97 protein-coding genes (1 of these 97 running past the window's edge) are annotated in these 115,343 nt (G+C 70.6%); 54 read left to right on the top strand and 43 right to left on the bottom strand.

All coding sequences use genetic code 11. From position 1 onward, the window contains the following. From H6693_10235 to H6693_10220, 4 genes are all read left to right on the top strand, one after another. A protein-coding gene (locus H6693_10235) for a hypothetical protein (protein ID MCB9516561.1) crosses the window boundary here: on the top strand, nt 1-888 show its 3' portion. Its footprint begins 720 nt before the window's first position; only the last 888 of its 1,608 coding nucleotides appear in the window; its start codon lies beyond the left edge, outside the window; it ends in the stop codon at nt 886-888. A 133-nt stretch (nt 889-1,021) separates the two neighbouring features. Continuing rightward, the gene (locus H6693_10230) at nt 1,022-2,014 is read left to right on the top strand and encodes a GNAT family N-acetyltransferase (protein MCB9516560.1); all 993 of its coding nucleotides are present in this window, start codon (nt 1,022-1,024) and stop codon (nt 2,012-2,014) included. Nucleotides 2,015-2,059: 45 nt separating this feature from the next. After that, on the top strand, nt 2,060-3,469 hold the full coding sequence (locus H6693_10225; GenBank protein MCB9516559.1) for an MBOAT family protein: 1,410 nt from the start codon (nt 2,060-2,062) through the stop codon (nt 3,467-3,469). Nucleotides 3,470-3,480: 11 nt separating this feature from the next. Next, entirely contained in the window at nt 3,481-4,428 is a 948-nt protein-coding gene (locus H6693_10220; protein ID MCB9516558.1) for a hypothetical protein, read from the top strand. On the opposite strand, the gene H6693_10215 is transcribed toward H6693_10220, so the two are convergent. From H6693_10215 to H6693_10195, 5 genes are all read right to left on the bottom strand, one after another. Next, nucleotides 4,425-5,600: a glycosyltransferase family 4 protein gene (locus tag H6693_10215; protein ID MCB9516557.1), complete on the bottom strand. Its 1,176-nt coding sequence runs from the start codon at nt 5,598-5,600 to the stop codon at nt 4,425-4,427. The two genes, H6693_10220 and H6693_10215, sit on opposite strands and share 4 nt — an antisense overlap. Beyond that, on the bottom strand, nt 5,600-6,487 hold the full coding sequence (locus tag H6693_10210) for a lysophospholipid acyltransferase family protein (protein MCB9516556.1): 888 nt from the start codon (nt 6,485-6,487) through the stop codon (nt 5,600-5,602). The genes H6693_10215 and H6693_10210 overlap by 1 nt, the downstream gene beginning before the upstream one ends. Before the next feature lie 79 nt (nt 6,488-6,566). Beyond that, nucleotides 6,567-9,011 (bottom strand): hypothetical protein, encoded by a 2,445-nt coding sequence (locus tag H6693_10205; GenBank protein MCB9516555.1) that lies wholly within the window; start codon nt 9,009-9,011, stop codon nt 6,567-6,569. 126 nt (nt 9,012-9,137) lie between these two features. Beyond that, the gene (locus H6693_10200) at nt 9,138-10,850 is read right to left on the bottom strand and encodes a hypothetical protein (protein ID MCB9516554.1); all 1,713 of its coding nucleotides are present in this window, start codon (nt 10,848-10,850) and stop codon (nt 9,138-9,140) included. Between the two features lie 177 nt (nt 10,851-11,027). Continuing rightward, a complete protein-coding gene (locus H6693_10195) occupies nt 11,028-11,255 on the bottom strand; it encodes a helix-turn-helix domain-containing protein (protein ID MCB9516553.1) in 228 nt (75 codons plus the stop codon). A 436-nt stretch (nt 11,256-11,691) separates the two neighbouring features. Here H6693_10195 and H6693_10190 point away from each other — a divergent pair, with 436 nt between their 5' ends. Beyond that, the gene (locus H6693_10190; protein ID MCB9516552.1) at nt 11,692-12,339 is read left to right on the top strand and encodes a hypothetical protein; all 648 of its coding nucleotides are present in this window, start codon (nt 11,692-11,694) and stop codon (nt 12,337-12,339) included. A gap of 1 nt (nt 12,340) precedes the next feature. Here H6693_10190 and H6693_10185 read toward each other — a convergent pair whose 3' ends face one another. Then, complete coding sequence (locus H6693_10185) at nt 12,341-13,261, bottom strand: alpha/beta fold hydrolase (GenBank protein ID MCB9516551.1); 921 nt, start codon at nt 13,259-13,261, stop codon at nt 12,341-12,343. 352 nt (nt 13,262-13,613) lie between these two features. Here H6693_10185 and cysE point away from each other — a divergent pair, with 352 nt between their 5' ends. The 5 genes from cysE to H6693_10160 all read left to right on the top strand — a co-directional run bounded on the left by cysE (nt 13,614) and on the right by H6693_10160 (nt 18,032). After that, a complete protein-coding gene (gene cysE / locus H6693_10180; GenBank protein ID MCB9516550.1) occupies nt 13,614-14,282 on the top strand; it encodes a serine O-acetyltransferase in 669 nt (222 codons plus the stop codon). A 21-nt stretch (nt 14,283-14,303) separates the two neighbouring features. Next, nucleotides 14,304-15,269, top strand: coding sequence for a cysteine synthase A (cysK, locus tag H6693_10175; GenBank protein ID MCB9516549.1), 966 nt, complete (start codon nt 14,304-14,306; stop codon nt 15,267-15,269). Nucleotides 15,270-15,454: 185 nt separating this feature from the next. Then, nucleotides 15,455-16,393, top strand: a complete 939-nt coding sequence (locus H6693_10170) for a malate dehydrogenase (protein MCB9516548.1) — start codon at nt 15,455-15,457, stop codon at nt 16,391-16,393. Beyond that, nucleotides 16,390-17,328, top strand: a complete 939-nt coding sequence (mdh, locus tag H6693_10165) for a malate dehydrogenase (GenBank protein MCB9516547.1) — start codon at nt 16,390-16,392, stop codon at nt 17,326-17,328. The genes H6693_10170 and mdh overlap by 4 nt, the downstream gene beginning before the upstream one ends. A 152-nt stretch (nt 17,329-17,480) precedes the next feature. Then, nucleotides 17,481-18,032 (top strand): cytochrome c family protein, encoded by a 552-nt coding sequence (locus H6693_10160; protein MCB9516546.1) that lies wholly within the window; start codon nt 17,481-17,483, stop codon nt 18,030-18,032. Nucleotides 18,033-18,118: 86 nt separating this feature from the next. Here H6693_10160 and H6693_10155 read toward each other — a convergent pair whose 3' ends face one another. Beyond that, nucleotides 18,119-20,068 (bottom strand): cytochrome b/b6 domain-containing protein, encoded by a 1,950-nt coding sequence (locus H6693_10155; GenBank protein ID MCB9516545.1) that lies wholly within the window; start codon nt 20,066-20,068, stop codon nt 18,119-18,121. A 220-nt stretch (nt 20,069-20,288) separates the two neighbouring features. Here H6693_10155 and H6693_10150 point away from each other — a divergent pair, with 220 nt between their 5' ends. After that, nucleotides 20,289-21,725 carry a NapC/NirT family cytochrome c gene (locus tag H6693_10150; GenBank protein MCB9516544.1) on the top strand — a complete coding sequence of 479 codons (1,437 nt, stop codon included), beginning with the start codon at nt 20,289-20,291 and terminating at the stop codon, nt 21,723-21,725. Nucleotides 21,726-21,803: 78 nt separating this feature from the next. Here the strand turns inward: H6693_10150 and H6693_10145 are convergent, their stop codons facing one another. Further along, a complete protein-coding gene (locus H6693_10145; protein ID MCB9516543.1) occupies nt 21,804-24,413 on the bottom strand; it encodes a cytochrome c3 family protein in 2,610 nt (869 codons plus the stop codon). A 497-nt stretch (nt 24,414-24,910) separates the two neighbouring features. Here H6693_10145 and H6693_10140 point away from each other — a divergent pair, with 497 nt between their 5' ends. Continuing rightward, nucleotides 24,911-27,379: a S9 family peptidase gene (locus tag H6693_10140; GenBank protein ID MCB9516542.1), complete on the top strand. Its 2,469-nt coding sequence runs from the start codon at nt 24,911-24,913 to the stop codon at nt 27,377-27,379. Here H6693_10140 and H6693_10135 read toward each other — a convergent pair. The 4 genes from H6693_10135 to H6693_10120 form a co-directional block, all read right to left on the bottom strand. Further along, entirely contained in the window at nt 27,376-28,872 is a 1,497-nt protein-coding gene (locus H6693_10135; GenBank protein ID MCB9516541.1) for a GWxTD domain-containing protein, read from the bottom strand. The genes H6693_10140 and H6693_10135 overlap by 4 nt on opposite strands. Nucleotides 28,873-28,887: 15 nt before the next feature. Beyond that, a complete protein-coding gene (locus H6693_10130) occupies nt 28,888-29,085 on the bottom strand; it encodes a hypothetical protein (GenBank protein ID MCB9516540.1) in 198 nt (65 codons plus the stop codon). Between the two features lie 72 nt (nt 29,086-29,157). Further along, nucleotides 29,158-30,687 (bottom strand): aromatic amino acid lyase, encoded by a 1,530-nt coding sequence (locus H6693_10125; protein MCB9516539.1) that lies wholly within the window; start codon nt 30,685-30,687, stop codon nt 29,158-29,160. A 385-nt stretch (nt 30,688-31,072) separates the two neighbouring features. Continuing rightward, nucleotides 31,073-32,956, bottom strand: a complete 1,884-nt coding sequence (locus H6693_10120; protein MCB9516538.1) for a hypothetical protein — start codon at nt 32,954-32,956, stop codon at nt 31,073-31,075. 297 nt (nt 32,957-33,253) lie between these two features. Here H6693_10120 and H6693_10115 point away from each other — a divergent pair, with 297 nt between their 5' ends. The 4 genes from H6693_10115 (at nt 33,254) to H6693_10100 (ending at nt 36,175) form a co-directional block, all read left to right on the top strand. Beyond that, nucleotides 33,254-33,781 (top strand): hypothetical protein, encoded by a 528-nt coding sequence (locus H6693_10115; GenBank protein MCB9516537.1) that lies wholly within the window; start codon nt 33,254-33,256, stop codon nt 33,779-33,781. 149 nt (nt 33,782-33,930) lie between these two features. After that, nucleotides 33,931-34,458, top strand: a complete 528-nt coding sequence (locus H6693_10110; protein MCB9516536.1) for a hypothetical protein — start codon at nt 33,931-33,933, stop codon at nt 34,456-34,458. A gap of 271 nt (nt 34,459-34,729) precedes the next feature. Beyond that, complete coding sequence (locus H6693_10105; protein ID MCB9516535.1) at nt 34,730-35,440, top strand: immune inhibitor A; 711 nt, start codon at nt 34,730-34,732, stop codon at nt 35,438-35,440. Between the two features lie 207 nt (nt 35,441-35,647). Next, nucleotides 35,648-36,175, top strand: a complete 528-nt coding sequence (locus tag H6693_10100) for a hypothetical protein (protein ID MCB9516534.1) — start codon at nt 35,648-35,650, stop codon at nt 36,173-36,175. Here the strand turns inward: H6693_10100 and H6693_10095 are convergent. Beyond that, nucleotides 36,172-37,437, bottom strand: coding sequence for a hypothetical protein (locus H6693_10095; protein MCB9516533.1), 1,266 nt, complete (start codon nt 37,435-37,437; stop codon nt 36,172-36,174). The genes H6693_10100 and H6693_10095 overlap by 4 nt on opposite strands. Before the next feature lie 71 nt (nt 37,438-37,508). Here H6693_10095 and H6693_10090 point away from each other — a divergent pair, with 71 nt between their 5' ends. Beyond that, a complete protein-coding gene (locus H6693_10090) occupies nt 37,509-38,753 on the top strand; it encodes an MFS transporter (GenBank protein MCB9516532.1) in 1,245 nt (414 codons plus the stop codon). Here H6693_10090 and H6693_10085 read toward each other — a convergent pair. Together H6693_10085 and H6693_10080 are read right to left on the bottom strand one after the other, a co-directional pair. After that, a complete protein-coding gene (locus H6693_10085; protein ID MCB9516531.1) occupies nt 38,750-39,421 on the bottom strand; it encodes a hypothetical protein in 672 nt (223 codons plus the stop codon). The genes H6693_10090 and H6693_10085 overlap by 4 nt on opposite strands. Before the next feature lie 68 nt (nt 39,422-39,489). After that, nucleotides 39,490-40,803 (bottom strand): right-handed parallel beta-helix repeat-containing protein, encoded by a 1,314-nt coding sequence (locus tag H6693_10080; GenBank protein MCB9516530.1) that lies wholly within the window; start codon nt 40,801-40,803, stop codon nt 39,490-39,492. Nucleotides 40,804-40,939: 136 nt separating this feature from the next. Between H6693_10080 and H6693_10075 the strand changes: the two genes are divergently transcribed. From H6693_10075 to H6693_10035, 9 genes are all read left to right on the top strand, one after another. Further along, complete coding sequence (locus H6693_10075; GenBank protein MCB9516529.1) at nt 40,940-42,412, top strand: menaquinone biosynthesis decarboxylase; 1,473 nt, start codon at nt 40,940-40,942, stop codon at nt 42,410-42,412. 1 nt (nt 42,413) lies between these two features. Next, complete coding sequence (locus H6693_10070) at nt 42,414-43,133, top strand: ubiquinone/menaquinone biosynthesis methyltransferase (protein MCB9516528.1); 720 nt, start codon at nt 42,414-42,416, stop codon at nt 43,131-43,133. A 36-nt stretch (nt 43,134-43,169) separates the two neighbouring features. Beyond that, nucleotides 43,170-44,810, top strand: a complete 1,641-nt coding sequence (locus H6693_10065) for a S8 family serine peptidase (protein MCB9516527.1) — start codon at nt 43,170-43,172, stop codon at nt 44,808-44,810. 36 nt (nt 44,811-44,846) lie between these two features. Then, on the top strand, nt 44,847-46,970 hold the full coding sequence (locus tag H6693_10060; protein MCB9516526.1) for a T9SS type A sorting domain-containing protein: 2,124 nt from the start codon (nt 44,847-44,849) through the stop codon (nt 46,968-46,970). 67 nt (nt 46,971-47,037) lie between these two features. Next, nucleotides 47,038-48,297 (top strand): arginine deiminase, encoded by a 1,260-nt coding sequence (locus H6693_10055; GenBank protein MCB9516525.1) that lies wholly within the window; start codon nt 47,038-47,040, stop codon nt 48,295-48,297. Between the two features lie 5 nt (nt 48,298-48,302). Further along, entirely contained in the window at nt 48,303-49,151 is an 849-nt protein-coding gene (gene mutM, locus H6693_10050; protein MCB9516524.1) for a bifunctional DNA-formamidopyrimidine glycosylase/DNA-(apurinic or apyrimidinic site) lyase, read from the top strand. Nucleotides 49,152-49,392: 241 nt separating this feature from the next. Further along, the gene (locus H6693_10045) at nt 49,393-50,838 is read left to right on the top strand and encodes a glutamine synthetase (protein ID MCB9516523.1); all 1,446 of its coding nucleotides are present in this window, start codon (nt 49,393-49,395) and stop codon (nt 50,836-50,838) included. A gap of 144 nt (nt 50,839-50,982) precedes the next feature. Further along, nucleotides 50,983-51,693 (top strand): class I SAM-dependent methyltransferase, encoded by a 711-nt coding sequence (locus H6693_10040; GenBank protein MCB9516522.1) that lies wholly within the window; start codon nt 50,983-50,985, stop codon nt 51,691-51,693. Between the two features lie 127 nt (nt 51,694-51,820). Then, nucleotides 51,821-52,408 carry a DUF937 domain-containing protein gene (locus H6693_10035; protein ID MCB9516521.1) on the top strand — a complete coding sequence of 196 codons (588 nt, stop codon included), beginning with the start codon at nt 51,821-51,823 and terminating at the stop codon, nt 52,406-52,408. 16 nt (nt 52,409-52,424) lie between these two features. On the opposite strand, the gene pepT is transcribed toward H6693_10035, so the two are convergent. After that, nucleotides 52,425-53,711: a peptidase T gene (gene pepT / locus H6693_10030; protein ID MCB9516520.1), complete on the bottom strand. Its 1,287-nt coding sequence runs from the start codon at nt 53,709-53,711 to the stop codon at nt 52,425-52,427. A gap of 110 nt (nt 53,712-53,821) precedes the next feature. Here pepT and H6693_10025 point away from each other — a divergent pair, with 110 nt between their 5' ends. The 4 genes from H6693_10025 (at nt 53,822) to H6693_10010 (ending at nt 57,733) form a co-directional block, all read left to right on the top strand. Further along, entirely contained in the window at nt 53,822-54,466 is a 645-nt protein-coding gene (locus H6693_10025) for a UbiX family flavin prenyltransferase (GenBank protein ID MCB9516519.1), read from the top strand. A 65-nt stretch (nt 54,467-54,531) separates the two neighbouring features. Continuing rightward, nucleotides 54,532-55,371, top strand: a complete 840-nt coding sequence (locus H6693_10020; GenBank protein ID MCB9516518.1) for a UbiA family prenyltransferase — start codon at nt 54,532-54,534, stop codon at nt 55,369-55,371. A 94-nt stretch (nt 55,372-55,465) separates the two neighbouring features. Beyond that, the gene (locus tag H6693_10015; GenBank protein MCB9516517.1) at nt 55,466-56,332 is read left to right on the top strand and encodes a menaquinone biosynthesis protein; all 867 of its coding nucleotides are present in this window, start codon (nt 55,466-55,468) and stop codon (nt 56,330-56,332) included. A gap of 3 nt (nt 56,333-56,335) precedes the next feature. Next, the gene (locus H6693_10010; protein MCB9516516.1) at nt 56,336-57,733 is read left to right on the top strand and encodes an amidohydrolase family protein; all 1,398 of its coding nucleotides are present in this window, start codon (nt 56,336-56,338) and stop codon (nt 57,731-57,733) included. Here H6693_10010 and H6693_10005 read toward each other — a convergent pair. Beyond that, nucleotides 57,730-58,980, bottom strand: a complete 1,251-nt coding sequence (locus tag H6693_10005; protein ID MCB9516515.1) for a glycosyltransferase family 4 protein — start codon at nt 58,978-58,980, stop codon at nt 57,730-57,732. The two genes, H6693_10010 and H6693_10005, sit on opposite strands and share 4 nt — an antisense overlap. 94 nt (nt 58,981-59,074) lie before the next feature. Between H6693_10005 and H6693_10000 the strand changes: the two genes are divergently transcribed. Next, on the top strand, nt 59,075-59,551 hold the full coding sequence (locus tag H6693_10000; GenBank protein MCB9516514.1) for a hypothetical protein: 477 nt from the start codon (nt 59,075-59,077) through the stop codon (nt 59,549-59,551). On the opposite strand, the gene H6693_09995 is transcribed toward H6693_10000, so the two are convergent. The 5 genes from H6693_09995 to H6693_09975 all read right to left on the bottom strand — a co-directional run bounded on the left by H6693_09995 (nt 59,514) and on the right by H6693_09975 (nt 63,923). Beyond that, complete coding sequence (locus H6693_09995) at nt 59,514-60,221, bottom strand: hypothetical protein (protein MCB9516513.1); 708 nt, start codon at nt 60,219-60,221, stop codon at nt 59,514-59,516. The genes H6693_10000 and H6693_09995 overlap by 38 nt on opposite strands. 6 nt (nt 60,222-60,227) lie before the next feature. After that, on the bottom strand, nt 60,228-61,133 hold the full coding sequence (locus tag H6693_09990) for a hypothetical protein (GenBank protein MCB9516512.1): 906 nt from the start codon (nt 61,131-61,133) through the stop codon (nt 60,228-60,230). Between the two features lies 1 nt (nt 61,134). After that, on the bottom strand, nt 61,135-61,821 hold the full coding sequence (locus H6693_09985) for a hypothetical protein (protein ID MCB9516511.1): 687 nt from the start codon (nt 61,819-61,821) through the stop codon (nt 61,135-61,137). A gap of 9 nt (nt 61,822-61,830) precedes the next feature. After that, the gene (locus tag H6693_09980) at nt 61,831-62,712 is read right to left on the bottom strand and encodes a hypothetical protein (protein MCB9516510.1); all 882 of its coding nucleotides are present in this window, start codon (nt 62,710-62,712) and stop codon (nt 61,831-61,833) included. 119 nt (nt 62,713-62,831) lie between these two features. Then, a complete protein-coding gene (locus H6693_09975; protein MCB9516509.1) occupies nt 62,832-63,923 on the bottom strand; it encodes a histidinol-phosphate transaminase in 1,092 nt (363 codons plus the stop codon). A 153-nt stretch (nt 63,924-64,076) separates the two neighbouring features. Here H6693_09975 and H6693_09970 point away from each other — a divergent pair, with 153 nt between their 5' ends. The 10 genes from H6693_09970 (at nt 64,077) to phoU (ending at nt 75,537) form a co-directional block, all read left to right on the top strand. Next, a complete protein-coding gene (locus tag H6693_09970; protein ID MCB9516508.1) occupies nt 64,077-64,520 on the top strand; it encodes a hypothetical protein in 444 nt (147 codons plus the stop codon). 170 nt (nt 64,521-64,690) lie between these two features. Further along, nucleotides 64,691-66,307: a T9SS type A sorting domain-containing protein gene (locus H6693_09965; GenBank protein ID MCB9516507.1), complete on the top strand. Its 1,617-nt coding sequence runs from the start codon at nt 64,691-64,693 to the stop codon at nt 66,305-66,307. Nucleotides 66,308-66,480: 173 nt separating this feature from the next. Next, entirely contained in the window at nt 66,481-68,094 is a 1,614-nt protein-coding gene (locus H6693_09960; protein MCB9516506.1) for a matrixin family metalloprotease, read from the top strand. A 412-nt stretch (nt 68,095-68,506) separates the two neighbouring features. Next, nucleotides 68,507-69,202 carry a response regulator gene (locus tag H6693_09955; protein MCB9516505.1) on the top strand — a complete coding sequence of 232 codons (696 nt, stop codon included), beginning with the start codon at nt 68,507-68,509 and terminating at the stop codon, nt 69,200-69,202. A gap of 3 nt (nt 69,203-69,205) precedes the next feature. Next, on the top strand, nt 69,206-70,984 hold the full coding sequence (locus H6693_09950; protein MCB9516504.1) for a PAS domain-containing protein: 1,779 nt from the start codon (nt 69,206-69,208) through the stop codon (nt 70,982-70,984). 159 nt (nt 70,985-71,143) lie between these two features. Then, the gene (locus H6693_09945) at nt 71,144-72,145 is read left to right on the top strand and encodes a PstS family phosphate ABC transporter substrate-binding protein (protein ID MCB9516503.1); all 1,002 of its coding nucleotides are present in this window, start codon (nt 71,144-71,146) and stop codon (nt 72,143-72,145) included. A 3-nt stretch (nt 72,146-72,148) separates the two neighbouring features. Continuing rightward, a complete protein-coding gene (gene pstC / locus H6693_09940; GenBank protein ID MCB9516502.1) occupies nt 72,149-73,084 on the top strand; it encodes a phosphate ABC transporter permease subunit PstC in 936 nt (311 codons plus the stop codon). Continuing rightward, nucleotides 73,081-73,962 (top strand): phosphate ABC transporter permease PstA, encoded by an 882-nt coding sequence (gene pstA, locus H6693_09935; GenBank protein ID MCB9516501.1) that lies wholly within the window; start codon nt 73,081-73,083, stop codon nt 73,960-73,962. The genes pstC and pstA overlap by 4 nt, the downstream gene beginning before the upstream one ends. Continuing rightward, nucleotides 73,962-74,828: a phosphate ABC transporter ATP-binding protein gene (gene pstB / locus H6693_09930; GenBank protein MCB9516500.1), complete on the top strand. Its 867-nt coding sequence runs from the start codon at nt 73,962-73,964 to the stop codon at nt 74,826-74,828. The genes pstA and pstB overlap by 1 nt, the downstream gene beginning before the upstream one ends. Nucleotides 74,829-74,835: 7 nt before the next feature. Then, nucleotides 74,836-75,537 (top strand): phosphate signaling complex protein PhoU, encoded by a 702-nt coding sequence (phoU, locus tag H6693_09925; GenBank protein MCB9516499.1) that lies wholly within the window; start codon nt 74,836-74,838, stop codon nt 75,535-75,537. Here the strand turns inward: phoU and H6693_09920 are convergent. From H6693_09920 to H6693_09905, 4 genes are read right to left on the bottom strand one after another with little or no spacing between them, the layout of a single operon-like run. Further along, nucleotides 75,534-76,361, bottom strand: a complete 828-nt coding sequence (locus H6693_09920) for a BtpA/SgcQ family protein (GenBank protein MCB9516498.1) — start codon at nt 76,359-76,361, stop codon at nt 75,534-75,536. The two genes, phoU and H6693_09920, sit on opposite strands and share 4 nt — an antisense overlap. Before the next feature lie 6 nt (nt 76,362-76,367). Next, nucleotides 76,368-77,021: a hypothetical protein gene (locus H6693_09915; GenBank protein ID MCB9516497.1), complete on the bottom strand. Its 654-nt coding sequence runs from the start codon at nt 77,019-77,021 to the stop codon at nt 76,368-76,370. A 9-nt stretch (nt 77,022-77,030) separates the two neighbouring features. Further along, on the bottom strand, nt 77,031-77,540 hold the full coding sequence (locus H6693_09910; GenBank protein MCB9516496.1) for a chromate transporter: 510 nt from the start codon (nt 77,538-77,540) through the stop codon (nt 77,031-77,033). A gap of 11 nt (nt 77,541-77,551) precedes the next feature. Further along, nucleotides 77,552-79,516, bottom strand: coding sequence for an oligopeptide transporter, OPT family (locus H6693_09905; GenBank protein ID MCB9516495.1), 1,965 nt, complete (start codon nt 79,514-79,516; stop codon nt 77,552-77,554). Between the two features lie 172 nt (nt 79,517-79,688). Here H6693_09905 and H6693_09900 point away from each other — a divergent pair, with 172 nt between their 5' ends. Continuing rightward, nucleotides 79,689-80,999, top strand: a complete 1,311-nt coding sequence (locus tag H6693_09900) for a hypothetical protein (protein MCB9516494.1) — start codon at nt 79,689-79,691, stop codon at nt 80,997-80,999. Here H6693_09900 and H6693_09895 read toward each other — a convergent pair. Genes H6693_09895 through trpA form a run of 3 tightly spaced genes read right to left on the bottom strand, consistent with a single transcriptional unit; the run spans nt 80,990 to nt 84,320 of the window. Next, a complete protein-coding gene (locus tag H6693_09895; GenBank protein ID MCB9516493.1) occupies nt 80,990-82,333 on the bottom strand; it encodes an O-antigen ligase family protein in 1,344 nt (447 codons plus the stop codon). The two genes, H6693_09900 and H6693_09895, sit on opposite strands and share 10 nt — an antisense overlap. Further along, complete coding sequence (locus H6693_09890) at nt 82,333-83,493, bottom strand: hypothetical protein (GenBank protein MCB9516492.1); 1,161 nt, start codon at nt 83,491-83,493, stop codon at nt 82,333-82,335. Before H6693_09890 ends, H6693_09895 begins: the two co-directional genes overlap by 1 nt. Then, nucleotides 83,490-84,320 carry a tryptophan synthase subunit alpha gene (trpA, locus tag H6693_09885; GenBank protein MCB9516491.1) on the bottom strand — a complete coding sequence of 277 codons (831 nt, stop codon included), beginning with the start codon at nt 84,318-84,320 and terminating at the stop codon, nt 83,490-83,492. Before trpA ends, H6693_09890 begins: the two co-directional genes overlap by 4 nt. Nucleotides 84,321-84,443: 123 nt before the next feature. Between trpA and H6693_09880 the strand changes: the two genes are divergently transcribed. Together H6693_09880 and H6693_09875 are read left to right on the top strand one after the other, a co-directional pair. Next, entirely contained in the window at nt 84,444-86,396 is a 1,953-nt protein-coding gene (locus H6693_09880; protein MCB9516490.1) for an alginate lyase family protein, read from the top strand. Beyond that, nucleotides 86,393-87,634, top strand: coding sequence for a hypothetical protein (locus H6693_09875; GenBank protein ID MCB9516489.1), 1,242 nt, complete (start codon nt 86,393-86,395; stop codon nt 87,632-87,634). Before H6693_09880 ends, H6693_09875 begins: the two co-directional genes overlap by 4 nt. On the opposite strand, the gene H6693_09870 is transcribed toward H6693_09875, so the two are convergent. Together H6693_09870 and trpB are read right to left on the bottom strand one after the other, a co-directional pair. Further along, entirely contained in the window at nt 87,556-89,049 is a 1,494-nt protein-coding gene (locus H6693_09870) for a hypothetical protein (protein MCB9516488.1), read from the bottom strand. The genes H6693_09875 and H6693_09870 overlap by 79 nt on opposite strands. Then, entirely contained in the window at nt 89,046-90,260 is a 1,215-nt protein-coding gene (gene trpB, locus H6693_09865) for a tryptophan synthase subunit beta (protein MCB9516487.1), read from the bottom strand. The genes H6693_09870 and trpB overlap by 4 nt, the downstream gene beginning before the upstream one ends. 140 nt (nt 90,261-90,400) lie before the next feature. Here trpB and H6693_09860 point away from each other — a divergent pair, with 140 nt between their 5' ends. Beyond that, entirely contained in the window at nt 90,401-91,807 is a 1,407-nt protein-coding gene (locus H6693_09860) for a hypothetical protein (GenBank protein MCB9516486.1), read from the top strand. Here the strand turns inward: H6693_09860 and H6693_09855 are convergent. Both H6693_09855 and H6693_09850 read right to left on the bottom strand, forming a co-directional pair. Next, the gene (locus H6693_09855; protein ID MCB9516485.1) at nt 91,804-93,366 is read right to left on the bottom strand and encodes a hypothetical protein; all 1,563 of its coding nucleotides are present in this window, start codon (nt 93,364-93,366) and stop codon (nt 91,804-91,806) included. The genes H6693_09860 and H6693_09855 overlap by 4 nt on opposite strands. 78 nt (nt 93,367-93,444) lie before the next feature. Continuing rightward, nucleotides 93,445-94,155 (bottom strand): class I SAM-dependent methyltransferase, encoded by a 711-nt coding sequence (locus H6693_09850; GenBank protein ID MCB9516484.1) that lies wholly within the window; start codon nt 94,153-94,155, stop codon nt 93,445-93,447. A gap of 287 nt (nt 94,156-94,442) precedes the next feature. Between H6693_09850 and H6693_09845 the strand changes: the two genes are divergently transcribed. The 6 genes from H6693_09845 (at nt 94,443) to ybgF (ending at nt 99,491) form a co-directional block, all read left to right on the top strand. Beyond that, the gene (locus H6693_09845; protein MCB9516483.1) at nt 94,443-95,195 is read left to right on the top strand and encodes a MotA/TolQ/ExbB proton channel family protein; all 753 of its coding nucleotides are present in this window, start codon (nt 94,443-94,445) and stop codon (nt 95,193-95,195) included. Beyond that, a complete protein-coding gene (locus H6693_09840; protein ID MCB9516482.1) occupies nt 95,195-95,623 on the top strand; it encodes an ExbD/TolR family protein in 429 nt (142 codons plus the stop codon). Before H6693_09845 ends, H6693_09840 begins: the two co-directional genes overlap by 1 nt. A gap of 13 nt (nt 95,624-95,636) precedes the next feature. Continuing rightward, entirely contained in the window at nt 95,637-96,470 is an 834-nt protein-coding gene (locus tag H6693_09835; protein ID MCB9516481.1) for a TonB family protein, read from the top strand. Nucleotides 96,471-96,485: 15 nt separating this feature from the next. Beyond that, the gene (locus tag H6693_09830; protein MCB9516480.1) at nt 96,486-97,844 is read left to right on the top strand and encodes a PD40 domain-containing protein; all 1,359 of its coding nucleotides are present in this window, start codon (nt 96,486-96,488) and stop codon (nt 97,842-97,844) included. Between the two features lie 67 nt (nt 97,845-97,911). Beyond that, nucleotides 97,912-98,451, top strand: coding sequence for a peptidoglycan-associated lipoprotein Pal (gene pal, locus H6693_09825; GenBank protein ID MCB9516479.1), 540 nt, complete (start codon nt 97,912-97,914; stop codon nt 98,449-98,451). A 20-nt stretch (nt 98,452-98,471) separates the two neighbouring features. Further along, nucleotides 98,472-99,491 (top strand): tol-pal system protein YbgF, encoded by a 1,020-nt coding sequence (ybgF, locus tag H6693_09820; protein MCB9516478.1) that lies wholly within the window; start codon nt 98,472-98,474, stop codon nt 99,489-99,491. On the opposite strand, the gene trpCF is transcribed toward ybgF, so the two are convergent. The 5 genes from trpCF to aroF are packed head-to-tail and all read right to left on the bottom strand — an operon-like array spanning nt 99,488 to nt 105,165. Beyond that, complete coding sequence (gene trpCF / locus H6693_09815; GenBank protein MCB9516477.1) at nt 99,488-100,888, bottom strand: bifunctional indole-3-glycerol-phosphate synthase TrpC/phosphoribosylanthranilate isomerase TrpF; 1,401 nt, start codon at nt 100,886-100,888, stop codon at nt 99,488-99,490. The genes ybgF and trpCF overlap by 4 nt on opposite strands. Further along, nucleotides 100,885-101,904, bottom strand: coding sequence for an anthranilate phosphoribosyltransferase (gene trpD / locus H6693_09810; protein MCB9516476.1), 1,020 nt, complete (start codon nt 101,902-101,904; stop codon nt 100,885-100,887). Before trpD ends, trpCF begins: the two co-directional genes overlap by 4 nt. Continuing rightward, entirely contained in the window at nt 101,901-102,500 is a 600-nt protein-coding gene (locus tag H6693_09805) for an aminodeoxychorismate/anthranilate synthase component II (GenBank protein MCB9516475.1), read from the bottom strand. The genes trpD and H6693_09805 overlap by 4 nt, the downstream gene beginning before the upstream one ends. Further along, a complete protein-coding gene (locus tag H6693_09800; GenBank protein MCB9516474.1) occupies nt 102,497-104,152 on the bottom strand; it encodes an anthranilate synthase component 1 in 1,656 nt (551 codons plus the stop codon). Before H6693_09800 ends, H6693_09805 begins: the two co-directional genes overlap by 4 nt. Then, nucleotides 104,149-105,165, bottom strand: a complete 1,017-nt coding sequence (gene aroF / locus H6693_09795; protein ID MCB9516473.1) for a 3-deoxy-7-phosphoheptulonate synthase — start codon at nt 105,163-105,165, stop codon at nt 104,149-104,151. Before aroF ends, H6693_09800 begins: the two co-directional genes overlap by 4 nt. 200 nt (nt 105,166-105,365) lie before the next feature. Here aroF and H6693_09790 point away from each other — a divergent pair, with 200 nt between their 5' ends. Beyond that, nucleotides 105,366-105,974: a TetR/AcrR family transcriptional regulator gene (locus H6693_09790; GenBank protein ID MCB9516472.1), complete on the top strand. Its 609-nt coding sequence runs from the start codon at nt 105,366-105,368 to the stop codon at nt 105,972-105,974. 86 nt (nt 105,975-106,060) lie between these two features. Here the strand turns inward: H6693_09790 and H6693_09785 are convergent, their stop codons facing one another. From H6693_09785 to H6693_09775, 3 genes are all read right to left on the bottom strand, one after another. After that, nucleotides 106,061-106,531: a hypothetical protein gene (locus H6693_09785; protein ID MCB9516471.1), complete on the bottom strand. Its 471-nt coding sequence runs from the start codon at nt 106,529-106,531 to the stop codon at nt 106,061-106,063. Nucleotides 106,532-106,583: 52 nt separating this feature from the next. Then, on the bottom strand, nt 106,584-107,057 hold the full coding sequence (locus H6693_09780; GenBank protein MCB9516470.1) for a hypothetical protein: 474 nt from the start codon (nt 107,055-107,057) through the stop codon (nt 106,584-106,586). Between the two features lie 79 nt (nt 107,058-107,136). Continuing rightward, nucleotides 107,137-108,831: a SpoIIE family protein phosphatase gene (locus H6693_09775; protein MCB9516469.1), complete on the bottom strand. Its 1,695-nt coding sequence runs from the start codon at nt 108,829-108,831 to the stop codon at nt 107,137-107,139. A gap of 76 nt (nt 108,832-108,907) precedes the next feature. Between H6693_09775 and H6693_09770 the strand changes: the two genes are divergently transcribed. Next, complete coding sequence (locus tag H6693_09770) at nt 108,908-112,102, top strand: PD40 domain-containing protein (GenBank protein MCB9516468.1); 3,195 nt, start codon at nt 108,908-108,910, stop codon at nt 112,100-112,102. 83 nt (nt 112,103-112,185) lie between these two features. Then, nucleotides 112,186-112,905 carry a hypothetical protein gene (locus tag H6693_09765; protein MCB9516467.1) on the top strand — a complete coding sequence of 240 codons (720 nt, stop codon included), beginning with the start codon at nt 112,186-112,188 and terminating at the stop codon, nt 112,903-112,905. Here H6693_09765 and H6693_09760 read toward each other — a convergent pair. Further along, nucleotides 112,902-114,701 (bottom strand): hypothetical protein, encoded by a 1,800-nt coding sequence (locus H6693_09760; GenBank protein MCB9516466.1) that lies wholly within the window; start codon nt 114,699-114,701, stop codon nt 112,902-112,904. The two genes, H6693_09765 and H6693_09760, sit on opposite strands and share 4 nt — an antisense overlap. Further along, on the bottom strand, nt 114,685-115,343 hold a 659-nt coding region (locus H6693_09755; GenBank protein ID MCB9516465.1), incomplete at its 5' end, for a hypothetical protein. The genes H6693_09755 and H6693_09760, both read right to left, overlap by 17 nt.

Raw genomic sequence — 115,343 nt, 5'->3', positions numbered from 1 at the left:
GCCTGGAACGGTCGGCTCTACGTCTTCGGCGGACGTCACGGCCGCGGCGTGGTGGGCAGCACCGAGATCTACGACCCCGGCAGCGACAGCTGGAGCGCGGGCAGTCCGCTGCCCTCGCCGCGCTGGGGCGCGCGCGCCCTGACCATGGGCGATCTCATCTACGTGATGGGCGGCGTGACGGTCACCGACAGCGTCTTCCCGAAGGTGGAGATCTACGACCCGGCCGCCGACAGCTGGACCACCTTCCCCGACCTGCCCAAGCACCGGATGCCCACCCGCAAGCGGGGCTTCGCGGCGCTGCGCGTGGGCGGCACCACCGCCTGCTGCGACTCGATCATGCTCTTCGGCGGCATCGGCGCGACGGGCATCAACGACACCACGCTGATCTACAACACCGTCAACGACTCCTTCTCCATGGACGTCACCCACTTCATGGGGCAGACCCGCGCCTGGCTGGGCGGCGCCACCGCCTGGGACACGCCGGAGCAGCTGGACGGCAAGCTCTTCTCGGTGGGCGGCACCACCGACGGCGCCACGCCCAGCGCCCGCATCGAGAGCTACAATCCCTTCAGCGACTTCTGGCGCAACGAGATGGCCATGCCCACCGCCCGGGTCGCGCCGGCCGCGGCCTTCCTCGAGGGCAAGCTCTACGTCCTGGGCGGCAGCACGGGCGTGAGCGGCGCCAGCGACGTCGGCGAGGTCTACAGCCTGGCCCAGGAGCGCTGGGACGCCCTGCCCGCACTGCCCGCCCCCCGCAGCGGGGCCAGCGCGGTGGAGCTGGAGGGCCGGATCTACCTGATCGCCGGGGCCACGCCGGCCACGTCCACCTACCACGTGGAGGGCAGCCGCGATCTCCAGATCCTGCTGCCCTGGCGCTGCGGCCCGTGATTGCGATTTCTTGATCCGTTCCGTTGTCGATTTCCACGCCAACTCGCACCATACGGCACGCTGATCGCATCCGATCCGTGGGCACAGGCCGGTGGGCTGGGGCCGCCGTTGGGCGACATCTCAGGGGATTCCGTTGACGGACAAGCAGTTACAGGACAAGCTGCGCATCGAGCTCATCGGGCGCGGGCACGCCGAACTCCCGGCCTTCCTGGAGGCGCTGCCCCGTGACTCGGGCTGGCCGCCGAATACCGTCCTCTCGCTGACCGACCGGGAGCCCACGGAGTTCGAGCGGGCGGAGCGCTACGTGGCCGCCTTCGCCGACGGCGCCATCGTCGGCGCGCTCAGCCTGCACCCGGCGGCGGCGGGCAACTACCACCGGATGCACAACCTGCACTTCCACATCGACATCCTCCCCGCCTGGCAAGGCAAGGGCGTGGGCACGGCGCTGATGCGGCGGCTCATCGACCACGCGCGGGAGGAGGGCTTCTGGCGCATCTACCTGGGCACCCTGTCCTGGAACCAGCGCGCCCTGGAGCTCTTCGGCCGCTTCGGCTTCCGGGTGGAGGGCATCAGCCGCGCCGCCTACCGCGTGAAGACGCGCACCGGCGAGGACTACTTCCTCGACGGCCTCGGCATGGCGCTCTGGATCGGCCCCCGCCTCGAGATGAAGCCCGGCGACTGGCGCCTGACCACGATCCGCGAGGAACCCATCGAGGACGAACCCTGCTTCGACTGCGACGGCGAACTCGACACCCGGGAGCTCGTCGCGCTCTACGAAGCGGTGGGCGACCAGCGGCACCGCTTCCCGCGGATGGTCAAGGGCGCCTGGCGCAACAGCGACCTCGCCGTGACCGCGCGCGTGAACGGACAGCTGGTGGGCATCGCGCGGGGCATCACCGATCGCGCCACGACCTTCTTCGTCTGCGACGTGATGGTCCACCCCGAGCACCAGGGCCGCGGCTACGGCACCGAGCTCATGCGCCGCCTGGTGGAGCCCTTCAAGGACATCTACCAGATCGTGCTGCTCACCGACCCCCAGACCCTGCCCTTCTACACGCGGCTCGGCTATATGCACTGGCAGAGCGCCGCGCTGCAGATGCACCCGCCCCGTCCGGAAACCGTCTAGCGCGATTCCCGGTGGCGCTCCGGCCGCCCTTTGCTAGAGTGCGGCATGCTCTTCAACTCCCTCGCCTATCTCCTCTTCCTGGCGACGGTGCTGCTGCTCTGCCTCGCGCTGCCGCGGCGCTGGCACTGGCCGGTGCTGCTCGCGGCCTCCTACGCCTTCTACATGAGCTGGAATCCGGCCTACGTGCTCCTGCTCGTGTTCTCCACGCTCACCGACTACGCGGTGGCGCGCGGGCTGGCCACGCAGCGCGAGCCCGCGTCGCGGCGGCTGCTGCTGGGCGCGAGCCTCGTCGTGAACCTGGGCCTGCTCTTCACCTTCCGCTACTGGCGCTTCTTCCGCGAGACGGCCCAGCTCGCCGCCGGCGCGCTCGGCCTGCACTGGCAGCTGCCCGACAGCCACCTGCTGCTGCCGGTGGGCATCAGCTTCTACACCTTCCAGACGCTCGGCTACAGCATCGACGTCTGGCGCGGCGAGCTGCCCCCGGAGCGACACCTCGGCCGCTTCGCGCTCTACGTGAGCTTCTTCCCGCAGCTCGTGGCCGGTCCCATCGAACGGGCGCGCCGGCTGCTGCCACAGCTCGCCGACCCGCCGCGGATGCACTGGGCACTGGCGGCCGAAGGCGGCGAACGCATCCTCTGGGGCCTCTTCAAGAAGACCGTCATCGCCGACCGCCTCGGCCTCTACGTCGACGCGGTCTACGGCAACCTGGCGCGCCACGACCCGGCCAGCCACCTGCTCGCCACCTGGCTCTTCGCGCTGCAGATCTACTGCGACTTCTCCGCCTACTCGGACATCGCCATCGGCTCGGCGCGCCTGCTGGGCTACCGGCTGGAGGAGAACTTCCGCAGGCCCTACTTCAGCGAGGGGATGGTCGCGTTCTGGCGGCGCTGGCACATCAGCCTGTCCACCTGGCTGCGGGACTACCTCTACATCCCCCTGGGCGGCAGCCGCCGCGGCGAGCCGCGCACCCTGCTGAACCTGGGCATCACGATGCTGCTGGGGGGACTCTGGCACGGCGCGAACTGGACCTTCGTCATCTGGGGCGCCTACCACGGCGCGCTGCTGGCGCTGGCCCACCTGTGGCGGCGCGCGCGCATCCCCGCGCTGCCGGGGCGCTGGCTGCGGGTCGCCCTCACCTTCCAGCTCGTGAGCGTGGGCTGGGTGTTCTTCCGCGCGCCGGATCTCGGCGGCGCGCTCCGCGTGCTGGCCGGCTGGGCCGGGGCGCGCGGCGCCTGGGGGCCGCCCTTCGTGGATCCGAACACGCTGGCCCACGCCGCGCTGGGCCTGGCGCTGCTGCTGCTGGTGGAGCTGGTGCAGGAGCGCAGCCGGGGCGAGACGGCCTGGATCCTCGGGCGCCCCGCCTGGGCGCGCTGGGCGGCGAGCTACGGGCTCGTGCTGGCCATCGTGCTCTTCGGCGTGGAGCAGGGCGCGCAGTTCATCTACTTCCAGTTCTGACGGGAGGCCGCGTGCGCGCTGTTCGTCCCCTCGCCCTGCTGCTGCTCTTCGCGGCCGCGCTCGTCGTCACGGACCGGGCGCTGACGCCACCACTCGCGCGGCTCTTCGCCGAGACGCGGGTGGGCATCGTCGCCGGGCAGGCCAACCTGGCCCTCGCGCACCGCGACGCCGACCTGCTCGTCTTCGGCAGCTCGCGCGCGGTCTACCAGGTCGACCCGGACGTGCTCGCCGCGCGGCTGGGACTCAGCGCGCAGAACGCGGGCAACCGCGGCCAGGGCGTGCGCTACGCGCGCGGCCTCGAGGCACTCCTGCTGGAGCGGGGCTCGCGGGCGAAGGTCTTCGTGCTGGTGCTGGACTTCGAGGATCTCTGGAGCGAGGACAGCGAGCGGCTTCAGGCCCTGGCGCCCTTCTGGGGCGAATCGCCGGTGCTGGACGCCCTGCTGGTCCAGCGAGGACCCTTCGAGCGCCTCAAGCTGGCGTCCGGCCTCTACCGCTACAACTCGATGCTCCTGCCGATGCTCGCCCATCGGCTGCGGCCCGACCCGGGCGCCGACGCCGCGAACGGCTTCCTGCCCCTGCCCCCTCGGGTGGGGCCGCTGGGGCGGGCCGGCGCGCCCGGGGGCGCCGACCCGGGTCCCCCGGTGCCGGACGTGCTGGATGCCTACCGCGGCTTCATCCGCGACGCGCGCGCCGCGGGCAAGGCCGTGCTCTTCGTCACGGCGCCGCGCTGGCGCCCCGACGGGCTGTCCACCAAGCAGGTCCTGGGACGTCGCCTGCTCGCCAGCCTGGCGCGCGCGGAGGGCGCGGCCTACGTGGCCATCGACCAGACGACCTGCGGGGATTTCGAGGACCCGTCCCTGTGGTGGGACGTGACGCACCTGGACGCCGAGGGCGCGCGGCTCTACTCGTCGCTGCTGGCGGACGCGGTGGCGGCGCTGCTCGCCGACGACGAGCGCTAGACGCCCACCACGAGGCGTTCCTCGTCGCTGTCCTTGTCGTCCACGAGCGCCTCCGGCTGGCCCAGCACGTCGCGGTAGACGCCCTCCACGCGCAGCGCGATGGCGTTCCAGTCCAGGTCGCGCGCCTTGGCGCGGCCGCGCTCGCCGTAGCGGCGGCGCGACTCGGGCGAGTCGATGAAGTACTTCAGCGCCTCGCCCAGGGCCCGCGCGTTGCCGGGCTGCACGAGGAGCCCGTCGCGGCCGTGGGTGACGACGTCGCGGTAGCCCTCGATGTCGAAGCCCACCACGGGCAGGCCCGCGGCCATGGCCTCCAGCAGCACCATGCCGAAGCTCTCGCGGCCCAGGCTCGGCGCGCAGAAGATGTCCGCCGACGCGTAGTACCCGGCCAGCTTGCTGCGCTTGGTGACGGGACCGAGGAAGTGCACGCGGTCGCGGACCTTGCGCGAGAGGCTGCGCTCCACGCGGCGGCGCCCCGGCCCGTCGCCCACCACCAGCAGCTCCACGTCGTCGCGCTCGGCGCCGATCTGCGCGAAGGCCTCGAGCAGGTGCGGCAGGCCCTTGCGCTTGACCATCGCGCCCACGAAGAGGATGCGCAGCTTGCCGGGCTCGAGGCCGGGCAGGGTCAGGCTGTCGGCGCTGGCGAAGAGGTCGTAGTCCACGCCGTTGGGAATGATGCGATAGTCGCCGGGAAAGAGGCGCTCCACCGGGCGCAGGGCCGCCGCGCTCACCGGCACGCGGATGTCCACCTTGCGCAGCAGCCGCCGCAGCGGCAGCTGGAAGGCCTCCACCAGCATGTCGCGCGGGTAGTAGCTGTGGAAGGTCGCCACCACGGGACAGCGCGCGTGGCGCAGCGCGAGATGCGTGAGCGTCGGCTGCAGCGGGCTGTGCAGGTGGAGGACGTCGAAGTCCTCCTCCTCGAGCAGGGCCTTCATCTCCCCGCCCAGCCGCCAGCCCAGGCTGAAGCGCGACAGGCTGTTGTTGTAGCGCACCGGAACGCTGCGGCCCAGGCGCAGGACGCGCGGACCCAGGTTGTTGCTCTCGCCGCGCATGTGGCTGGTGATCACGGTGACGTCGTGCCCGCGCTCCTTGAGCGCGTTGCCCACGGCCCGGATGTGCTCGCTGACACCCCCCCACAGCGGGTAGTAGAACTCGCTCACCACACCGATCTTCATCAGGCCGCGGCTCCTTTCATGCGCCCGGACGGGGCAGGCCAGGCCGGGGCGTCGCCGTCGTGCAGAGGATACAGCACGCACCACTGGCCGGGGTCGTCGGCGATGGCCGTCCCCAGCGCGCGCGCGAAGGCCGTCACGGGGTCGGTCTCGGCGGCGAGGGGCGGCAGCACCTTGATAACATAGCCGCCGCGCTCCCGCAGCAGAAAGATGGGCAGCAGCGTCGCGCCCGAGCGCCGCGCGAGCTCGATGCCCGCCGTGGGCAGACGCCGCGCGCCGCCCAGCATGGGCACGGCCCGCACGCCGACGCCGGCGTCGGTACCGCGTCCGAAGACGCGATCGGCGAGCACGCCCAGCATCCCGCCCTGCTTGAGGTAGCGATAGAGCGTGAGGCCCGAGCCCTCGGCGTGCAGCGTCGCCACGCCGCCGGCCGCGCGCATGGCGATGAAGAACGCCGACAGCGCCGGGGGCTCCAGGCGCTCGGCCAGCGCCGCCGGCGACGGAATGTGCCGCGCCGCCCAGCGGCTCAGCAGATCCCAGTTGCCCAGGTGCGCCGTCAGGAAGCAGATGCCGCCCTTCGCCAGCGCGCGCTCCAGGTGCTCGCCGCCCTCCACGCGGATGCGCCGCTCCAGGCGCTCGATGCGGCGCGGGTCCGCGCCGAGGTGGAGCAGCTCGGCCCAGTAGCGGCCGTAGCAGGCGAAGACGTCGCCGGGACGCGCCGAGCGCCCGCCCGCCGCGGCCACCGCCGCCAGGTTCGCGGCCACCACGCGGCGGCGCGGCGAGAACCGCCCGCCCAGGCGCCACAGGCCCGCGGCCGCGGCTCCCAGCAGCGGGAGAGGCAGGACGCGGGCCACGAGCAGGCCGAGGCGGAGGGCGATCAGGGTGGACACGTTCGCTCCCGTTGCCGGAGGGCGATGCGGCTGCAAAAAGGGCCTCCCCGGCCGGGGGAGGCCCTTCGAGCCACGAGGACTACTGGATGCTCACGAGCTTGCGGCTGACGGTCTCCGTCCGCCCACCCGACGTGGCCTCCACGCGCGCGAAGTAGACGCCGCTGGCGACGCGGCGGCCGCTGTCGTCCGCGCCGTTCCACCCGTACTGGTGGTAGCCCGCGGCGAGCGACTGGCCCTCCACGATCGTCCGCAGCAGACGGCCCGCGGGATCGTAGATGCGCAGGCTCACGCTGGCGTCGCTGTCGGTGCTGAAGGCGATGTTCGTGAACGGGTTGAAGGGATTCGGGAAGCTGCGCAGGCCGTCGAGCAGGCGCCCGGCCGGCGTGCCGTCCTCGACGCCCGTCGCCGTGCCCAGGTCGCCCGTGCCGCCGGACTCGTGATAGCGCTCGGCGAACTCCTGCAGGTACATGTTGGCCACGCCCTGATCGTGGATGATCAGCGTGTTCTCGTCGTTGTAGCCGTCGGCCGCGAAGCTCCAGTTGTGGCTGCCGGTCACGACGAGCGGGTCGAGAGACGGGTTGTTGACGTCCACGATCATGTACTTGTGGTGCAGCAGGCGCGTGCTGGGCAGCGGCGTGTCCACCCAGACGTCCGCCGGGATGTCCCAGGCGTAGGCGCTGCAGGGATCGCCGGCCATCTCGTAGTACATGCTGCCCTGGGTGCAGTCGCCCAGGCCCTCGTCGAAGACGCCGCGGATCTCCAGGTTGCCGCCCAGCGCCGCGCGCCGGTTGTACATCTCGTCCGAGAGGTTGTAGTTCGTGAAGGCCAGGATCGCGAAGTAGATCGAGGCGTCGGCGCCGGCCGCCGTGCGCTCGAGCTGGGACTCCACCGCGTCGCTGGGGCTCATGTACTGCTCGATGCGCAGGCCGTTGATGCGGAACTCGTGGGGCGTGTTGTCGGTCTTGCGCGAGCCGAGGGCCGCCGTGCTGGCGTTGGCCGTCTGCGTGTCGCTCCCCCACATCTCGTTGAACTCGAGCGTGTAGGACTGGGCGAGGCCGTAGTCCTTGATGTCGAGGCCGTTGTTCACGTCGTCGCTGCCGGCCACGCTCATGTTGCCGCTGCCGGTCCAGACGCGATCGTTGTACTTGTCGCCGTCGCGGCCATCGATGACCACGAACTTGTTGTGCATGATGCCGTAGCCGTCACCCGCGCCGTGGTTGCCGCCGAAGGTGCTGACGATGTAGGGGATGCCGAAGCCGGCGCAGTAGTCGGCCGCGGCCGTCGAGTTGCCCGCGTCGATGATGATGCGCACCTGGCAGCCCCGCTGGTGGGCGGCCACGAGGGCGTCGCGGACGTTGGTCAGGCTGAAGCTGTAGAGCGCGGCGTCCACGGAGGACTCGGCGCCGTTGATCAGCGCGGTCAGCAGGGAGCTCAGGTTCTGGCTCGCGGGGACCTCGTTGCCGGGGTCGGCGTAGGACGGATCCGTCGTGAAGCTCATGTAGACGTGCAGCTCGCCCGGCTGGTCGCTGGCCGTGGCCAGGAGCTGGTCCTGTCCGTAGCGGGTGCCGTCGACGTCGCTGCTCTTGGCGCGGAAGTGCAGGATGCTGTTGGGATCGAGGCTGCCGAGCGCGATCGTGTGGGTCAGCTCGCTGGCGCCGGCGTCGCCGGCGGTGAAGCCGTAGTTCGCGTCGGGACCGTACTCGATCTCGCTCGAGCCGGGCGTGGCCGTCTCGAAGTAGAGCGTCGCGCCGGTGCTGGACAGGTCGATCACCTGCACGGGGCCGTTGATGGGCGGGCCGGGCTGGGTGGGGATCACGTCGGAGGCGAAGCGCGGCACCAGCTCGTAGCCGCTCGTGTAGGGCGACGTGGTGTCGTACTGCTTCAGGATGCCGATGCAGCTGAAGTTCGCGCCGGGATCCGGGCTGCCGTTGGCGCTGGTGTCCTTGTCGATGAAGAGCAGGATGTCGTCCGTGCCGTCGGTGACGGTGATGGAGCTGTTGCTGCCGATCGGCGCGGTGGGCCAGGTGCCGCTCACGATGGTCAGGCCATCGATGCGCACGAGGCGGCCCTCGTTGACCTCATCGTGCGTCACCGAGTCGAAGGTGGCGTTGAGATCGGCGCAGGTGATCAGCGTCGGCGCGGGCACCGGATAGCCGGGCGCGTGCGTGACGATCTCGAAGGGCAGCACGCCGCCGCTGCTCAGCTCGGTGAGGCCGTTGAACTGGGTGACCTTGGCCGTCACCGTGATGCTGTCGCCCAGGGCGAGGCCGTAGCTGCCCGCGGCGCCGCTCACGAAGACGTTCACGCCGCCCGTGGGGTCCTGCAGGTACACCTCGAGGTTGAAGGTGCTGTAGGTGTTGTTGGGACTGGTGACGATACCGCTCACCGTCACGTCCTGGTTCAGGAGCGTGGGCACGCCGTTCGCGGTGTTGGCGTGGACGTCGACGATGTCGATGGCGAAGGCCATCGCCGGCAGGGCAAGGACGAGGATCCCGGTGAGGATCTGGAGGCTCCTCAAGCGCATTCTGGCTCTCCAACGGCTGGGGATGAACGGTGGACGGCAGCGGGGCCGTCGCCTGCCCGCGACATGGGCAGGACTGTCAATTATAACAAACGGGACCCGGAACGCGCCAGAGCCACTGGGCGGGATTCAGCCGGTCGTGCGCAGCCGCCGGTCGAAGCGCCAGCGCAGCCCCAACTCGACCTGCCAGCCGCTGCCCGGGACCCTGCCCGCCGCGTCCGCGGGCCAGAGCCCGCTGCGCTCCACGCGCGTGACGGCGCAGGACGTGTCCACGCGCCCCGCCAGCGGTCCCGGCCAGCCGGCGCGCTCCCAGACCACCCGGTACAGGCGCTCCACGGAGCGGTCGCCCACCAGCCAGGCCTTGTCGTCCTTCTTGACGTGGATGAAGCCGAAATCGGCGCCGCGCAGGCTGTCCACCAGGCCCCAGCGGCTCTGCTCGAACTCCAGGGTGAGGCGGCCCCAGTCCGCCGGGGGCAGGCGCAGGGCGGCGTGGAGGTCGTCGGCGTTGGGGCCGAGCCAGTGCCCGAGGAGGCGGCCCTCGTCCAGGCGGTCGTCGCGCACGAAGGCGCGGCGGATGTCGCCATCGTGGTGAAAGTAGACCTGGGGATCGAGGTGGGCGTACTCGAGGTCCAGGTCCGCGCCGGCCAGGCCCAGCGGGTTGGCCCAGCGCAGGCCGACGAGCTCGCCGAAGCTGGAGATGCCGGGGTTGTCGCCGGCGGCGCTCGCCACGTCGAGGCTCACCAGGCGGTCCAGCAGGAACTCGCCGTAGAGCGTCACCGGCGGCAGGTCCGCCCTGAAGTCGAGGCCCACCACCTTCTTGTCGTCCGTGCCGCTCTGGTCGTAGATGTCCTGCGTGATCGCCACCAGGAAGCCCACCGGGTTCAGGTAGCCCAGATCGATGCCCCGCCCGCCATAGGTCGCCGCCTCGTAGAGGCCCACCGTCACCGGTCCGGGCGGCCGCAGCTCGAAGCGGTGGATGGCCACGTAGGCCTCCCCGGGCACCCAGACCTCGGTGGAGTCCGGCGGATAGGGCTCGCCGGGGATGTAGCTCGGCGGATTCGGTCCGCGCTGGGTCTGCGCGAAGAGGGTGGCCCCGGCCAGGTAGCGCGTCTCGAAGTTGAAGCTGAAGCCGTCCAGCGGGAAGGGGTTCTCCGACAGGAAGAGGCTGCCCCGCCGGCCCTGCCCCCAGCGGCGGTCCTCGCGCCCCACGCGCAGCTCGGCCCAGTCCGTCCCCCAGCCGATCACCGCCCGGTCCAGCCGCGCGCTCGGCTCCTGGGTGATGTCCCCGGCCGAGGCCGGCAGGTTGTCGACCCAGTGGCCGTCGCCCGCGCCGCGGGTGAAGCGGCTGTAGTCCTCGTAGAAGTGGAGCTGCGCGCTGAGACGGCCCTCGAGTTCGCCGTCCAGGGAGAGCTGGAAGGCCCCCTTTCGCCGGGGCCGGCGCGAGGTCAGGGCGAGCGAGTCGAGGTCCGTCGGCCCGCCGAGGACGTTCAGCGCCGCGCCCAGCTCCCAGAGCGCCGCGGGGCCGTCGGCGCCGGCGGGCGGCGCGCCGTCCAGGTCCCAGGCGTCGCGCAGGGCGAGCAGCGCATCCAGTCGGCGGCGGTCGGCGGGGGCGAGCGCGTCGCGGTGGGCGGCGACGGCGTCGATCGCCGCGGCCAGACGATCCCGCCGCACCGGCCGCAGCTCCAGGCTGCCCTCCCAGAGCCCCAGCGCCCGGAAGTGCTCCAGCGCGTCGTAGACGTCCCCGTCCGGCCCCACGCGCAGGCTCCCCTGGGCGAAGGCCGTGACGCAATCTGCAACGCTGAGGAAGAGCAGGAGTGCAAGGTGGACGATGGGAACGCGCAAGGAGGCCTCCGGAGGCATGCGGGCGCCCGCCCGCGTGAAGCGCGGCGAGTCTAGCCGCAAGTCGGCCTGCGCTCAACCGGTACCCAATGGAAAAGCCGCCCCGCGCGCGGAGCGGCCAGGAATTCGCGACGACGGCGGGGCGCCTCCCTGCTCTCCCGCCGCCGAAGCGGAAAACTCCTAGGAGTTGACTTCCATGGCGAGCCAGCGGTCCAGCACGCTCTTGAGGAAGCGCCACTCGCTGCCGACCTTCTTCGCCGGGATCTTGCCTTCCTTGGCCAGCCGGCAGACGGTCTTCACGTGCATCTTCAAATACTCGGCTGCCTCGACGGAGGTCAGCACCGGAGAAACCTGCTCCTCGGTTCCCACATAGATGTTCGAGTATTCGCTTTCCTTCCAGTCGGACATCGGTTTCTTCCTTCTTTGCAAGGTCCCAACGCTGCCGGAAAGCCGCGGCTTCCCGCTGAGCTTGTACGTGCGCCTCCGCACTCTGAGCTGACTCGCCGCCGGGCTGGGCCCACCGGCGTTCCCCGTCGGGCGTGGAACAGCAAGGTCCATGCCACCGTCATTGCACCTCATAATTCCCTGGATTTCATGGGATTGCAGGATTCGCACCCGTTGCGGGCAGGCAAGGACTGCGCAGCGCCGAGCCGACCCCGGGATGGCCTTTCCTTCCCCGCGGGACCCGGCGAGGGCGGAGCGTTTCCCGGCGCGGCGTGAGCGCGGCTTCGCATTCCGCAAGACTCCCGACGAGGTGGCCGCGCGGAGCGCCCGCGGCCCGTGGCATGTGCCTTGCAGTTTTTCCACGACTCGCCCCGGCCGGGCACCGCCAGGGAGGACAGCCGTGGACATTCCCTACCTGCAGATCGACGGCGGCCGCGCCCAGCGGCGCAAGCAGCGCTTCGCCTTCATGATCGAGGCCCTGCTACGGAGCCGTCTGTCGGCGGGGCTGGAGACCGGCTGCCACCGGCCGGACGAGGACGTCAACATGTACCTCGCGGCGCTGCTCTGCCGCTACGCGGAGGGCCGCGAGCACTGGGCCGGCGCGACGATCATCCCCTACGAGTCCGAGCTCTTCGAGCGGGTGCGCGCCGCGCGCGAGTGCCGCACGAAGTACCTGATCTACCGGCGCAACGCGGACCATCTGCTGCTGAGCGTCGGGCTCTTCGGCAACCCCTGGCTGCGCGGCGCGCAGGAGGGCAGCTGTCCGTGGACGACGAGCCGGGAGGAGAGCATCGGGCGGGGCAAGAGCTACTACGCGCGCGCGGCGGTCTACGCCTCGCGGCTGGACGAGGGACGCCGCGGCCTGGACGAGCTGCTGGCCAAGCTGGACATCGGCTTCGAGGACTACGTTCGCATCCTGGAGACCCTGCGCAGCGAGGCCTTCAACCTGCGGCAGATCTTCACCGTGGGCGAGTGGTACCACTTCTGCCGCGAGCTGGGGATCGGAACGGGGCAGGGTCCGATGGCCGGCGAGCCGGGCCAGGCCTGACTCAGGCCGCCGGCGCTCCCGCGGCCTCTGCCTTGGGCGCCGCCTCGCGCTGACGCGCCTGGATGAACTCCTGCACCTCGCGCGTCACCTGCGCGCTCTCGACGCCCTCGAGCAGCAGGTGTCCCCCCTTCTCGAGCAGCAGCGTGCGCGCCTGCTTGCCCAGCGCGCGCCGCACGCGCGCGAGGCCGGCCGGTCCGAGCTCGGGGTTGTCCTTGGCGTGGATGGCCAGCACGGGCAGGCGCAGGCCGCCCAGCGCGGAGTCGGCCTCGCTGACCGCGGCGTAGCGGTCGGCCATCCAGCGATGCGGGCTGCCGGCGATCATCCGCTCGAAGAGCCGCGGGAAGAGCCGGCGCGAGGCCAGCGCGACGCGCTCGCCGAAGCGGAGATGCGGCCGGAGCGGCGGGGAGAGCAGCGTGAGGCTCGCCACCGGCGCCTGCGAGGCCAGCAGGACGCTGAGGATCCCGCCGAAGCTCGAACCCACCACGTGGATGGGCACGCCCAGCAGCGCCAGCGCGTCGTAGCGCATCTTCAGCTCGGCCAGGGAGAGCTGCCAGGGCACGCCGCCCTTCTGCGCGCCCACCGTGGCCTCGTTGGACAGCAGCGAGCTGTAGACGGTCATCCCCGAACGATAGAGGTGCCGCCCGAGCTGGAAGTACTGGGCGGGCGTGCTGTGGCCGCCCGGCACCAGGAGCACGGCGGCATCGGGGGCCTCCTGGAGGTAGAGGAAGGAACGATCCCGCTTGGGGACGTCCAGGTCCTCTTCCTTGAGCCGCTGCAATTCGTAGTGACTGCGCAGGACGTTGACGCGCTCGGCCAGAGGCAGCGCCTGATCGTGGTTCATGCGCTCCAGCGTCCACACCGTGTCGGTGATGTTGCGGAGCTGCTCCTCGCGGCTGCTGGGGATGGCGCTGGTCGAACTCATGGCGTTTGCGTTCCGGGAGGCTGGGGTCTGGAAAGGATGGCCGCGAATATACAGCATCGAGCCCTGGGCCGCCAGCGGCGGAGCGTTCGCGAGGGCCCGATTTGACAGGGCCTTCCGATTCCCGTATCATGATGCCACTGAACACGAGCGCCTGGGACAAGGAACCGTCGATGGACTGCATCCTTCACAAGTCTGCCCGCTGTTGTAGCCCCCTTCACACAAGGAAGGTCGGGTAGGTTTGTAGTCCGGTAGCTCCTCAGCACAGCGAAAACAGGACGCGGGCCCATCCGGCCCGCGTTTTTTCTTTATCCCCGGGCGCCGGCGGCCGACCCCGGAGACACGAGGTGACACGATGAGACTCTGGAACACGATCGGCGAGGACCTCCGCTCCGCCAAGGAGCGCGATCCCGCGGCGCGGAACCGGCTCGAGCTGCTGCTGCTCTACCCCACGCTGCACGCCGTCTGGACCTACCGGGTCGCCCACGGCCTCTGGCGGCGCGGGCTGCGCTTTCCGGCGCGCCTCCTGATGAGCCTCGTGCGCAACTTCACCGGGGTGGAGATCCACCCGGGCGCGACCATCGGGCGGCGCTTCTTCATCGACCACGGCGTGGGCGTGGTGATCGGCGAGACGGCCGAGATCGGCGACGACGTCCTGCTCTACCAGGGCGTCACCCTGGGCGGCACCAGCCTGAACAAGGGCAAGCGCCACCCGACCCTGGGCCACCACGTGGTGGTGGGCGCCGGCGCGAAGGTGCTGGGGCCGATCACCGTGGGCGACGGCGCCCGCGTGGGCGCCAGCAGCGTCGTCATCAAGGACGTGGAGCCGCAGCAGGTGGTGGTGGGTATTCCCGCGCGACCGGTTGACCGGCGAGAGGACGCCGAGATCCGTCTGCGCCACAACCTGATCAAGGACCCGCTGCAGGAGAGCCTGAAGAGCCTCGAGGAGCGCATCCGCTTCCTCGAGAGCCGCCATCGCGAGGACGAGCAGGAGCGGCAGGACATCGCCGATTTCCAGATCTGACCGGAACCAGGAGGTACGAGCATGAGCAGGATTCACGCGAGCATCGTCGACACCATCGGCGGCACGCCGCTCGTCCGGCTGGGCCACCTGGACGCGGGGTTGCCGGGCCGGGTGGTGGCCAAGCTGGAGAGCTTCAATCCCATGAGCAGCGTCAAGGACCGCATCGGCGCGAACATGCTGCTGGCCGCCGAGGCCGCGGGGCTGATCAAGCCCGGCGACACCCTGGTGGAGCCCACCAGCGGGAACACGGGCATCGCGCTGGCCATGGTGGCGGCGGCCAAGGGCTACCGCCTGGTCCTGACCATGCCCGACAGCATGAGTCTCGAGCGGCGCAAGCTGCTTCGCGCCTTCGGCGCGCGGCTCGTGCTCACGCCCGGCAGCGGCGGCATGAAGGGCGCCATCGCCGAGTCCCAGCGCCTCCTCGAGGCGAACCCCGGCTGGTTCCAGCCGAGCCAGTTCAGCAATCCGGCGAATCCGGAGATCCACCGCCGGACCACGGCCGAGGAGATCTGGCGCGACACGGAAGGCGCCGTGGACGTCCTCGTGGCCGGCGTGGGCACCGGCGGCACGATCACGGGCGTGGCGGAGATCCTCAAGGGACGCCGCCCCGGCTTCCGGGCCGTGGCCGTGGAGCCCGACGAGAGCCCCGTGCTCTCGGGCGGCGCGCCCGGACCGCACCCGATCATGGGCATCGGGGCGGGCTTCGTGCCGGAGGTGCTGCGCACGGACCTGGTGGACGAGATCCTGCGCGTCACCGGCGACCAGGCCCGCGCCCTCGCGCGGCGGCTGGCCCGCGAGGAGGGCATCCTGGCCGGCATCTCCAGCGGTGCGGCCGCCCACGCGGCCCTGGCCGTGGCGGCGCGCCGCGAGAGCAAGGACAAGCTGATCGTGGTGGTGCTCCCGGACACCGGGGAGCGCTACCTCAGCACCACGCTCTTCGCCGACAGCGAGGCCGACGACGCCCTCGCCGGCAGCCTCCCCGCCTGAGTCGGCGCCCTTCTGCCCCCGGGCCCCGGCGCCGCCCAGCGCCGGGGCCGCCTTGTTGCAAGACCCTGCGAATACGCATGTTGATGACCCCGCAGTCTTGAACACCGCGGGCGCGTCTGCCATATTGGGACCCAGCGCGGGCGCTCGGCCCGCCCCCTTTCGACCTCGCGCAAGGAGCGCAAAGCATGAAGAAGGTGAGCATCGTCGGCAGCGGCAACGTGGGCGTGAACAGCGCGTTCTACATCGCCGAATCCGCCGCCGCCAACGTGGTCCTGGTGGACGTCCAGGAGGGCATCTCGGCCGGCAAGGCGCTGGACCTCATGGAGGCCGCCCCCATCCGCCGCTACCGGACAATGATCGAGGGCAGCGACGACATCGCCGCCATCGCGGGCAGCGACGTGGTCGTCCTCGCCGCCGGCCTCATCCGGGCCCCGGGGCGCGACCGCAGCGAACACTTCCAGGAGAACGCCGCCACCGCGCGGGCGATCAGCGCGGACATCGCGCGGCACGCCCCTGACGCGGCGGTCATCGTGGCCACCGAGCCGGTGGACGCCATGGTGCAGGTGGTGGTCGAGGCCACGGGCTTCGACCGCCTGCGCGTCATGGGCGTGGGCGGCATCCTGGACAGCATGCGCATGGCGTCGTTCATCGCCGATGCGCTGAGCGTGAGCCCGCGGGACATCAACACGCTGGTCATCGGCAGCCACACCAGCCGCATGGTGCCGCTGCCCTTTTACGCCCGGGTGAACGGCGTGGAGATCGGCCAGCTCATGGACGCCCAGACGGTGGGCCGCATCGTGGACGACACGCGCCGCGCCGGCGACGTGATCGTCGACCTCGCCAAGCGCGCCAACGCCTACTACGCGCCCAGCGCGGCGATCGCCACGCTCGCCGAGGCCATCTGCCTGGACCTCCACCTGGTGCGCTCGGTGAGCGTGCTGCTCAAGGGCGAGTACGGCATCGAGGACGTGGCGCTCAGCGTGCCCTGCAAGCTGGGCGCGGGCGGCGTACAGCAGATCATCACCCTGGATCTCAACGAGGAAGACCGCCAGGCCTTCGCGGCCTCGGCCGGCCCGGTGCGTGCGCTCTTCGCGACCGGCGACGAAAGGACGGGAACCCGATGAAGAAGGTCAGCATCATCGGCGCCGGGCACGTGGGGGCCACCTGCGCCTACTACGTGGCCGAGAAGAACATCGCCGACATCGTGCTGGTGGACGTCGTCGAGGGCATGCCCCAGGCCAAGGGTCTGGACTTCTGCCAGGCGGCGCCGCTGCGGCAGTACGGCGTCACGGTGACGGGCACCAACGACTACGCCCAGGTGGCCGGCAGCGACGTGGTGGTGATCACCGCGGGCGTGCCGCGCAAGCCCGGCATGGACCGCATGGACCTGCTCAAGATCAACACCGAGATCGTGAAGACGGCCGCCCGCAACGTGGCGGAGTACGCGCCGAACAGCACGATCATCGTGGTGAGCAACCCGCTGGACATCATGTGCATGGTGGCCCTGGACGCCAGCGGCTTCGCCCTGAAGCGCGTCTTCGGCATGGCGGGCATCCTGGACAGCACCCGCTTCCGCTGGTTCGTGGCCGAGAAGCTGGGCGTGTCCGTGCTCAACGTGCAGGCGATGGTCCTGGGCGGCCACGGCGACACCATGGTGCCGCTGCCGCGCTTCACCACGGTGAACGGCATCCCCATCACCGAGCTGATGAGCGCCGCGGACATCGAGGCGCTCAGCGATCGCACGCGCAACGGTGGCGCGGAAATCGTGAAGTATCTCAAGACGGGTTCGGCCTTCTACGCTCCCGCGGCCAGCGCGGCCGAGATGGTGGAAGCCGTGCTCACCGACGAGAAGCGGATCCAGCCCTGCGCCGCCTACCTGCGCGGCGAGTACGGCCACGAAGCCATCTACCTGGGCGTGCCGGTGCTGATCGGGGCGAACGGGGCGGAGCGGATCATCGAGTTGGACCTCTCCGTGGAGGAAAAGGCCATGCTGGACAGCAGCGCGGAGGCCGTCCACGAGGGGTTGAAGGCGCTGCGGAGCTTCTACACGATGGCCTGAAGCACCGGCCGGGAACCCGGCTTGCGGCGTGCTGTAGGAGGCACGCCACAGCACCGACAAGAACAGGGCGGCGGCGGCGGGACTTGACCCCGGACATCCCATCGCCTACAACGTTTCGCGTTCCGGGATTGCAACCGTTCAAGGAGAGTCAAATGAAGAGGACTGCCTTGTTCCTCGCGCTGCTGGCGGGCGCGGCCATGATCATGGCCAGCGTCGCCCAGGCGGAGGACTACGCGTACATCGGCCTCAAGAAGTGCTCGATGTGCCACAAGAAGGACGCCACGGGCAACCAGCTCGCCAAGTGGGAGGCCAGCCCCCATGCCAAGGCTTTCGCCGTGCTCAGCACCGATGAGGGCAAGGCCAAGGCCGCCAAGCTGGGCGTCGAGGATCCGACCACCAGCGACAAGTGCCTGGGCTGCCACAGCACCGGTCACGGCGTGAGCGCCGAGCTGGGCGCCGACCTCCTGCCCGCCGCGGACGGCGTGAGCTGCGAGGCCTGCCACGGCGCCGGCGGCGGCTACTACAAGATGGCGACGATGAAGGACATCCGCGCGGGCAACGTCGAGGCGGCGAGCGTCGGCCTCGTGGTGCCGAACGCGGAGACCTGCGCCGGCTGCCACAAGAAGGACAACCCCGAGCACAAGGCCGACTTCGACTTCGAGACCGCGGTCAAGAAGATCGCCCATCCGATTCCGAGCGAGTAAGCGCGCTCCTCTCGACACCGGATTCCAGCAAAACACCCCGCCGGGCCTGGCCCAGCGGGGTGTTTGCTTGTCGACTGGCGCCGGGCTCAGTGCTTCTTCGTCGGCTCCGGCGCCGCGCCCCCGCCGCCGCCCTTGCCGTTCTTCAGGTCGGCCTTCTCCACGTTGCTGGCCGCCAGCGCCGCCGGGTGCTCGGCCTTGAACTGCTCCTCGGGCATGAAGCCCGTCAGCCAGGAGGGGTTCATCGGGTACATCTTCGGGCTGAACACCGTGGAGTACATGTGCCAGATGACGATGGCCAGGAAGGCCAGCCACGCCTCGTAGTAGTGGATGACGAGCATCACGTCCAGGAAGCCCTTGGGCAGCCAGTTGACGAAGAAGTTGTCGAACCACAGCATCAGCCCGGTGATGCCCATCACGGCGGTGCCCCAGACCAGCGCCCAGTACTCCGCCTTCTCCACGTAGGAGAAGCGCCCGAAGTGCGGGTGCTCCTTCCGGAGGCCCAGGTTGAAGCCCATCATCTCGCCGAACTGGGTGAAGTCGTGCATGCCGGGGAGCATGTCCTTGAGGAAGGTGCGGCCCCGGCGCGAGAACAGGAAGAAGAAGTGCCAGACGGAGGCCAGCAGCAGCACGACGCCGGCGACGCGGTGCAGCTCGCCGCGGAACGTGTAGCCGCCCTGCCAGCCGAAGAGCCACTGCGACCACCACGCCTCGTAGAAGCGCAGCGAGAAGCCGCTCAGCACCAGCACCGTGAAGGCCAGCGCCAGCACGAAGTGCTGCACCACCTCGTCGCCCTCCATGCGCCGCACCTGCTTCTTGCGCATCACGATGCGGATCTGGTGCAGCAGGTCGATCAGCCAGTGCAGGGCCATGCTGCCGATCACCACGACGATCAGGATGACGTAGATCTTGCGGACCAGGCCGGCCACGCCGGTGTGCAGACCCGTGGTGTCCTGGTGGATGGGCGTCGCGGCGATCTCGGCGGTGATCGAGGGATGGCAACCGCCGCAGGTGTGCTGCAGGTTGGCCGGGTTGATCGTCGAGGTGGGGTCGTCCGCCGGCAGGATGCGGTGCGCGCCGTGGCAGGACGCGCAGTTGGCCACGGTGACGTCGCCCGCCTTGCTCTTTAGCCCGTGGTAGGAGTCCTGGAACGAGTGCAGGCGCCCGGTGGGCAGCTCGTACTTCTCGTTCAGGTTGGCGGACTCGTGGCAGGGCGAGCAGGTGGCCTCGGCCAGGCGGCTCGGGCTCACCGGGGAGCGCGGGTCGTCCGTGGGCAGGATGTTGTGCTCGCCGTGGCAGGTGGTGCAGATCGGGCTCTCCACCTGGCCGCGCTCGGTGAGCTGGCCGTGGATGCCCTCGCGGTAGTCCTGCTCGATGTACTTGTGGCACTTGCCGCAGGTGTGGGCGATGTTGAAGTGGTTGATGGCCGAGTTCACGTCGCCCGGGGGCAGGATCTTGTGCGCGCTGCCGTCGGTGGAGTGGCAGTCGTTGCAGGTGGCCGCCGAGTAGATGCCGCCCAGCGCCGCGCGCCCGTGCACGCTGTTGGTGTAGACCTTCACCGGGTGCTTGAAGCGGATGCCTTCCTTCTCGGCGAAGTTCTCGTCCTCGTGGCAGCGTCCGCAGGTGGTGGGCAGGTTGAGCGGGTTGACCGGGCTCTCCTTCTCCGCCACGCCCAGGATGTTGTGCGTGCCGTGGCAGCTGACGCAGGTGGGGATGTCCGGATTGACGCCCACCTTGCCCAGGCCGTGCCGGGTGTAGTCCGTCGCCTCCTGCTCGTGGCAGAGCCCGCAGTTCACCTTGGCCACGGTGTCGTGGGGCAGCTCCTCGATGTCCGCGTGACAGTCCGAGCACGCGAAGCTGGCGTGGATGCTTCCCTTCAGCGTCTCCGGCGTGACCTCGGGCGGGTCGCCCCCCGTGTCCTGGTGGCACTCGAGGCACTCGCTCGTCTTCCAGTCCGCCGCGGACGCGGGCAGGACCCCCAGCGCGAGCGCCAGGACCACCGACAGTCCCAGCATCGCGCAGCGCTTCACAGCCAGCATGGCAGTCTCCTTCACGGGCAGGATCCGGCGGCCGGTGGCCGCCCTCTCGCCGGCGGCGGATTCCCGTCGGCGCGCCAACAATATGAGACATTCGGGTCCAGAAGCAAGGGTCGGGTTGGTGAGCGTTAACCGCTTTGTTTAGGATAGGGTTGGCGGTTTTGCCGGAATGGCGTTTACTACGGTGCCGTCCGGCGTGACGCGCTCAATCGGAGGCCATTTCATGACATTCAAGTCCTTCCTGCGGACCTTCCGGGTCCTGACCCTGCGCAACGTGAACCACCCCCTGGGTCTCATCGGGCTCATGGTGATGTACCTCAGCGGCATCCCCATGGTGGTTCTGCTGCTCCTGGATGCGCTCGGCTTCCTGGACTCGCCCTACGTGGGGATCTTCACGTTCCTGGTGCTGCCGGCCGGCTTCGCCCTCGGCGCGCTGCTGGTGGCCCTCGGTCGCTGGCGCGCGCACCGGCGCACCGAGGAAAGCGACTCGCCGCTCTATCCCTTCCCCCGCTGGGACCTGAACAACGGCGAGGACCGCAACCGCTTCGTGGTGATGATCGTCGGCGGCACCCTGCTGCTCATCGTCGTCGCGACGCTGAGCTACCGCGGCGTGGAGTACACCGAGTCCGTGGGTTTCTGCGGCAAGACCTGCCACACGGTGATGCAGCCGGAGTACACGGCCTACAGCAACTCGCCCCACGCCCGGGTGTCCTGCGTGGAGTGCCACATCGGGCCGGGCGCGGACTGGTACGTGCGCTCCAAGCTCTCCGGCCTGCGGCAGGTCTGGGCCGTGATCACCAACAGCTACAACCGTCCGATCGGCACGCCCATCCACAACCTGCGCCCGGCGCGCGAGACCTGCGAGCAGTGCCACTGGCCGCAGAAGTTCCACGGCGACAAGGTGCTGGTGAAGCGCCACTACGACGAGGACGAGGAGAACTCCGAGCTGGTGAACGCGCTCGTGCTGAAGGTGGGCGGCGGCGGCAAGGAGTCGGGCTTCGCGACGGGAATCCACTGGCACATCGACCTGGACGTGGACTACATCGCCGACGAGAGCCGCGAGGACATCAAGTGGATCCGCGCGACGCGCCCCGACGGGAGCACGGCCGTCTTCGTGCAGGACGGCTTCGACCCGCCCGCGGACTTCGTGGAGACCAGCGAGATCCGCCGCATGGACTGCCTGGACTGCCACAACCGGCCCACGCACACCTACGAGGAGCCGGACGTCGCCGTGAACGAGGCGATCACGGCGGGCCTCATCGACAAGAGCATCCCCTACATCAAGCGCGAGACGATGGCGGCCATTAAGGGCGACTACCCCACCCAGGAGGACGCGCGCCGCGAGATCCCGCTGCGCATGGCCGCCTACTACGACAAGGAGATGCCCGACGCGGGCTGGGCCGGCAAGCCGGCCTTCCAGAAGGCCGTGCAGACGGCGGTGGACATCTACAGCCGGAACATCTTTCCCAAGATGAAGGTGGCCTGGGGCACCTACCCGAACCACATCGGGCACGAGGCGTCGCCGGGCTGCTTCCGCTGCCACGACGACAGCCACAGCACGGCGGACGGCAAGACCATCAGCCAGGACTGCGACACCTGCCACACGCTGCTGGCCTGGGAGGAGCGGGATCCGGAGATCCTGCACCAGCTCTTCCCCTAGTCGCAGGAGTAGGACGAAACGCGAAGCGGCGGGGCAAGCGCCCCGCCGCTCTTGCATGCACCCTCGTCCGCCCGAGTCCTAGTGCGGCCCGCCCGAGGCAAAGCCGATGATGATCAAGGTCAGGAGCAGCAGCCCCAGCAGCAGCGCGAAGGTGCCCCAGGCGTAGGCCAGCACCATCGCCCAGATGGGCCGCGCCTTCTTGAACTGCGGCTCGACGCCGCCCGCGGTCAGGCGATCCCACTGCTCCGGACGCTCGTCCTTCATCTCCTCCTCGCTGACCAGGCCCGTGTAGATGCTCACGTCCATGGGGAACTTCTCGCTGCGGAGGTGGGTGTTGAAGAAGTGCACGATGAAGATGAAGGCCGCCGCCATCAGCGCCTCCTCCTTGTGCACCGTGTCCGCGAGGGACACCACGCCGCCGCCCAGCAGGTTGCCGAAGAACTCCTCGCGCCAGCGGATGAGACCGGACAGGCCGATCACCGCGACGCCCCAGAACACCGCGAAGTAGTCGAACTTCTCCCAGTAGGTCCAGCGGTCGAAGCGGGGCCGCTCGGCCTTGCCGAAGAACCACTTGATGTGCTGCACGAAGTCGAAGAAGTCCTTCTTCTGCGGCACCATGGAGTCCGGCCCCGACAGGAGCGGCCGCCAGCCGAACTGGCGCAGCTTCAGCCCGAGCTGGATGAGGTGGAGCAGGAAGTAGAGCCCCGTGATCGCCGCGGCGAAGTAGTGCACCTGCTGCGCGCGCTGCAGGGTCAGGATGTTCTCGAGGAACCACTTGCCCGGGATCGTCTCCACGTAGGACTGCGGCAGACCCGTCAGACAGAGCATGAGGAAGCTCACGTTGACGAGAATGTGCAGGAAGCGCTCGTAGGGCGTGAAGCGCCGGAAGTAGCGCTTCTCCTTGCGCAGTCGCGGCCGGATGCCCCGCTGGAACCACAGGATCGTGTGGAAGCCGAAGAAGCCGAGCACGACGACGAAGAGCAGCTTCATCGCGCGGTCCGCGGTGGAGAACGCCACCTGGAAGGCCTCGCCCGCGCGCGGCGCGCGGGGCTCCAGCTGCTTGTCCAGGAGCATGGGCTGATTCTTGGGACGCTTCGCGCGCGCCTCGGCCAGCTCCGCCTCCGACGGCTGGATCGGGTGCACGAGATAGCTGACGAAGTTCTCCTCCGCCTTCGGATGACACTGCCGGCAGGTCTCCACGATGTGCGCGCGGTTCACCGAGGACTCCTCGGACTCCGGCTCGAGAATGCTGTGGTGCCCGTGGCAGTTCGTGCAGACGGCGAAGCGCACGCCCTCGGTCATCAGGCCGTAGAGCTTGCCGTGATAGGTGTCCTTGAAGCCCTCCACCACGTAGGGATTGATCTCGAAGGAGAGCATCAGCTCCTTGTTGGCGTGGCAGCTCGAGCAGAGCTCGACCACGCCCTCCGGCGTGAACTTCGTCTCCGGCGACAGGACCTGCGCATCCCCGTGACAGGTGGTGCAGGTGGGCGCCGCGTCGATCCCCGCCGCGCGCGCGCGCCCGTGAATCGACTTCATGTAGGCCATGTTCTGCTCGGCGTGGCAGTTGGCGCAGTCCGGGTGGCTCTTGCGCTCGTGGCCCGTGGCGTCCTTCACCTTCCAGTGGTAGACGTGACACTCTGAGCAGTTCACGTCACCGCCGGCCAGGTCCTTGTCCATCACCTTGCTGTGCGCCAGCACGTGCTTCGAGTCGGCGCGCGAGTGCTCGTTGTGGCAGTAGTTGCACTTGTTGAAGATGCCCCCCGCCTTGTAGATGACGTTGGCGATGGAGGTCATGTCGGTCTGATGGCCGGTGTGGCAGAACGTGCAGCTCACCTGCGACTCGGCCTCGTCCGGCTTGCGGTGCAGGCTGGCGCGATGTCCCGGATGGCAGCCGTCGCAGGTGCGCGAGATGTTGTTGCTGTTCACCCGCGACTTGGGGTCGCTGGGCTTGCGAATCGCGTGGGACTCGTGGCAGTCCACGCAGGACGGGGCGCGGTCGTCGTTGTCTTCCTGCAGCCGCCGGTAGTGCGTCGAGTGGACGTAGAGCTCGATGTCCTTCTGATGACAGCGCGCGCAGGTGAGCACGATCTCCTGCTTGAAGGCCGTCTCCCCCATCAGCTCCTTCTTGCCCTTGAAGTGCGGGTCGTGGCAGGTGACGCAGGTGGGGTACTTGCGCGGGTCGTCCTCGTAGCGCTGCGCGTGGTAGCTCTGGCGGTACTCCGCCTCCTGGTCGGGATGGCACTTGCCGCAGGTCTTGACGTTGCCGCCGGGCACCTGATCCTTGATCTGGTGGCTGCCGTGGCAGTCGCTGCAGCTGGGGATCACGCCCTGGAAGTCCTTGCGCTTCAGGTGCTCGTAGAAGCGCTCCATCCACAGGTTGCTCACCTGGTCGTGGCAGCTGGCGCAGTCGACGCCGTTGCCTGCGGGCCAGTGCGGCGCGTCGTCGAAGTTGCCGTCGAGATGGCAGTCCGTGCAGTCGAGGCCGTCGTGCACGGAACCGACGAGCGCGTCCGCGGTCATGTGCAGCGAGCGGCCGTCGGCGCTCGTCAGACCCGGATCGTCGTGGCACATGAGGCAGGCGTCGGCGTCGGCGCGCGCGGGGGCCGGCGCGAGGCTCAGCCACAGCGCCGGCAGCAGGGTCGCGAAGAGGCCGACGACGTTCCAAACCCGAGGGTGACGCAGGCGCATGACACGGTTTCCTTGGCTGTCGCCCGGAGGCGGGGTATTTCGGGTAACGGCACCTAAAATACCTGCATGTGAAGAAGATTACAACCGGGGTCTGAATTCTTCTTCAATCCTGAAACTCCCCCCTTGTGCCGCCGAGAATGTGGCTGCGGGGCGAGGCGACGGGCCAAATGGCTGTGCAGCAGTGACTTGAGGCGAAGACGGGGAAGGATGCGGCCGGCGTGGGCGATCCGGCGGCGCCGCAGAGGCTTGAGGGGGACCGGCCACATTCTCCGCGGCACAAGGGAAAGCCCCCGGAATCTCCGGGGGCTTGCGTTGGCATCTCAGTGCTTCGAAGGGTGTCGGTACTGCTTCCGCAACGCCCCAGCCCCGGCCGGGTTCCCGCGGCGACGGAAAAATGCCGCCCGGGAAGGAAACGGGCTAGTCTGATTCACCGCAAGGACTTAGACTGACCCCGGCTTCCCCGACGCCCAACTCGATGCCCATGATGAGGAGTTGCGATGCCGACGACCCGCCCCCGCCCGATCTCGCTGGCCCTGGCCCTGCTGCTGGCGCTCGCGATCATCCCCACCGGCGCCGCCGCTCTGGAGGGCGGCTACCGCATGCCGCCGGCGGTCCTGGCCGACATGATCGACGCCCCGCCCACGCCGCGGGTCGACGTCAGCCCCGACCGCGCCTGGATCCTGCTGTTGGACTCCCCCGGCCTGCCCTCCATCGAGGAGGTCGCCCAGCCCGAGCTTCGCCTCGCCGGCATGCGCATCAACCCGGCCACCAACGGCCCCAGCCGCCAGCGCACGCTGAGCGGTCTCCGCTTCCGCCGGCTGAGCGACGGCTTCGAGCGCCCCGTCACGGGCCTGCCCGCGGGTGGCCGCATCACGGACGTCACCTGGTCGCCCGACGGCAAGCGCATCGCCTTCGTGCTCGAGTCCGACGGCGCGCTCGCCCTCTGGACCGCCGCGCTGGACGGCGGCGACGCCGAGCGCGTGGGCAAGCGCGATCTCGTCCTCAACGCCGCGTACACGCGTCCCTACAGATGGCTGCCCGACAGCCAGAGCTTCGTCGTGGCCAGCATCCCCGCCGGCCGCGGCGCGCCCCCCGCGGAGCCCCTGGCGCCCGCGGGACCGATCGTGCAGGAGAACCTGGGCAAGAAGTCCGCGGCGCGCACCTTCCAGGATCTCCTCACCGACGCACACGACGAAGACCTCTTCGACCACTACTGCCGCTCGCAGCTCGTGCGCGTGCGCATCGACCGCAAGAAGAAGGGCGCTGGCGCGCTCGGCGAGGCCGGCCTCGTCCGCAGCTTCGATCCCTCGCCCGACGGCCGCTACCTGCTGGTGGAGACCGTCCACCGGCCCTACTCCTACTCGCTGCGCGAGGACGGCTTCCCCCGCCGCATCGAAATCTGGGACGCGGACGGCCGCCTCGTCCACCGCCTCGCCGACCTGCCGCTGCAGGATCAGGTGCCCATCGCCTTCGGTTCGGTGCCCACCGGACCGCGCGACGTCTCCTGGCGCGACGACGCTCCCGCCACGCTCTGCTGGGCCGAGGCCCTCGACGGCGGCGACGCGGGCGTCGAGGCCGCCGAGCGCGATCGCGTCTTCACCCTGGCCGCGCCGTTCAGCGGCGAGCCCACCGTTCTCATCACCCTGGCCAACCGCTTCGCCGGCACATTCTGGGGCGACGACCACGTGGCCCTGGTCAACAGCATGTGGTGGAAGACCCGCAACACCCGGACCTGGCAGGTGGCCCCCGGCGATCCCACGGTTACCCCTGTGCTCAGGGTCAACCGCAGCTGGCAGGACCGCTACGCCGACCCCGGCCGGCCGGTGATGGCGCCGGGACCCTTCGGGCGGGACGTCATGCTGCTCGACGGCGGCGCGCTCTACCTGGCCGGCCAGGGCGCGTCGCCCGAGGGCGACCGGCCCTTCCTCGACCGCCTCGATCTCGCCAGCGGCGAGACCACCCGCCTCTTCCGCTCCGAGGCGCCGTACTACGAGTCGCCGGTGGACGTCATCGCCGCCACGGGCCCCGTGCTGCTCACGCGGCGCGAGAGCCAGACCGACCCGCCCAACTATTTCCTGCGCGACCTCGCGGCGAAGACCCTCACGCCGGTGACGGACTTTCCCAATCCCACCCCCCAGCTCGAGGGCGTCCACAAGGAGCTGCTGCAGTACACCCGCGCCGACGGCGTGCCCCTCACCGGCACGCTCTACACGCCCGCCGACTTCACCCCGGGCGTCGACGCCCCGCTGCCGCTGCTGATGTGGGCCTACCCGCGCGAGTTCAAGAGCGCGGCCGACGCGGGCCAGGTCAGCGACTCGCCCTACCGCTTCACCCGCGTGGGCTGGTTCTCGCCCGAGCTCTTCCTCACGCGCGGCTATGCGGTGCTCGACGACGCCGCCATGCCCATCGTCGGCGAAGGCGACACGGAGCCCAACGACAGCTTCGTCGAGCAGCTCGTCGCCAGCGCGCAGGCGGCCGTGGACGCGGTGGCCGACCGCGGCGTCGCCGACCGCGAGCGCATCGCCATCGGGGGCCACAGCTACGGCGCCTTCATGGCCGCGAACCTGCTCGCGCACTCGGATCTCTTCCGCCTCGGCATCGCGCGCAGCGGCGCCTACAACCGCTCGCTGACGCCCTTCGGCTTCCAGGGCGAGGAACGGACCTTCTGGGAGGCGCCCGAGGTCTACTTCCGCATGAGCCCCTTCATGAACGCCGAGAAGATCGACGAGCCGCTGCTCCTCATCCACGGCGAGGCCGACAACAACTCCGGCACCTTCCCGCTGCAGAGCGAACGCCTCTACGAGGCGATCAAGGGCCTCGGCGGCACGGCGCGCCTGGTGATGCTCCCGCACGAGAGCCACGGCTACCGGGCGCGCGAGAGCGTCATGCACCTGCTCTGGGAGCAGGACACCTGGCTCGACCGCTACGTGAAGAACGCGACGCCACGCGAACAGGCCGCGCGCTAATCGACGATCCGGAAGACGCGCTCGCGGCTCGCCTGCCAGCGCTCGTCGCCGATGGCGAAGAGTCGCGCCTGTTCGTCCATGACCGTGAGCGTGAGGACGTACTCGCCCGCCGCGAGCGTCGCCGTGTCGATGATCAAGGTGCTGAGCGCGGTGGAGCCCCGCGCCTGGTCGCGGAAGACCGAGCTGACGGCCGGCAGCCGCGCACCGCGCGCGCGGATGCTGTAGCGCAGCCGGCAGTCGTGGCGGTCGCGGCGATCCGTCTCGAGGCCGTAGACCTCGTTGTAGAGGCCGAGCTTCATCCCGCGCCGATAGATCGCCGAGGGCTCCGGCGCCCCCAGCAGGTTCGCCTCCGCGCCGGGGGCGCTGCCCGCGGGGGCGTCGGCGCGGCTGAGCGCGATGCCGCTGAGGGCGAGGGAGTCGGCGGGAAAGGCGGGGACGTCGATCGCGCCGCGCGCGAGCTGCTCGCCGTCGCCCTGCGCGTCGCCGAGCTGCAGCGTGAGGTCGCGCCTGCCCGCGGGCACGCGCAACTCCAGCCAGCCCGAAAGGCTCACCGGACCGCCGCGCCCGGTCTGCGGCACCTCGAGCGTCACGCTGTCGCGGGTGACCCAGCGCGCTTGCGTCGACGGATCCACCAGCGCCAGCGCCACCGCATAGCGCCAGCGCAGAACGCCCGCGCTGTCGGCGACGGCGGTGAGCTGATCGCCGCGCAGCTGGTAGCTCGCGCGGACGCGGGTGCTGTCGTCGCTGGCGCGGAAGCAGTCCACGGCGCTGGCCAGCCAGAGGCGCGGGCCGTCGCGTAGAAGCTGCACCCGCACCGAGTCGCTCTCGACCAGCAGCTCGCCCTGTTCGAGCATCACCAGGCTCTCGCGCACGCCTCCTGCCAGCGCCGTGAACAGCCCCTCGCGCGCCGACGGCATGCCCGACGGCGTGAACACCCCGCTGTTGGCGAAGCTCTGGAAGCCGAGGATCGCGTCGCCCACGCGCCAGACCTCCACCGGCGGCTCGTAGCTGGTGCCGGTGACGTCCGCGCCGGCGCGCAGCACGGCGTCGGGCTCGCCGAAGCGAACCAGGGCGCGGCCCCGCGCGTCGTAGTAGGGCGGCCGCGGGCTCGGGTAGAGCCGGCGCGCCAGCTCGAGGCGGTGGGCGTGGTCGTCGCGGCGTTCGTTGACGTCCGTGGTGGCCACCGGATCGCGGCCACGCCAGAAGTTCTCGACCCAGTCGGCGAGAGCCGCGCTGTCGGGCGCCGCGGCGAGGCCGGCGAGCTCCTCGGCGCTCATCAGCGCCTCGAGGTCGTTCCAGAGTGCCTGCTTGCGGAGTGTGAGGCTGTCGGCCGCCGTGGAGTCTGTGGGAAAGGCGGGGTGGACGATCACCGGCACATAGTGCCGCCCCTCGCGCACCGCTTCGTTGAGCGCGTACTGCTCGGGCGCGCAGGCGTTCAGCAGGGCGGCCAGCGCGAGCAGCGCTGCCGCAGCCATCGGGAACCGCAGCGGCAAGGAGACCTCCCCCGGCTACCGCATCAGCAGCAGCTTGAGGGAAGATACGTCGCCGGCGGCGGCGAAGAGAAAGAGCCAGTCGCCGCGGGCGCCCGCGGCGGGCCGAGGCGGCGCATCGCTGGGAGTCGGCGCGAGGCCGCAGAGGAGCATCACCAGCAGCAGCGCAAGGATCGCCGCCACGACGGCGGAGAGCCACCGGCTTCCGGAACCCATCGCCATCACCTCCGTGCGGGGCAACGCAGCGCTGGTCTAGTCGCCCCCCGCCGGCGGGTCAAACGCCCGGGTCTAGTAGGCGTCCAGCTCGCCGACCACGGCCTCCACCGCCTCGAGGATGTCCCCGCTCTTCACCAGCGCGGCCATGGCGTTGTGGTCCTTGAAGAGCGGCCGGTCGACGTCGAGGAAGTCCACGTGCTCGCGAATCGCCGCGTGCGCCGCGCGCGTGCCGCGCCCGAAGCCGTAGTCGCGGAAGTCCAGCGCCTGGGCGGCGGCCATCAGCTCGATGCCCAGCACGCCGTAGGCCGTGTCCATGATCTGCCGCGTCTTGAGAGCGGAGTTCATGCCCATGGACACGAAGTCCTCCTGGTCGGCCGCGGCCGGGATCGACTGGTGGTAGGCCGGCGTGGACAGCAGCTTCTGCTCCACCACCTGCATGTCGGCGGTGTACTGGCTCAGCATCAGCCCGCTGAACATGCCCGCGCCCTTGGTGAGGAAGGCCGGCAGGCCGACGCTGAGCGCCGGGTTCGTCATGCGGTTCAGCCGCCGCTCGCTGATCGCGCAGATCATGGTGATGGCCCCGCCCATGTGGTCGATGGGCATGCTAGCCGGCGTGCCCTGGAAGTTGGCGCCGGTGAGCACCACGCCGTCCTCGGGCAGGAAGATGGGGTTGTCGCCCACGCCGTTGGCCTCGATCAGCAGCTGCTCGCGGGTCCAGCGCAGCTGGTCGCGCGCGGCGCCGTGCACCTGGGGCGTGGAGCGCATGGAGTAGGCGTCCTGCACCTTGACCTTCTCCTTGCCGCTCACCAGATCCGACCCGTCGATCACCTTGCGCAGGTTGGCCGCGGTGGTCACCGCGCCGCGGAAGCCGCGCAGCTCGTGCAGCCGCGCGTCGTAGGGCTTCATGTTGGCCTTGAGCGCTTCCAGGGTCATGGCGGCGGCGACGTCCGCCTGCTTCAGCCAGCGCTCGGCGTCGTGCAGCGTGAGGATGCCGATGGCGTTGAGCAGGTTGGAACCGTTGATGACGGCGAGGCCGTCGCGCGCCTGGAGGCCGGGCACGGGGATGTCCGCGCGCTGGAAGGCCAGGTCGCTGGCGAGGCGCTCGCCCTCGTAGAAGCACTCGCCCTCGCCCATCATCGTGAGGCCGATCTGGCTCATGGGCGCCAGGTCGCCGCAGGCCCCCACCGATCCCTTCACGCAGACGTGCGGCGTGACGCCCTTGTTGAGCATCGCGACCAGGGTCTCGGTGATCTCGAGCCTGCAGCCGGAATGCCCGTGCGCGTGGACGTTCGCGCGCAGCAGCATCGCCGCCCGCACATGATCCAGCGGCGCCGGCTCGCCGATGCCCGCCGCGTGGTTGTAGATAAGGTAGCGCTGGAACTGCTTGACCTGCTCGTCGTCGAGCACGATCTCCGAGAACTCGCCGATGCCGGTGTTGACGCCGTACATGATCTCGCGCGCCGCGATGCGCTCCTCGATGAAGGCGCGGCAGGCGCGGATCCGCTCCCGCGCCTCGGGGTGCAACTCGACGCGCTCCCCGTGGCGGGCCACGGCGACGATGTTCTCGACGGTGAGATGGGAACCACTGACGACGACGGACATGGCGCGACCTCCGCGATGGCTCGACCCGGCACGGCCGAGCAGCCTGTATCGCGCCCACCCACCCCGCTTCGGCCGGAGACCCGGCCCGCGCGGGGACAAGATGACCTGCGCTACACCCGACGTCAATGCCGCGGCCGGGACGCGGACTCGCCCCCGGAACCCGCCCCCGGGGGGCGGGTCGGTTGCTTTGCTCATAGCCCTGGGCGGGAGCCCTCGAGATTCTCTTCGACCGCCCTTGACGGCAGCCTCAACGTACTATACATTTGAATCCATGACAAGCCCTGGTCAGACACTTCTTCGACAGCAGTCGCTCTTCCGAGGGGCCCGCCCCCCCCGGGGGCGGGATTCAGGACCCACGGGTCAGGCTCGCCCCCGGGGGCGGGCGCTAGCGAAGCAGCACGACCTTGCGGGTGAGCGCGCCGCCGGGCCCGGCGATCCGCGCGAGGTACAGGCCCGCGGGCAGGTCGCCGCCGGCCCAGATGAGGGTCCGCTCGCCGGCCGGGTAGTCCCCGCCGCCGAGGTGGGCCACGCGGCGCCCGCGGACGTCGTAGATCGCCGCCGCGTAGGCGCCCGGCCTGTCAATCCGCAGGCTGAGGCGCAGGGGTCCGCCCGACGGCAGCCAGGGATTGTCAGTTTCCGCCAGCAGAACGAAGCCCGGGCGGTCGCCAGGTAGCAGCGGTGGATCGGCATTGTCAGGATTCTCGTCGCTCCAGCGGATCTCATCGAGGGCGATGAACCCGCCCGGCCCCTGCGCGCGGTCCTCGAGCTCCAGCTGCACGGCCACGCCGCGCAGCGTGCGCAGGTCCCAGGCATGGGGAGCGAGGGGCAGCCCTTCGCCCCCGGGGACCCCGGTGCCGGGGCCGCCGGGCGGCGGCGTGCGGAAGAGCAGAGCGCCGTCGGAGGCCCGGCGCAGGCTGAGGGCGCAGGAGTCCGGGTGGCCCGCGCCGCCGAGGAGGAAGTCGAGGCGCGGGGACATCACGGTGAAGACCGGCGAGCGGGCGATGCCCACGGCCGCGGCGCCGAGGCTGTCGCCCACGTGGCTCGCGACGCCGCCGGTCACCGAGCGGTAGGCCTCGAAGCTGCTGATCCACGAGTGGCCGCCGTAGCCGCTGGACGTGGTCGCGCCGCGGGCCATGGGGTTGTCCTCGAAGGTCGGTGCGAGCAGGAAGGGGTTGGGGCCGCCGGGCAGATCCTCCGCAGTCCAGCCGGGCAGCCCCTGGCGGTCGTGCAGTGCGGGTGGCCAGAGCGCGGGGTCCAGGTCGAGCAGGTCGAACTGGATCGCGAAGTTGTAGACGCCCCACTCGAGGTAGTTCTCATGGCGGCTGAAGAGCCGCGCATGCGTGCTGGGCGCGGCCCAGTCGGCGAGGGCGGCAGGCAGCGGGGTGATCTCCGGGGCGGCGCCTTCGTCGAAGCGCACGCCCGCGGACAGGTCCCAGGGGCCGCGGAAGTCCGGCGCGCGCATCACACTGGTGCCACCCACGCCGCCGCGGGTGTAGAGCAGGCACCAGTCGCCGTCGGCGAGGCGGACGAGCTGCGGGCTTTCCAGGGTGCCCTCGTCCGGCGCCACGATGACCGGCCCCAGGTCGGCAAACACCGGGGGGCCTGTGGCGTCGAGGGGCGCGGCGGCCAGGGCGAGGGCGCCGTGGCCGTCGGCCATGCGCGCGGCGGCCAGCAGGAAGAGCGTGTCGGCGTGGACGAAGGCGAAGGGGTCGCGGCAGTCGGCCCAGGCGTCCGCGCTCCAGTTGGACCAGGGACCGCAGGTGTAGACGGGGTCGGCCGCGGGCGCCCACTGCTCGAGGTCGGCGCTCCAGGCGAGACCGATGCTCTGGCTGAGCGACGTGTTCACGCCGGTGGCCAACATCGCCCAGCGAGCGCCGGCGGGGCGCCAGGCGGGAGGGAGAGAGGCGGCGGGCAGCACCTGCGGCGCCCAGATGCTGCGGGTGGCCCAGCGGCCGTCGGGCACGGCGAGCACGGGCGGACGCAGGGTCCAGTGTCGCAGGTCCTCGCTCTCGGCGTGCCCCAGCGAGGGGTCGAGACCCTGGCCCAGTTCGCCGCGGATGTAGAAGAGGTGAAACACCGTGCCGTCGTGCAGCAGCGCGTGGTCCTTGACGCGGTAGCCGCGCTCGATGAAGGCCGGCTGCTCGAAGTCCCAGAGCGCGGCGCGAGCCGACGAGGCGAACGCGGAGGCGAACGCGGAGGCGAACGCTCCCAGCAGGAGGGGGCGCACCCAGCGGGCGAGCGAGTGGAGGCCCGGGCGGCGGCTGTCCACGTTTGGTGACGTCGTCCCGCGCGGCCCATTCGGCCGGAGCATTCCGCATGCGATCTGCACGAGCAAAATATTACACCGCCGCAGCTTTCGATGCCAGCCTGAGCCTGTCGCGGGCCGGTTACACTGAATTGCCATCCGTAGTCGCCTATCGTTGACTTCGAAGGCCATATCGGGTAAGCTGATCTGGAGTTGGCGCTACTCGGGCACTGGCGATGGTCGAAAACTGGCCGCCCGCCAACTGACTCCGACGCTGCGGCGCCCAAGCACCTGTGTAACAGCTCTTAGGAGGACAACCCAATGAAGAAACTGCTCTCGACCCTGGCGATCCTGGCCCTGTTTGCGGTCCCCGCCCTCGCGCAGGACATGACCGGCAGCTACGCCCAGCTGGATAGCCCGTCGATGGTGAACCCCGGCGACACCGGCGTCGTCTTCACGTTCTACGTCTACTGCGGCAGCCCGGACTACGAGTGGATCCGCAACCTGACCTTCACCTTCCCCGCGTGCTTCACCGTGACGGACGGTTCCTGGGATGACAGCGGCGCGTCGAGCGTCTGGTCCTTCGACTTTGCCGCCGCCGGCAACGTCGCGCAGTTCCTGGACAACGATGCCGGCTACGGCGAGGTCTACGATGGCGACGGTGGCTACTTCTACGTGACCGTCGACGTCGGCACCGACTGCGATGCCGGTCCGGCCATGGTCCACTACCTCCTCGAGGGCGACGACTACGGCAACGATCCCCACTTCGTCGAGGCTGACCTGGACTTCACGATCGGCGGCACCGCCACCGACGACAACACCTGGTCGAGCGTGAAGTCGCTCTACTAGGCTCCGATTCTCTGGAATCGACTGGCGCCCGCGGTCATCGCCGCGGGCGCTTTTCGTTGCCCCTGCCCCGGCAAAGGGCCGTGGGGACTTGACCCATCGCGCCAGGAAGGCGAGAATTCCGCCGTGACTCGACCAAGGAGCTGGGACCGATGAAAACGCTGCTGCTGGCGCTTGCAACCCTGGTTTTGGCGGCCCCCTCGGCGTACGCCCAGGACATGACCGACAGCTACGTGACGCTGGAATCGCCCACGGCGGTTGTCGCCGGCGCCACGGGCGTCGAGTTCACCTTCTACGTCTACAACGGCAGCCCGGATTTCGAGTGGACCTACGAGGTCGTCTTCACCTTCCCCTCCTGCTTCACCGTGGTCGAGGACAGCGGCAGCTACCTCGACGGCGGCCTGGGCTGGAACTTCGTCTTCAGCGCCGAGGGGCACGTGGCCCGCTTCACCGACGGCGACGGCGGCTACGGCGAGATCTACGACGGCGACGGCGGCTATTTCATGCTGCGGGTCGACGTCGGCGAGGACTGCCCCAGCGGACAGTCCGTCCTTCACTGGCTCCAGCAGGGAGACATGTACGGCGGGACCCCGCACTTCGTCGAGGGCACCCTGGACTTCGCCATCGCCGGCACGGCGACCGAGACCCGCACCTGGTCCAGCGTGCGATCGCTCTACTAGCTCCCGCCGCGACGGCTTCGGAACGGCCCCAGCCGGCACTTCCGGACCTCCGTCGCCCTTTTGAGATCGTCCCAGCAATCGTTGATTCCCCGATCCAGGTTGGGCTATACTGGTATCGCTGAATCGGAGGCCCTGTGGCCGCCGGCCGGCGTTCCGACTTCTTGCTCCGCATCTTCGCCGCCCGGTCTGGCTCGGGATAGCGCGCTTTCACTGTACAGCACCCCGCTGTGTCACAGGCGTTCGACCAGCGCAACTCAATGGGAGGCAACTCATGAAAAGACTGCTTTTTGCCATGGCGTTGATCGCGGTGCTCGCGGCTCCCGCCCTCGCCGACAAGCCCATCGTCAACTCCACGGACACCAGCATCCGCGTTGAGTGCGGTCTGGAGTCGGTGTGCTGGACCTGGGACGGCAGCTTCACGGCCGAGACCTGCGACGGCGGCGGCGCCCCCGTCTGGCAGTACGGCACCGCGACGGGCATCCCGACGGTGGACTGCGATGGCAACGCCATCGGCAACGTGCTGGGCACCATCCTGGCGGGCAACTACCCGAACGACGCCGGCGAGCGCGCCGTGCTGGGTGGCTCCTTCACCGTCAGCGAGACCTGCAACCTGCTGGAGATCTGCCACTACTACGACACCGAGAACAGCTATGACGGCTGCAACGTCGAGATCTACGCCGGTGGCAGCTACACCGTCGTGGCGCCCGCGGGCGGCTATCCCGACGATCTGATCAGCGACAGCACGACCTACTACGCCTGGTGCGTGGACAACCAGCCCGGCTTCACCGACGGCCCCGTCGGCTTCGTGAAGGACTGCTTCGATCTGAGCGCCTTCATGGGCCAGACCGTCTCCGTCGCCGTGAAGTTCGGCTCGGACAGCTCCGTCCAGTACCCCGGCTGGTACATCGCCTCCGCGATGGCCGGCAGCACGCTGGTTCCCACCGAGGACAGCAGCTGGTCGACGATCAAGACCCTGTACTAGTCGAACCGGCAATCGCTACGCAGTGGCCCGCGCCTCATGGCGCGGGCCTTTTTCGCACTTCGCGGTTAACTTTGGAGACAAACTGAGCTAGACTTACGAAGATATCGTGGCACCGGGAGCCCCCTCGATCCCAACCCTCACGGCCTTCCACGATCTGCGCCGACTCTGACCACTTTGATTGACTACCGGATTGAACTGGGAGGACCCATGAAACGACTGCTGCTCGCGCTCGCGGCCTTCACGCTGCTGGCGGCACCCGCCCTGGCCCAGGACATGAACGGGAGCTACGTCACCCTCGTCGGCCCCAGCTCCGCCGATCCGGGCGACACGGTGACCTTCGAGTTCTACGTCTACAACGGCAGCCCCGACGCCGAGTGGACCACCGAGGTGCGCTTCCGCTTTCCCGAGACCTTCAACGTGCTCGACGGCACCTACGACGACGGCGGCGCCGGCTGGAGCTTCGACTTCAGCACCTCGGGCGACTACGACGAGTACGCGCACTTCATCGACGGCGACGGCGGCTACGGCGAGATCGTCGACGGCACCGGCGGCACCTTCTACGTCACCGTCTTCATCAACCCGAACACCGAGTGCGGGCCCTACAACTTGCACTGGAAGCAGTACGGGGACGAGTGGGGCGACCCGCCGCACTGGATCGGCGGCGACCTGCCCTTCGTGATGTGCCCCGTCGCGACGGAGGCGCACACCCTGTCGGGCGTGAAGGCGCTCTACTAGCGATCCGCGTTCAGGCTTTCGCGCTTGAGTTCGAGAAAACGGGCCTTGAGCTGCTGGGTTTCCGGCAGCCGGGCCCGTTCCTCGTAGGAGTGGTCGAGGCGCATCACGAGGAAGCCCGACAGCAGGATGAACCACACGGGGATCGCCAGCGGCACCAGCCGGCGCCAGCCGCGGCCGACGAGCACGCGCACCATCTTCATCGTGCCCGTGGCCAGGATCAGGCAGAAGCCCGCCGAGGCCAGGTAGAGGTACTTCGTGTTGATCCAGTCGCCCGGCAGGTAGAAGAAGCAGAAGGGCAGGATCGTCAGCACCACCCAGGCGATGAAGAAGCGCAGGGTCTTGTTGCCGAACACGAAGCCGTAGGCCATGTAGCTGAAGATGATCGTCGCCAGCACGGGGCGGATCCAGCCACTCCAGGCGTAGATCGTGGCCAGCGGCGACCCCTCCACCACCAGCTCCGTGTAGTGGATGGGATAGACCATGTGCACCAGGTAGCCGGGGATGTTGCGCAGGAAGTTGAGCGCGAAGAAGCCCGCCCCCCAGCCCTCGGGGTAGGACTCGGTGACGCTGCGGAAGCTGTCCCACTGGAAGCCCGTGAGCACCCCGCCGAAGATGAGCAGCGTGAGCAGGGGGCCGTCCAGGACGCCGCGATCCTGCCGCTCCTTGCGGAAGAACACGTTGTAGGCCAGCAGCACGCCGATCCCGCTGAGAAAGGCGAAGCGGTTGACGATCGACAGCGTGAAGAAGAACACCGTCCCCAGGAACCACCACGACAGCAGCCGGCCCTTGCCCCGGGTCTCGTTGATCACGTAGAACATCACCGTCAGGATGAACACCGCATGCATGAGGATGCCGCTCACCCCGGCGGCGTACATGACCTCCTTGCCGTAGTTGCCCACCGCGAAGGCGAAGAGGCTGGCGCTGAGGAAGGCGATCCCGAAGTCGTGCAGGATCATCGTGATCAGCAGGTAGAGCAGGAACGCGTTGAGCGCGTGGATGAAGATGTTCAGCAGGTAGTAGCCCGCGGGCTTGTCCCCGAAGAACAGGTACTCGACGCGGTGGAAGACGCCGACGATGGGGTGCGGGTGCTGCGTGCCGAGCCCGAACTCGTCCAGGCTGTCGCTGGACAGGCTCTGGGCCAGGTACTCGTACTCGGCCGCCGTCCAGAACTGGTTGTTGAGGATGCGCCCGAAGAGCAGGAAGCTGAAGGCGAGCAGGATGAGAAAGAGGAGGGTCTTGTTGTCCTTGAGCCTGAGGGCCATCATCCGCCATCGCTTTCCGCCGGACCCACCGGCGCGCTGCCAGTCTAGGGGCGTGGGCAAGGCCGGGCAACGTGTTTCGTGACCGCAACCTGCTGCTGCTCGCCGCCGGCCAGTTCGCCAGCCGGCTCGGCGACGCCAGCTTTCACCTGGCGCTGATCTGGTTCGCCAAGGAGCTCACGGGCTCCAAGCGCGCCATGGGCCTCGTGGCCATGCTGGAGTACCTGCCCATCCTCCTCTTCGGCGCGTTGGCCGGCGTGCTGGTGGACCGTCTGGACAGGCGGCGCGTCATGCTCGGCGCGAGCCTCGCGCGCAGCGCGCTGATGTGGGCCGTGCCCTTGGTCTTCCTCGCCGGCTATCGCGGCCTCGGCGCCGGCGCCGCGGCGGCCTTAGGGCTCGCGCTGGCCACCAGCCTCTTCACGCCCGCCCGCGACGCCCTCGTCCCCCAGCTCGTGGGCCGCGGCGACCGCGTGGGCGCGAATGCGCTGGTGCAGGTCTCGGACCAGTTCGCCTGGCTGCTGGGACCGCTGGTCTATCCGCTGCTCGTCCCCTGGCTGGGCGTCAGCTGGGCCTTCGCGGGCCCGGCCCTGATCTTCCTCGTCAGCTGGGCCCTGCTGCTGGGAATGCGCGGCCCCACGTCCGCGCTGCTCGAGCCCGCGGGCCCCGAGACGCTGCTCGAGGCCGGCGAGACGGGCGGCCCGCCCCCGGGGGCGGGTCGGCTCGCCTGGGACGAACTCAAGGCCGGCTTCGCCCTGGCCTGGAAACGCCGTGAACTGCGCTGGCTGCTGCTGCTCACCGCGGTGAACAACTTCTTCATCATGGGGCCGGCCATCGTGGCCATGCCGGCCTACGTGGGCATCGACCTCGGCCTGCCGGCCGGCTATCTGGGGGCGATCGAGTCGGTGCTGGCCGCGGGGATGATCCTCGGCTCGCTGGCGCTCCTGCGCTGGCGGCCCCGCGCAGGGATGGGCAAGCTCTGGCTCGTGGGCATGGCCTTCGACGGCCTCACCTACGTCCCCATGCTCCTGGGCCCGCCCTTCCGCTGGCTGGTGCCGCTGATCCTCTTCCACGCGCTGTTCATCCCGTGGATCACGGTCTACCGCGTGAGCATCGTGCAGGAGGTGGTGGCGCCGGCGCTGCAGGGGCGCGCCTTCGCCTTCGTGGGGATGGCCGTGGTGGGAATGACGGCCCTGGCCAGCGGCGTCACCGGCCTGCTGCTGGACGTCCTGCCCACCCACATCCTCTTCGGCACCTGGGGCTTCTTCGGCATGTGCTGCGGGCTGGTGGGCTTCGCCGTGCCGAGCCTCAGGCGGCTCTAGCCCCCCAGCCGCAGGTCGAAGCCCAGGCTCAGCCGCCACTCCAGCTTGGGCTGGTTGACGGCCTCGTCGGCGGCGTCGTAGTCATAGCCGTCGCGCGGCTCCACGTTCTCGCCGTCGGGGCTGTAGGACGTGTCGTGGCCGGAGATCGCACTGGCCAGGTAGTAGTCCGCGCCGCCGCCCATGGAGAAGCCCCAGCGCGGGCCCATGGCCCAGCGCCGCTCGAGGCCGGCGCCCCAGCCCCAGTGGCTGCTGGTGACGTCGAACTTCTCGTTGCCCCCCACGAAATCGAAGGTCCCCTTGAACGACGCATAGCGCGGCCCCACGAAGGCCCGCGATCCGGCCAGCGGCCCCCAGTTCAGTTCGCGCAGCAGGTCCATCCGCCAGGCGACGTTCCGCCCCGTGGACTGGGGGGTGCCGTTCTCGTTGTCGTTGATGAAGGCGTGCCGCGCGGCCAGGGCGTCGCCGGGATCGAGACGCCAGTAGCCCAGGCTCATCCGCAGGCTGAAGGGCAGCCCCTGCGCGAAGTCGATGGCCTCCAGGTTCAGCGCGCCGCCGAGGCCGAGGTCGTGCCCCAGCTCCACGCCGGTGGAGAACTCCGCGGCCGCCGAGGGCGCCGTCGTGCAGAAGAGCAGCACGGTGAAGACCGTTAGTGTCCGAAACGTCCGCATGACTTCCTCCCGCGATGCGAGTTGAGGGGCGCTTTGTCCCCTGTCCAAGCGGCGTGCCAGCGCCGCGGTCAGTAGCGCGACTTCACGGCGCTCCACGAACTGCGCTCGACGCCCGTCTCGCCGCAGCCGCGGCCGAAGGCGCCGAGGCGTGCGCCGCAGTCGTTCAGCGCGGGCAGGCAGACGGACGCGCCGTCCACCCGGTAGTCGCCTCCGCCCTGGCCGCAGCCGGCCGGCCCGCAGAAATCTGGGTCCTGGGCGATGCAGCCGTCAAGGAAGCTGGCGGCGCCGGCGACGGTGTCCGGATTCACCACGCAGCAGCTGAAGCTCAGGCTGCCGCTGACCACCTGGGCGTCGTTGCCCACGCCGAGGTCGGTGCAGTTGCCCCAGATCACCGACATGGACACCGAGACGGTGGAGCCCAGACAGCGCAGCCCGCCGCCCGGCACGCCGGGCCAGGCGCCGTCGTCGGTGCGGTTGCGGGTGATGGTGGAGCCGGTGATCGTCACGCTGCTGCTCTCGAGGAGCAGCCCGCCCCCGAAGTCGGCGTAGTGGCCGCCGGCGATCAGGCAGTTGTCGATGGCGAGCTCGGCGCCGTGGGTGTAGATGCCCCCGCCTTCGTAGGTGGCCGCGTTGCCGTCGAGGACGCAGTCCCTCAGCTCGAGGTCCGACTCCTCCACGGCGATCGCGCCGTGCCGGGTGGCCCAGTTGTCCCGGAAGAGGCAGCCGCGGGCGACCACGGCGGAGCCGTCGCGGCAAAGTAGACCGCCCGCCGGGCTCTGGAAGCCGCGATTGCCCACGAACTCGCAGTCGGTGAGCGAGACGATCGAGTGCCAGCAGCCGAGGCCGGCGGTGGAGCCGTCGCTGCTGGCCCCCGTGCCGTTCTCCTCGAAGCTGCAGCGCTCGAAGGTGACCCAGGAGTCCACCACGCCGGCGCCCATGGCGCCCAGCTCGGTGCTGCCACTGGCGTTGTTCCCCACGATGCGGCAGTCGCGGACGGTGAGCGTGGAGCCGCTCTGCACCCAGAGGCCGGCGGCGTCGGCGCTGGGACGCCAGAGCCGTCCCCCCGTGAGGGTGAAGTTTTCGATGCGCGTGCCGGCCACGGCCGAGCGCACGGCCAGCACGCGGCCGTCGCCCTGGGCGTCGATCACGGTGGCGTCGATGCCGGACGCCCCCAGCAGGGTCACGCGGGACGGCAGCTCGAGGTTGTACTCGTGGTAGGTGCCCGCGGCCACGAGGACGGTGTCGCCAGGCTCGACCACGTCCAGACCGGCGGCGATGGTCGGGACGTCCGCGGGAACGTGCACCGTCGCGGCGGCGAGGCGGCCGGCCCACAGCAGCGCGACCAGCAGGGCAGTGCCCGCCGTCATCGGCCCGCGCTTCATCGCCTCACCTCCTCACCGCTTGGCGTCACGCTCTCAAGGACCTGGAATCCACCAGTATATCCGCTGGACGGATCTCGCGCCAGCGGCCCCGCGCGTGCTCTTGCCGCGCCGCAGCCGGCATGCTACTTCTTCCCCCATGCCCGAGTTCAAGAATCTTCGCGACTACATTGCGTTCCTGGAATCCAAGGGCGAGCTGCTGCGCATCGGCGAACCCGTGAGCCGGGACCTGGAGATCACCGAGATCGCGCTGCGCACGGTGCGCGCGGGCGGCCCGGCCCTGCTCTTCGAGCGCGTGGAGGGCTTCGACACGCCGCTGGTGATCAATCTGTTCGGCACCGATCAGCGCATGGCCTGGGCCCTGGGCGGCGAGACGCTCGCCGAGGCGGCCGCGCGCATCGAGGCGATGGTCCATCTCGCGCCTCCCGGCAGCATCCGCGACAAGCTGGCCATGTTGCCGACGCTGGCCGGCATGGCGCGCATCCTGCCCAAGACCGTGGGCCGCGGCGCCTCGCAGGAGCGCGTCTTCACGGGCGACGACGTGAACCTCGAGAACATCCCCGCCCAGCTCTGCTGGCCCGGCGACGGCGGCCACTACCTCACGCAGACGCAGATCTTCACCAAGGATCCTGCCACCGGCGCGCGCAACGTGGGCATGTACCGCGTGCAGATCTTCGACCGCAACACCTGCGGCATGCACTGGCAGATGCACAAGGTCGGCGCGCAGCATCACCGCGAGGCCGAGGCGCGCGGCGAACGCGTGCCCGTCGCCGTGGTCTTCGGCGGGCACCCGGCCATGATCTACGCGGCCAGCGCGCCGCTGCCCGAAGGCATCGACGAGTGCCTGCTCGCCGGCTTCCTCGCCCGGCGGCCCATCGAGCTGGTGAAGGCCAAGACCGTGGACCTGCTCGTGCCCGCCGAGGCCGAGTTCGTCATCGAGGGCTACGTGGAGCCCGGCGAGCGCCGTCTCGAGGGCCCTTTCGGCGACCACACCGGCTACTACAGCCTCGCCGAGATGTACCCGGTCCTGCACGTCACCGCCGTCACGCAGCGCGCCGACGCCATCTACCCCAGCATCGTGGTGGGCCCGCCGCCCCAGGAGGACGGCCCCATGGGCAAGGCCACGGAGCGGCTCTTCCTGCCCCTCATCAAGACGCAGTTCCCCGAGATCGTGGACATGCACCTGCCGGTCGAGGGCGTCTTCCACAACATCGCGCTGATCTCGATCCGCAAGCGCTACCCCGGCCACGCGCGCAAGATGATGCAGGCCATCTGGGGCACCGGCCAGCTCGCCTTCAGCAAGATCGTGATCGTGGTGGACGAGGACGTCGACGTGCAGAACCTGCCCGAGGTGGTCTGGCGCGTGACGGCGAACATCGACCCCAAGCGCGACGCGGTCTTCGCCGACGGCATCACCGACGTGCTCGACCACGCCGCCGACGTGATCGGCCTCGGCGGCAAGTTGGGGCTGGACGCCACGCGCAAGTGGCCCGAGGAGGGCTTCGCGCGCGAGTGGCCCGAGGTGCTCAGCATGGACGAGGCCACCCGCGCCCGCGTCGACGCCCTGTGGCCGAAGCTCGGCATCCGCCTGCCCGGCGAGCCGCGCGGCTAGCATGGCCGCGCCGATCCCCACCGGAGAAGCACCTGGCAAGCGCGACGCCGTGCAGCGGATGTTCGCCGCCATCAGCCCCAGCTACGACCGCCTCAACCACCTGCTCAGCGCGGGACAGGACCGCCGCTGGCGCCGTCGCGCCGTGGGGATGTTCGGCCCCGGCGTGCGTCGCGTCCTCGACGTGGCCGCCGGCACCGGCGATCTGGGCGCCGCCTGGCTGGCCGCGCGGCCGGACGGCGAACTCGTGTCCACGGACTTCGTCGCCGCGATGTGCGCGACCGGCGCCGCCAAGCTCGCCGGCCGCCGCGGCTACCTGGGCTACGCCGTCGCGGACGCGCTCGCCCTCCCCCTCGGCGACGGCGCGGTGGACGGCGTGATGGCCGCCTTCGGCGTGCGCAACTTCGCGCGGCTCGACGCCGGCCTCGCCGAGATGGTCCGCGTGCTCCGCCCCGGCGGCGAGCTGGTGGTGCTCGAGTTCTTCCCCGCGCGAAGCGCCGCGATCGAGCGCGCCTTCCGCGTCTACTTCCACCACGTGCTGCCGCGCGTGGGCGGCTGGATCTCGGGCAGCCCGGAGGCCTACCGCTATCTGCCCGCGTCGGTGGGCGACTTCGTCAGCCGCGAGCGCTTCACGGCGCTGCTGGAGGCGGCGGGGCTCGGCGAGATCCGGCGGCGGGAGTGCGGCGGGGGCATCGCCACGGCCTTTCACGGGGTCAAGTTGTGATAGACTAAGGGGGCACGCCCAGCCCCGGAGGTCACCATGCGCCGCCTGCCCCTCGCGCTGCTACTTCTCGCCAGCCTCTCTCTCCCGGCCCTCGCGGCCGACTTCACCCCCGGCCGCCTCCTCGCGATTCCCGTCGACCCGGACCTGCTGCGGATCGAGGCCGACGGCACGCTGGCCTGCCGCGACGCCGCGCTCTCGGCGACCCTGGCCGCCCGCGGTCTCACCCGCGCTGTGCGCCTGAGCGGTCCCGCCTCGCCCCGGGATTACCTGCGTCTGGACGGCCCCGCCGACCTGGACGTCCTCGCCGCCCGTGACGCCCTCGCCGCCACCGGCGCCTTCCGCGCCGTGTCGCCCGACTGGCTGCTGCACTTCCTCGTGCTGCCGAACGACCCGATGCTCGCCCAGCAGTGGCACATCACCAGCGCCACGGCGGGCATCCACCTGCCCCAGGCATGGGACCTGGAGCAGGGTAGCCAAACGACACCTGTCGCCATAATCGACACGGGCATCGACTGGAGCCACCCCGACCTCGGGCCCAACATGTGGCAGAACACGGACGAGATCTACGGCAACGGCATCGACGACGACGGCAACGGCTGGATCGACGACCGCTACGGCTGGGACTGCGGCGCAAACGACAACGACCCCCGCCCCGAGGCCTACATCGAAGGCGGGATCGACGTGGGCTTCCACGGCAGCCACTGCGCGGGCATCGCGGCCGCGGCCACGGACAACGCCGTGGGCGTGGCGGGCGCCGGCTGGGACTGCCGCCTGATGGCGCTCAAGGTGGTGGGCGGCGGCAACCCCTTCTCGGTGGCCGCCGTGACCATGGCCTTCGACTACGCGATCACCGAGGGCGCGAGCGTGATCTCCATGAGCTTCGGCGGCACCTTCAGCGACTTCGGCTTCATGCAGGCCCTGGTGGACGACGCCAGCGCCGCCGGCATCGTCTGCGTGGCCGCGGCGGGGAACAACAACACCAGCGCGCAGATGTATCCGGCCGCGCTGGACCGCGTGATCTCCGTCGCCGCCACGAACAGCGCGAACCAGCGCGCGAGCTTTTCGACCTACGGCGCCTGGGTGGACGTCGCCGCGCCCGGCGAGCAGATCTGGTCCACGATCATGACCAACTACGAGCTGGACTTCCTCACCGAGCTGCTCTTCATCCTCAGTTTTGGATACGACGGCGTGAACCCTTATATGTACAGCGACGGCACGTCCATGGCCTGCCCGCTGGTGGCCGGCGTGGTGGGCCTGGTGAAGAGCGTGGCGCCCTGGATGGACGCCGACGCCATGGACCAGCACCTCAAGGACACGGGCGACCACGTGATCTACGATCAGCCCTGCGGCGTGAAGGTGAATGCCGAGGCCGCGCTGGCCGGCCTCACCACGGCGGCGGATGGCGCGCCGGCGGCCCGCGTCGCCCTGGCGGCCTGGCCCAACCCCTTCAACCCGAGCACGACGCTGCGCTTCGCACTGCCGACCGCCGCTCGCGCGCGGCTCACGATCGTCGACGCGCAGGGCCGGCAGGTGGCGCTGCTCCTCGACGAGCCACGCCCCGCCGGCGAGCAGCAGGTCACGTGGCGGGCGGAGGGACTCGCGAGCGGCGTCTACCTGGCGCGCCTGGAGACGGAGGCCGGTCTGGCGGGGAGCGAGCGCGTCGTGCTGCTCAAGTAGAACGAGCTTGCAAACGTGAAGCCTGGGGAGGCGGACATGAACGGAGTGCGGTTGCTGATGGTTGGGATTCTCGTGGGCTTCGCGGCGACGGCCGGCGCCAGGGACTGTGACGACTACGCCGGCGCCATCGACGTGCTCTGGACCCAGGGCGCCGCCGGCGGCGTGCTGGCGCTCTGCGCGGCGCCGGGGGTGGTCTACACCGTCAACAACGACGCGCTGCGCGTCCTCTCCGTGGCGGACGACGCCCCCAGCGTCCTGAGCTCCCTGACGCTCAGCGGCAACGGCATGGCCGTCGCGCTCGTGGGGACTCGCGCGGTGGTGGCGGATTACAACTCGGTGGACGTGATCGACGTCTCGACGCCGTCGGCGCCCGTGCTCCTCGACAGCGAGCCGGGCTCCGCGCTCGATCTGGCCGTGGTGGGCGACCTCCTCTACGTGGCCGCCGGCGCGAACGGCCTGCACATCCTTCGCCTCGAGACCGATGGCTCCCTCAGCTCGCTGGCGCTGATGCCCACGCCCGGCAGCAACTGCACCCAGGTCGCGGCGGACGGCGCCCGGGTTCTCCTCCGCGAGGGCGGCGACCTGCGGATCGTGGACGCGAGCGACCCCGGCGCGCCCAGCATTGTCGGCGGCGTCACCTACTCCTACCCCAACGTGCTCAAGGACGTCGCGCTGGCCGGAGACGTGGCCCTGGTCCTGGTGAACCCGGGCGTGCGCGCGCTGGACATCACGCAGCCCGCGGCGCCGGTGGAACTGGCCGCGCTGGAGCTGCCGGAGCTGGGCGCTCGTCTCGATCGCGACGGCGCGCTGGGCTACGTGGCCTACAACGGCGGCTACGAGCGCCTCGATCTGAGCGATCCCGCCGCGCCGAGTCTGGACTACTACCTGACCGTGGTCGGCGCGGTCACCGGCGTGGTCGCGAGCGGCCCCCGCGCCTATGTCGGCTCCACGTCCGGAAGCCAGGCCCTCAGCTGCATCGACCTCGCCGGCGCGACCCCGCCCAACTGGCTGGACCAGGTGGATCTCCTCTTCGCGGGCCCTGCGGACGTGGATGCACACGCGGGCATCGCCGTGGCTGCGAATCCCGGGCACCCGGCCGTGCTGTTCGACGTCAGCGATCCGCGGAACGTGCGCGAGCTGCCGGAGATCGGTCTCACGATCGAGGCCGTCGCCGTGGGGGACGGTCACGTCTACATCGACCAGACGCTGCTGCGAACGTTCGACGTGAGCGACCCGGAGAACCCGGTGGTGACCTCGGTCCTTGGACATGCCGGGTACACCACCTCGATGGCCCTGGACCGCGCGGCGCAGCGGCTCGTGATCGGTACGACGGCGTCCATGGTCGTGCTGTCCGTCGTCCTTCCCGCCACGCCGCAACCCCTGAGCGTGGTCGAGGACCTCGACGTGGTGGACGTGCTCATCAACGGCAATCTCGTCTACCTGCTCACCAGCGGCTGCGAGCTGAAGGTCTTCGACATCTCCGCGCCGGAGACGCCGGTGGAGCTGTGGACCGTCCCCGCCTACTGCGGCGAGCGCATGGCCCTCGGGACCGGGACGCTCTACATCGCCGACGGCGCCGCGGGGATTCGCGCCTTCCACCTGACGGGGCAGGGCTATCCCGACTACAAGGCTACCTTCGGCGACGTCACCGCCACCGACCTGGCCGTCCACGGCGCGCACGCCTACGTGAGCTGCCCCGAGGGCATCGAGGTCTACGACGTGAGCAATCCCCTGGCGGGCATCTCTCTGGGCCGGGTGCGCGATGGCGACATGCGCAGCGTCGCGCTGCTGGATGACGAGGGCCTGGTCGCGGTGGGCGTGAACCTCTTCGCCACGGCAGCGCTCGACTGCGGCGATCTCACCGCCGTGGAGGCGCCGCCGGCGCCCGTCGCTCCGCTCACGGCCCAGCCCAACCCCTTCAACCCCAGCACCACGCTGCGCTTCGCGCTGCCCGCCGCCGGCGCGGTGGACGTGGCCGTCTACGACCTGGCCGGCCGCCGCCTGCGGCGGCTCGCCACGGGCTGGCGGGAGGCCGGCGAGCAGCGCGTCGTCTGGGACGGCCGCGACGACTCGGGCCACGCCCTGCCCAGCGGCGTCTACTTCGCGCAGGTCGGCGGCGCCGGTCTCGACGCCACGAGCAAGCTGGTGCTCCTCAAGTAGCGCTCGCGGCTTGTGATGCGCCCTCGTCTGGCGTAGCTTCGGGCGACCCCCAGCCCAAGGACACGCCATGGACGCCCCCCTGGCCCTCGACCTGCGCTCGGAGGTGGGCCGCCTGGAGGCGGTGCTCCTCCACGAGCCCGGCCCCGAGATCGAGAACATGGCGCCGCGCCACGCAGCGCGGGCGCTGTACAGCGACATCCTGAGCCGGCGCGCGGCGCTGCGCGACTACGCGGAGATGCGCGGCGTGCTCGAGCGCGTGGCGCAGTGCTTCCAGCTCCGCGATCTGCTCGCCGAGGTGCTCGCCGACCCAAATGTCAGCGAGGGCCTGGTGGAGACGATCTGCCGCAACGAGGGGCAATCGACCCTGCGCCCCGCCCTCGCGGCGCTCGAGCCGGCCGAGCTGGCGCGACAGCTCATCGAGGGCGTCGTCCTGCCGCAGGACACGCTCACGCGCTTCCTCACCGACGAGCGCTACGCCCTGCAGCCGCTGCACAACCTCTTCTTCATGCGCGACACCGGCGCCGCCCTTGGCGAGCGCTTCGTCTCCGCGCGCATGGCCAACGCCGTGCGCGAGCGCGAGGCGCTGCTCGTGGCCACGGTGATGCGTCACCATCCCCGCTTCCGTGCGCCCGTGGTGGAGCTGCCGCTGGGCCTGGACCGCAGCGGCGACGTGAGCGTGGAGGGCGGCGATCTCCTCGTCGCGCGCGAGGACCTGCTCATCGTCGGCCTCGGCGCGCGCACGAGTCCGCAGGCGGTGGACTGCATCGTGTCGGCCTGCCACGACCGCCACGAGCGCTGGGATCTCGTCATCCAGGAGCTGCCGCGTGAGCCCGAGTCGTTCATCCACCTGGACATGGTCTTCACGCTGCTGGACCGGGATGCCTGCCTCGTCTACGAGCCGGTCCTGCTGCGGCCGAACCCGCTGCAGACGGTCCACATGCGGATCGAGGGCGGGCGCGTGACGGGCATCCGCCGCGAGACGAACCTGCTGGACACGCTGCGGCGGCTGGGGCTCGACCTCGAGCCCGTGCTCTGCGGCGGCGCGGGCGACGCCTGGGTGCAGGAGCGCGAGCAGTGGCACTCCGGCGCCAACGCTTTCGCCGTGGCGCCGGGGCAGGTGCTCATGTACGGGCGCAACCAGCGCACGGTGGAGGAGCTGGATCGCCACGGCTTCGCCGTCATCGAGGCGGCCGAGCTGCTCGCCGGGCGGGCCGCGCTGCCGGAGGCGGGGCGGGCGGTGGTCACCATCGGCGGGGCGGAGCTGGCCCGGGGTGGCGGCGGCTGCCGCTGCATGACCTTGCCCCTGCGTCGCGCGCCGCTGGGCTAGACGCCGTGCCCGAACTGCCCGAGGTCGAGTCCGTCGCCCGCAGCCTGCGCGAGGGTCTGCTGGGACGTCGCCTGGAGGCCATCCAGGCCCGCTGGGCCGGCAGCCTCCGCCCCTCGCCCGCCACGGCTCGACGCGCCCTCGTCGGCCTCACGCTGCTCGCCGTGGATCGCCACGGCAAGTACCTCTTCCTGACCTTCGGGGACGCCCCCGCCGGCCCGCCGCGGCGGCAGCTCATGCTGCACCTGCGCATGACCGGGCAGCTCTTCACGGATCCCGCCTACCGTCCCGACAAGCACCTGCGCCTGCGCTTCGACTTCGACGGACGGCGCGTCTACTACCGGGACATCCGCAAGTTCGGCGGCTTCGACCTGCTGGACGGCCTGCCGGGCCGGAAGGCCATCCCCCACGTGGGCCCGGACTGGCTGGCGCTGCGCTTCCGCGAATGGGCTCCCCGCCTCGACGGCCGCCGCGCGCCGATCAAGGGCCTGCTCCTGGACCAGGGCGTGGCGGCGGGGCTGGGGAACATCTACGCCGACGAGGCGCTCTTCCGCGCGGGGATCCACCCCGCCACGCCGGCCGGCGCCCTCGACGCCACCGCCCGCCGCCGCCTCTTCGACGCCTGCCGCCGCGTGCTGCGCCTGGGCATTCGCCACGGCGGCACCACCTTCCTCGACTTCGTCGACTTCGACGGACGCCCCGGCAACTTCCGCCGCAAGCTCCGGGTCTACGGGCGGACCGGCGAGCCCTGCCGGGCGTGCGGAACGCCACTGGTCAAGACCCAGATCGCCGGTCGCGGCAGCCACTTCTGTCCCCGCTGCCAGCCCCCGGGACTCGCGCCGCCGCCCACTCCGTAAGCTGCTCCGAACGGGCACCCGCCCGCGCTCCCGAGGATGGCCTACAATTTCCAGGAACGCTTACTCTTGTAGTGCATAACGCTAGACGGCGTGGAAATCTGCAACGCGTCACCCAAAAGGGTGGCCACTGACACAGATTGGAGCTTTTTTAGCTTAACACGTCGATGGCTAGGTGCTAGACTCCTGGCCTGACGACGACCACGCGACCCGTCTCCCGGCCCCCAAAACAAGAGAGCAAGGCATGGAAAGCACGAAGCCCCATCTGCGCGAGTTCCTCGAGATCCCCTACGACCAGCTCGAAGAGCTGAACCTCGCCTCCAAGGCCCACCAGGAGAGCTGGGCGCCGATGGAGGAGGTCGAGGCCGAGCGGCGCCGCTACCTCGAGGGCGAGAAGCGGATCAAGGCCGTCACCGTCGCCTTCACCGATCTCGAGGGCCGGCTCCACATGCTGGACTACGACAAGAAGTTCCTGCTGAAGGCCGACCAGCTCACCTTCGACGGCAGCTCGATCCGGGGCTTCACCAAGATCGCCGAGAGCGACCTGCGCCTGGGCATCGACTGGCGCGCCTTCTACTGGATGCCGGCGGACGTCTTCGGCCCCGGCAAGGTGCTGGTCTTCGGACACGTCCTCGGCAAGGACGGCCAGCCCTACGAGGCGGACTTCCGCGGCCGCCTGCTGCAGCTCACCCAGGAGCTCTACTGGAAGGACGGCACGGTGGCCAACGTGTCGGCCGAGATCGAGGGCTTCCTCTTCAAGAACCGCGACGCCGAGCGCGCCTACTACGAGCACGGCGAGTTCGATCTCATCTCCACGGGCGGCTACTTCCACAGCCTGCCGCAGGATCCGCTGCGCCAGTTCATCGACACCGCCGCCGAAGTGCAGCGCGCCATGGGCTTCGAGAACGAGAAGGACCACCCCGAGGTGGGTCCGTCGCAGTTCGAGATGAACTTCAAGTACGCGCCGGCTCTCATCGCCGCCGACCGCATCCAGCTCTACAAGCTGCTCTGCCGGCAGGTGGCCCAGGGCATGGGCATGACGGCGAGCTTCCTGCCGAAGCCCATCACCGGCATCAACGGCAGCGGCATGCACACGAACATCTCGCTGGCGCGGAAGGGCGACAACCTGTTCTGGGAAGAGGGCGCGAAGCTCAACATGTCCAGGACCGGACACGACTTCATGCAGAGGGTCCTCCACAACGCCGAGGACATCTGCCTGATCCTGAACGCGAGCGTGAACGCGTATCGCCGTCTCGATCCCAACTTCGAGGCGCCCAACGAGATCGCCGCCAGCCCCACCGACCGCAGCGCCATGATCCGCATCCCGCTGGCCACGCGCGGCGGGCAGCGCATCGAGGTGCGCTCGGTCGGCCCCGACGTGAACCCCTACATGCTGATCTACACGCTGCTGCGCACGGGCATGGAGGGTCCCCAGCCGGATCCCCACGCGCCCAAGCCCAAGCGGATCCGCAAGCGCACGTTGCCGGGGAACATCTACGACGCCATGGGCGCGTTCCGCCGCAGCGCCTGGGCCAAGGAAGTGCTGGGCGACGCGAGCCACATGAAGTACTGCGAGCTCAAGGAGATGAGCGCCCACCGCTGCCCGCGCGAGCTGGGCAATCGGATCAAGCGCGCGGAGATCATGTTCCACCACGAGGTGACGAACCAGATGCTCTGGAACAGCTTCTAGGCGCCGCAGCAACGGCCTCGATCACGCCGGCGGTCCCACGAGGGGCCGCCGGTTTTGTCTGCGCGACCGGCGACACCCGGGGATCTTGCCCGGCGGAGACGAACTCGCTATGGTCGTCGCTCCCGCCAGTTCCGGAGGATGGCCGTGCCCGATCCCGCAGCATCCCTGAAGCGCTTCGTGCTGGAGCGGCTGGGCGCGCGCCCGGCCCTTCGCGTGCTCGAGGCCGGCTGCGGCAGCGGAAGCTGGTTCGACCTGCCCGCCATGCGCGGCGAAGGCAAGATCGTCGGCATCGACATCTCCGCGAAGCAGCTCGAGCGGAACACCATCATCGACGAGGCCATCGAGGGCGACCTCATGGCCCACCGCTTCGCGCCGGACAGCTTCGACCTGATCATCAGCATCGACGTCCTCGAGCACCTGGACCGGCCGACGGCCGCCCTCGACAACCTGGCCGACGCGCTGGCGCCGGAGGGCCTGCTCGTCCTCAAGATCCCCAACGCCGCGTCGGTGAAGGGCCTCTTCACCAAGTTCACGCCGCACGGGCTGCACGTCTGGGTCTACCGCAGGTTCCGCGGACGGCCGAACGCGGGCAAGGACGACGTGGGTCCCTTCAAGACCTTCATGCGGATGTCCATCAGACCCCGCGCCCTGCGGCGCTGGGCCCGCCAACGCGGTCTCGAACACGCCTACGAGGACTACTACGAGGCCGCCTTCCAGCGGCGCATCCGCCGCAAGCTCGGCCCGCTGGATCCGCTCGCGCGCCTCGGGGACCGCGCGCTGGAGGCCGTGACCGGGGGGCGGCTGTCCCTCGCCCGGACCGAGTACATCGTCGTGTTTCGCCGCGCCGGGGTCTGATCCTCGCGCCCGGCGTTTTCGCGTGAGTTGGGCTCCCAGTTTCGCGACAATTCGGGCGACCCGGCGTGACCTGGCCGACGGCCGCGGTGTCATTCCGGCAGACGAACCCCCACGAAAGGACAGTGTCATGGCAGGCATTCTCGACTCGCTCATGGGGCAGCTCGGCGGCAGCCCCCTCAAGAACCTCAGCCAGCAGATCGGCGCCGACGAGAAGACGACCCAGGGCGCCATCGGCGCCGCGCTGCCGCTGCTGCTCGGCGCTCTCGCCCGCAACGCCCAGGACGGCAAGGGCGCCTCGGCGCTGAGCGGCGCGCTGGAGCGCGACCACGACGGCGGCATCCTCGACAACCTCGGCGGCTTCTTCGGCGGCGGCGACACCTCGCCGGGCCAGGGCATCCTGAAGCACGTCCTCGGCGGCAAGCAGCCGGCGGTGGAGACGGGCGTCGCCCACGCCAGCGGCCTCGACACCGACTCCGCGGGCAAGCTCCTCGCCATGCTCGCGCCGATGGTGATGGGCGCGCTGGGCAAGGCCAAGCGCGAGAGCGGTCTCGACGCCGGCGCGCTCGCGGGCATGCTGAGCAACGAGCGCCAGGCCATCGAGCGCCGCGCGCCCCAGCAGATGGGCATGCTGGGCAAGCTGCTGGACGCCGACGGCGACGGCGACGTCGACCTGGGCGACGGCATCAAGGCCCTGGGCAAGCTCTTCGGCAGGTAGCGGCGATGGCCGCGCGCTAGCGCGCGGCCTCGGCCACCCAGCCCTCGGCGATCTTGAGGATCACCTGCGTGGCCTTCTCCATGGTCTGCAGCGAGGCCCACTCACGCACGCTGTGGTAGTTCGCGCCCCCGGTGAAGACGTTGGGCGTGAGGATGCCCATGGTGGTGAGCCGCGCGCCGTCCGTCCCGCCGCGGATGACGTCGATCCGCGGCTCCACGCCCGCCGCGCGCGTGGCCTCCATGGCGATCTCCACGATGCGCGGGTTCTCGTCGAGCTTGGGGCCCATGTTGAGATAGCTCTCGGTGACCTCAAGCTCGATGCGCGTCTTCGGGAAGTCGCGGCGCACCGCGTCGCGGATATCCTCCAGCAGACGGATCTTCGCCTTCGAGCCCGCCAGGTCGAAGTCGCGGATGAGCAGGTGCAGCGTGCAGGCGTCCACCCCGCCCTGGATCGCGCGCGGGTGCAGGTAGCCCTCGCGTTTCTCGGTGGTCTCGGGACGCATGTCCTCGGGCAGGCGCGCCAGGATCGCCGCGGCCGCGTAGAGCGTGTTCACCATGCGGTTCTTGGCCGTGCCCGGATGCACGTTGTAGCCGCTCAGCCGGAAGGTCGCCGCGTGCGCGTTGAAGGTCTCGCGCTCGATGCGGCCCAGGTCCTGACCGTCGAGGGTGTAGGCGATCCGCGCGCCGAAGCCCGCCACGTCGAAGCGGTTCGCGCCGCGGCCGATCTCCTCGTCGGGCGTGAAGCCGATGGCGATGTCCCCGTGCAGCAGCGACGGATCGCCCACCAGACGCTCCACCGCCTCCATGATCTCGGCCACGCCGGCCTTGTCGTCGGCGCCGAGCAGGGTGGTCCCGTCGCTGGTCACGATGTCGTCACCCACGCAGGCCGCCAGCTCGGGCGTGTCCGCGGGCCGGATCACCTGCGTCGGGTCCCCCGGCAGCACGATCTCGCCGCCGTCGTAGCCGCGATGCACCTGCGGCTTCACGTTCTCGCCGGGCGCGTCGGGGCTGGTGTCCATGTGCGCGATGAAGCCGACGCCCGGCACCTTGCCCCGCGCCGGATGCCCGGCCGGCAGGTTCGACGACAGCAGCGCGTAGACGTAGCCGTGCTCGTCCAGACGCGGCGCGAGGCCCATCGCCGCCAGCTCGTCCCGCAGCACCCGCGCCAGGTCGAGCTGACGCGCCGTGGACGGGCAGCTCGGCGAGTGCTCGTCCGAGGTGGTGTAGATCTCGCAGTAGCGGATGAAGCGCGCGAGCAGGCGCTCGGTCTCGGGCGCACGGCGGGTGCTGGATTCGCTGGGCATGGGTCCTCCTTCGCTGGCGCCAGGGTAGCGCCCGGCGAGGAAGCGGTCAATTCGGCGGGCGACGCCCCGCCGCCTGTGCTATCCTGCGGCCCTCAGACGCCGGAGGTGCCATGTCCGACTCCCCCACCCGCGTGATCGTCGCCATGACCGGCGCCAGCGCCACCCCCTACGCCTGGCGGCTCCTGGAGCGGCTGGCGGGCGCGCGCATCGGCGTGGAGCTCATGGTGAGCGAGAACATCGACGCCCTCTGCCGCGTCGAGCTGGGCAGCAGCCTCGAGGCCGAGCTGAAGAAGATCTATCGCAAGTCGCTCGCCGCGGGCGAGCGACTGGGCGAGGCCGAAGACGGCGGGCCGCTCGCGCGGCGTCACGGGCTCGGCGACTTCGCCGCGGCGGCGGCCAGCGGCAGCGGGCGCGACGTGCCCATGGTCGTCGTCCCCTGCTCGACGGGCACGCTGGGCCGCATCGCCGGCGGTGTGAGCGACAACCTGATCACGCGCGCGGCGGACGTCTGCCTCAAGGAGCGCCGCCGCCTGATCCTGGTGCCGCGGGAGACGCCGCTCTCGGCCATCCACCTGGAGAACATGCTGCGGCTCTCCCACGCCGGCGCGACGATCCTGCCCGCCAGCCCCGGCTTCTACCAGGGTGGCGAGCGGGTGGAGCAGCTGGTGGACTTCGTCGTGCAGCGCATCCTGCGGCAGCTCGGCCTGGGCCACCTCGGCCGCTACGCCGGCTGGGGCGAGGACGAGCCGATTTGAACACGGCCCCTGTCCAGCCGGACACGCCCCGGGGCTTCTGGGGACGGCTCCGCGCCGTCCTCGACATGATCGCCTTCCACCACACGCTCTTCGCGCTGCCCTTCGCGCTGCTGGGCATGATGCTCGCCGCGCGCGACAACAGTCCGGCGGGCTGGCCCGGCTGGCGCACCCTGCTGCTCGTCCTCGGCTGCATGGTCACGGCGCGCAGCGCGGCCATGGCCTACAACCGCATCGCCGACCAGGACATCGACGCCGCCAACCCGCGCACGGCGGCGCGCCACCTGCCGGCGGGGCTGCTCACCCGGGCCTGGGTCTACGGTTTCGTCTTCGTGAATGCCTGCCTCTTCATCTTCTTCGCGGTGCTGCTCGGTCCGGTGCCCGGACGCCTCAGTCCCGCGGCACTGGCCTGGATCCTCGGCTATTCGCACGCCAAGCGCTTCACCGCGGCGAGCCACTTCTGGCTGGGACTCTCGCTGGCCATCGCGCCCGTGGGCGCCTGGGTGGCGGTGACGGGGCACCTCGACGCCGCGCCCTGGCTGCTGGCGCTGGCGGTGCTGTTCTGGGTGGGGGGCTTCGACATCATCTACTCCCTGCAGGACCTGGACTACGACCGCCGCCGCGGCCTGCACTCGCTCGCCGCGAGGCTGGGCCCCCGCGGCGCGCTCGGGCTCGCCGCGGCGTGCCATGTGGCGATGATTGTCAGCCTGGCGGTCTTCGGAGAGCTGCGCGACCTGGGCCTTCCCTTCCGCCTCGGCCTCGCCCTGGCCTCGCTCTTGCTGATCTGGGAGCATCGGGTGGTCCGGGGTGGCGAGCTGGGGCGCATCGACCTGGCCTTCTTCCGTCTGAACAGCTGGGTCGGCGTGCTGGTGTTCGTGGCCGGCGCCCTGGGCATCGTACTCGTCTGAGCGATCCTGAATCACCGCTTGCCGAATGTTGCCGGCGAACCTATTCTGGCCCGGCTGCGGCGGCCCAGACGTCGCCAGGCACCGGGGAGGGTCCATGAGTCCGCTTCGCATCGGCGTGATTTCCTTCGTCAATTCCCTGCCGCTGATTCGCGGACTGGAGAAGCAGCGCAGCCCCGAGGTGGAGCTGGTCTACGCCAATCCCAGCTCGCTGGCGGACCGCCTGCGCTACGGCGAGCTGGACGCGGCGCTGATCCCCGCCGTGGAGTACCTGCGCGGCGTGGGCGCCGGCGTGGTGCCGGGCCTGTGCATCGCGAGCCGCGGCCCGGTGGAGAGCATCCGCCTGGTGAGCCAGTGGATGCTCGAGGAAGTCGGCAGCGTGCTGGTGGATCAGGCCAGCCGCAGCAGCGTGGCCATGCTGCGCCTGCTCATGGATCGCGTGCATCGCCGCAGCCCGGACTTCTTCAGCTTTCGTCCCGATCCCGCGCAGCCCTTCCTCGGCCCCGACGGCCGCGACGCCCCCGCCGCCCTCATCATCGGCGACGCGGCGATGGAGCTGGCGGATGACGTCGCGCCCTTCACCGTGGACCTCGGCGAGTGGTGGGAGAACACCTTCCACCGTCCCTTCGTCTACGCGCTCTGGGTGACGCGCGCCGCGCCCGACGCGCCGGAGTTCGAGCGTCTCAGCACGCTGCTGCGCGCCAGCGCCGAGCAGGGACGTCGTGAGCTGCCGCGCATCTGCGAGGAGGTCGCCGAGACCCGTCGCTGGCCCGAGTCCCGCGTGCACGAGTACCTCACGCGCCGCATCCACTACACGCTGGACAACGAGACGCTCGCCGGCCTGTCGCTCTTCCGCGACCTCTGCGTGGAGAACTACCTCTGTCCCGACCGCCCCGAGGTTCTCGACGGCCTGGCCGGCCTCAAGGGCGAACTGGAGCGCGCCACCGGCGGCTCCGGCCGCTAGCCCGTGCCCCGCGGTGGGCACTGGGAGCGCTGCCGTCTACCCGGCTTCGCGCCGGACGAGCTGACCGCAGGCAGCGCCGACGCCCGCGACCGGGCGGTGGACCTCTATCGCGTCGGCCTGCTGCTGCCCGTCACCGCGCCGCCCATCGCCGACGGCGCCCTGGCCGTGGCGGCGGGGCGCGTCGTCGCGATGGGTCCCGCGCGCGAGGTCCTCGCCGCGCATCCGAACGCCCGCCGCGTGGCCGAACTGCCCGGCGCCGTGCTCCTGCCCGGCCTCGTGAACGCCCACTGCCATCTGGGCCTGACCTTCGCGCAGGGCGTGCTGCCGCCCACCGAGGACTTCGCGGCCTGGATCCGCCGCCTCCTGCCCCTGCGCCGCTCCTGGACCGAGGACGAACTCCGCCTCTCCCTCCTCGCCGGTCTGCGCGAGACGCTTCGCGGCGGCTGCACGCTGGTGGGCGAGATCCTCACCGAGACCGAGTCCGACGCCGGCGCGCTGCTCGCCGAGTTCGCCCCGCCGCTGCGCATTCGCGCCTTCCACGAGGCGCTGGGCTGGCTCGCGAGCGACCGCGAGGCCGCGCTGCAGCGGGTGCGCGCCCTCGACCCCGCGCCGCTGGACTTCGCGCCCGGCGAGCTGCGGCACGGCCTCAGCCCCCACGCGCCCTACAGCACGCACCCCGAGCTCTACGCCGCGCTCTTCGACGACGCGGCGGCGCGCGGCTGGCCGCTGTCCACCCATCTTTCGGAGACCGCCGACGAACTGGACTACCAGCGCGAAGACCGCGGCGCGCTCAGCGCCCTGCGCGCCCGCGTGGGCTGGGACGCCGAGGGGCCGTCGCCCTGGTGCGGCGGACGCACGGTGGACGCCTGGCTCGCCGAACACCCCCCGGGCGCGCCGTTGCAGCTCGTGCACGGCACCTGGCTGGACGCCGAGGCCGTCGCCCGCGTGGCGGCGATGGAGCGCGTGAGCGTGGCCTACTGCCCGGGATCGGTGGCCTGGTTCCACGGGGGACGCGACCCGCATCCCGTGCGCGCACTGCTCGACGCGGGGGTGACCGTGGGCCTCGGCACCGACTCGCTGGCCAGCAGTCCTACGCTGAACCTCCCGCTGACGGCCACGCTGGCGCGGCGGGCGCATCCCGATCTCGAGCCGCTGGAGCTGCTGTGGATGCTCACGCGCGGCGGCGCAGTGAGCCTCGACTGGGCGGAGGCCGGCGAGCTGCGCGCGGGCGGGCCGGCGGACTTCGTGGCCTTCTCGCTGGCGGGGGTGCGCGACGCGTCGCGCCTCGGCGCCGCCGAGGCGGTGGAGGGCGCGCTGCTCTCCGGCTACCGCGTGCCCGGCCTGCACGTCATCGGCGGCATCGCGCACGCCATGGCCGTGCTCGCGCCCTTCCCGCGCTAGCGGCCGACCGTGCGGCCCTCGGCGCAGAGCGCGTCGATGAGGTCCAGCTCCCGCGCCACGCGCTGATCCCAGGAGTCGAAGTGCTCGGCGGCCCAGCGCTTCGCCCCCGCGGCGAGACGCGCGCGCGCCGCGTCGTCGGCGAGAAGCTCGCGCAGGGCGGCGAGCAGCGCGGCGTCGTCGTCCGGCGGGACGAGGCGTCCGTTCACGCCGTCGCGCACCATCTCGGCCGTGCCGGCCACGTCCGTCGCCAGCACGGGGCAGCCCATCACCATGGCCTCGCAGGTCGGGATGGAGCCGTTGGAGTAGGTGTTGAGGGTGACGAAGACGTCGGCCGCGGCGAAGAGGGCGGGGACGTCGTCGTGGGGCACGGCGCCGAGGAAGCGCACGCGGTCGGCGTCGGGCAGGCGGGCGGCGGCCTCGCGCATCCAGGCCTCGTCCTCGCCGCTGCCGGCGACGAGCACGCTCACCGGACGCGGCGTGTCGGCCAGCAGCCGCGGCAGCACGCGCATGAACTGCCGCGTGCCCTTGAAGGGCGCGAGGCGCGCGAGGAAGAGCAGCACGGCGTCGTCCGGCGCCGCGCCCAGCCGCGCGCGCTCGGCCGCGCGGTCGAGGGAGAGGTCCGCCCACTCGGTGTGGATGCCGTTCAGCAGCTGGACGACGCGCCCGGCCGGCACGCCCGCGTGGAGCGCGGCCTCGCGGCCGCGGGTGCCGTCGTTGAGGATGACGAGGCGATCGACCTGGCGCGTGAGGCCGTAGAGCGTCTCCAGGTTCTTGTAGCGGTACTTCCAGCGCGGCCAGCGGTCGAAGAAGGCGGCGGTGTAGACGCCGAAGTGCTTCACGGCGCTGGGGATCCCGCGCTCGCGCCCCACGACCTCGGCCGCGCGCGCGCCGTGGTAGCTGAAGCCCAGCACCAGCTCGGGCGCGACCTCGGCCGCCACGCGACGGGCGCGGCGCACGACCGGCCCCAGGAACCAGCCCATGTAGACGAGCCGCCTGAGCGGCGTGGGCAACCAGCGCCAGCGGGCGAAGACGTCGGGGAAGGGGTGCAGGCGCAGGTTCGGATGCAGCTCGGCGGGGTCGAAGCGGCCGCCATCGGGCAGCACGAAGTGCAGCGTGTGCCCCGCCGCCAGCGCGCGGCGGACGAACTCGGCGTCGTCGCTGACGCCCGCCTTGCCGGGCATGGACCAGAAGTCCGCCCAGGGCGTGACCACCAGGATGCGTCGCGGCTGGCGGGGCGTGACGTGCATGTCCGCACCCTAGCACCGCCCGCGAAGGGCGGGAAGCGGGACTTGTTGTCGCCGGGGCGCTGCGCTAGTGTCGCGGCAGCCGGGAGGAGACGCCGTGGGCCGCAACACGTCGATGGTGCTTTGGGGGCTCGCCTTGCTGGCGATCTTCGCCGGCACGACGCTGCTCTTCACGCTGCTGTGGATGCCCGTCTGGCTCAGCCCTTTCGCCTGGACCCTGCGACGGACCGCGGCGGCGGGCTTCGTCCTCGCCCTCATCCCGCTCACCTACGGCCGGCAGCGCCAGGGCGAGGACGCCACCGTCGGCCGCCTCAGCCGCTTCCTGCTGCGGCGTCGCGCCTGGCCCACCGTGGGACTCGGCGCGATCCTGCTCACCGCGCTGCTCACGGGCGTGCAGCTGCTCCTGATCAAGCGCAATCCGAATCTCTCGATCAGTCAGTACTGGCGGGAGGAGATCTGGGCGGTGTGGCTCGCGATGCTGCCCGCCAGCGCGCTCACGCTGACGGGCTTCGCCGGCTGGGTGAGACTGCGGGGGATCAGCCGAAGCCCAGCCAGTCGCCCACCAGGAAGATGACGCGGCCGATGAGGATCGACACGCGGCCCATGATCGTGTAGCCGAAGGCCGCGCCGAAGGACACCATCAGGAACCAGATGCCCAGGCGGCTCACGGCGCCCACCGCGCCCTTGTGCTCGGCCGAGAAGAAGAAGTAGACGAGCACGGCCAGCACGCCGATCACGAAGACCACGCTGGAGACCCACTCGCCCCAGTTCACCGTGTGCGTCTGCTCGGCGGCCCAGATGGGCAGGCGCTCCGGAAGGAAGCGCCAGAAGCTGCGGATCGTGTCCGCCGACTGCGGCAGCACCTCGCCCTGGAGCTTCTGCATCATGTTCAGGCCCGTGTAGTAACCCACGTAGACGGCCAGCGCGAAGCGGCTCACCCAGGCGATCTTCTGCACGTAGCGTGTGTAGAGCACGATGGCCAGCACGAAGGGCACGATCAGCAGCCAGTGCTCCGCGCTGCGCCCGGGGTAGGTGACCGGATCGTAGGCCGGGCCGATGTGGAAGAGCGGCGCGAACAGGTTGGGCACGAAGGTGTTCTTGAAGGTCAGGTTGATGTAGTAGCCCATGCTGATGCCGGCGAACGCGCTCTCCGCGAAGCGGAAGAACGGGTTGTCCTTGTAGAGGAAGCTCAGGATGGCCAGCGTGAAGAGCGAGGCGACCCAGACCCAGACTTCAGTCGACATAGGTTCCTACCCTCTCCCGCGCTGGCGCCGCTCCACGAGGAAGCCGACGTTGCCGATGATGATGAACAGCGTGATGATGGAGTAGACGATGGACTGCACGTCCCAGCCCTTGCCGGCGTTGTAGATGTCCGCCGCGGTGGCTGCCGCCACCTGGGGATACTTCTTCTCCACCAGATACTCGTACTCGGCGGCGCCCTTGAGGCCGGGCAACAGCGCGAACATCTGACCCGCCTTGTAGTAGGCGAAGTACTTCGGCGCGCTCACCGCGGTGCAGCCCACGGCCACCGGCGTCCCGTACTGGGCGTTCACCAGGTTGGCCCACCACTCGCCGATGATGCCCGTCGCGAAGCTCATCACGAAGGTGACGTCCGCGTAGCCCTTCACCGCGTCGGACAGCTCGTAGTGCGTCACCGGCGACTGGAAGTACTCCTGGGGGAACACCGCGTGGACGTTCTCGCCCATCTGCCGCATCGTGGCCTGGCCGCCGTCCTTGTAGCCCAGGTAGACGAAGTCCTTGCCGTAGAACTTGCCCGGGAAGGCCGTGCTCTCCAGCTCGCCGGCGGGAGGATTGAGCGGGCCCACCGCGCGCTGCAGCTCCTCGAGCCCCTCCGTCACGCCCCCCAGCGGGTAGAGCGCGATGCAGACGACCTTGAGGTCGCGCGCCATGCAGTGGCGGATGAAGGTGTCCGCCATGGGGTCGTTCTCGGGCCCGGTGGACGGACCGTAGTCGAAGGACGCCAGCACGGTGGACCCCGCCGGCAGGCTCTCCACGCGATCGTAGAGATCCTGCACCGACTCGGCCACGTTCACCGGCAGGTTGAGCGGCGCGAGGATCGGAATCACCGCCGCCAGGCCCACCAGCAGGTAGAGCCAGCGCCGGTCCAGGTTCATCAGCCGCTGGAAGATGTTCACGCTACTCCCCCTTCTGGAGGCCGAGATAGGAGCGCTCGATGCCGATCAGGATGCGCAGCGCCATGGAGGCGGCGCCCAGCGCGGCGCCGATGATGATCCCGCGCTGCGCGGCGGCATTGGGGATGTTCAGGATCCACTGCGTCACGTCCGGCAGGAAGGGCAGGACGCGCACGACGTAGGGATTCACCCCGAGCATGATCACGAGCGCCGCGGCCAGCAGGATGGCCGCCTCCACGTTGCGGACGCGGAAGGCGCGGAAGGCGGCCGAGGCCACGTAGAAGGCCAGCAGGCTGAACATGGTGGCCTGCAGCGGCTTGAAGCCCGCCTCGACGATCCAGTTGTAGGCCGCATGCGCGTACCAGGCGCCGTTGTCGGCGCGGGCGAAGGCGTCCCAGAGGCCGAAGATGGCCGTCACGATGAGCGCCACCAGGAAGACGCCGGCATAGGGCCAGCCCTGCGCGCGGTTGGAGATCTTCTTGAGATTCACCTGGAAGACGTTCACCACGCCCAGCAGCAGCGCGCCCGCGGCGAGGATGACCATCCACTGCTCGAAGGTGTCGCTGACCTGCAGGATGCCGTTGCCGCCCTCGTCCGGGTTCATCACCGCCGGTGAGCGGAAGAAGAACGACAGGATCGGCAACATGCCGGCGATGAAGGTGAGCAGCAGCGGGATGCGCTTCTTGAACACGGCGGTCTCCTAGTGGGGCAGCAGCCAGTCCTGCATGGCGAGGTTGCCCGAGAAGGTGGCGACGAGCAGGCCGATCACGATCCAGAGCAGGATCAGCAGCTTGACGAAGTCCTGGCCCTTCACGCTGCCCAGCATCACGGGCTCGCGGGACAGGTAGGCGCTGGCCGCGTAGAGCTCCTCGCCGATGAGCGTGTAGTCGCAGGTCACGACGAAGAAGGGAATCTGCGCCACCTCGGCCGTCCCCGCGATCTGGATGGCGCCGGTGGACTGCCCCGCCTCGGCCAGCAGCAGGCTCTCCGCGTAGAACGAGCCCACGAGGAAGTTCGCGGCCGGCTTCTCGCGCACCATCACGCCCGACACCGACGCGGTGTAGGCGAACTGGTCGTAGGTGACGTAGTGGACCATCTCGTCGCTGAAGAGGTCCGGACGGCCCGCCTCGAGGTAGGCCTCCTTGACCGTCTCGCGGGCGGCCGCGAAGGTGAGCGGGTCCTTGTTGGGGACGTCCAGCGGCGTGCCGTACTCGGCGGTGTGCTTGGCCACGTGCTTGAGCACGGCCAGGGAGGCCAGGGTCTGGACCTCGTCGATGGACATGATCCCCGGCACGTAGAGCACCTTGCGGCCGAGCTCGGTGGAACGGCCGATGGCCTCCTCCACGGCGTTCAGTCCCGCGATGCGGCGCACGTAGAGCGAGCGGCCCATGCGCGCCATGCGGATGCTGATCAGGATCACCACCGAGAAGACGACGAAGAGCACCAGCGCCGAGAGGTTCTCGTTGCGGAGCCCCCAGCCCCCCGGCTCCTGGGCGTGGGCCGGGACCGCGCTCGCCGCGCAGGTCAGGAAGGCCAGGAGGGGCGCGGCCATTCGCGCCGGGCTGCCACTGCTACTTCGCATGCTTCCTCGCTTGGGCTGGGCCGTGGCGCGGGCGCCGGGCCGGCTGGGGCCATCCTAGCGGGGCCGCGGGGCCCCGGGCAAGGGAAACCGGCTGTCAGTGGCCGAATTAGCGCGATGCCTCAGACCTGGCAGTGCTCGAGCGCCTCCAGGAAGGCGGCGTTCTCGTCGGCGGTCCCCACGCTGACCCTGAACAGCGACGGGAAGCCGAAGGCCGTGAGCGGCCGGACCACCACGCCCTGCTCCAGCAGGCGCCGGCAGAGGGCGTCCACGCGTGCGGCGTCGCCGCCGTCCACCGCGAGGAAGTTGGTATGGCTGGGCAGCACGGTGAAGCCCGCGTCTTCGAGCCCGTCGCGCAGCGTCGCGAGGCCGGCCGCCGTGCCCGTGACGGTGCGGCGGAGGAAGTCCTCGTCCTCCAGCGCCGCCAGGCCGGCGACCTGCGCCAGGAGGCTGGGCTCGAAGGGCAGCTTGACCTTCATCAGGTTGCCCACCAGCTCGTCGTGCGCGAAGCCGTAGCCGATGCGCACGCCGGCCAGGCCGTAGGCCTTGGAGAAGGTGCGCAGGGTGATGACGTTGTCGTAGCGGTAGGTCATGGAATCGGGAAAGGACGGCTCGGCGGCGGTGAACTCGAAGTAGGCCTCGTCGTAGATCACCAGGCAGCGCGCCGGGACCTTGCTCATGAAGGCGTCGAACTCGTCGCGCGTGAAGATGGTGCCGGTGGGATTGTCCGGATTCGCGAGGTAGATGATCTTCGTGTACTCGTTCACCGCCTCGCCCATGGCCGCCAGGTCGTAGCGGTAGTCGGGCCGGCGCGGCACCAGGGTGAGCTTGTTGCCGCTGCCGCGCGCCAGCACCATGAAGCCCACGAAGGTGTTCTCGGCGGTGAGGATCTCGTCCTCGTCGCAGAGGAAGGTGCGCATCACCGTGCCCATGATGCCCTCGCTGCCGCTGCCCACGGCCACGTTCTCCAGGCGCACGTCGAAGCGGCGCGCCAGGGCTTCGCGCAGCTCGCGCGCGGCCATGTCGGGGTAGCGGTGCAGTTCGCCCGTGGCCGCGGCGATGGCCGCCAGCGCCTTCGGGCTGGGCCCCCAGGGGTTCTCGTTGCTGGCCAGCTTGACCACGCGGGTGAGTCCCAGCTCGCGCTTGACCTCGGCGATGGGCTTGCCGGGAGTGTAGGGCTTGAGATCCCTGATGGCCTTGGGGACGAGCGGCATGGACGGCTCCGGGGCTGGGGTGACGGGCGCCGCAGGGCGCCCGCGCGAGCTTAGCGGCTGCCCTCACGCCGGGCAAGCGCTGGCCGGTCCGGCAAATCGAGTCTAAACTCGAAGTGGACTTGCCCCCACTCCCACGAGGCCCCGAGGAGCGTCATGCAAGCGGAGCAGCGCCGATTCGCCGAGGTGTGGGCGAGCGCCCTGGTGCCCGGGAGCGTCATCCAGATCCGGGGCGAGAGCATCCTGTTCAAGCCCCGCAGCGGCACGCATCCGCTCTGGCTATTCCTCGGCGGGCAGGCGCCGCCGGCGGTGGGCGACGTCCAACTCGTTGTGAATCCTGCGGTTTTCGACTGCAAGCGGATCATCCCGCGGCATGGCGCCTCGGTCCGGGTGCCCTGGCTGGAGTTCCACAAGGACGAGCTCGAAGGCGCCCGGGGGCGGCTGCTCAGCGTGGACGCGACCGCCCGCTGCTTCGTGATCGACCTCGGCTTCCCGGTGGTGGTCACCCTGCTGGAGCCCTGCGAGGAGCTGCTGCGCGCCCGGCCGGGCGAGATCCTGGAGCTGGAGTTCGCGCCGCCGGCCCAGGGACATCTGGCCTGAGCGACGAGCCTTCCCCGCGATCCCGAGTTCATGCCCAGCAATGCCTGTACTTCCTTGCAGTTACGTCACTTGCCGAACAGAGCCGTGGACCCTGGGCGCGACTCGTGCTATACTCGCAGAACCGCGATCGCCCAGATTCCGTTCACCGGCCACGCTCAAGGATGGTTTCAATGTCCAGTCTCTCCCGCCTCGCGAAGACGGGGCTCGCGCTCGCCATGCTCGTGGCGGCCGTGCCGGCCTTTGCCGTCTCCGACACGCCCTTCCTGGACCAGAACGCGGTCCAGATGATCGACAACATCGTGGCCCAGCAGGTGGCCAACGACCTCCAGCGCTTCTACGGCCTGAACCAGGCCGAGGCCTGCATCATGACCGACGACATGGCCCTCTGCCTTGCGGCCGACACGCCGCCCGAGGTGGTCGAGGAACTGCTCCGCAAGCTGCCCACCTGGACCGGCGATGACGGCGACCGCTACAACCGCGTCGGCCGCTGGACCGTCTTCGCGAGCGGCTTCTCGGGCATCCTGGGCGAGCCGATCACGCTGACCTACAGCTTCATCCCCGACGGCGTGGTCATCCCGGGCGGAACGGGCGAGTCCCCGTCCCCCTCGATCCTCTTCGCGACCCTGAATTCGCAGTTCGCCACCGAGGCCGAGTGGAAGCAGATCTTCGCCGACTGCTTCGCGCGCTGGGCCGAGTTCATCGGGATCACCTACATCTACGAGCCCAACGACGACGGCGCCAGCTTCCCCGGCAGCCTCGGCATCCTGGGCACGCGCGGCGACGTGCGCATCGGCGGACACTTCATCGACGGCGCCAGCAACACCCTGGCCTACACCTACTACCCGGCCAGCGGCGGCGACATGGTCTTCGACACCACCGAGAACTGGGCCAATCCCAACAACGACTACCGCTTCCTGCGCAACGTGACCATGCACGAGCACGGCCATGGCCACGGCCTCGGCCACATCGACGCCAGCAATCGCCAGCTGATGGAGCCGTTCTATGATGGCAGCATCTACGGTCCGCAGGACGACGACATCCGCGGCGGCATGCGCAACTACGGCGACTATCTGGAGATCAACAACACCGCGGTCGACGCCACCGACTGGGGCGCGCTGGGCGCGGAGCACGTGACCCAGGCCAACGTCTCGTTGACCGCCTCCGCCGACTCGGACTACTACCACTTCACGCTGGCCAACGACATGCTGCTGGACTTCATCCTGCAGCCGATCGGCAGCTTCTACACCGTGGACGGCGTGCCCATCTACACCAACGAGATCATGGACCTGGGCATCGAGATCCGCACCGGCACCGACGGCATCACCGTGGTGGAGACGCTGAACGACGCGCCGGCCGGCGGGCTCGAGACCCTGACGGCCTACTCGCTTCCCGCGGGTGAGTACTGGATCCGCGTGCGCCGCTTCGCCGGCAACGACGTGCAGCGGTACACGATCAACATGGATCTGACGCTGAACGACGCCACCGGCGTCGCCGACGGCAGCGTGCCCGTGCGCGGGCTGGGGCTCAGCGTCTACCCGACGCCGTTCAACCCCAAGACCACCGCGCGCTTCTACGTGCACGAGGCCGGCCCGGTGAGCCTGGACGTGTTCAACGTGCAGGGCCGTCGCGTGAAGAGCTTCGCGCAGGAAGCCCCCGGCGGCGAGTGGATGCAGGTGTCGTGGAACGGCCGCGACGACGCGGGCAGCCCGGCGCCCAGCGGCCTGTACTTCATTCGCGCCACCAGCGGCGGCGCGAGCGAGACGGTGAGGGCGCTGCTGCTGAAGTAGCGTCGCGACACTCGGACAGTGAACAGCGGGGGTTTCCGGCGGAAACCCCCGTTTTTATTGCGACCGCAGGCCGGGGTTCGCGGTGGCCGCCTCCGACCGGCCCCGCTATAATTGAGACGCTCCGCGCCGGCCGGGCCGGCGCACGTCCTTGCACCCGAGACAGGACGGTACTCATGCCAACGTTGCGAACCCTGCGACTCCTGGCTACCGGCGCGCTGCTGCTCAGCATCGCGTTGCCCGCCGCGGCCGCCACGGCGCCCGAGGACTGCAGCAGCCCCCTCGGCCGCGCGCTGATCGAGAACTACGTCGACCAGATCATGTTCATGACCCTCGCCGAGCTCTACGGCGAAACCGCGGTGGCGACCTGCGTCGGCGACGACACGATCGCGCTCTGCCTGGCGCCCGACACGCCGAAGGAGCAGGTCGACGCGATCCTTCGCCGCCTGCCCACGTGGACCGGCGAGGACGGCGACCGCTATCTCCTCGGCGGCCGCTGGACCAACACGGCGAGCGGCTACTTCCCGCTGAACGGCGAGCCCATCATCCTGACCTACAGCTTCGTGCCCGACGGGCTCATCATCACCGGCGGCGCGGGCGAGCCGACGTCGGCGTCGATCCTGCACGCGCGCATGAACGCGCTCTTCGCCACCGAGGCCGAGTGGAAGCAGATCTTCGCCGACTGCTTCGCCGACTGGGGCGGCCACGTGGGCGTGACCTACGTCCCCGAGGGCGACGACGGCGCCAACTGGCTCTCGAGCCCCGGCATCCTCGGCGTGCGCGGCGACGTGCGCATCGGCGGCCACCACATCGACGGCGTCAACAACGTCCTCGCCTACAACTACTTTCCCAACTCCGGCGGCGACATGGTGCTGGACACCGACGAGAACTGGGGCAACAGCAACGCCGACTACCGCTTCTTCCGCAACGTGGTGATGCACGAGCACGGCCACTGCCTGGGCCTGCAGCACGTGACGCCGCTGAGCTGCCAGAAGCTGATGGAGGCCAATCTCTGCACCAACTTCCTCGGCCCGCAGGACGACGACATCCGCGGCGCCAGCCGCCTCTACGGCGACCCCTACGAGCCCAACGACAGCTACGATCTCGCCACCGACCTGGGCTTCTTCACCGGCACGCAGATCTTCAACGATTTCTGCCTGCCCGACACCAACGACGAGGACTGGCTCTCCATCACCGCCCCGGCGCCCATCCGCCTCGACGCGATTCTGCAGCCGGTCGGCTCCTACTACTACCTGGGCACCACCCCCATCTGGACGAACCAGATCATGGACCTGGGGCTCGAGCTGCGCGACGGCGCCACCGGCGAGAACATCCTGCTGGACGTGAACGACACCGGCCTCGGCGGCCTGGAGGTCATCACCGACTACCTGCTCCCGGCCGGCACCTTCTACCTGCGGGTGAAGCGGATCAGCGGCACGGACGTCCAGCGCTACCGCATCTCCGTGACCCTGGACTACGACGACCTGACCGCCGTCGAGGGCCCCACCCCCGCCGGCAACCTGGGGCTGTCCGTCTACCCGAACCCGTTCAACCCCAAGACCTCGATCCGCTTCCTGGCCCCCTCGGCGGGACCCGTGAGCCTCGAGGTCCTGGATCTGCAGGGCCGGCTCGTGCGGAGCTTCTTGCGTAGCGTGGACGCGGCGGGACCCGTGACCCTCAGCTGGGACGGCCGGAACGCCGACGGCCGCGCCATGCCCAGCGGGGTCTACTTCCTGCGGGCCAGCGCCGGCGGCCTGAGCCAGTACGCGCGGGGGGTGCTCCTGAAGTGACGCAGACGCGTGTCCTCTCGCGCGCCGCTTCGAAGGCGCGCGACCCGGACACAAGGCTCGCTCGCGGGCAGAGTGACGCGACCCGGACACGCGCCTGCTCGCGGGCAGAGTGACGCTCGGCCAAACCGATCGCTCGTGTGGCCGAGTGACGCGAATGCGAAAAGGGAGCTCCCACGGGGGCTCCCTTGCCCTTGCCTTGTGCCGTCGAGATTGTATCTGGCCCTCGAGCACCCAGATCTTGGGCTGTGAACGCGGTTGTCACCCTCGATCCTGTGGCTGTGCGCCCCTGGCTGCCCCCATATGCGCGGAGCTACATTTTCGGCGGCACAAGGTTCTCTTCACGGGATCTTTACCCCTCCTTGATTCGCCTGGCATACATTAAGATGCCAAACCGCCACGAGGGGAGGGCGCGATGGCTGGCCAGAAGGTCCTCGTGATCGAGGACGAAGGGGACATCCTCGAGATCATCGCCTACAACCTGGGCCGCGAAGGCTACCAGGTGCTCAGCAGCCGGGACGGGGAAGAGGGGCTCGAGATCGCCCAGCGCGAGGAGCCGGATCTGATCCTGCTGGACCTCATGCTGCCCGGCACCGACGGCCTCGAGATCTGCCGCATCATCAAGGACGGCCCGCGGGGGGCGGACACCCCCATCATCATGGTCACCGCGAAGGGCGAGGAGAGCGACGTGGTCCTGGGCCTGGGCATGGGCGCGGACGACTACGTCGTCAAGCCGTTCAGCCCGCGCGAGCTGGTGGCCCGGGTCAAGGCCGTGCTGCGGCGCGGTCCGCTGCGGGTCAAGCCGGAGAGCGGCGAGCGCGTGGAGCGGGACGGCGTGGTCATCGACGCGCAGAAGTTCATGGTCAAGGTGGATGGCGACAGCGTGCCCTTCACCGCCACCGAGTTCCGCCTGCTCCACTATTTGGCGCGGCATCCGGGGCGCGTCTTCAGCCGCAACCAGCTCCTGGCCCGCGTGATCGGCGACGACGCCGTGGTCATCGATCGCAACATCGACGTCCACGTGCGCTCCCTGCGCAAGAAGCTCGGCCCCTACCGCGACCTCATCGAGACGCAGCGCGGCGTGGGCTATCGCTTCAAGGACGTCGAGTAGCCCATGCGCCGCCGCTCCTTTCTCTGGAAGCTCTACCTCGCCTTCAGCGTGGTGATCTTCCTGGCCACGGCCAGCATCCTCCTCTTCACGGCCCAGCGCATCGAGCGCAACGGCCGTCAGGCCATCGAGGCGTCCCTGCGCACGCGCGCGCTGCTCATGGAGGACGTGGCCCGCGCCGGCCTGGCCGGCGGCAACGCCGACAGCCTGGAGGCCCGCGTCCGCGACCTGGGCCAGGCCACCGGCACGCGCTTCACGGTGATCGCCGCGGACGGACGCGTCCTCGCGGACAGCCACGAGGATCCGGCCTTGATGGAGCCCCACGACACGCGGCCGGAGGTCCTCGACGCCCGCAGCCGCCGCACGGGCCAGTCCGTGCGCTTCAGCAAGACGCTGAACCAGCACATGATGTACCACGCGCTGGCCCTGCGCGGGCCGGCCGGGGAGCTGGTGGGCTACGTGCGCGCGGCCCTGCCCCTCGTGGAGGTCGACCGGCAGCTCGACCAGCTCCGCAACGGCGTCCTGCTGGGCGCGCTGATCGGCCTGCTGGCGGCGCTGCTCATCGGCTGGCTGATCGTGCGGCGCCTCACCCGCCCGCTGGACGAGATCGGCAGCTCCCTGCAGGCCTTCAGCGCGGGCGACTTCTCCAGCCGCACGCATCTGGCCCGGACCGACGAGTTCGGCGAGCTGGCCGCGGTGATGAACGCCATGGCCCAGGAGCTCGAGGAGCGCATCGCGCGCATCAGCGAGGAGCGCAATCGTCTCGAGGCCATCCTGGCGGGCATGGTGGAGGGCGTGATCGCGGTGGATCGCCAGGAGCGGATCCTGCACATCAACCGGGTGGCCGCGCGCCTGCTGGACATGGAGCGCGCCGGCAGCATCGGCCGGCCGGTCTGGGAGCTGGCCCGCATCCCGGCGGTCAGCGAGGCGCTCTCGCGCTGCCTCAAGGAGCAGCAGCAGGTGGAGGTGGAGATCAACCGCGCGGCGGCCGACGGCGCCGAGCGCGTGATCGAGCTCTACGCCTCGCCTCTGCCGGGCAACGGCAGCCCCGGCGGCGCCGTGCTCGTGCTGCACGAGGTCACCGAGCTGCGGCGGCTGGAGCACATCCGCCGGGACTTCGTGGCCAACGTGTCCCACGAGCTCAAGACGCCGCTCACCGTGATCCGCGGCATCGTGGAGACGATGCAGGACGACCCGGCCATGGCCACCGACACGCGGGACCGATTCCTGGCCAAGATGAAGAGCCAGGCCGACTACCTCGCCGCCCAGGTGTCCGACCTGCTGGCCCTGTCCCGTCTCGAGAGCAAGCGCACGCACCTGGACTACGAGCGCCTGGACATGAACGAGCTGGCCCGGACCACCGCCGCGGTGCGCACGCCGTCCGCCGAGAGCCGCGAGGTCAAGCTCGAGCTGGAGCTGGGCGACGCGCCTGTCCACGTGGACGGCGACCGACGCGCCCTGGAACAGGCGCTGGGCAACCTTCTGGACAACGCGATCCAGTACACGCCGGCCGGCGGCAGCGTGCGGCTCAGCGTCGCGTCCCAGGCCGGGCGGGCGCTCTGCGCCGTGACCGACACCGGGATCGGCATCGAGCCCCGGCACCAGGAGCGCATCTTCGAGCGCTTCTACCGTGTGGACAAGGCGCGCTCACGGGAGCAAGGCGGCACGGGTCTGGGCCTGGCCATCGTGAAGCACGTGGCCCTGGCCCACGACGGCGCCATCAGCCTGCGCAGCCAGCCCGGTCGCGGCAGCACCTTTACACTGTCCTTACCGCTGGCGGACTGAGCAAAACGCCCTGCGGACGGGCCTCGGCCCAGAACTTCACTCCGTCTTCATCTTCTCTTTATGGGCCAGATGCACATTGGGCCGGAAACTGGTCCCGATTCCAGGCACGCCCGTGCGTCGGGCGTTCACCTTCATGCCAGGAGCAAGAACATGCGCAAGATGATGATCGCCGCGCTGATCGTGCCCGTGCTCGCCCTTGGGCTGCTGCTCAGCGGCGCCTCCAAGCAGCAGGACGCCAGCGAGGCGAGCGGCCTCTCCGGCGTCGTCCGCGTCGACGGATCGAGCACGGTCTTTCCGATCACCGAGGCCGTGGGCGAGGAGTTCCAGATGAAGCACCGTGACGTGCGCGTCACCGTGGGCATCTCCGGCACCGGCGGCGGCTTCAAGAAGTTCACCGTCGGCGAGACGGACATCAACGACGCGTCGCGTCCCATCAAGGAGAAGGAGGCCACGCTGGCCGCCTCCAACAGCATCGACTACATCGAGCTGCCGGTGGCCTTCGACGGCCTGTCCGTCATGGTCAACCCCGCCAACACCTGGGTCGACCACCTGAGCATCGAGGAGCTGCACAAGATCTGGCAGCCCGGCAGCACCGTGAAGACCTGGAAGGACGTGCGCCCCGAGTGGCCCGACCGTCCGCTGGTCCTCTACGGCCCGGACGTCGACTCCGGCACCTTCGACTACTTCACCGAGGTGGTGAACGGCGCGTCCCAGGTGAGCCGTTCGGACTACACCGCCAGCGCGGACGACAACGTCCTCGTCACCGGCATCGCCGGCGACGCCAACGCGCTCGGCTACTTCGGCTTCGCCTACTACGAGGAGAACCAGGACAAGCTGAAGCTGGTCCCCATCGACGGTGGCGCCGGCCCCGTGGCGCCGAGCCGCGAGACCATCAACAACGGCACCTATGCGCCGCTGAGCCGTCCGCTGTTCATCTACGTGAGCACCAAGGCCGTGCAGCGCCCCGAGGTGCAGGCCTTCGTCCAGTTCTACATGGACAACGCCGCGCAGCTCTCCGCCGAGGTGGGCTACGTCGCGCTGCCGCACGAGGCTTACGCGCTGGGCATCAAGCGCTTCGCGGCGCGCCAGGCGGGCAGCGTCTTCAACAGCGATGCGGCCAAGAGCGGCAAGTACAGCATCGCCCAGCTGCTGGGCATGTAGACCATGGCTTCGAGCGGCGCCGCCACTGCTGCCAGCACCCGGGACACCGACTTCCGGCATCCGCGCCGCTGGGGGGAGGGGGGCATCAGGACGCTACTGCTCCTGTGTGCCCTCCTCTCCATTTTCACCACGCTGGGCATCATCCTGACGCTCAGCTTCGAGACCTTTGAATTCTTCCGCGAGATCTCGCCCTTCGAGTTCCTCTTCGGGACCCGCTGGGCGCCGCTGCTCGTCCCCCGCAGCTACGGCGTGCTGCCGCTGCTGGGCGGCACGCTGATGATCGTGGTGGGATCGGCGCTCATCGCCATCCCCGTGGGCCTGGGCAGCGCCATCTACCTGAGCGAGTACGCCTCGGAGAACACGCGCAAGCGCATCAAGCCGGTCCTCGAGATCCTGGCCGGCGTGCCGACGGTGGTCTATGGCTACTTCGCGCTGACCTCGGTGACCCCGTTGCTGCGCGCGATCCTGCCGAGCACCAACATCTTCAACGCCGCGAGCGCCTCCGTCGTGGTGGGCATCATGATCCTGCCCATGGTGGCCTCCCTCTGCGACGACGCCCTCTCCGCCGTGCCGCGCTCCCTGCGCGAGGCGGGCCACGCGCTGGGCGCCACGCGCCTGGAGGTGTCCACGCAGGTGGTGCTGCCCGGCGCGCTGTCGGGGGTGCTGGCCGCCTTCGTGCTGGCCGCGTCGCGCGCCTTCGGCGAGACGATGGCGGTCACGCTGGCCGCCGGCGCCACGCCGAACCTCACGCTCAATCCCCTGGAGAGCATCCAGACCATGACGGCCTACATCGTCCAGGTCAGCCTGGGCGACACGCCGGCCGGGGGGATCGAGTACAAGACGATCTTCGCCGTGGGCGCGCTGCTCTTCGTGATCACCCTGGGCATGAACGTGATGGCCCACAAGATCATGCGCCGCTACCGCGAGGTCTACGAGTGAGCCCGGGCGGCGGGAACTGGCAGGGCGTCGCCAACCTCGGACGCCGCCACCGGCGCGCCCACGCCGCGCGCTACGGCTTCGCGGCGCTGACCTGGCTGGGCGTCGTGCTGCTGGCGGTTCTGCTCTTCCAGGTCAGCCGCCAGGGCTTCCAGTGGCTGGACCTGGACTTCCTGCGCAACTTCCCCTCGCGCTTCCCCGAGCGCGCGGGCATCCTGTCCGCCCTGGCGGGGACGCTCTGGCTCATCGGCTTCACGGCGCTCTTCTCGATCCCCGTGGGCGTGGCCGCGGCCGTCTACCTGGAGGAGTTCAGCCGTCCGGGACGCCTGCGCAGCGTGATCGAGGTGAACATCTCGAACCTTGCCGGCGTGCCCTCGATCGTCTACGGACTGCTCGGCCTCACCCTCTTCGTGCGCGGCCTCGGCCTGGGCCGCAGCGTGCTGGCCGGCGCGCTGACCATGAGCCTGCTGATCCTGCCGGTCATCATCATCGCCTCGCGCGAGGCGCTGCGCGCCGTGCCCCAGTCCCTGCGCCAGGGCGCCATGGCGCTGGGCGCCACGCGCTGGCAGGCGGTGCGGCACCATGTGCTGCCCTCGGCGTTGCCGGGTGTGCTCACGGGGGTGATCCTGGCGCTCTCGCGCGCCATCGGCGAGACGGCCCCGCTGATCATGATCGGCGCGCTCACCTACATCGCCTTCACGCCCGACGGCCCCATGGACGACTTCACCGCCCTCCCGATCCAGATCTTCAACTGGACCGCGCGTCCGCAGGCCGAGTTCCACGGCCTCGCGGCGGCGGGGATCATCGTGCTGCTGGCGGTGCTGCTGCTGATGAACGGCGCGGCCATCGCCCTGCGCTATCGCACCCAGAGGAAACGCTGATGGCTTCCGCCGCCACGCCGAGGTTGACCGTGGACACCAAGAACAGCAAGGCGGAGCCCACGCGGGCGCCCGCCGCCCGCAAGGACGAGCGCGCACCGGCGGCGAAGCCCGAGCCCGTCATCCTCGAGACGCGAAACCTGAGCATATTCTATGGGCATAACGAGGCGGTGAAGCGCGTCAGCCTGCCCATCGCCGAGCGGCAGATCACGGCCATCATCGGGCCCTCGGGCTGCGGCAAGAGCACGCTGCTGCGCTCGCTCAACCGCATGAACGAGTTCCTCGCCGAGGTGCGCATGGAAGGCGAGGTGCTCTACCGGGAGCGCAACCTCTACGCGCCCGACGTGGACCCCGTGGAAGTTCGCGCGCGCATCGGCATGGTCTTCCAGAAGCCGAACCCGTTTCCGAAGTCGATCTTCCAGAACGTGGCCTGGGGACCGGCGCTGAACGGCCTCGTGCCCAAGCGCGAGCTGCCGGCGCTGGTGGAGACCAGCCTACGCCAGGCGAACCTCTGGGACGAGGTCAAGGACCGCCTCGACGCCTCCGGCCTCTCCCTCTCCGGCGGCCAGCAGCAGCGCCTCTGCATCGCGCGGGCGCTGGCCATGAAGCCGGAGATCATCCTGATGGACGAGCCCGCCTCGGCCCTGGATCCCATCTCCACCGCGCGCATCGAGGACCTGCTCTTCGAGTTGAAGGAGAGCTACTCGATCGTTATCGTGACGCACAACATGCAGCAGGCCGCGCGCGTGTCGGACTACACGGCGTTCATGGACCTGGGCGTGATGGTGGAGTTCGGCGAGACGGACCAGGTCTTCACCCGGCCGCGGGAGTCGCGGACCGAGGACTACGTCTCCGGACGATTCGGCTAGGAGCCCCATGGCCAAGCATCTGCATCGCGATCTCGCCGAGCTGAGCAAGGACATCCTCACCCTGGGCGCCCGGGTGGAGGAAAGCCTGGACTGGGCCGTGCGCGCCCTGCTGGAGCGGCGCGAGGACCTGGCCGCCAAGGTGCGCGCGGCGGACGTGGTGATCGATCGCCAGGAGGTGGAGGTCGAGGAGAACTGCCTCAAGATTCTCGCCCTGCATCAGCCCGTGGCGGCGGACCTGCGCTTCGTCATCACGGCGCTCAAGGTGAACAACGACCTGGAGCGGATGGGCGACCACGCGGTGAGCATCGCCGGACGCGCGGCCAAGCTGTCGCAGAAGCAGCCGCTGGAGTCGGCCGAGGACATCAACCGCCTCGCCATGAAGGTGCGCGCCATGGTCAAGCTGTCGCTGGGCGCGCTCATCGAGCGGGACGTCGCCACCGCCCGCGAGATCTGCGCCATGGACGACGAGGTGGACGCCCTCCATCGCGAGATGTACAGCGTCCTCAAGGAGCAGATGCGCGAGAGCCCCCAGGTGGTCGGCCGGGCCGTCAACGCGCTGTCCGTGTCGCGGAACCTCGAGCGCATCGCCGACCTCTGCACGAACATCGCCGAGGACGTCATCTTCATGGTCTCGGGCGAGGTGGTCCGCCACGGCGTGCTGGGCGAGGAGCACGGGACGCTCACGGTGCCCGGCGAAGACGAGGACTAGGCGCCCCGCAGCTCCCGCATGCGCGCCATGAAGTCGCGAACGCGGCCCGGCTCCACCGGCGCGTCCCAGCGGCCCTGGCGCTTGAAGTGGCTGCCCACGATGAACCCGTCGGCCAGGTCCACGTAATCCCCGAGATTCTCCGCGCTGAGCCCGCTGCCGATGAGGATCGGCAGGTTCGTGCGCTCGCGCACCGCGCGCAGGTCGTCCGGGTCGGGCGGCGCGCCGGTCACCGTGCCGGTCACGATGGCCCCGTCGGCCCGGTGCAGCTCCAAGGTGGCGGCCACGTCGCCGATGGTCAGGTCGTCGGTGAGCGCATGGCTCGCGTGCTTCTTCTTGATGTCGGCGAAGATCTGGATGCCGTCGCCGCCGATCTGGTGCTGGTAGCGCTTCACGCGGCCGGCCTGGGCGTCCACCAGCCCCTTGTCGCTGACGTGCGCGTAGGTCCAGCCCTCCGCCCGGACGAACTGCAGCCCCGCGGCCAGGGCCACGGCGATGGCCGTGCGGTTGGCCGCGAAGAGCACCTGCAGTCCCATGGGCAGCGGACGGCGCGTGCCGCCCGTGAGTTCGTCGGCGAGGCCACGCGCGGCCACGGCCAGGCGCGTCAGCGTGGCGGCGAGCTCGGGACCCTGCTCCGCCTCGGGCAGGCAGGGGAAGTCGTGCATGTTCTCGAGGAGCAGCGCGTCGACGCCCCCGGCCAGCAGCGCCGTCTCGTCGGCGCGGAGCGTCTCCACGGCCGCCATGATGCCGGGGAAGCCCTCGACGCCGGGGCTGGGCGGCAGGTGGAGCATCCCGATCACGGGCTTGTGGACGCCCAGCCGCTTCATGGCGCCTCAGGCGGCCGGGGTGGAATCGTCGGGCGGCGGATCGCCGGCGCCGGGAGCCGGACTCGCGGCCGCGCCTTCCTGCACCACGCCGCTGTCGTCGGCGCCGTAGAGCTGCTCGTAGACCGCGTGGATCAGCGCGAGCGAATAGGGGATGGTGACGATCAGCCCCAGCATCAGGGGCAGCGTGCCCACCCAGCCCAGCACCGTCAGGATGCCGGCGGTCACCAGCAGCATCGGCCACTCACGCGAGAAGAGCGCGCGGCAGGCGCTGAAGGCCGCGGGGCCGTCGAGGCCCTGGTGCACCATCAGCGGCAGGAAGGGCAACAGGAATGCGTTCACCGCCAGCGCCAGCGCCGTGCCGAGGAAGGGCAGCCAGCTGCCGATGACCACGCCCACGAGCTGCGCGCCCAGCCAGATCAGCCCGCCCAGCAGGTAGCGCTCGAACTCGCCGAAGGGCTGGAAGAGATCCCCCACGGCCGCCGTCTCGCGCCGCGCGATGCGCCCGAGCACGACGAAGCCCCCGGCCATCATGAGCGGGGCGAGGATGATCGTCACCGAGACGATGCTCGCCAGCAGCACCAGCCCGATGAGCCGCAGCGGATCGCGGGCGAAGAGCTCCCAGGCCCGGCCCAGCGCCGCCATGATGTCGATGCGTCCCATGTTCGCTCCTCAGTAGAAGATCAGGCCGACGATCACGGCCCCCAGCACCACCCAGGCGGGCTCCACCCGCAGCACGAGCAGCACGAGGGCGACGAGCCCCAGCGCGATGGCGTCCCACTGCGGTCGCAGCTGCCTGCCTGCATTGTAGGCCAGGAAGAGGAAGATGGCCACCACCACCGGCCGCAGAGCGCGCAGGGCGGCCGCCACCTTGGGCTGGTCCCGGTACTGCATGAGAAAGCGCGCCACGATGAGGATGCCCAGGGTGCTCGGCAACAGCATGGCGACCAGCGCGACGGCCGCGCCGGGCACGCCCGCGCCCGCGTGGCCGCAGTAGAGGGCCATCTTGGTGGCCAGGGGCCCGGGCAGGGCGGTGCTCACCGCCACGGCGTCGTTGAACTGCGCGGCGTCCATGAGGCCGAGGTCGGCCATCTCCCGCTGGATCAGCACCAGCATGGCCGGCCCGCTGCCGTAGCCGAAGACGCCCACCTTGAGGAAGGCCACGAAGAGCTTCCAGAGCACGGCCCCTCCGCTCAGTTGCGGGCGCCGTCACGCCCGTTGGCCTTGATCCAGAGCATCGCCACCAGCACGCCGAAGATCAGCAGCGGCCAGACGCCCTGCAGGCCCTGGGTCATCCCCTGGATGCCGGTGCCCGCGTCCTCGTCGCCCACCAGACGGCCCAGCGGACCCCAGAAGGTGCCCAGGCCCACCAGCATGTTGACCAGCAGTCCGATCAGCGCCGCGCCGGCGATCAGGCCGCTGCCGAAGAGCACGCCGCGCTCGCGGCGCTCCATCAGCGGGCCGCCCTTGTAGCGCATCTCGGTGAAGGCGCGGATGAGCCCGCCGACCATGATGGGCGTCGACAGCTCGATGGGCAGGTAGAGGCCCACGGCGAAGGCCAGGCTGTTCATGCCGAGCAGCTCCACCACCACGGCCGCGAAGCCGCCGATGACCAGCAGATCCCAGGGCATGTTGCCCTCCATGACGCCGTCGATGACCGTGCGCATGAGGTTCGCCTGGGGGGCCAGCAGCTCGCCGCTGACCACGTCGTTCTTGAAGAGGTAGATCACGAAGGCGATCGCGAGCGCGCTCGTGGCCACGCCGATGAACTCGCCGATCTGCTGCAGGCTCGGCGTGGCCCCCACCAGGAAGCCCGTCTTGAGGTCCTGGCTGGTGTCGCCCGCGATGGCCGCCGCGATGCAGACCACCGCGCCCACGCTGAGCACGTGGTATTTGGCGAGCCCGCCCGTGTGGCCCGCGGCCACGAAGAGCGCCGCGGTGATCAGGAGCGTGGCGATGGTCATCCCGCTCACCGGGTTGCTCGTGCCCCCGATCAGGCCGACGATCCGGCTCGACACCGTGACGAAGATGAACGCGAAGACCAGCACCGCCAGCGCGCCGCCCAGCCCCACCGGCAGGATGGAGTCCGGCAGCAGGGCCATCACCACCACCACCGCCGCCGCGGCGATCAGCACGCCCTTCAGCGGCAGGTCGCGCTCGGTGCGCCGGGTCACCCGCGCCGCGCCGCCCCCGCCCAGCCCCGCCACGCCCTGCCGGAAGCTGCCCACGATGGTGGGCAGGCTCTTGACCAGGGTGACGATCCCGCCGAAGGCCACCGCCCCCGCGCCGATCAGCTTCACGTACTCGCCGCGGATGGCGTCCGGGCTCATGGCCGGCATGCCCCCCAGCTCGCGGATGTAGCCGATGGCCGGCGCCAGCACCAGCACGCCCAGCACCGCGCCGCCGAGCATGAGGCCGGCGATGCGCGGCCCGATGATGTAGCCCACGCCCAGCAGCTCGGGGCTGACCTCCATGCCGATGTGGTAGCGGCCGCGCACGTCCGCGCCCGGGTCCTTGTTCCAGAGGCCCAGCCACTTGTCGTGCATCAGGAACATGTAGAGCGCGCCGAAGCCGAGACCCTGAAAGAGCTGCTTGGCCTTCTCGGCGCCGGCCTGGGCGCTCACGAGCACCTCGGCGCAGGCCGTCCCCTCGGGATAGGCCAGCTTGCCGTGCTCGCGCACCACCAGGTAGCGGCGCAGCGGGATCATGAACAGCACGCCCAGGATGCCGCCCACCAGCGCGAGCATGAAGATCTTGAGGCGGCCGGGATCGGCCGCGGGGTCGGCCTGCATCCACAGGAAGAAGGCGGGGATGGTGAACACCACGCCCGCGGCCACGGACTCGCCGGCCGAGCCCACCGTCTGCACGATGTTGCTCTCCAGCAGGCTCGCGCCCTTCACGCGCTTGAAGAAGAAGACGGCCATCACCGCCGCCGGGATCGACGCCGCCACCGTGAGCCCCACCTTGAGGGCGAGGTAGGCGTTGGCCGCGCCGAAGACGATGCCCAGCACGATGCCCATCAGGATCGCGCGCCAGGTGAACTCCGTGGGCGACTCGTGGGCGGGGACGACGGGCTGGTAGCGGTCCCCGTCGATGGGTTCGTAGGCGCTGGGGTCGAGGCCGTGGACCTGGGACTCGGGGGCGGACGGGTCGCTCACGCGGTCACCTCGCGGTCGGGGGGGCAGGTAGGCCGTTGTGGGGACGGGATTTCCAGAGTCGAGAGGCTAGCATTCGGGGCGCGGGGCGGTCAATCGGGCAGTGGCGAGAGTCCTTGGCGGCGCCGACCGCAGCTGCTATACCCGGGCTCGTTCTCCCACAAGCGAGTGCCCCATGTCCCTGACGCGGAGTCTCCTCCGGCAGGCTCTCCTCTTCGGCGCCGTGTGGGCCGCGGGCTTCGGCGCGGTGCACGCTCTGAAGCGCCTGGCCAGCTTCAACGCGCCCTTCTTCTGGCCGATGAGCATCTTCCACCCGCGCGTGCCCGGCCTCGGGCAGTGCCTCGTGCTCGCCGGCGCGCTGGCGCTCTTCCTCTGGGCGCAGCGCGTCGGGATCTGGCGCAGGGGACGGACGGCGCTGCTGCTCACCGGCAGCGCGCTGGTGCTGTTGAGCAACCTCGGACAGGGCTGGCCCACCGGACTGTCCCGGCCCGTCGCCGGAGAGTACGCCGGCGCCCGCATTCAGTACTACCACGACGCGATCGCCCTGCCGGACGCCCTCGGCGCCTTCCGCGGCTTCAACGCCCTGCAGCCCACCCTGAACGATCACTCCCGCAGCCATCCTCCGGGAGCGCTGTTCCTGTTTCGCGTGCTCGCGGACTGGCTCCGCGCGCCCGCCTTGATCGGACTCGCGCTGTCGCTTGCGGCCCTGCTCCTGTGCGGCGTCCATCTCGAGCGCTTCCTCCAGCGCTTCGTGACGCCCGAGCGCGCGCGCTGGGGCGTGTGGCTGTTCTTCCTCCTGCCGGCCGTGCAGATCTACTTCGCCGTGAGCCTGGACGCGCTCATCGCCGCGCTCTTCCTGGCCGTGCTCGCCAGCTTCCACCCTCAGCGCTCCTGGACCGCGCTCGCGCCCACGTTGCTCTTCCTGTTCCTGGCCGCCAATCTGACCTTCGCGGTGCTCTTCCTCCCGCCGGTGCTGCTCTGGACGGAGTGGCGGCAGACACGTCGCGCCTGGAGGACCCTGGGGCTGTGCGCGGCCGTCGGCCTCCTGCTGACGGCGATGGGCCTCCTGCTCGGCTACGACTACTGGCAGGCGTTCTTCACGGCCTCCCGCCTCGAGAACCCGGAAGGATTCTGGCTGCTGGCCGACCCGCTCTCCTACCTGGCGACACGGATCGAGGACGTGGCCGAGCCCCTGCTCTTCCTCGGACCCTTCGCCGTCGCAGCGATCGGAATCGGCCTGCGTCGGGGAACGGGCCCCTGGCGGGACTGGACGCTGGCGGGTCTGGTCACCTTCGCTCTGCTGCTACTGTCCGGAGCTTTCCGCACCGGGGAGACCGCTCGCGCCGGCCTCTTCCTGCTGCCTCTCCTGCTCCTCCCCATGCTGGACGGACTGTCCCGCACGGAGCCCACCCGCGAGCGCCTGCTGCCGCTCTTGCTCTTTGCGCAGGCGCTGGGGATGCAGGCCCTGGGGCGCTATTACTGGTAGTCGGGTTCGTGCGGCAGGGCGTCGGTGGGCGCGTTCGCCGCGCTCAGGCTCAGCGCGCCGAGGATCCCGAGCGCATACCAGAACATGTTCTCCTCGAACTCGGGATTCAGGTTGAAGTCCACGAGCTTGGCGGAGACGTAGATCACCAGCCCGATGAGCAGGCAGCGCTGCAACTCGGACAGGCGCGAGCGGTGGAGCCGGGCGAACTCCCTGTAGACGGTCGCGAAGAAGAGAAGTATCGCCAGCATCCCCAGGACACCCAGCTCCGCCAGTATCGCGATCCACACGTTGTGGCCGTTGCGAATCCCCGTGTGGTAGTAGGCGTCATGGCTCATCAGGGGATAGAGGTGGCTCTGCATCGCCCGGGTGTAGCCCTTGTAGCCTGTCCCCCAGAGGGCGTTGGGACCGTCGCCGAAGACGTAGAGCCCCGTGATCAGCAAGCTGGTCCTCGCCTGTCCGGAGCTGTCGTCGCCAAGGCTGCCGAAGCTGCCGAAACGATCGAGCAGCGGGTCCCGGTAGGGCGTGGCGGTGAGGATCACCGTCACCGCCAGCAGGCCCAGCAGAATCAGGGCGAGGGCGTGGCGCCGATGTCTCCGTGAGAGCAGAAAGCCGAGGGCCGCCACACCCACCATCAGGAAGCCGCTTCGGGAGAGCGACACCAGAATGGCCAGCAGCCCCGCCAGCACCGAGCCGAAGCAGAAGAGCCGGAACCAGCGCCGCCTGATGCTCGGCAGGCCCGCGAACACCAGGATGCTCATCCCTCCCAGGTGAACGGCCATCTTGTTCGGGTTGAAGAACGTCGCCGAGGCCCGCACGCCGACGCTGTAGGCCTGGCCGAGCCTGCGGATGGCCAGCAGCCCCTCGCTGAACGCCTGCGACGCCTGGACGACCGCCAGGACGGAGATCGTCGCCAGCACGACGGCCATGACGACCACCACCAGCTTCAGCTCGCGCTCGCCCCGCAGCACGTTGGCGATGATCAGCGTGAACACCCAGATGAACACCAGGCGCATCCAGCTGTTGAACGCGACCACGTACTCCGGGCTGTAGAACGACGCGAGACCCGCCACCGCGAGGAAGGGAACGAAGTGCAGCAGCATCGCCGGCAGGCGGATGCGCTCGCCCCCCAGCACCAGCCGCAGCAGGACCGCGGCCACCGTCGCCGACTTCAGGAGGTTGTTGGCGGTGAGGAAGCCCAGTCCCAGGCGCCCCAGGTGGTCGAGGCTCATCGTGAAGAGCACCCCGAGCACCAGCAGGACCGGCCAGCGCAGCCCTGCCACCAGCAGGGCTGCCGCGAGCACCGCGAGGCCACCGAGGAGGACGACCGAGAACATCAGCGCCCTCTCGGCGCGGAACTCGCGACAAGGGCGCCGTGGTAGACCAGGCCCAGGTACAGCACACCCGTCGCCAGCAGCATGGCGGAGACCGTGATCAGCCAGCGGCGGGGCCAGTAGGGCTCGCTGGCGGGGAAGGCTCGGTCCATGACCGGCAGCAGGGCTTCGTCGCGAGCGCCCTCCATCACCGACACCTCGAGCTCCGTCCGCAGGTCGGCCTCCTGGGCCTGCAGGCTCTTGAGCCGGGCCTCCACGTCGCGCAGCTGAAGCACTCGGCCCTGGTCCAGCAGCGCGCGAAGATCCCTCGCTCCCTCGGCGCTCCCTCCGGGGCGGTAGGAGTCGAGGAACGCATCGTAGATCTTGATCTGGTCGCGGAGGCGCGCGAGCGCCGGGTCGTCCGCGCTGCGGTCGAGCGATTCGCGCGACAGCGACAGCGCCAGTGCGCTCCGCTGCAGGCGCAGGGTCGTGAGGAGGCTGAAGAGATCGTCTCGCTCGCCGTCGATGTCCACGAGCCCATCGGCGCGGTAGAGCGCCGCCAGGGAGTCCGACACCGACGCGATCTCCGCCCGCAGAGTGCTGAGCTGCCGGCTCAGGTAGCGCTCCATGCTCTTCGCCCGCGCGTGGTAGCGTGACAGGTTCTCCCGCTGGATCAGCTCGATGTAGAGGTTGGCGATCGTCGCGCTCATGTCGGGGTCGCGGGTGATCACGTGGATGAAGAGCACGTCGCGGTAGATCGACAGCTCGAAGTGCGTGGCCAGGCGCAGGTCGACCATGGCCAGTTCCCTGGCCAGGGCGGGATCCTTGCGCGCCTGCTCCTCCCGCCCGAAGAAGCGGACCAGCTCCAGCTGGTCGACGATCTCCTCGCGGACCTTGAGGCTCGACGCGACGACGAGATTCTGGCCGTTGGACGAGGTGTTGGGCCGCACCTGCGCCGCGCCGCCCAGCCCTCCCGTCCCCAGCAACAGCGCCCGGTCCCTGAGGACGCCGGTCGCCGGCAGGACGGACGCGACGCTGTGGTAACGCGGCGGGATCGCGAAGCTGACCCCCAGCGCCACGACGCCAGCCACGAGTCCCGTGGCCAGCAGCCAGCTCCAGCGCCTGCGCGCGATTCCCAACAGCTCGCCGAGGTCTGTCTCGACGACGCGGCCGAGCCTGTTCATCGCGTTGCGGACTTCATGGCCGCGACGAACTCACGCAGGTCCGTCGACAGGGCGGCCCGCCGCCCGCGGGTCAGCGCGCCGCGCCCTGCGTGCCGGGCGATGATCTCGACGGCCGCGCTGCCGCTGATCGCCCCGCTGGCCCCGAGGGCCACCGCGCTGCGCACGTCCGCGGGCTGGCCGATGCCGAAGCCCAGCAGCGTGGGGGTGCTGCTGACCCGCCGGAGACGTCGCAGGAGAGGAGCCGCACTGGCGGCCAGGCTGGCGTCCTTGCCCGTGATGCCGACCCGGCTGACCACGTAGATGTACGGAGCGGGCAGGGCCGTCACCTTGGCCAGGCGGCGCGAATCGGTCATGGGCGTGACCATCGCCACGCTGCCGACCCCGGCGGCGTCCGCGGCCCTTCGCAGGGACCTGCCTTCCTCCATGGGGAGATCGGCGACGAGGATGCTGTCCACCCCGGCGCGCGACAGCCGTCCGCAGAAGGCCTCGACCCCGCCACGCGCGACGAGGTTGGCATAGACGAGCAGGCCGATGGGGTGCTCCGGGTGCCGCTTCCTGAACTCCGCGACGAGATCCAGTGCGCCCTGCGGAGTGGTGCCCGCGTCGAGAGCGCGCTGATCCGCGCCCTGGATCGTCGGCCCGTCGGCGATGGGATCGCTGAAGGGGATCCCCAGTTCGAGCATGTCCGCGCCGCCGGCGGCGAAGGCTTCCATCACCGCCAGGCTGGTCTCGGGATCGGGATCGCCGAGCACCGTGAAGGGGACGAAGGCCCCTTCGCCGGCCTTGGCCAGGCGGCCGAAGACGTCTGCATAGCGCTGGCTGGACATGCGGGGATTCTATCCGGGGGGATTCGCATTGACAAGCAGGATGCACCACGGCGCATGGCCTTCCGGATTGCCTGGGCCCGAACGCGCTGCTAGACTGAATGGGATGTGTCGTGGAGGTAGACCGTGCGATCAACCTGGCCTGCCGTGCTGCTCCTGCTCTGCGCCGCCTGCGACGGCGGCCCGTCCGAACCCACGCCGGCGCCCGGGCCGACCTCCGCCGGAGAGGGCTTCGCGCAGGTCGCACCCCTGCTGGACTGGGCCAGGCCCGAGCTGAGCGAGGCGAGCGCCGCGCTGGCCCGCAGCGACAGCGCGGAGGCCTCCCGGGCGCTGCTGGCCGCGCTCGCGGCCGCCGACGCGCTCGAACCCCCGCACCAGCACTTCGCCGATCCCGTCCCCCTGGCCGATGCCCTCATGAGCGGCATGCTCTCGCTGCCGCCGCACCCGAGCACAACGCTGCCGGACGATCCGACCTGGGACGAAGATCCCTTCGGCGACAGCAACTGGCTCTTCCAGTACCACAGCTTCCGCTGGAGTCTTCCCCTCCTGCAGGCCTGGCAGGAGACGGGGAACGAGGCCTACCTGGATCGTCTGCTCTTCCTGATGCAGGACTACGCGGACGACAAGCTGGCAAGCACGGGGCCGCTGGACATGACCTGGTACGACATGTCGGCCTCTCTGCGGACGGAGCACTGGCTTGCGGTCTGGCTGGCGCTCATCGACGGCGGGCGCATGGAGCCGCAGCTGATGCACCGCTTCCTGATCTGGTTCTGGCTGCACGGCGACAGGCTGGCCCACGACGTGCACTACCACTGGTACAACAACCACGGCACGCTGCACAATCGCGCGCTGCTCGTCCTCTCGTTCATCCTGCCTCAGTTCCTGGACGGCGAGGAGTGGCGCGATCTGGCCCTGGGCCGCACCGAGGACCAGATCCTGCAGCTGCTGAGCGCGGATGGCGTGGAGAACGAGCAGGCGCCCGCCTACCACTTCTTCATGATGGAGGTCATCGGGTCCGTCCAGTCGATCCTGGAGAGCGCCGGGACGACCCTGGGCTCGGAGGCCCTGACGAGACTCCAGGGCATGCCAGGCTTCGGGGCGCAGATCCTGACGCCCGGCCTGACTTTGCCCATGCTCGGCGACACGCCGCGCAGCATCGCACTCGGCGCCTACGCGGGTCTGAGCGACGAGCTGGACTTCGCCCTGAGTTCGGGCGACGCAGGCGTCGCACCCACGCGTCGCTACACGCTCTATCCCGAGACCGGCACGAGCATCTTCCGCAGCGGGTGGGGCGTCGACCGCAGCTACGCGCTCGAAACCCACGCGGTGTTCGACGTCGGACCCCGTGGCGGCTGGCACGGACACGACGATGCGCTGACCTTCTGCCTCGGCGCCTACGGCCGACCGCTGGTCACGGACTCGGGCTTCTACACCTACAACGACGACGCCTGGCGCGCCTTCTTCACGAGTCCCGCCGCCCACAACGTGCTGGTCCACGCCGACGGCGACGAAGCCGGCCGCAGCGAGACGCCGCAGCGCCTGTTCTGGCGCACGGGCGCCGACTGGGCCTGGCAGGCGGCGCTCCTGGATCTGGGCGACGGGCGCAGCTGGATCAGGCACTTCGTCCATCTCGCACCCGACGACGTGCTGCTCGTGGACCGCTGCTCCGGCCCCGGCGGGCGTCCGCTGACGCTGCTCTTCCACTTTCCGCCGACGGCGACGCTGTCGGGCGACGCGGCGATGCTGCGCCTCTCGGACGGCGCCGCGACGCTCGATCTCGCCTCGCTGGACACCACGGACCTGACGCTCCTGCGCGGCGTCGAAGACCCGCCTCAAGGCTGGATCTCCCCGGCCTACGGTCAGCGGGAGGCCAACGACGTCGCCGTCTACAGCGCCGGTCGTGGCAGCGCCTTCACCACGCTCCTTCACGCGGGTGACGGCAGCGACGCGCTGCTCGCTTTCGAGCGCGAGGCGGAGGGGCCGGACGACTACCTCCGCCTTCGCATCGATCGTGAGTCCGGCCCGGAGACGCTGGAGCTTTGGCTCGAAAGCGGTCAGCTGTCGCGGAGCCGGTCGTGAGGCGCGTCGCCTGCATGCTGCTGCTCGTCGCGCTGGGCGGCTGCAGCGGAAGCGACTCGCCGACGGCCCCCGAGGCGCCCGCGCTGCGGGTCGACTTCAGCGCGCCTCCGGACGCGGGGGCCGGTCTGGCGACGGTCTGCTACACGCTGGGTGGCGCGCAGGACTCCGTGCTCACGGGCATCCTGCACCCGCCCTTCCGGCTCGCGCTGAGCGACACCGCGCTGGCGGGCGCCGCCGGACGCACGCTGCGCGCCTATGGCTACGACGCCGACGGTCAGCTGCGCTGGCTGCGCTACCGGGAACTCGCCGAGGACGAGGACGACACGGACGTGCGCCTGACCCCGCTCGACGTCGAGTCGGGCTTTCCCATGCCGCCGCCCTATCCCAACCATGCCCTGACGACCGGCTATCGTCCGTTCGCCAGCCTCGACACGCTGCGGGATTCCCAGGACATTCCGCTGCACCACGTCTGGGGCTACGACGAGCCGGTGTACTCGCGGCACTGGATCAACAAGATCATCCTCTCCAACTTCGAGAACTTCCAGCTCAGCGGGGAGGAGTCCTACCGCCAGCGGGCGCTGTTCCTCACGGACTGGTTGCTCGAGCGGGCCCAGCACACGCCCCTCGGCGGTCTCGCCTTTCCCGAACCCTTCGACTACCCCGGCCATGTCCTGCTGCTCGCCCCCTGGAACGGCGCCTTCACCCACGGCCTGACGATCTCCGTGCTCGTGCGGGCCCATCTCCTCAGCGGGGATCCCGCCTATCTGGACGCGGCCCGCCAGGCGATGCAGGCCGCCATGCTTCCGACCGGGCTGCCGGGCGGTTCCGTCATGGTGGCGCCAGGGGACAGGCTCTGGCTCGAGGAGTATCCGTCCTTCCCGCCACAACACACGCTCAACGGCGCCATCTTCGGCATCTGGTCGATCCTGGACTGGTGGTTCAACACCGGGGACCCGGCGGCCGAGCGCATGTACCGAGCCTTCGTTCGCACGCTCGAACTGGATCTCCCCTACTACGACTCCGGGACCTGGACCTGGTACGATCGCTGGGGGACCGTGGCCACCCCCGGCTACCACCAGCTGCACATCAGCCAGATGGCGCACCTCGACGCCCAGACGGGACTCCCGGTCTTCTCCCACTTCCACGATCTCTGGGAGAGCTACCTCGGTCCGCCGGCCAGCGAACTGGGCCCGAGCCCCACGTGGACGAGCACGCCGAGCGGCGCCAGACTGCCCTGATAGACGCCTGGCAGATCCAGGTCACAGCGCGTCTTGAAGTTCGGGTTGGTGGCCACGAGCGTGCGAACGCCGGCCCGATCCGCCAGGATGACCAGGTGGGCGCCCTCCGCGGTGACCTGCCGCCCTTCGACGGTCCCGGCCAGCAGCGGGGCCAGGGCGCGAAGTTCGTCCGCCAGCCCTTTGACCCGTTGCCACCAGAAGTCCGAAGGATTCCGGTCCGCGCTCCCGGGCTGCCAGAACTGGACGCCGCTGGCGCCGTGAACGAGCGACGTGTAGACCTGGCAGCGCAGATTCGCCCAGTAGTCCAGGTCGTCGTCGCGCCCCAGTCCATCGAAGAACAGCCAGATCGGGGCCGTGGCGCCGCAGGCGCTGCGGATCGCGTCCACGCATTCGCCCGCGAGCGCGGGATAGCGCTGGAACGCCCCGTAGCGGTTCAGGCCGAACGCGTCCGCGCAGTCGGCATAGCCCTCGGCGGTCACGCGCACGGTGGCCTCCATGCGGGGGCGCAGCAGAGTCCAGGCGTTGTAGCGGGTCCCCGCATCGAGACGCGCGGGCGTGCCATCGGCCATGAAGAGATAGCTGGCATAGTGATCGGGATCGCCCTGCCAGTCTCGAACGGCGTCGGCGGGAAACGACGCCGGCAGCTCGGCGGGGGTCCGCGGCAGCGCGGGCGGAAGCGGCCGGCGGCCGTCGGCGGTCAGCAGGCGCTCGAAGCAGTAGAGGTTCCCCGTCACGGCGCTGATCCCCATGAAGGTGACGGCGCCCGGCGCGATTCGCCCGACGGCCCTCCGGTACGCCGCGATGAGCGCGGGCGGCCAGAGCCAGCCGTCGTAGTTGGCGTCGGGCTCGTCCGCGAGATTCCACAGGGTGTCCAGGCCGCGGCCGTCCGCCCAGGTCTGGTCCACGCCGCGCTGAACGGACTGGGCGATCCCGTCCATGTAGTCGTCCATGCCGCCCACGGCCAGCGCGGCTTCCAGCGCGCGCACGCTGGCGTAGTCCGGACGTCCGCTCGACGCGACGAAGCGCAGCGGAACCGGACCCGAGTAGCGACGTCCCTTGGCGGGATCGAGAAAGCGGTCGTTGAAGGTCGCCAGACCCACCATGAAGACGGTGTCGCGCAGCGAATCCGGCAGATAGCGGTCGATGTCGGGCAGATCGACGCCGCGGGTGTGGATCACGTTGAAGTGACGCGCCGCCGCGATGAGCTTCGCCTGCACGGCGGGATCGCCGTCGGCGCTGCCCTGCCAGCCCGGCGCGCCCCAGAGGGCGAGGACGAAGAAGGGCTCGTAGTGAGCGCCTCCATCGCGCGAGCGCTGCAGCCAGCCATCCCGCACGCGCCAGCGCGAAGGGCTGGCCGCTTCGGCGCTGCCTGCGGCCCAAAGAACGAGCAGAAGCAGAGCGAGATGGCGCTTCACCCCAGCTCCGGGAAGAGCCGGCGCGCGGTCTCCATGTCCTTGTCGCCGCGGCCGGACAGCCCGACGAGGATCGCCTGCTGCAGCCGCTTCCGCCAGTCGGCCTTCGGCAGCTTCGCCTCCCGCGCGTAGCGCCGCGCCAGCTTGATCGCCCCGGCCACCGCGTGCGCGCTCTCCAGCGCCGGCACGATGCCCTCGGTCTCGCTGAGCAGGCGGAAGGCGTCGAGGGCCTCGCGGTCCGTCACCGACCAGTAGCGCGCGCGGCCGGCGTCCTTAAGCGCGCTGTGCTCGGGGCCGACGCCGGGGTAGTCGAGGCCCGCGCTCACGCTGTGGGTCTCGGTGATCTGGCCGTCGCGGTCCTGCAGCAGGTAGCTGAAGGCGCCGTGCAGGATGCCGGGGCTGCCCGTCTGCAGGGTCGCGCCATGGCGTCCCGTGGCCAGGCCCTCGCCGCCGGCCTCGATGCCGTGGAGCTCGGCCTTGCTGGCGACGAAGTCCTTGAAGAGGCCGATGGCGTTGCTGCCCCCGCCCACGCAGGCCACCACCGCGCGCGGCGCGCCGCCGAAGCGCCACGCGAACTGCCGCCGCGCCTCGCGGCCGATCACGCGCTGGAACTCCCCCACCATGCTGGGATAGGGGTGCGGCCCGGCCACGGTGCCCAGCAGGTAGTGCGTGTCGCGCACGTTCGTCGCCCAGTCGCGCAGGGCCTCGTTGATGGCGTCCTTCAGCGTGCGGCTGCCCGACTCCACGGGAATCACCCGCGCGCCCATGAGCCGCATGCGGAAGACGTTCAGCGCCTGCCGCTCCACGTCCAGCGCGCCCATGTAGATCTCGGTGGGCATGCCGAAGAGCGCGCCCATCATGGCCGTCGCCACGCCGTGCTGCCCGGCGCCGGTCTCGGCGATGAGCCGCCGCTTGCCCATGCGCTTGGCGAGCAGCGCCTGCCCCAGCACCTGGTTGGTCTTGTGCGCGCCGCCGTGCACCAGGTCCTCGCGCTTGAGCACCAGCGGCCAGCCCACGCGGCGGCTCAGGTTCTCGCAGAGGGTGATGGGCGTCGGGCGGCCGGCGTAGTCCGCCAGCAGGCGGCGCAGCTCGGCGCGGAAGGCGGGGTCGCGGCGGGCGTCCAGGAAGGCCGCCTCGAGCTCCTCCAGCGCCGGCATCAGGATCTCGGGGACGTAGAAGCCGCCGTAGTCGCCGAAGCGTCCGCGCTTGCGCATGCTGCCTCCCGGGTTGCTGCCCGGGGAGCATAGCCCAAGGGCCGCGCTTCCACAACGGGCAGAGCGCGTTCCCCGGCCGCGTGGAATCGCGTATACTGGGCCCGTTCGCCGGCGACGGGCCGGCGAGAAGGGACCGCCCCATGTCGATGAACGCCGCGAGTCCGGCAAGGAGAATTCTGCGCGTGCTGGGCGCGGCGCTCGCCGCGCCGCGGACCGGCGCGATCCTCTGGGCGCTGGCGATCCTGCTGCACCTTGCTGTCTTCTGGATCGTTCGCGAGAACCCGCTGCAGTCCGACGCGCTGAGCTACCAGCTGACGGCCGAGCGCCTGCGCTCCCTGGCGCACTACGATCCCTACTGGCCGCCGGGGCTGCCCCTCTACCTCGTGGGCTGGAGCGCCCTCTTCGGCGCGCTGGGCTCGAGCATCGCGGTGGCGCGGGCGTCGATGCTGCCCGTGTTCTTCCTGCTCGCCTGGCTGCTCTATCGCGCGCTGCTGCGCACGGCCGGGCGGCCTGCGGCCAACCTGGCCCTCCTGGCCGTGACGCTGCAGCCCATGTTCCTGCTCTACTCGGTGACTCCCTTCACCCAGCTGCCCGTCGGCCTGCTGCTCGCCACCGCCCTCTGGGTCTTCGTGCAGGCGACCGAGCGCTCCACGCTCGCGCGGACCCTCGTCCTCGCGCTGGCGCTCGCCCTGCTGCCGCTCTTCCGCGCCTCGGCGCTGCTGCTTGCCGCGCTGCTCCCGGCGCTGCTCTGGCGACGCTCCCGCCGCTGGCGCGACCTGGCCGTGCCCGCCCTGGCCGTCGGCGTGGCGCTGGGGCTGTGGCTCGTCAAGGCCCACGACCTGGCCGGCCGCTTCGTCCCGGTGAACTCGGCGAACGTGCGGAACGTCTACGTCGGCAACAACCCGTGGACGCCCCTCTACCGCACCTGGTGGTTCAGCAACCACCGCACGGAGGACGCGGGCGTGCCGGCAGGGTTCATCGCCGCGCGGGACTCCATCGATGCGCTGCCCGACGGCGAGCGCGACGCGGCCCTGCGCCGGGGGGCGCTGGATCATGTCGCGCGGCGGCCGGACCTCTTCGCGCTGCGCTCGATCAATCGCGTGCGCGCGTTCTTCGCCCTCGACATCCTCACGGCCAGCTACGCGCGCAGGTATCACGGGCTGGGTTCGCCGCTGGTCTATGCGGGGATCGTCGGCCTCGACGGTCTGGTCTTCCTGGGCGCTACGGCCCTCGCCTGGCTCGTCCTGCTGGCGCCGTCGCTGCCGCCCTTCCAGCGCCGGCTCATCCGCTATGCCTGGATCTGCGGCGGGCTCTACGCGCTGCCCTACTTCCTCGCCTTCTCCCACCCGACCTACCACTTTCCGCTGATCCCGCTCTTCCTGCTCGGCGCCCTCGCCGCGCTGGGCGGAACGGTGGACGACGCCCTCGCCCTGCTCGCCTCCCCCTTCCGCGCCGGGCGCGGAAGGCGCCTCGCGGCGGTCGGCGGCCTCGCGCTGCTGGTGGCGATCCAGGTGGAGTGGGTGCTGATCAACGCGCTGGCGGGCTAGCCGTCGATGACCTCAACGCCCGGCGGCAAGGCCGGCGCGAAGTCGCGCAGGTGCTCGGCGAGCAGCGCCGCCTCGGACGGACTCGTGGCGTAGAAGCTCACCGTGTCGTCGCCGCAGATCACGTTGCCCGGGATGCGCCAGCGCGCCACGCGCGGCCAGTTCGCGGGCAGGGGCCGTCCCATCCCCGCGAACCAGCGGTCGTAGACCACCGCCACGCGCACGCCGCGCTCCGCGCCGAGGCGCTCGAGGTAGGCGGTGTCGAACGCGCCGGCCATCTTGGCGCGGATGACGTCCCGCGTGGCCAGGCCCATCAGGTCCACGAGCCGCGGCTCGCCGTACCAGGTGACCGCGCCGACGTCGTTCGCCGCCACGACCTCGCCGCGGTAGAAGCTGCCGAGGAAGCGGCCCACCTGCACCTGCTGCTCGAAGATGTTCACCATGGCGCGCGCGGTGATCGACTGCACGTGCCAGGCCCGCGCGCCCAGCGGCCAGGCCAGCAGGGCGAGACCCGCCACGGCGACGCCCGCCCGCCACCGCGAGGCGGGGGCGTCCTCCAGCCACTCGGACAGGTTCCACGCCAGCGCCGCGATCCCGAGCACGAGGAGATAGGCCTCGTAGCGGTAGAGCAGCGCCAGCCGCGCGAACTGCGCGTGCAGGACGCTCGCGCCCACCACGAGCGCGCCGAAGGCCATGGCGGCGCCTCGCCGTCGTCCGCGCCACCGCGCCGCCAGCAGCAGCGCGTTCGCCAGCACGAGCCAACCCAGGGCGGGCTCGCGCCGCAGCGCATTGGCCCAGAGCCCGGCGAAACGGAGCAGCGCCCCGATGCCGTGGCCCTCCGGGTGCTGAGCCTTGGCGAGGATCGAGTTCGGCAGGAAGTAGGCGCCGTGCGCCAGGTTGACGAGACCGTAGGCCAGAGGCGCCGCCACGCCCGCCGCGACCACGCCGAGCGCGAGACGCCAGCGTCGCCCGAACAGCAGCAGCAGGCCGACCATGCCCACGGCGAAGAGTCCCTCGTAGCGCGCCGCGCTGCAGAGCACGGCGAGGACGAACAGCCCCGGCCCCGCCTTCGCCTCGCGCGCGATCACCCGCGCCGCCCGCTCCAGGAACAGCAGGCTGAGCAGGGCGTGCAGGACGTGCTCCATGCCGGTCAGGGCGAGGAAGACGAGCGGCGCCACCAGCAGCGCGGCGAGCAGCGCCGCCAGCCGCGCCAGGGGCCCCAGCGCCCGCGCCAGCAGGCGGTCCAGCGCCCAGAGCAGTCCCAGCGCCGCCAGCAGGTTCAGGAGGAGCGGAATCACGTCGAGGGTCAGCCCCCCCCGCCAGAAGCCGGCGAGCAGCAGCACCCAGAGCGGCGAGGAGCTCGACGCGCTGAAGGCGTAGCGCGTCACCCCGAAGACGCCATGGTCCGCGAGGCTGCGCGCCATGCTGAGGTGGATGTAGGCGTCGTCCAGCGCGTAGGCGAAGTCGCCGTCGGGCAGCAGACGCCGCAGCGCGGCCAGCGCCGTGGCGAGCAGCAGGACGAACGCCAGCGCCGCCAGGAGCAGGGGCCAGCGCCGTCTCAATGGAGCCTCCGCAGGGGTCCGCCGCGTCGATGGAGAGGCACGCCGCCTCCTGCTTCGGGGTGAACGACCAAGGAGACGCTAGGCGAGCTGCATCACGCGGATCAGCTCCCGGCGCTGGGCTTCCTCGCGCTGGCCGTCCAGGTAGTTGCCCATGCCGATCCAGGGCGACTCGGCTTCGAAGACGACCTCGAAGCGGTCGGCGAGGAGGGAGTCCACGTCCTCGCGCGTCAGGCTGTGGGGATGGGCGGGATCCCGCTCCTGCTGCTCGGGAAACAGCTCGACGGTGAAGACGAAGTGCCCCTCCGGCCGCAGGACCCGGTGGATCTCGGCGAGCACCTGCTCCGGCGACGTGACGTGGTCCAGCACGTTGGAGTTGAAGACCGCGTCGAAGTGGCTGTCGGGAAAGGGAATCGCCTCGCCCGGGGCCGCCTGCACCGAGATCCCGTCGGGGTAGTCGTAGATCTCCCGGTAGCGGTCGCCGAGGGGATCGATGCCATGCCGCTCGCCCGGCAGCAGATGCAGCACCGTGCCGACGCCGCAGCCGACATCGAGGATCCGCGCCTGCTCTCCGAGCTCGCAGACGCGCTCGATCTCCGCCAGGTGACGGTAGCGCTCCCAGTACTCCCGCACGACCTCCGGCCGCTCCCGAAAGCGCTTCGCCCAGCGGATCTGGTAGGAGAGCTCGAAGTCGTGCTTGTCGAAGACCGCGTGGGCGACGCGGTCGGGCGTCAGACGCCGCAGAAGCTTTCGCACGGGCGCGGGCAGGTTGCTGAAGGCTTTGAGAAGCATGTGCTTAGCCTAGCGGAGGTGGGCCGCTGCATCAAGTCCGATGGGGCCCTGGAAATCCCTTGACCCCCGGCCCGATCGACCCCTTACTTCACGCCTGCCCCCGCCGTCGGGATGGCGGAACCCGGGCCCGTCCGGACCGTAAACGCATGCGTTGAGGAGCGGCGTTCTCCCCGCCGGACGCCCGCCGTCCGAACCCTGTCACGGACGGGCGCGGCTTCGCCTCCGACCCACACCGTGTCGAGTGTCCACCTGCGGCGGTCGCCACTTCACGACGCCAAGGAGCCACGATGCCACCTATCGCGCTGGGACTCGCAGGCAACCTGGGCGACATCGCCGAACTGGTCGCGCACACCACGTTGCTCGGCAAGATCGTCCTCCTGATCCTGCTCTTCATGTCGGTCTTCTCCTGGGCGCTGATGGTCGAGCGCTGGCGCCGCCTCGCGCGCGCCGCCAAGATCAACGCCAGCTTCTGGGAGCAGTTCAACGCCGGTCACGAGGACGCGGCCTCGCTCGACGCCCTCATGCGCTGGTCGCTGCAGCACCCCCAGTCGCCCCTGGCGGCCGTCTTCGCCTACTTCAGCCGCGAGTTCTGGCCCGGCTACCGCGCGCGCCGCGGCGACGCCGCCAGCCTGGCCGCCCACACCGAGGTGCTGGCCCGCGGCGTGGACCGCGTCGCCACGGCCGAGATGGGCAAGCTCGAGCGCGGGCTGAGCTGGCTGGCGACGTTCACGTCCACCGCGCCCTTCATCGGCCTGCTGGGCACGGTCTACGGCATCCTCACCAGCTTCCTCGAGATCGGTCGCCAGGGCTCCGCGTCGCTGGACGCCGTCGGCCCCGGCATCGCCGAGTCGCTGATCGCCACGGTGGCGGGCCTGGCCGTCGCGATCCCCGCGGCGGTGGGCTACAACTACTTCGTGAGCCGGCTGAAGCTGCAGGACGCCGAGCTGCAGGCCCTGGGCGCGCAGCTCAGCGACGTCCTCACCGCCGACGCCCTGCGCGGCGCGCGCAGCGAGGCCCCGCGCGAGAGGTCGCTGACATGATGGGCGCCCCCGGCGGCGCCGCCTCTGCCGGGCGGCGGCAGTACGGCAACCTGGCCGAGATCAACGTCACCCCGCTGGTGGACGTGATGCTCGTGCTCCTGATCATCTTCATGCTCACGGCGCCCTTCATCGTGGGCGGCGTGGACGTCAACCTGCCCCACACGCGCACCACGGCCAAGGCCAGCGTGGAGGGGCTGATCCTGACCGTGGACAAGCAGCGGCGGATCTACGTGGACGAGGATCCCATCCCCCTCTCCCAGCTCGCCGAGGTGCTGCGCGAGATCCGTCCCCTGGACGACCCGCGGCCGGTCTACCTGCGCAGCGACCAGGAGGTGCCCTACGGCTTCGTCGTGCGGGTGATGGGCGTGGTGCAGGAGGCGGGCATCGAGGGACTCAGCCTCGTGGTGGATCCCACCGAGGAGAACTAGCGAGGGGACGTCCGTGAAGCCGGTACATCTCGCACTTTCCTTCGCGGGACACCTGCTGGCCCTGGCGGCGCTGGTGCTGCTGTCGTCCGCCCTGCGCGCGCCCGTGCAGCCGCCGCCGCCCACCATCCGCATCGCCTTCGGCACGCTGCCCGAGCTGCGGTCCTCGTCGCGCGAGGCGCAGGCCGAGCTTCCGAACGACATCGAGACGCCGCCGGCCGAGGAGACGCCCAAGGAGGAGGCGACGAAGGCGAAGCCGGAGGAACGTCCGGCGCCCAAGCCCGAGGAGAAGGCGCCCGCGGCGGAGAAGACGGCCCCCACGCCCGAGGCGCCCAAGCCCAAGCCCACCGAGGCCGTGAAGCCCGTGACCCAGCCCGCGGACGCCTCCGCGCCGGCGCTGCCGGCGCCCGACACCGAGACCGAGGAGAGCGCCGAGGCGTCCTCGCCCGCGGTGCCCGGCTCCGACCTGCCCGCGGCGGCCGAGCCCGCGGCGCCCGCCGAGGGCACGGGGGAGGCCGAGGCGGCGCCGCGCGGCGCCAGCGTCCTGGCCCGTGGCGACGCCGGCGCGGGCGACGCCTACCTGGGCCTCGTCCAGAGCAAGATCGGACGGCGCTGGCAGCCGAGCGCGGCGAGCACCGGGGGACGTCCCCTGCTCGAGACGGTGGTGGCCTTCCGCATCGGCGCGCGCGGCGAGGTGATCGAGCCGACGGTCTTCCAGGGCAGCGGGCTCTCCGTCTACGATCGCGAGGCGCTGCGCGCGGTGATGGAGTCCAACCCGCTGCCGCCGCCGCCCGCGCGCTTCCGCGGGCAGGGGCTCAACATCCAGTTCACCTTCACCTACCGGCGCTGACGGACCGGGGAGGACATGCGCGTTCGGCTTGCCCATCGACTGCTGGTCGCCTTCACGCTGCTCGTGTCGACCGGCGTGTGCGCCCGTGCTCAGGATGACAACGGCGAGATCATCCACCTGGGCGTGGAGCGCAGCTCCGTGCCCCGCGTGCGGGTGCGCTTCCTGCCGCTGGAGAACGCGGCCACGGCGCCGGGCGCCACGGACGGCCTGGTGGCCCTCGCCTCGCGCCTGGCGCGCGATCTCTACTACAGCGGACTGATCGAGCTGGTGGAGCCGCTGCCGCCGGGGGTCACGTCCCCCGCGCCCGCGGGCCGCAGCGGCGAGGGCGACAGCGAGCTCGCGGCCCCCGAGTACGGCCTCACGCTGCACCTGGAGGGCGCCGCGGCCGACAACCTCACCTGGACGGTCCGCCTGCTCGAGCCCAGCGGCGACATGCGCCTCGGCCTGCGCTACTCGGTGGACCTGGCCGGCATCGCGCCGTCCGTGCACCACTTCTCGGACCAGGTGGTGAACCAGCTCACGGGCGAGCAGGGCATCGCGCAGACGCGCGTCCTCTTCAGCCGGGGCAGCGGCGACCACCGCGAGCTCTACGTGGTGGATTACGATGGCGAGAACCTGCGCCAGGTCACCCGCAACGGCAGCCTGAACCTGACGCCGCGCTGGTCGCCCGACGGCAAGTCCATCTCCTACACGTCCTACGAGAAGGGCCGCCAGCGGCTCCTGCTCCTGGAGACGGCCACCGGCCAGAGCACCCGCGTGGGCGACTTCCAGGGACTCAACGTGGGCGCGGCCTGGTCGCCCACGGGCAACGAGCTGGCCGTAACCCTTTCTCGCGACGGGAATTCCGAGATCTACCGGATCCGGCCCGACGGCCGGGTGCTCGCCCGGGCGACCTTCGAACCCAGCATCGAGTGCAGCCCGGCCTGGGACCCCAGCGGCCAGCAGATCGCCTACACCAGCGACCGCACGGGAAGCCCGCAGATCTACGTCATGGACGCGGTGGGCGCAAATCGCCGTCGCGTCACGTTCGAAGGTAACTATAATGACAGCGCGGCCTGGTCGCCCCGCGCGGACCGCATCGCCTACGTGAGCCGGGCGTCGGGGCTGTTCACCATCTTCACCGTGGCGCCGGACGGGAGCGAGTTGCAGCGCATCACGTTCCCCGCTGACCGGGACAACGAGGATCCGTCCTGGGCGCCCGATGGACGACATCTTGTGGTCAGCAGCAACAGGACGGGGTATACCACTCTATGGATCATTGACGTGGACTCAGGAGAGGCCCGCGCACTGACGCGCGGCAAGGGCATCGACACGGGTCCCTGCTGGAGCGGACCGCCGGCATCCGCTCAGGCCGCATCGGCCGGGGACAACTGATCGCTTCCGGCGAGCTAGAAACCATCGAGCCAAGGAGCTACCGATGACTGGACGACTGTCGCGCGCTATGACGATCGCCGCCATGGCGGCCATGACCCTGCTGCTGATGATGAACCTGGGCGGCTGCGGGAAGAAGCAGCAGGAGGCCGAGATCAAGACCGCGCCCGAGCAGCCCGTCATGGAAGAGCCGGTGAAGGTGACGCCGCCCGCGGAGATCCCGGTGAAGCAGGAGGAGGCCATCCCCACCGACATGACTCAGATCGGCGCGGAGCTGAAGGCCGTCTACTTCGACTTCGACAAGTACGAGCTCAAGCCCACCGCGCGCGAGGCGCTGAACGCCAACGGCCGCCTGATGAAGGACCATCCCGACCTGCGGATCATCATCGAGGGCCACTGCGACGAGCGCGGCACCGTGCAGTACAACCTGGCCCTGGGCGAGAAGCGCGCGCAGGCCGCCAAGAGCTACCTGGTGGACCTGGGCGTCGCCGCGAGCCGCATGGAGGTCGTCTCCTACGGCAAGGAGCGCCCCTTCGCCATGGGTCACAACGAGGCGGCGTGGGCGCAGAACCGCCGCGCGCAGTTCGTGGCCCGTCCGTCGGGCAAGTGAGCGTGACCCCGCTCGTCGCCTTGCGATCCCGTGCCGGTGCGCGCATTGCGCGCGCCGGCGCGGCGTCGCTGCTCCTGGCCGCCGCGCTGGCCGCCAGCGGCTGCATCCCCTGGATGGACCGCACCGAGCGCAAGCTCGACGAGACCGTCCAGGAAACCCGCATCCTCCGCACGCAGCAGAACGCGCTGGCCGACGAGGTCGCCCAGATCCGCCGGCTGCTCGAGAGCGAAGGCCTCGTCGACGACGAGAACCGCGCCGAGCTGCTCACCCGCCTGCGCGACCTCGAGCGCGCGGTGGCCACGCTCAACGCGCGCAACCAGGAGCAGGAAGACCTGCTGCGGCGCGTGAGCGCGAGCCTCGACCAGCTCACGCGGCAGACGCGTCCCTTCGAGGCGCCCTCCACGGAGACCGCGCCCCCGCTGAGCGCCGCGCCGCCCACGGAGACCACGCCCCCGCCGGCGCAGACGACCGCCGACAGCACGCCGAAGCCGGCGGCGACCGCGGTGGACTCCGTCCCCGCCGCGGTCGACAGCCTGCCGCCCGCCGGCGTCGTGAGCACCACCCGCGACAGCATCGTCCCGGCCGGCGCATCCCCCGACACCACGGCCGGCGCCGCCGCGGCCGGTGACAGCGCGGTCTTCGCGGACGACGACGGCTCGCCCGAGATGGTGGTCTACGACGCGGCGCGCGCCGACTTCGCGCGCGGCAACTACGGACTCGCCGAGCAGGGTTTCCTCGAGCTCATGCGCCGCTTCCCCAACAGCCAGCTCGCGGACAACGCCGGCTACTGGCTGGGCGAGTCGCTCTACGCGGAAGGCAAGTTCGACGACGCCCTGGCGCGCTTCGAGGACGTCCTCGCCCACTACCCCAACGGCGACGCCCTCCCGGCCGCGCAGCTCAAGGCGGGCTACTGTCAGCTCGAGCTGGGCAACACCGAGGCGGCGATCGCCGCCTTCAAGCGCGTGACGCTGCACTACCCCGACAGCAGCGAAGCCGCCAACGCGCAGCACCGCCTCACGGCCATGGGGAACCGTCCCTAGCGCAGCGCCCCCTCGCGCAGCGCGTCGAACAGCGCGCGCAGCTTCTCGCGGTCCTTCTCCCCCGGCGACGACTCCACCCCGCTCGATAGGTCCAGCGCGAAGGGCTCCAGCGCCGCGGCCTCGGCCACGTTGTCCGGGTTCAGGCCGCCGGCCAGGATCACGCGCTCGTGAAAGCGCGCGGCCGGATCCGCGAGCAAGGGCTCCAGCAGGCGGTAGTCGAAGCGCCGCCCGGTGCCGCCGTGCAGGCCGGGCGCCTTGCTGTCCAGCAGCAGGTAGTCGGCCGCGCTCTCCGGCAGGACGACGGGACCGTCCCCCACGGGCAGCGCGCGCACGACGAACACCTCGGGCAGGCGCCCCTTGAGCCAGAGGATGTCCGGCTCGCCGTAGCCGCCGTGCAGTTGCAGGCCGTGCAGGCAGCCGCGGCGGGCGAGGGCGACGATCGCGTCCAGCGGGTGGTCGACGAAGACGCCGACCTTGGTGCCCGGCAGGCCGCGGACGATGTCCTCCAGCGCCTCGGGATCCACCACGCGCGGGCTCGCCGCGTGGAAGATGAAGCCCAGCCAGCTCGCGCCGGCGTCGAGGGCGGCCTGCGCGTCGGCGCGCCGGGTGATGCCGCAGATCTTCACCCGCCCGTAGACGAGCTGCTTCACCTGCGCCGCCATGTCCCGCGCGGCCAGGATGCTGCTGCCGACGAGGAAGCCGTCCACGAGGGGCGCGAGGCGGCGCAGGTCCGCGTGGTGCTCCACGCCCGACTCGCTGATGCGCACGACGCCCGCGGGAATCCGCGGCGCCAGGCGCTCGGTCACGGCGAGGTCGGTGCTCAGCGTGTTGAGATCGCGGTTGTTGATGCCCACCAGATCGGCGCCGGCGGCCAGCGCGCGGTCGAGCTCGGCCTCGTCGTGCACCTCCACCAGGGCGGCCATCTCGAGAGAGCGCGCGGCGGCCTGCAGCTCCTCGAGCTGGCTCTGGGCGAGCGCGGCCACGATGAGCAGCACCGCGTCGGCCCCCAGCCAGCGCGCCTCGGCGATCTGGTAGGGATCGACGACGAAGTCCTTGCGCAGCAGCGGCCGCGTGGTGAGCGCGCGGGCGCGGCGCAGGTCTTCGCCGCTGCCGCCGAACCAGCGCGCGTCGGTGAGCACGCTGATGCAGTCGGCGTGGCGCTCGTAGATGCGCAGCAGCTCGCCGAGATCCAGGTCGGGACGGATCGCCCCGCGGCTCGGACTCGCCTTCTTCACCTCGAACACATGGCGACGTCCCGGCGCGGCCAGCGCCGCGCGGAAGTCGCGGTCCGAAGGTGCGAGCTCGCCCGCGAAGCTCGCCAGCGGACGCTCCCGCTTCGCCGCGGCGACCTCTTCGCGCTTGGCGGCGAGGATCGTCTGCAGCACGGAGACGCTCATCGCAGATCCCGGCTCGCCGCGGCCCAGCGCTCCAGCAGGCGCAGGGGTTCGCCGCTGGCCATGAGCTCCAGGCAGCGGCGCGCGGCGGCGGCCCAGTCGTCCTCGGCGCCGGTGAGCACCAGTCCCGCCGCGGCGTTGAGGGCGATGGCGCGCGCGCGGGGACCGCGGTCCTTGCCGCCGAGGACGTCCCGCAGCAGGGCGGCGTTGTCCTCGGCCGTGCCGCCGGTGAGGTCCGTGGGCGGCGCGGGGTCGAGGCCGATCGCCTCGGGATTCACCTCGAGGTGGCGCAGGCCGCCGCCCTCCACGGCGATGATGAGGGTGCTGCCGTGCAGGGCGAGCTCGTCCATGCCCGCGCCGTGCACCACAAAGGCGCGCTCGGCGCCCATGCCCAGCAGCGCCTGGGCCATGGGTTCGAGCATGGCCTCGCTGTTCACGCCCAGCACCTGGGCGTAGGGCCGCACGGGATTGCTGAGCGGGCCGATCAGGTTGAAGAGCGTGCGCGTGCCCAGCGCGCGGCGGACGGGCATCACGTGCTTCGTCGCCAGGTGGTAGCGCGGCGCGTAGAGGAAGCAGATGCCGAGCTCGTCGAGCAGCTTGCCGTTGCCCTCGGGCCCCAGTTCGATGGCGACGCCCAGGGCCTCCAGCACGTCGGCGCTGCCGCTGCGGCTGGAGACCGCGCGGTTGCCGTGCTTGGCCACGGGCTGGCCCGCCGCCGCGAGCACGATGGCCGCCGCCGTGGAGATGTTGATGCTGTGCTGGCCGTCGCCGCCGGTGCCGCAGGTGTCAATTACATGTGTCCGTGCCGTTGGCACGGACACGGCAGCCTCTTGCAGGGCTCGAGCGGCGCCGCCGATCTCGGCGGGCGTCTCGCCCTTGATCTTGAGCGCGATCAGGATGCCCGCGATCTGGGCCGGGTCCATCTCGCCCTTCATGATCTCGCCGATGAGGAGGCGGGTCTCGTCGAAGGTCAGGTCCTTGGCCTCGTAGAGCTTCTTGAGGATGAGTTCGTGGCTCATGCGTCGCTTTCGTGGCTCAGCGCCCAGGCCAGCGCGTTCTCGATCAGCAGGCCGCCGGACGGGGTGAGGATGCTCTCGGGATGGAACTGCACGCCCACGATGGGGAGCGTGCGATGGGCGAGGGCCATGACGAGATCCTCGCAGCGCGCGGTGACCGCGAGCTCGTCGGGCATGCGGACGCCCACGAGGCTGTGGTAGCGCCCCACGGCCATGGGGCTCTCGAGGCCGGCGAAGAGGCCGGTGCCGTCGTGGGTGATGCGGCTAGCCTTGCCGTGCACCGGCAGCGGCGCGCGGTCCACGCGGCCGCCGTAGGCCTCGATGATTGCCTGGTGCCCCAGGCAGACGCCGAAGATCGGCAGCCGCCCGGCCAGCGCGCGCAGCGCGGGGATGCAGACGCCGGCCCGCGCCGGCGTGCTCGGCCCCGGCGAGATCACCAGGAGCTGCGGGCGCGCCTCCGCGACGACGTCCTCGAGCTCGTCCAGCGCGATGTCGTTGCGGTAGACGAGCACGCGCACGTCGCGCTTCTCGAACTCGTCCACCAGGTTGTAGGTGAAGGAGTCGAAGTTGTCGATCATGAGGACCGTGGGCGTCTTCATTCGACCCCCTCGGCAAGTCCCAGCGCGGCCAGCGGCGCGCGGGCCTTGTGCCAGGTCTCGTCCACCTCGCGGGCGGGGATGGAATCGTAGACCACGCCCGCGCCGGCGCGCGCTGTGGCCTGGCCGTCCGCCACGAGCAGCGAGCGGATGACGATCGCCGTGTCGAACTCCCCGTCCAGCCAGTAGTAGCCCACGGCACCGCCGTAGAAGCCGCGGCGCGTGCGCTCGTAACGGCGCAGCAGGCGCATGGCCTCCACCTTGGGCGCGCCGGTGAGCGTGCCCATGTTCATGGTGGCGAGGTAGGCGTGCAGCGGATCGAGTCCCGCGGCCAGCCGACCGGTGACGCGGCTCACCAGGTGCTGCACGTGGCTGTACTTCTCCACCACGAAGAGCTCCTCGGCCAGGCGCGTGCCGGGCTCGCTGACGCGGGCGACGTCGTTGCGCGCGAGGTCCACGAGCATCACGTGCTCGGCCAGCTCCTTGCCGTCCAGCTTCAGTTCCGATTCGTGCCGCGAGTCGAGATCCGGGTCGACGTCCCCACCCCGCCGCCCCCGGGGGCGGGTGCCGGCGATGGGCCGGATCGACACGCTCGCCCCCTCGGCCCCCGCCCGGCTCACCTTCAGCGCGGTCTCGGGGCTCGCGCCGAGCAGGGTCATGTCGCCCAGGCGCAGGTAGAACATGTAGGGGCTGGGGTTGAGCGCGCGCAGGCGGCGGTAGGTCGTCAGCGGCGGCTCGGGCGCCGGCGCGGTGAAGCTGCGGCTCGGCACGATCTGGAAGACGTCCCCCGCCAGGATGTGCTCCTGGCAGCGCGCGACCACGGCGGCGTAGGCGGCGTCGTCGAGGTCGGTCTCGATGGCCGCGGGGTCGAGCGCCGGCGCGGGCGGCAGCGGCGGCAGCGCGGGCGCGCTCGCGGCGGCCTCCTCGCAGCGGCGGAGGAACTCCTGGGCGAGGTGGTAGTCCTCGCTGGCGCGCAGATCGGTGCCCTCGGGGCAGAACACCGTGGCGACGAGACGCGTGCGGTCGTGCAGGTGGTCCACGGCGAAGAGCTGATCGGCCAGCACGAAGACGTAGTCCGGCACGGGGCGCGGGTCGTCCTGCTCGCTGTCATCGTCGCCGGGGTCGAGATCCTCGAAGCTGTCGACGAAGTCGTAGGCGAAGGCGCCCAGCAGGCCGCCGGGGGGAAAGCCCGCGGCGGTGGGCGCGTCCAGGGGAAAGGCGCCCTGCAGGAGGCGCAGCAGATCCATGGGCCCCGGCGCGCGCAGGCGCTCGCGCTCCTCGAGACCGGCCGCGCGCGGCGGCAGCGTGCCGGCCAGCAGGGCGAGGCCGTGCTCGCCGTCGTAGACCGTCTCGAGGCCGAAGTCGGTTGGCCCGTCCTCGACACCGGGTCGCAGTGCAGTCAGCAGCCGCTCGCCCCGCGGCGCCAGGGCCTCCAGCGCCCAGTCGCGGCCGCGGCCGCTGAGCCGCAGGGCGGGCGCGACGCAGCCGAGGCTGCGCACGGCGTGCTCGCGGTGGACGTCCGCGCTTTCCAGCAGGCAGGCGTGGGGGGCGGCGCCGCCGTCGCTCAGGGCGGCGAACAGGCGCAGGGGATCCACGGCCCCGGGCAGGACCTTCACCAGCGGTTCGGCGCGGCCGGCCCGGAAGCCGGCGCTCATGTCAGGGACCGCCCCTCCAGGGCCGCCACCCGCGCCACCTGCTCCATGAGGCGCGCGAACTGCTCGGGGAAGAGGGACTGCTGGCCGTCGCTGAGCGCGTGGTCGGGCGCCGGGTGCATCTCGACGATGAGCCCGTCCGCCCCCGCCGCCGTGGCGGCCTTGGCCATGGGCAGCACCATGTCGCGCACGCCCGTGCCGTGGCTGGGGTCGACGATCACCGGCAGATGCGTCCGCTCCTTCAGATAGGGCACGGCGTTGAGGTCGAGCGTGTTGCGCGTGCCCGTCTCGAAGGTGCGGATGCCCCGCTCGCAGAGCACCACCTTGTTGTTGCCCTCGTTGAGGATGTACTCCGCGCTCATCAGAAGGTCGTTGTAGGTGGCGCTCATGCCGCGCTTGAGCAGCACCGGGTGCTTGCTCTTGCCCAGCTCCCGCAGCAGGCGGAAGTTCTGCATGTTGCGCGCGCCCACCTGGAACATGTCGGCGTGCTCGATGACCTTGTCGATGTCGTGGACGTCCGTGATCTCGGTCACCACCGGCAGGCCCGAGGCCTTGCTGGCGGCGGAGAGCAGGCGCAGGCCCTCCTCCTCGAGACCCTGGAAGCTGTAGGGACTGGTGCGCGGCTTGTAGGCGCCGCCGCGCAGCATGTGCCCGCCGGCGGCCTTCACCACCCGCGCGGACTCCATGATCTGCGCCTCGTTCTCGACGGCGCAGGGCCCGGCGATCACGGTCAAATGCCCCGGCCCGAAGGACACCGGCCCCACCTTCACCACCGTGTCGTGGGTCTGCAGCTCCCGGCTCGCCCGCTTGTAGGGACTGAGAATGGGCAGGACGCGATCCACGAAGGGGTAGGCGTCCAGGGCCAGCGTGGCCAGGACGCGCTCGTCGCCCAGGGCGCCCAGCACCGTCCGCTCGCTGCCGGGCATGTAGAGGGGCTCGAGGCCCTGCTCGGAGATGATGCCCATGAGCCGGTCCGCGTCTTCCTTGGTGGCGGACTTCTTGAGAATGATGATCATGGCGTCCCCTGGGTGCAGAGAAGGCGGCGACGTCCGAAATTGGAACCGATAGACGCGCCGGGGACAACACTTTAGGCGGCGGGATCCTCCCCGTCAATGCCCTGGGCCCCGGCCCGGGTTTGCAGCGGCCGGGGGGATGGATTACACTCCCGCCAAGCGAGTAAACGCTGCCCCCCACCCACCGCCCAGGCAGGTGACCCATGGCCCAGCCCCTCACCGAGGGCATCAGCCGCCGCGACTGTCTCCTCGCCAGCGCCGGCTCCCTCTTCGCCGAGAGCGGCTACGACGGCACCACCATCCGCCAGATCGCGCGCCGCTGCGGGATCACGGAAGCCGCCATCTACAAGCACTTCCCGAGCAAGGAGTCCCTTTACACCGAGGTGATCAAGGGCAAGGCGCGCCGCCACAAGATCAGCGCCGCCCTGGCGGCGAAGCGCGGCGAGGGGACCATCGAGGACGTGCTCTTCACCGTGGCGCGGCACGTCCTCGCCACGGCCAGCGACGACCCCGAGCTCCTGCGCATGCTCCTCTACAGCAGCCTCGAGAAGTTCAAGGCCGCCGAGTTGCTCTACCGCGAGTTCCGCCTGCCCTACATCTCCTGGCTGCGGGAGGAGCTGCGCGACCGCATCGAGAGCGGCGAGCTGCGCAAGGTGGACCCCTTCATCACCGCCCGCTGCTTCGTGGGCATGGTGATGGACTGCGCCGTCAACGTGGAGCTCTGGAATCACCTGGAGAACACGAGCTTCAGCACCGAGGACGTGGTGACGAACAACGTCCCCGTCTTCGCCGCGGGTCTGCTGGCGACCTGACCCGCCGCCACCGCGGCGCCGATTCCCTGTGACGAAAACGCCCGCGGGATCTCCCGCGGGCGTCGTGCCGAAGGCGAGGCCGTCGGCTAGCGACGCTTCGGCGTCCGGCCGGCCGCCCTGTCCCGCGGGCTCAGCTTGCCGTCTGCCCGGCAGGCCTTCGCGCAGGCCATGGCGCAGGCCTTGGCGTGCGCCTGGTCGTGGCCCGTCGCGCACTGCGCGGCGCAGGCCTTGGCGCAGGCTTCCATGTGCGCCTTGACGTCCCCGGTCTTGCACTGCTCGGCACAGGCCTTCGCGCAGGCCTCCATGTGAGCCTTGACGTCGCCGGTCTTGCAGTGCTCAGCGCAGGCCTTCGCGCAGGCCTCCATGTGGGCCTTGAGCGCGGCGTCTTCGCTGCTGGCGGTCGCCGTCTTGGCGCCGGTGCAGGTGGCGGCGCAGCCGGGGCTGCAACCGGTGGTGGGTTTCGGCGTGACCGGCTTGTCGTCGGCCATCGCGATGAGCGTGCTGAGCGCCAGGACGGCGAGGGCCGTCGCGATGGCGATGATTCGAGTCCGTTTCATGCGGATCGATCTCCCTGTTCAGTGTTGTGGGTGTCGCGTGCGGTGCACGCGTTCATGCAGCGGGGAGCCGATCCAGAGACGGCGGACGAAGCAGGGGCCGTGGACTGCGCGAGGACGCGAGGATCGTGGCGGTGCGGGCCGTCCCAACCACCGTGAGATCGGGATCGAAGCGCGGCGGACTGGCGGCGAAGAACACCAGGCCGCCGATGCACTGGCACTGGCCGCAGCGCGCGGCGCTCGTGCCCGCGCAGTCCGACTTGCCGCTGGTTCCACAAGGCGTCCGGGCTTTGTCGCAGCCCTTCGGGACGGGCGCGTCGCCGCAGAAGCGCTGGCAGCCGGACGCGGCGGCGCAGCTCGGCGCCGCGGCGGGCGCGCCGGCGTTGCAGGAGGTCGGTGGGGTGGCGGGCTGGGAGATGTCCAGCATCGTGACCGACGCGCTGGAGATCGCATCGCCGGCGGGCCAGAGGCCCAGCCACAGCGCGAGCGCGCCGAGGGCGATTCTGCCAATCCAGTGTCGGTGGGTCATGGAGCCGCTTCCCGCGACGTGGGCCTGCAAGGAGTATGCACCATCGGACCGGGGGATCTCAATTCGGAAGTAGGTGGCCTCAGTCCAGCCGTAGCACCAGGACGGTGAGGTCGTCGTCCGGGGGCTCCGGCGCGCAGAAGTCCAGCACGGTCTCGACCATGCGGTCCAGCAGTGCACGCGGCTCGAGCGGCGCGGACTCCTTGAGCAATTCGGCCACGCGCTCGTCGCCGAACATCACGTCGCCGTGGGTGGCGCCGGCTTCGCTGAGACCGTCGCTGTAGACGAGCAGCGTGTCCCCCGCCGCCAGCTCCACGCGCCCGCCCTCGAAGGTCAGCGTGGGGAAGGCCCCCAGCATGAGGCCGCCCTTGTCGAGCTCCTCGATCTGCTGACCGCCCGCGCGCAGGAGCAGCGGGTGGTTGTGGCCGGCGTTGACGTACTCGAGCGCGCCGGTCTCGGGGTCCAGCCGCGCGATGAACAGGGTGACGAAACGCCGTCCCCGCGTGCTCCGGTGCATGGCGGCGTTCAGGCGCGCGACCATGTCGGGGAGGGGCAGCGTGGCGTCGCTGAGGGCGCGCACCATGGCCTGCACCTGCGCCATGAGCAGGGCGGCGCTCATGCCCTTGCCGGCGACGTCGCCCAGGGCGATGAGCGCGCGGCCGTCGGCGCAGGCGAAGGTGTCGTAGTAGTCGCCGCCCACGGCCAGGCTGGGCCGGTTGTGCCCCAGCACCTGGAGACGGCCCAGGATCAGGGGCGCGTCGGGCAGCAGCTGCTGCTGGATCTGCGCCGCGCGCTCGAGCTCCTCCTCCAGACGGCGCTGCTCCTCCAGCGCCGCCTGCGCCGCACTCTCGCGCAGGCGCACCGCCGCCAGGTGGGCCAGCAGCGTGAGCAGCTCAAGCTCCTCCTGGCCCAGCGGCTCCAGCGGCGAGAGGCGGTCGGCGTAGAGCAGGCCGGTGATGCGCTCGTCGTCCCAGAGCGGCGCGCAGAGCGCCGAGTGGATCTTCTCCAGCACCACGCTCTCCTGGCCGGCGAAGCGCAGGTCGCGCTGGGCGTCGCCCACCACGAGCGCCTGGCCCTCGCCCAGCACCTTGCCCAGGATGCTCCGGCTGATCCGCGGCGGCCGCTCGGGCACGCCCGGCGCGCGGTACTGCGCGGTGAGGGTGAGCGCCTCGAGCGACGGCACGGTTTCGCCGGCGTCGCCCCGGGGCAGCAGCAGGCAGGCGCGGTCGGGGCTCACGGCTTCGCCCACGAGCTGGACGATCCGCGCCTCGAGTTCGGCGGGCTCGCAGGCGGTGAGCAGGCCGTGGGCGGCCTTGTCGAGCCGGGCGAAGAGCCCGGGGCGCGCGGCGGGACCCGGGCTGGACGGCGTGCCGCTGCTAAGGAAGTCGCGCGCGTCGAGGGAGTGGATGGTATGGCCGCCCAGGTCCTCGTCGCCGCTGAGTTGCAGCCCGGGCGGCGTGGCGGGCGGCGCGCCGGGTGCGCGGAGCTGCAGCTCCACGTCCCCCAGGCGCAGGTGGTCGCCGCCGTGCAGGGCGCGCTCGCCCTCCAGGCGGCGGCCGTTCAGGAAGCTGCCGTTGCGGCTGCCCAGGTCCTTGGCGTGCCAGCGGCCGCCGTCCCAGCGCAGCTCCAGGTGGTGGCGCGACACGGAGGGGTCGGCCAGCGGCAGGTCGTTGCCGAGGGCGCGGCCGAGGCTGTAGCGGCGGCCGGGCTCGAGCACGGCCTCTTCCTCGGGGCGTCCCGGGAACTGGATGAGGAGCAAGGTCGGGGCGACGGGCATGGCGGCATCATAGCCGAAGCGGGCGTAGGCATGCTAGAGTGCCACCTTCGCCCTGTCCCCCGCCAGGAGGCTCCCCATGATCCGTCGGCTCGCCTTCGTCGTTGCTCTCGCGCTGTCAGTCGCCGCCCCCGCCTTCGCCGTGGAGCCCTTCGGCGCGCGGCACCCGGCCCTCAGCCCGGACGGCAGCCAGCTCGCCTTCTCCTGGCGCGGGGACATCTGGGTGGCGCCGGCGGCGGGCGGCGCGGCGCGGCGGCTCACGGTGCACGAGGCCTACGACGCGCATCCCCGCTGGAGCCCCGACGGGGCCGAGATCGCCTTCACCAGCGACCGCTTTGGCAACGACGACGTCTTCGTCGTCCCCGCGGCGGGCGGCGTGCCCGAGCGGATCACCGTCCACAGCGACGACGACGCCCTCTCCGACTGGAGCCCCGACGGCGCCACGCTCTACTTCTCGAGCACTCGCGAGAGCCGCGAGCCCCTGCTCTACGCCGTGCCGCGCGCGGGCGGCCGCCCGGTGCGCGTGATCCGCGACCGCGCCTGGGACGCGGCGATCAGCCCCGACGGCCAGTGGATCGCCTACCTGCGCGGCTACACCAACTGGTGGCGCCGCGGCTACCGCGGCCCGGCCAGCCGCGACGTCTGGCTGCGCCGCACGGCGGGCGGGCCGAGCGTCCACATCGTGGCCTGGCCCGGCGACGACGATCACCCCCAGTGGAGCGGGGACGGCCGCGCGCTCTACTTCCAGAGCGAGCGCGAGGACGGCGTGAAGAACCTCTGGCGGCAAGACCTCCGCTTTGAGGGCGACAGCGCCTTCCCCGACGGCGCGCCGGTCCAGCTCACCCACCTCGCGGACGACATGACCTACCTCTCCCTCAGCCGCGACGGCCGCTGGGCCACCTTCGAGTCGGACGGGCGGCTGTGGATCGCCTCCACGGCGGGCGGCGAGCCGCGGCGCGTGGCGCTCGACTGCACCGGGGACCTCAAGAGCAATGCGCTCACGCGGCGCACGCTGAAGGGCGACGTCACCGACTACGCCTTCGCGCCCGGCGAGAAGCAGCTTGCCTTCGTGGCCGAGGGCGAGCTCTACGCGGGTGTCGTGCGCGACGGCGAGCTGAAGGATCCGATCCGCCTCACCGAGACCGACGCCCGCGAGAAGGACGTCGCCTGGCTCGACGAGAACACGCTGCTCTTCACCAGCGACCGCGAGGGCGGCGACGACATCTACCTGATGCGCAGCAGCGACCCCGACGAGCCGCGCCTCGGCCGCAGCCGCTACCGCGAGACCGTCCGCCTCACCGACGACCCCGCCACCGAGGAGCGCCCGCAGCCGAGCCGGGACGGCAAGACCGTCCTCTATCGCAAGGGCACGGGCTTCCTCTGGGCGATGGGACCGGACGGCAGCGGGCAGCATCAGCTGATCGACGAGCCGGAGCTGCTGCACACCGACTGGAGCCCCGACGGCGCCTGGATCGCCTACAGCGTGACGAATCACGGGAGCGCGGAGGACATCTACATCGTGGATGCCGCCGGCACGCGCGCGCCCGTGAACGTGAGCAACCACCCCAACGACGACTTCCACCCGCTCTGGAGCGGCGACGGCAAGCGCCTCGCCTGGGCCAGCCGCACCGACGACGGCTTCTACTCCATCAAGTACCTCTGGCTCACGACCCTCGACGCCGAGAAGACCGACAGCGAGCGCGAGCGCGAGGAGGAGGCCGCGGAAGATAGTAAGGGCGACAAGGACGACGGGGACGAGCCCGAGACCGTCACCGTATCGATCGACTGGGACGACATCCCCGACCGCGTGCGCACGGTGACCACCCTGCGCGGCTTCTACTGGGACTACGACCAGAGCCCCGACGGCAAGCACTACGCCCTGCGCAGCGCGGTCTACGAGGACGCGCCCGACCTCTGGGCCGTCGACTGGGACGGCGAGCACCTGCGCCGCCTCACCCGCGGCGGCGCGGACCCGGACGTGCTGCACTGGAGCGAGGACAGCGAGTCGGTCCGCTACCTCGCCGGCGGGCAGATCAAGGAGATCGCCAACAAGGACGACGCCAGCGCCAAGAGCTACGGCTTCTCCGTGCCGCTCACGGTGGACGCCGCCGCGCGCCGCCTCCAGAAGTTCAACGAGGCCTGGCGGCTGCTCGACGACGGCTTCTACGACGCCGACTTCCACGGCGCGAATTGGAACAACGTGCGGGTCAAGTACGCGCCGCGCGCCGAGGCGGCCATCATGTTCAACGACTTCAAGGATGTCCTGCGCGAGATGATCGGCGAACTCAACGGCAGCCACCTGGGCACCTGGGCCGGCCCGAGCGACAGCGACGGCACCGACGCCACCGGCCTCCTCGGTTTCACCCCCGACGACGCTTACACCGGCCCGGGCCTGCGCATCGCTCACATCCTCGCGCGCGGGCCGCTGGATCGGGAGGAGTTGGATCTGAAGGTTGGGGACGTCATCTGGGCCATCGACGGCGTCAAGATCGCCGCGGGCGCAAATCCCTACCCCCTGCTCGAGCACAAGGCGGGCAAGGAGGTGGATCTGCTCGTGGGCAGTCCGCTCCCCAAGCCTAAGGGTACCCCCCGCACGGTCACGGTGGAGCCGCGCGGAAGCGTCTGGTGGCTCGCCTATCGCGAGTGGATGGACGCGAACCGCGCCCTGGTGGACTCGCTGTCGGGCGGCCGCCTCGGCTACCTGCACATGAGCGCCATGGGCGGCGGCGACTTCGACCGCTTCGTGGAAGACCTCTTCAGCCGCGCGCGGGGCAAGGACGGCCTCATCCTCGACGTGCGCTACAACAACGGCGGGAGCATCCACGACCAGGTGCTGACCTATCTGAGCCGCAAGCCCTACGTCTACAGCAAGGGCCGCGGGAAGGCCGAGGGGCAGTTCGACGCCATCGAGCGCTGGGACAAGCCCATCGTCCTGCTCACCAACGAGCGCAGCTACAGCGACGGCGAGATCTTCCCCTGGGGCTTCAAGGCGCTGGGGCTTGGGCGCATCGTGGGCATGCCCACCTTCGGGGCGGTGATCGGCACGCGCAACGTGCAGCTCATCGACGGCACGGTGTTCCGCATCCCCGGCACCGGCTGGTGGCGCCGCACGCCCGACGGCGGCGTGGGCATTAACCTGGAAAACCACCCGGTTCAGCCGGATTTGCTGGTGCCGGACGTTCCCGAGGAGGCCCTCGCCGGGCGTGACGCCCAGATCGAGGCCGGCGTGGCCGAGTGCCTGCGCATGATCGCCGACGGCTGGACGCGCGACTGATCTCCCTGTCTCGCCCCCCGCGCGGGTGCTAGACTTGAGCCAACGCTGCGCCCGCGCGGCGGGCGCGACACAGGGAGGACAACATGCGACTCGTGAAAGCCATCGCCTTGCTGGCGTGCGCGCTCTTCGCGACCATCCCGGCCGCGGCGGACACGCCCTATCTCGGCTTCGACCTGCTCAACGCGCAGGGCGTGAACCAGTACTTCACCGGCTTCTACGTCAACCAGACCCTGGGCAGCGTGTTCATCGTGTCGGGGTCGAGCCCGCTCCTGGTGACGCACCTCGGCGTCTTCGACATGAACCCCGACAACGAGCCCAACTGGGATCCCACCAACCCACCCAACTCGGCCTACGGTTTCAACACGCAGCATGCCACGGCGCTCTTCAAGCGCTCGGACATGAGCAAGCTGGGCGAGGTGATCATCCCCGCGGGCACGGCCGCGCCGATCCAGGACGAGGGCTATCGCTACATGCCACTGGACGAGCCCGTGGTCCTCGAGCCCGGCCAGACCTACGTGATCGCAGCTTGGTTCGCGCCGGGCACGGGCGAGGCGGGCAACATCGACTCGTTCTATCTCATGGGCACGGCGCCCGGGGACGTCCCGTCCACCGTGACCACGCACCCGGACATCACGATTCTCGACGGCTGCTTCAACCCCAACGCCGGCGATGGCAGCACCTGCGACGCCCCCTTCGTCTTCGGCATGTTCTGGGGACTCTACGCGGGCGGCGCGAACTTCCTCGTGCAGGAGACGGTGGTCACCGAGGACACGTCCTGGAGCCGCGTGAAGAGTCTCTACTAGCGAACCCGCGCACGGAAGCGCAGCGTGCAGCTCGGCGGGCCGGGGGGCGGTGGCGCGCCCCCCATGCCCGCGAAGCGTCCTCGCGGGCGGACGCGCAGGTGCGTGACCGCGGGGTCGAAGCCGTCGGCGTCGGGGACGGGCACGTAGCCGTAGCTCGCGCCGCCGTCGGCGGAGAAGTCCAGGTCGTCGGTGGGGTCGTTCAGCGCGGTGAAGACGACGCTGAGCCCGCTGGGCGTCACGCCGTCCGTGAACTGCAGCGGCGCGCCCCCCACCAGATCCCCCACGAAGAGCGAGAGTCCGGCGGGCAGGGCGTCCACGATGGCGAGGCTGCCCGCGTCGGTCTCGCCCGGCCCCAGGTTGCTCACGCGCAGGCTGTAGTCCACGCGCGCGCCGGGAATGCCCTTGGGATTCGCGCCGCCGTTCACCGGGTCGGCCACCACCTGCACCTGCTTGAGCATCACCAGATCGGGCAGCGCGCCGCCCGTGGCGACGCTCAGCGTGACCACGTTGTTCCCCGCGATGTTGTCGAAGGTGCTGCTGGCCACGGTGGCCGTGAGCAGCAGCGAGGCCGGGGCGTTCGGCGCGACGGCCACCGTCAGCGCGATCGGCGGCGCGGCCGCGCCCACGGCGATGGGCTGCGCCAGGGTCCAGCGCAGGAGCGGCGCGCCCGAGGCGTCGTAGGTCCAGCCCGGCGCGTCGCTGGCCACAGCCGTCAGGCCCGCGGGCAGCAGCAGGCTGAGCGTGGCGTCGTCGGCCGCGCTGGGGCCGAGGTTGTCCACGCCGAGTGCGAGCGTGCCTTCGCCGCCCAGGGGGAAGCTGCCCGCGGCGGCGAGCGTGGGCGTGAGGTCGGCCACGGCCGTGTTGGCCACGCAGAGCAGCTCGGCCCCCAGCAGCACCAGATCGCCGCCGGTGGAGTAGACCGCTTCCGCCGATTCGTCGCCACCGCCGAGTCTGGACCCCACGTCGAAGACGTCAAAGTCCAGCCCCCAGGTCGTGGGATCGTTGATCCAGTTCGCCGTGGAGTTGTAGGGGTTGTTCACGGGGTTGATGCGGTCGCGCAGCGGCCGGCGGTTGAAGCTCAGCGTCTCGCGCACGCCGCCCATGTTCTGCGAGTTCTCCTCGTCGCCCTCCCAGCTCAGCACGGCGAAGCGGCCGTCGCGCCCGTTCTGCGGGATGCGGAAGTTGTTCGGCTGCAGCGTCACCTGCTCGCCGCGCAGGGCCTGCAGGCCGTCGTAACGGTTCACCACGCGCAGCGGTTCGCCCGGCGCGCTGTAGACGACCATCAGGCTCCACCCCGCCAGCACGGCCTGGCTCGCGCAGTGGGGCGGGCCGTCGTTCACGCTGAGTCCGGCGAACTGGTAGAGCCCGTTGCCGCGCGCGGCCACGTGGCTCGTGACATCCGCGACGCCCTGGAAAAAGTCGAAGTCCACGCCGCCCGTGCTGTAGCGCGCCGTGTAGCGGCGCTCGGCGCTGAGCGGCAGGCCGTCGAGGCTGACGTCCCAGTCCGGCACGCGCTGTCCGCTGCCCGGCGCGGTGGACCAGGAGCCGGCCCAGTAGAGCGTGGCGGAAACCACCGTCGCGCCCGCGGGAATGCCGGTGAGCGGCGCGCTGCCGTGGTCGTCCACGGCGCAGGCGTCGAGCAGGTTGGAGAAACGGCGCAGCGTGCCGGCCGTGCCGGCCACGTCCAGCGGGCCCGCGAAGCTCTCGCGCAGGGCGACGGGCGTGTCGGCGCGCGCGGCGGTCACCGGCGCCAGCAGAAGCAGCGCGGCCAGGGCGCGACTAGCGAAGGAGCGCATGGCGCAGATCCTCCTCGTCGAAGCCCCAGCTGAAGCGCAGGAAGGGACCCGCCGCCGTGACGCCCGCGTCGGGGAAGTCGCGATCGCCGTAGCCCCGCACGTTGAAGCCGCCCTGCAGCCAGAGGCCGCGCCCCAGGCGACGTCCCGCGGACACGCCCAGCAGGCTCTCCACCCGCGCGCCGCGCTCGGCCACCTTCAGGCCGCCGCGCGCGCCGACGTCCCAGCAGCGCTCCAGCGTGCGGCGCCACTCCAGCGCCAGGCTCTCCACCGCGCCGCGCACGCGCCCGCCCTGCCACAGGCGATCGCTCACCTTGACGCCGTGAAAGAGGGACAGCTGATCGTCGAGGCCGAGGCGCAGGTTCGCGTTGCCCTGCCAGCGCAGCGTGCGGCTCACGCCTGTCCCCACCATGCGCTCGCGCTCGCCCTCGAAGCGCTGCAGCACCAGCCAGCGCCCGTGCGCCGGCCGCAGCGCAGCACCCAGCCGCAGCGTGAGCCGTGCCTGGGGTGCGCCCATCGCCGCCACGACACCCGAGCTGCGCAGGCCGCGCAGCTGCGCGGAGAGCCCCAGCCCCGGACGCGCCTCGCCGTAGGCGCCGAACTCCGCGCCGAGCCGCCGCTCGTCGCCCTCGCGCCGCCACTCGC

It is taken from the genome of Candidatus Latescibacterota bacterium, from assembly GCA_020633725.1.
GTDB lineage: Bacteria > Krumholzibacteriota > Krumholzibacteriia > JACNKJ01 > JACNKJ01 > VGXI01.
Note: the sequence above shows the minus strand (reverse complement) of the source record. Positions and strands in the feature narration are given on the sequence as shown.

What these genes read in the sequence shown, in the direction of transcription:
- H6693_10225 (MCB9516559.1), top strand. Translation starts at nt 2,060, where the DNA reads ATGCTCTTCAACTCCCTCGCCTATCTCCTCTTCCTGGCGACGGTGCTG.
- H6693_10215 (MCB9516557.1), bottom strand. Translation starts at nt 5,600, where the DNA reads ATGAAGATCGGTGTGGTGAGCGAGTTCTACTACCCGCTGTGGGGGGGT.
- H6693_10205 (MCB9516555.1), bottom strand. Translation starts at nt 9,011, where the DNA reads ATGCGCTTGAGGAGCCTCCAGATCCTCACCGGGATCCTCGTCCTTGCC.
- H6693_10195 (MCB9516553.1), bottom strand. Translation starts at nt 11,255, where the DNA reads ATGTCCGACTGGAAGGAAAGCGAATACTCGAACATCTATGTGGGAACC.
- H6693_10185 (MCB9516551.1), bottom strand. Translation starts at nt 13,261, where the DNA reads ATGAGTTCGACCAGCGCCATCCCCAGCAGCCGCGAGGAGCAGCTCCGC.
- cysE (MCB9516550.1), top strand. Translation starts at nt 13,614, where the DNA reads ATGAGACTCTGGAACACGATCGGCGAGGACCTCCGCTCCGCCAAGGAG.
- cysK (MCB9516549.1), top strand. Translation starts at nt 14,304, where the DNA reads ATGAGCAGGATTCACGCGAGCATCGTCGACACCATCGGCGGCACGCCG.
- H6693_10170 (MCB9516548.1), top strand. Translation starts at nt 15,455, where the DNA reads ATGAAGAAGGTGAGCATCGTCGGCAGCGGCAACGTGGGCGTGAACAGC.
- mdh (MCB9516547.1), top strand. Translation starts at nt 16,390, where the DNA reads ATGAAGAAGGTCAGCATCATCGGCGCCGGGCACGTGGGGGCCACCTGC.
- H6693_10160 (MCB9516546.1), top strand. Translation starts at nt 17,481, where the DNA reads ATGAAGAGGACTGCCTTGTTCCTCGCGCTGCTGGCGGGCGCGGCCATG.
- H6693_10155 (MCB9516545.1), bottom strand. Translation starts at nt 20,068, where the DNA reads ATGCTGGCTGTGAAGCGCTGCGCGATGCTGGGACTGTCGGTGGTCCTG.
- H6693_10150 (MCB9516544.1), top strand. Translation starts at nt 20,289, where the DNA reads ATGACATTCAAGTCCTTCCTGCGGACCTTCCGGGTCCTGACCCTGCGC.
- H6693_10145 (MCB9516543.1), bottom strand. Translation starts at nt 24,413, where the DNA reads ATGCGCCTGCGTCACCCTCGGGTTTGGAACGTCGTCGGCCTCTTCGCG.
- H6693_10140 (MCB9516542.1), top strand. Translation starts at nt 24,911, where the DNA reads ATGCCGACGACCCGCCCCCGCCCGATCTCGCTGGCCCTGGCCCTGCTG.
- H6693_10130 (MCB9516540.1), bottom strand. Translation starts at nt 29,085, where the DNA reads ATGGGTTCCGGAAGCCGGTGGCTCTCCGCCGTCGTGGCGGCGATCCTT.
- H6693_10125 (MCB9516539.1), bottom strand. Translation starts at nt 30,687, where the DNA reads ATGTCCGTCGTCGTCAGTGGTTCCCATCTCACCGTCGAGAACATCGTC.
- H6693_10115 (MCB9516537.1), top strand. Translation starts at nt 33,254, where the DNA reads ATGAAGAAACTGCTCTCGACCCTGGCGATCCTGGCCCTGTTTGCGGTC.
- H6693_10110 (MCB9516536.1), top strand. Translation starts at nt 33,931, where the DNA reads ATGAAAACGCTGCTGCTGGCGCTTGCAACCCTGGTTTTGGCGGCCCCC.
- H6693_10105 (MCB9516535.1), top strand. Translation starts at nt 34,730, where the DNA reads ATGAAAAGACTGCTTTTTGCCATGGCGTTGATCGCGGTGCTCGCGGCT.
- H6693_10100 (MCB9516534.1), top strand. Translation starts at nt 35,648, where the DNA reads ATGAAACGACTGCTGCTCGCGCTCGCGGCCTTCACGCTGCTGGCGGCA.
- H6693_10095 (MCB9516533.1), bottom strand. Translation starts at nt 37,437, where the DNA reads ATGGCCCTCAGGCTCAAGGACAACAAGACCCTCCTCTTTCTCATCCTG.
- H6693_10085 (MCB9516531.1), bottom strand. Translation starts at nt 39,421, where the DNA reads ATGCGGACGTTTCGGACACTAACGGTCTTCACCGTGCTGCTCTTCTGC.
- H6693_10080 (MCB9516530.1), bottom strand. Translation starts at nt 40,803, where the DNA reads ATGAAGCGCGGGCCGATGACGGCGGGCACTGCCCTGCTGGTCGCGCTG.
- H6693_10075 (MCB9516529.1), top strand. Translation starts at nt 40,940, where the DNA reads ATGCCCGAGTTCAAGAATCTTCGCGACTACATTGCGTTCCTGGAATCC.
- H6693_10070 (MCB9516528.1), top strand. Translation starts at nt 42,414, where the DNA reads ATGGCCGCGCCGATCCCCACCGGAGAAGCACCTGGCAAGCGCGACGCC.
- H6693_10065 (MCB9516527.1), top strand. Translation starts at nt 43,170, where the DNA reads ATGCGCCGCCTGCCCCTCGCGCTGCTACTTCTCGCCAGCCTCTCTCTC.
- H6693_10060 (MCB9516526.1), top strand. Translation starts at nt 44,847, where the DNA reads ATGAACGGAGTGCGGTTGCTGATGGTTGGGATTCTCGTGGGCTTCGCG.
- H6693_10055 (MCB9516525.1), top strand. Translation starts at nt 47,038, where the DNA reads ATGGACGCCCCCCTGGCCCTCGACCTGCGCTCGGAGGTGGGCCGCCTG.
- H6693_10045 (MCB9516523.1), top strand. Translation starts at nt 49,393, where the DNA reads ATGGAAAGCACGAAGCCCCATCTGCGCGAGTTCCTCGAGATCCCCTAC.
- H6693_10035 (MCB9516521.1), top strand. Translation starts at nt 51,821, where the DNA reads ATGGCAGGCATTCTCGACTCGCTCATGGGGCAGCTCGGCGGCAGCCCC.
- pepT (MCB9516520.1), bottom strand. Translation starts at nt 53,711, where the DNA reads ATGCCCAGCGAATCCAGCACCCGCCGTGCGCCCGAGACCGAGCGCCTG.
- H6693_10025 (MCB9516519.1), top strand. Translation starts at nt 53,822, where the DNA reads ATGTCCGACTCCCCCACCCGCGTGATCGTCGCCATGACCGGCGCCAGC.
- H6693_10020 (MCB9516518.1), top strand. Translation starts at nt 54,532, where the DNA reads ATGATCGCCTTCCACCACACGCTCTTCGCGCTGCCCTTCGCGCTGCTG.
- H6693_10015 (MCB9516517.1), top strand. Translation starts at nt 55,466, where the DNA reads ATGAGTCCGCTTCGCATCGGCGTGATTTCCTTCGTCAATTCCCTGCCG.
- H6693_10005 (MCB9516515.1), bottom strand. Translation starts at nt 58,980, where the DNA reads ATGCACGTCACGCCCCGCCAGCCGCGACGCATCCTGGTGGTCACGCCC.
- H6693_09995 (MCB9516513.1), bottom strand. Translation starts at nt 60,221, where the DNA reads ATGTCGACTGAAGTCTGGGTCTGGGTCGCCTCGCTCTTCACGCTGGCC.
- H6693_09980 (MCB9516510.1), bottom strand. Translation starts at nt 62,712, where the DNA reads ATGCGAAGTAGCAGTGGCAGCCCGGCGCGAATGGCCGCGCCCCTCCTG.
- H6693_09975 (MCB9516509.1), bottom strand. Translation starts at nt 63,923, where the DNA reads ATGCCGCTCGTCCCCAAGGCCATCAGGGATCTCAAGCCCTACACTCCC.
- H6693_09970 (MCB9516508.1), top strand. Translation starts at nt 64,077, where the DNA reads ATGCAAGCGGAGCAGCGCCGATTCGCCGAGGTGTGGGCGAGCGCCCTG.
- H6693_09965 (MCB9516507.1), top strand. Translation starts at nt 64,691, where the DNA reads ATGTCCAGTCTCTCCCGCCTCGCGAAGACGGGGCTCGCGCTCGCCATG.
- H6693_09960 (MCB9516506.1), top strand. Translation starts at nt 66,481, where the DNA reads ATGCCAACGTTGCGAACCCTGCGACTCCTGGCTACCGGCGCGCTGCTG.
- H6693_09955 (MCB9516505.1), top strand. Translation starts at nt 68,507, where the DNA reads ATGGCTGGCCAGAAGGTCCTCGTGATCGAGGACGAAGGGGACATCCTC.
- H6693_09950 (MCB9516504.1), top strand. Translation starts at nt 69,206, where the DNA reads ATGCGCCGCCGCTCCTTTCTCTGGAAGCTCTACCTCGCCTTCAGCGTG.
- H6693_09945 (MCB9516503.1), top strand. Translation starts at nt 71,144, where the DNA reads ATGATGATCGCCGCGCTGATCGTGCCCGTGCTCGCCCTTGGGCTGCTG.
- pstC (MCB9516502.1), top strand. Translation starts at nt 72,149, where the DNA reads ATGGCTTCGAGCGGCGCCGCCACTGCTGCCAGCACCCGGGACACCGAC.
- pstB (MCB9516500.1), top strand. Translation starts at nt 73,962, where the DNA reads ATGGCTTCCGCCGCCACGCCGAGGTTGACCGTGGACACCAAGAACAGC.
- phoU (MCB9516499.1), top strand. Translation starts at nt 74,836, where the DNA reads ATGGCCAAGCATCTGCATCGCGATCTCGCCGAGCTGAGCAAGGACATC.
- H6693_09920 (MCB9516498.1), bottom strand. Translation starts at nt 76,361, where the DNA reads ATGAAGCGGCTGGGCGTCCACAAGCCCGTGATCGGGATGCTCCACCTG.
- H6693_09915 (MCB9516497.1), bottom strand. Translation starts at nt 77,021, where the DNA reads ATGGGACGCATCGACATCATGGCGGCGCTGGGCCGGGCCTGGGAGCTC.
- H6693_09900 (MCB9516494.1), top strand. Translation starts at nt 79,689, where the DNA reads ATGTCCCTGACGCGGAGTCTCCTCCGGCAGGCTCTCCTCTTCGGCGCC.
- H6693_09895 (MCB9516493.1), bottom strand. Translation starts at nt 82,333, where the DNA reads ATGTTCTCGGTCGTCCTCCTCGGTGGCCTCGCGGTGCTCGCGGCAGCC.
- H6693_09890 (MCB9516492.1), bottom strand. Translation starts at nt 83,493, where the DNA reads ATGAACAGGCTCGGCCGCGTCGTCGAGACAGACCTCGGCGAGCTGTTG.
- trpA (MCB9516491.1), bottom strand. Translation starts at nt 84,320, where the DNA reads ATGTCCAGCCAGCGCTATGCAGACGTCTTCGGCCGCCTGGCCAAGGCC.
- trpB (MCB9516487.1), bottom strand. Translation starts at nt 90,260, where the DNA reads ATGCGCAAGCGCGGACGCTTCGGCGACTACGGCGGCTTCTACGTCCCC.
- H6693_09860 (MCB9516486.1), top strand. Translation starts at nt 90,401, where the DNA reads ATGTCGATGAACGCCGCGAGTCCGGCAAGGAGAATTCTGCGCGTGCTG.
- H6693_09850 (MCB9516484.1), bottom strand. Translation starts at nt 94,155, where the DNA reads ATGCTTCTCAAAGCCTTCAGCAACCTGCCCGCGCCCGTGCGAAAGCTT.
- H6693_09845 (MCB9516483.1), top strand. Translation starts at nt 94,443, where the DNA reads ATGCCACCTATCGCGCTGGGACTCGCAGGCAACCTGGGCGACATCGCC.
- H6693_09840 (MCB9516482.1), top strand. Translation starts at nt 95,195, where the DNA reads ATGGGCGCCCCCGGCGGCGCCGCCTCTGCCGGGCGGCGGCAGTACGGC.
- H6693_09830 (MCB9516480.1), top strand. Translation starts at nt 96,486, where the DNA reads ATGCGCGTTCGGCTTGCCCATCGACTGCTGGTCGCCTTCACGCTGCTC.
- pal (MCB9516479.1), top strand. Translation starts at nt 97,912, where the DNA reads ATGACGATCGCCGCCATGGCGGCCATGACCCTGCTGCTGATGATGAAC.
- trpCF (MCB9516477.1), bottom strand. Translation starts at nt 100,888, where the DNA reads ATGAGCGTCTCCGTGCTGCAGACGATCCTCGCCGCCAAGCGCGAAGAG.
- trpD (MCB9516476.1), bottom strand. Translation starts at nt 101,904, where the DNA reads ATGAGCCACGAACTCATCCTCAAGAAGCTCTACGAGGCCAAGGACCTG.
- H6693_09805 (MCB9516475.1), bottom strand. Translation starts at nt 102,500, where the DNA reads ATGAAGACGCCCACGGTCCTCATGATCGACAACTTCGACTCCTTCACC.
- H6693_09800 (MCB9516474.1), bottom strand. Translation starts at nt 104,152, where the DNA reads ATGAGCGCCGGCTTCCGGGCCGGCCGCGCCGAACCGCTGGTGAAGGTC.
- aroF (MCB9516473.1), bottom strand. Translation starts at nt 105,165, where the DNA reads ATGATCATCATTCTCAAGAAGTCCGCCACCAAGGAAGACGCGGACCGG.
- H6693_09790 (MCB9516472.1), top strand. Translation starts at nt 105,366, where the DNA reads ATGGCCCAGCCCCTCACCGAGGGCATCAGCCGCCGCGACTGTCTCCTC.
- H6693_09785 (MCB9516471.1), bottom strand. Translation starts at nt 106,531, where the DNA reads ATGAAACGGACTCGAATCATCGCCATCGCGACGGCCCTCGCCGTCCTG.
- H6693_09780 (MCB9516470.1), bottom strand. Translation starts at nt 107,057, where the DNA reads ATGACCCACCGACACTGGATTGGCAGAATCGCCCTCGGCGCGCTCGCG.
- H6693_09775 (MCB9516469.1), bottom strand. Translation starts at nt 108,831, where the DNA reads ATGCCCGTCGCCCCGACCTTGCTCCTCATCCAGTTCCCGGGACGCCCC.
- H6693_09770 (MCB9516468.1), top strand. Translation starts at nt 108,908, where the DNA reads ATGATCCGTCGGCTCGCCTTCGTCGTTGCTCTCGCGCTGTCAGTCGCC.
- H6693_09765 (MCB9516467.1), top strand. Translation starts at nt 112,186, where the DNA reads ATGCGACTCGTGAAAGCCATCGCCTTGCTGGCGTGCGCGCTCTTCGCG.
- H6693_09760 (MCB9516466.1), bottom strand. Translation starts at nt 114,701, where the DNA reads ATGCGCTCCTTCGCTAGTCGCGCCCTGGCCGCGCTGCTTCTGCTGGCG.